At 68.2% G+C, this 101159-nt stretch carries 87 protein-coding genes, 3 pseudogenes and 1 riboswitch; of the genes and pseudogenes, 43 read left to right on the forward strand and 47 right to left on the reverse strand.

The window, feature by feature from the left end; all coding sequences use genetic code 11:
- From AB4Z48_RS28035 to AB4Z48_RS28045, 3 genes are all read right to left on the reverse strand, one after another.
- Positions 1–1746: transglutaminase family protein (locus AB4Z48_RS28035; protein WP_441620022.1), on the reverse strand; the 1746-nt coding region annotated here is incomplete at its 3' end.
- A 233-nt stretch (positions 1747–1979) separates the two neighbouring features.
- Entirely contained in the window at positions 1980–2711 is a 732-nt protein-coding gene (locus AB4Z48_RS28040) for a tetratricopeptide repeat protein (RefSeq protein ID WP_441620024.1), read from the reverse strand.
- 91 nt (positions 2712–2802) lie between these two features.
- Positions 2803–3402: a MarR family winged helix-turn-helix transcriptional regulator gene (locus AB4Z48_RS28045; protein WP_441620026.1), complete on the reverse strand. Its 600-nt coding sequence runs from the start codon at positions 3400–3402 to the stop codon at positions 2803–2805.
- Positions 3403–3458: 56 nt separating this feature from the next.
- On the opposite strand from AB4Z48_RS28045, the gene AB4Z48_RS28050 reads away from it, so the two are divergent.
- The 3 genes from AB4Z48_RS28050 to AB4Z48_RS28060 all read left to right on the forward strand — a co-directional run bounded on the left by AB4Z48_RS28050 (position 3459) and on the right by AB4Z48_RS28060 (position 6297).
- Entirely contained in the window at positions 3459–3668 is a 210-nt protein-coding gene (locus tag AB4Z48_RS28050; RefSeq protein ID WP_441620027.1) for a hypothetical protein, read from the forward strand.
- Between the two features lie 44 nt (positions 3669–3712).
- On the forward strand, positions 3713–4657 hold the full coding sequence (locus tag AB4Z48_RS28055) for a Bug family tripartite tricarboxylate transporter substrate binding protein (RefSeq protein WP_441620173.1): 945 nt from the start codon (positions 3713–3715) through the stop codon (positions 4655–4657).
- A gap of 80 nt (positions 4658–4737) precedes the next feature.
- The gene (locus tag AB4Z48_RS28060; RefSeq protein ID WP_441620029.1) at positions 4738–6297 is read left to right on the forward strand and encodes a sulfatase-like hydrolase/transferase; all 1560 of its coding nucleotides are present in this window, start codon (positions 4738–4740) and stop codon (positions 6295–6297) included.
- A 24-nt stretch (positions 6298–6321) separates the two neighbouring features.
- Here the strand turns inward: AB4Z48_RS28060 and kdpE are convergent, their stop codons facing one another.
- The 8 genes from kdpE to AB4Z48_RS28100 all read right to left on the reverse strand — a co-directional run bounded on the left by kdpE (position 6322) and on the right by AB4Z48_RS28100 (position 16431).
- On the reverse strand, positions 6322–7017 hold the full coding sequence (gene kdpE, locus AB4Z48_RS28065) for a two-component system response regulator KdpE (protein WP_441620031.1): 696 nt from the start codon (positions 7015–7017) through the stop codon (positions 6322–6324).
- 1 nt (position 7018) lies between these two features.
- A complete protein-coding gene (locus tag AB4Z48_RS28070; RefSeq protein WP_441620033.1) occupies positions 7019–9919 on the reverse strand; it encodes a DUF4118 domain-containing protein in 2901 nt (966 codons plus the stop codon).
- Positions 9920–10140: 221 nt separating this feature from the next.
- Positions 10141–10782 carry a potassium-transporting ATPase subunit KdpC gene (kdpC, locus tag AB4Z48_RS28075; protein WP_441620035.1) on the reverse strand — a complete coding sequence of 214 codons (642 nt, stop codon included), beginning with the start codon at positions 10780–10782 and terminating at the stop codon, positions 10141–10143.
- An 82-nt stretch (positions 10783–10864) separates the two neighbouring features.
- A complete protein-coding gene (gene kdpB, locus AB4Z48_RS28080) occupies positions 10865–13093 on the reverse strand; it encodes a potassium-transporting ATPase subunit KdpB (protein WP_441620037.1) in 2229 nt (742 codons plus the stop codon).
- Positions 13094–13169: 76 nt separating this feature from the next.
- Complete coding sequence (kdpA, locus tag AB4Z48_RS28085; protein ID WP_441620039.1) at positions 13170–14990, reverse strand: potassium-transporting ATPase subunit KdpA; 1821 nt, start codon at positions 14988–14990, stop codon at positions 13170–13172.
- Entirely contained in the window at positions 14990–15079 is a 90-nt protein-coding gene (gene kdpF, locus AB4Z48_RS28090; protein ID WP_006164365.1) for a K(+)-transporting ATPase subunit F, read from the reverse strand. The genes kdpA and kdpF overlap by 1 nt, the downstream gene beginning before the upstream one ends.
- The gene (locus AB4Z48_RS28095) at positions 15079–15246 is read right to left on the reverse strand and encodes a hypothetical protein (protein WP_441620041.1); all 168 of its coding nucleotides are present in this window, start codon (positions 15244–15246) and stop codon (positions 15079–15081) included. The genes kdpF and AB4Z48_RS28095 overlap by 1 nt, the downstream gene beginning before the upstream one ends.
- A gap of 213 nt (positions 15247–15459) precedes the next feature.
- Positions 15460–16431, reverse strand: coding sequence for a magnesium and cobalt transport protein CorA (locus tag AB4Z48_RS28100; RefSeq protein WP_441620043.1), 972 nt, complete (start codon positions 16429–16431; stop codon positions 15460–15462).
- A 219-nt stretch (positions 16432–16650) separates the two neighbouring features.
- On the opposite strand from AB4Z48_RS28100, the gene minC reads away from it, so the two are divergent.
- From minC to AB4Z48_RS28120, 4 genes are all read left to right on the forward strand, one after another.
- Positions 16651–17475 (forward strand): septum site-determining protein MinC, encoded by an 825-nt coding sequence (gene minC / locus AB4Z48_RS28105; protein ID WP_441620045.1) that lies wholly within the window; start codon positions 16651–16653, stop codon positions 17473–17475.
- A gap of 61 nt (positions 17476–17536) precedes the next feature.
- The gene (minD, locus tag AB4Z48_RS28110; RefSeq protein WP_441620047.1) at positions 17537–18352 is read left to right on the forward strand and encodes a septum site-determining protein MinD; all 816 of its coding nucleotides are present in this window, start codon (positions 17537–17539) and stop codon (positions 18350–18352) included.
- 15 nt (positions 18353–18367) lie between these two features.
- Positions 18368–18622 carry a cell division topological specificity factor MinE gene (gene minE / locus AB4Z48_RS28115; RefSeq protein WP_006164360.1) on the forward strand — a complete coding sequence of 85 codons (255 nt, stop codon included), beginning with the start codon at positions 18368–18370 and terminating at the stop codon, positions 18620–18622.
- A gap of 269 nt (positions 18623–18891) precedes the next feature.
- Positions 18892–19974, forward strand: a complete 1083-nt coding sequence (locus tag AB4Z48_RS28120) for a porin (protein WP_441620049.1) — start codon at positions 18892–18894, stop codon at positions 19972–19974.
- A gap of 94 nt (positions 19975–20068) precedes the next feature.
- Here the strand turns inward: AB4Z48_RS28120 and AB4Z48_RS28125 are convergent, their stop codons facing one another.
- Complete coding sequence (locus AB4Z48_RS28125; protein WP_441620051.1) at positions 20069–20830, reverse strand: hypothetical protein; 762 nt, start codon at positions 20828–20830, stop codon at positions 20069–20071.
- A complete protein-coding gene (locus tag AB4Z48_RS28130; protein ID WP_441620175.1) occupies positions 20827–21525 on the reverse strand; it encodes a response regulator transcription factor in 699 nt (232 codons plus the stop codon). The genes AB4Z48_RS28125 and AB4Z48_RS28130 overlap by 4 nt, the downstream gene beginning before the upstream one ends.
- A 253-nt stretch (positions 21526–21778) precedes the next feature.
- On the opposite strand from AB4Z48_RS28130, the gene AB4Z48_RS28135 reads away from it, so the two are divergent.
- Positions 21779–22468 (forward strand): response regulator transcription factor, encoded by a 690-nt coding sequence (locus AB4Z48_RS28135; protein WP_441620053.1) that lies wholly within the window; start codon positions 21779–21781, stop codon positions 22466–22468.
- Between the two features lie 126 nt (positions 22469–22594).
- Here AB4Z48_RS28135 and AB4Z48_RS28140 read toward each other — a convergent pair whose 3' ends face one another.
- The 3 genes from AB4Z48_RS28140 to AB4Z48_RS28150 are packed head-to-tail and all read right to left on the reverse strand — an operon-like array spanning position 22595 to position 24894.
- Positions 22595–23590, reverse strand: coding sequence for a Bug family tripartite tricarboxylate transporter substrate binding protein (locus AB4Z48_RS28140; RefSeq protein ID WP_441620055.1), 996 nt, complete (start codon positions 23588–23590; stop codon positions 22595–22597).
- A gap of 42 nt (positions 23591–23632) precedes the next feature.
- Positions 23633–23965 carry a hypothetical protein gene (locus AB4Z48_RS28145; protein WP_441620176.1) on the reverse strand — a complete coding sequence of 111 codons (333 nt, stop codon included), beginning with the start codon at positions 23963–23965 and terminating at the stop codon, positions 23633–23635.
- A gap of 38 nt (positions 23966–24003) precedes the next feature.
- Positions 24004–24894: an EamA family transporter gene (locus tag AB4Z48_RS28150; RefSeq protein WP_441620057.1), complete on the reverse strand. Its 891-nt coding sequence runs from the start codon at positions 24892–24894 to the stop codon at positions 24004–24006.
- A gap of 311 nt (positions 24895–25205) precedes the next feature.
- On the opposite strand from AB4Z48_RS28150, the gene AB4Z48_RS28155 reads away from it, so the two are divergent.
- Both AB4Z48_RS28155 and AB4Z48_RS28160 read left to right on the forward strand, forming a co-directional pair.
- Positions 25206–25727 (forward strand): MarR family winged helix-turn-helix transcriptional regulator, encoded by a 522-nt coding sequence (locus tag AB4Z48_RS28155; protein ID WP_441620178.1) that lies wholly within the window; start codon positions 25206–25208, stop codon positions 25725–25727.
- Between the two features lie 143 nt (positions 25728–25870).
- Positions 25871–27160, forward strand: coding sequence for a M20/M25/M40 family metallo-hydrolase (locus AB4Z48_RS28160; protein ID WP_441620058.1), 1290 nt, complete (start codon positions 25871–25873; stop codon positions 27158–27160).
- A 273-nt stretch (positions 27161–27433) separates the two neighbouring features.
- On the opposite strand, the gene AB4Z48_RS28165 is transcribed toward AB4Z48_RS28160, so the two are convergent.
- Entirely contained in the window at positions 27434–28690 is a 1257-nt protein-coding gene (locus tag AB4Z48_RS28165; RefSeq protein WP_441620060.1) for an MFS transporter, read from the reverse strand.
- A 110-nt stretch (positions 28691–28800) separates the two neighbouring features.
- Here AB4Z48_RS28165 and AB4Z48_RS28170 point away from each other — a divergent pair, with 110 nt between their 5' ends.
- Positions 28801–29697, forward strand: coding sequence for an AraC family transcriptional regulator (locus AB4Z48_RS28170; protein WP_441620062.1), 897 nt, complete (start codon positions 28801–28803; stop codon positions 29695–29697).
- Positions 29698–29994: 297 nt separating this feature from the next.
- Here AB4Z48_RS28170 and AB4Z48_RS28175 read toward each other — a convergent pair whose 3' ends face one another.
- The 3 genes from AB4Z48_RS28175 to AB4Z48_RS28185 all read right to left on the reverse strand — a co-directional run bounded on the left by AB4Z48_RS28175 (position 29995) and on the right by AB4Z48_RS28185 (position 33132).
- Positions 29995–31251 (reverse strand): M20 aminoacylase family protein, encoded by a 1257-nt coding sequence (locus AB4Z48_RS28175; RefSeq protein ID WP_441620064.1) that lies wholly within the window; start codon positions 31249–31251, stop codon positions 29995–29997.
- A 307-nt stretch (positions 31252–31558) separates the two neighbouring features.
- Entirely contained in the window at positions 31559–32407 is an 849-nt protein-coding gene (locus tag AB4Z48_RS28180; RefSeq protein WP_441620065.1) for a fumarylacetoacetate hydrolase family protein, read from the reverse strand.
- Positions 32404–33132 carry a GntR family transcriptional regulator gene (locus AB4Z48_RS28185; RefSeq protein ID WP_441620067.1) on the reverse strand — a complete coding sequence of 243 codons (729 nt, stop codon included), beginning with the start codon at positions 33130–33132 and terminating at the stop codon, positions 32404–32406. The genes AB4Z48_RS28180 and AB4Z48_RS28185 overlap by 4 nt, the downstream gene beginning before the upstream one ends.
- A 262-nt stretch (positions 33133–33394) precedes the next feature.
- Between AB4Z48_RS28185 and AB4Z48_RS28190 the strand changes: the two genes are divergently transcribed.
- From AB4Z48_RS28190 to AB4Z48_RS28205, 4 genes are all read left to right on the forward strand, one after another.
- A complete protein-coding gene (locus AB4Z48_RS28190) occupies positions 33395–34693 on the forward strand; it encodes an MFS transporter (protein WP_441620069.1) in 1299 nt (432 codons plus the stop codon).
- Positions 34694–34789: 96 nt separating this feature from the next.
- The gene (locus AB4Z48_RS28195) at positions 34790–35518 is read left to right on the forward strand and encodes a maleate cis-trans isomerase family protein (RefSeq protein WP_441620071.1); all 729 of its coding nucleotides are present in this window, start codon (positions 34790–34792) and stop codon (positions 35516–35518) included.
- A 13-nt stretch (positions 35519–35531) separates the two neighbouring features.
- Positions 35532–36947, forward strand: a complete 1416-nt coding sequence (gene hydA, locus AB4Z48_RS28200) for a dihydropyrimidinase (protein ID WP_441620072.1) — start codon at positions 35532–35534, stop codon at positions 36945–36947.
- A gap of 81 nt (positions 36948–37028) precedes the next feature.
- Positions 37029–37766 (forward strand): aspartate/glutamate racemase family protein, encoded by a 738-nt coding sequence (locus tag AB4Z48_RS28205; RefSeq protein ID WP_441620074.1) that lies wholly within the window; start codon positions 37029–37031, stop codon positions 37764–37766.
- Positions 37767–37782: 16 nt separating this feature from the next.
- On the opposite strand, the gene AB4Z48_RS28210 is transcribed toward AB4Z48_RS28205, so the two are convergent.
- A complete protein-coding gene (locus tag AB4Z48_RS28210) occupies positions 37783–38730 on the reverse strand; it encodes an NAD(P)H-binding protein (RefSeq protein ID WP_441620076.1) in 948 nt (315 codons plus the stop codon).
- 166 nt (positions 38731–38896) lie between these two features.
- On the opposite strand from AB4Z48_RS28210, the gene AB4Z48_RS28215 reads away from it, so the two are divergent.
- Entirely contained in the window at positions 38897–39790 is an 894-nt protein-coding gene (locus AB4Z48_RS28215; protein WP_441620078.1) for a LysR family transcriptional regulator, read from the forward strand.
- 27 nt (positions 39791–39817) lie between these two features.
- Here AB4Z48_RS28215 and AB4Z48_RS28220 read toward each other — a convergent pair whose 3' ends face one another.
- The gene (locus AB4Z48_RS28220; RefSeq protein ID WP_441620079.1) at positions 39818–40729 is read right to left on the reverse strand and encodes a LysR family transcriptional regulator; all 912 of its coding nucleotides are present in this window, start codon (positions 40727–40729) and stop codon (positions 39818–39820) included.
- Between the two features lie 153 nt (positions 40730–40882).
- Between AB4Z48_RS28220 and gstA the strand changes: the two genes are divergently transcribed.
- Positions 40883–41509, forward strand: a complete 627-nt coding sequence (gstA, locus tag AB4Z48_RS28225) for a glutathione transferase GstA (RefSeq protein ID WP_441620081.1) — start codon at positions 40883–40885, stop codon at positions 41507–41509.
- Between the two features lie 54 nt (positions 41510–41563).
- On the forward strand, positions 41564–42358 hold the full coding sequence (locus AB4Z48_RS28230; RefSeq protein WP_441620180.1) for an MFS transporter: 795 nt from the start codon (positions 41564–41566) through the stop codon (positions 42356–42358).
- On the opposite strand, the gene AB4Z48_RS28235 is transcribed toward AB4Z48_RS28230, so the two are convergent.
- The 4 genes from AB4Z48_RS28235 to AB4Z48_RS28250 form a co-directional block, all read right to left on the reverse strand.
- Complete coding sequence (locus tag AB4Z48_RS28235; protein WP_441620083.1) at positions 42342–42974, reverse strand: glutathione peroxidase; 633 nt, start codon at positions 42972–42974, stop codon at positions 42342–42344. The two genes, AB4Z48_RS28230 and AB4Z48_RS28235, sit on opposite strands and share 17 nt — an antisense overlap.
- Before the next feature lie 94 nt (positions 42975–43068).
- Positions 43069–44559 (reverse strand): MDR family MFS transporter, encoded by a 1491-nt coding sequence (locus AB4Z48_RS28240; RefSeq protein WP_441620085.1) that lies wholly within the window; start codon positions 44557–44559, stop codon positions 43069–43071.
- 574 nt (positions 44560–45133) lie between these two features.
- The gene (locus tag AB4Z48_RS28245; protein WP_441620087.1) at positions 45134–45577 is read right to left on the reverse strand and encodes a CBS domain-containing protein; all 444 of its coding nucleotides are present in this window, start codon (positions 45575–45577) and stop codon (positions 45134–45136) included.
- A gap of 203 nt (positions 45578–45780) precedes the next feature.
- Positions 45781–46341: a TetR/AcrR family transcriptional regulator gene (locus tag AB4Z48_RS28250; protein WP_441620089.1), complete on the reverse strand. Its 561-nt coding sequence runs from the start codon at positions 46339–46341 to the stop codon at positions 45781–45783.
- A gap of 153 nt (positions 46342–46494) precedes the next feature.
- On the opposite strand from AB4Z48_RS28250, the gene AB4Z48_RS28255 reads away from it, so the two are divergent.
- Positions 46495–47613, forward strand: a complete 1119-nt coding sequence (locus tag AB4Z48_RS28255; protein WP_441620091.1) for a DUF2855 family protein — start codon at positions 46495–46497, stop codon at positions 47611–47613.
- Positions 47614–47716: 103 nt separating this feature from the next.
- On the opposite strand, the gene AB4Z48_RS28260 is transcribed toward AB4Z48_RS28255, so the two are convergent.
- The 6 genes from AB4Z48_RS28260 to AB4Z48_RS28285 form a co-directional block, all read right to left on the reverse strand.
- Positions 47717–48565, reverse strand: a complete 849-nt coding sequence (locus tag AB4Z48_RS28260) for a PA4780 family RIO1-like protein kinase (RefSeq protein ID WP_441620093.1) — start codon at positions 48563–48565, stop codon at positions 47717–47719.
- 67 nt (positions 48566–48632) lie between these two features.
- Positions 48633–50063 carry an ATP-dependent RNA helicase DbpA gene (dbpA, locus tag AB4Z48_RS28265; RefSeq protein ID WP_441620097.1) on the reverse strand — a complete coding sequence of 477 codons (1431 nt, stop codon included), beginning with the start codon at positions 50061–50063 and terminating at the stop codon, positions 48633–48635.
- Positions 50064–50101: 38 nt separating this feature from the next.
- On the reverse strand, positions 50102–51064 hold the full coding sequence (locus AB4Z48_RS28270) for a DUF72 domain-containing protein (RefSeq protein WP_441620099.1): 963 nt from the start codon (positions 51062–51064) through the stop codon (positions 50102–50104).
- Positions 51065–51119: 55 nt separating this feature from the next.
- Entirely contained in the window at positions 51120–52190 is a 1071-nt protein-coding gene (locus AB4Z48_RS28275; protein ID WP_441620101.1) for an exo-alpha-sialidase, read from the reverse strand.
- Between the two features lie 152 nt (positions 52191–52342).
- Positions 52343–53821, reverse strand: a complete 1479-nt coding sequence (locus AB4Z48_RS28280) for a M81 family metallopeptidase (RefSeq protein WP_441620103.1) — start codon at positions 53819–53821, stop codon at positions 52343–52345.
- An 81-nt stretch (positions 53822–53902) separates the two neighbouring features.
- Entirely contained in the window at positions 53903–54229 is a 327-nt protein-coding gene (locus tag AB4Z48_RS28285) for a nucleotide pyrophosphohydrolase (protein WP_441620182.1), read from the reverse strand.
- A 166-nt stretch (positions 54230–54395) separates the two neighbouring features.
- Here AB4Z48_RS28285 and AB4Z48_RS28290 point away from each other — a divergent pair, with 166 nt between their 5' ends.
- Positions 54396–55460: a helix-turn-helix transcriptional regulator gene (locus AB4Z48_RS28290; protein ID WP_441620105.1), complete on the forward strand. Its 1065-nt coding sequence runs from the start codon at positions 54396–54398 to the stop codon at positions 55458–55460.
- 9 nt (positions 55461–55469) lie between these two features.
- On the opposite strand, the gene AB4Z48_RS28295 is transcribed toward AB4Z48_RS28290, so the two are convergent.
- Positions 55470–56234, reverse strand: a complete 765-nt coding sequence (locus tag AB4Z48_RS28295) for a hypothetical protein (RefSeq protein ID WP_441620106.1) — start codon at positions 56232–56234, stop codon at positions 55470–55472.
- A gap of 117 nt (positions 56235–56351) precedes the next feature.
- Here AB4Z48_RS28295 and AB4Z48_RS28300 point away from each other — a divergent pair, with 117 nt between their 5' ends.
- Positions 56352–56561, forward strand: a complete 210-nt coding sequence (locus tag AB4Z48_RS28300; protein WP_441620108.1) for a hypothetical protein — start codon at positions 56352–56354, stop codon at positions 56559–56561.
- Between the two features lie 63 nt (positions 56562–56624).
- Here the strand turns inward: AB4Z48_RS28300 and AB4Z48_RS28305 are convergent, their stop codons facing one another.
- On the reverse strand, positions 56625–58253 hold the full coding sequence (locus AB4Z48_RS28305) for an ATP-binding domain-containing protein (protein ID WP_441620110.1): 1629 nt from the start codon (positions 58251–58253) through the stop codon (positions 56625–56627).
- Positions 58254–58469: 216 nt separating this feature from the next.
- On the opposite strand from AB4Z48_RS28305, the gene AB4Z48_RS28310 reads away from it, so the two are divergent.
- The 10 genes from AB4Z48_RS28310 to AB4Z48_RS28355 all read left to right on the forward strand — a co-directional run bounded on the left by AB4Z48_RS28310 (position 58470) and on the right by AB4Z48_RS28355 (position 74231).
- Entirely contained in the window at positions 58470–60563 is a 2094-nt protein-coding gene (locus AB4Z48_RS28310; RefSeq protein ID WP_441620112.1) for an AAA family ATPase, read from the forward strand.
- A 171-nt stretch (positions 60564–60734) separates the two neighbouring features.
- On the forward strand, positions 60735–61706 hold the full coding sequence (locus AB4Z48_RS28315) for a helix-turn-helix transcriptional regulator (protein ID WP_441620114.1): 972 nt from the start codon (positions 60735–60737) through the stop codon (positions 61704–61706).
- Positions 61703–61864: a hypothetical protein gene (locus AB4Z48_RS28320; protein WP_441620116.1), complete on the forward strand. Its 162-nt coding sequence runs from the start codon at positions 61703–61705 to the stop codon at positions 61862–61864. Before AB4Z48_RS28315 ends, AB4Z48_RS28320 begins: the two co-directional genes overlap by 4 nt.
- A 27-nt stretch (positions 61865–61891) precedes the next feature.
- Positions 61892–63241, forward strand: coding sequence for a DUF262 domain-containing protein (locus AB4Z48_RS28325; RefSeq protein ID WP_441620118.1), 1350 nt, complete (start codon positions 61892–61894; stop codon positions 63239–63241).
- Positions 63238–65418 carry a DUF262 domain-containing protein gene (locus tag AB4Z48_RS28330; RefSeq protein ID WP_441620120.1) on the forward strand — a complete coding sequence of 727 codons (2181 nt, stop codon included), beginning with the start codon at positions 63238–63240 and terminating at the stop codon, positions 65416–65418. Before AB4Z48_RS28325 ends, AB4Z48_RS28330 begins: the two co-directional genes overlap by 4 nt.
- A 31-nt stretch (positions 65419–65449) precedes the next feature.
- Positions 65450–66277, forward strand: coding sequence for an SIR2 family NAD-dependent protein deacylase (locus tag AB4Z48_RS28335; protein ID WP_441620122.1), 828 nt, complete (start codon positions 65450–65452; stop codon positions 66275–66277).
- A gap of 137 nt (positions 66278–66414) precedes the next feature.
- Positions 66415–69093, forward strand: a complete 2679-nt coding sequence (locus AB4Z48_RS28340) for a PD-(D/E)XK nuclease family protein (protein WP_441620124.1) — start codon at positions 66415–66417, stop codon at positions 69091–69093.
- Positions 69094–69107: 14 nt separating this feature from the next.
- A complete protein-coding gene (locus AB4Z48_RS28345; protein ID WP_441620126.1) occupies positions 69108–72554 on the forward strand; it encodes a UvrD-helicase domain-containing protein in 3447 nt (1148 codons plus the stop codon).
- Positions 72555–72606: 52 nt separating this feature from the next.
- Positions 72607–72771 carry a hypothetical protein gene (locus tag AB4Z48_RS28350; RefSeq protein WP_441620128.1) on the forward strand — a complete coding sequence of 55 codons (165 nt, stop codon included), beginning with the start codon at positions 72607–72609 and terminating at the stop codon, positions 72769–72771.
- A gap of 179 nt (positions 72772–72950) precedes the next feature.
- Positions 72951–74231 (forward strand): hypothetical protein, encoded by a 1281-nt coding sequence (locus tag AB4Z48_RS28355; protein WP_441620130.1) that lies wholly within the window; start codon positions 72951–72953, stop codon positions 74229–74231.
- Between the two features lie 68 nt (positions 74232–74299).
- Here the strand turns inward: AB4Z48_RS28355 and AB4Z48_RS28360 are convergent, their stop codons facing one another.
- The 4 genes and pseudogenes from AB4Z48_RS28360 to AB4Z48_RS28375 all read right to left on the reverse strand — a co-directional run bounded on the left by AB4Z48_RS28360 (position 74300) and on the right by AB4Z48_RS28375 (position 77415).
- On the reverse strand, positions 74300–75571 hold the full coding sequence (locus AB4Z48_RS28360; protein ID WP_441620132.1) for a DUF445 domain-containing protein: 1272 nt from the start codon (positions 75569–75571) through the stop codon (positions 74300–74302).
- A gap of 41 nt (positions 75572–75612) precedes the next feature.
- Positions 75613–76758, reverse strand: coding sequence for an ADP-ribosylglycohydrolase family protein (locus AB4Z48_RS28365; RefSeq protein WP_441620133.1), 1146 nt, complete (start codon positions 76756–76758; stop codon positions 75613–75615).
- Positions 76745–76948 (reverse strand): annotated as a pseudogene (locus tag AB4Z48_RS28370) (methionine adenosyltransferase domain-containing protein); the annotation flags it as partial. The gene AB4Z48_RS28365 and the pseudogene AB4Z48_RS28370, both read right to left, overlap by 14 nt.
- A gap of 26 nt (positions 76949–76974) precedes the next feature.
- Positions 76975–77415, reverse strand: a complete 441-nt coding sequence (locus AB4Z48_RS28375) for a DUF3293 domain-containing protein (protein WP_441620135.1) — start codon at positions 77413–77415, stop codon at positions 76975–76977.
- Between the two features lie 28 nt (positions 77416–77443).
- A riboswitch (SAM-I-IV-variant riboswitch) is annotated at positions 77444–77549 on the reverse strand.
- 319 nt (positions 77550–77868) lie between these two features.
- Between AB4Z48_RS28375 and AB4Z48_RS28380 the strand changes: the two genes are divergently transcribed.
- The 5 genes from AB4Z48_RS28380 (at position 77869) to AB4Z48_RS28400 (ending at position 81495) form a co-directional block, all read left to right on the forward strand.
- Positions 77869–79668 carry a methyl-accepting chemotaxis protein gene (locus AB4Z48_RS28380; protein WP_441620137.1) on the forward strand — a complete coding sequence of 600 codons (1800 nt, stop codon included), beginning with the start codon at positions 77869–77871 and terminating at the stop codon, positions 79666–79668.
- Positions 79669–79829: 161 nt separating this feature from the next.
- Positions 79830–80099, forward strand: coding sequence for a GTP cyclohydrolase (locus tag AB4Z48_RS28385; protein WP_441620139.1), 270 nt, complete (start codon positions 79830–79832; stop codon positions 80097–80099).
- A gap of 522 nt (positions 80100–80621) precedes the next feature.
- Positions 80622–80843, forward strand: a complete 222-nt coding sequence (locus AB4Z48_RS28390) for an isochorismatase (RefSeq protein WP_441620141.1) — start codon at positions 80622–80624, stop codon at positions 80841–80843.
- Between the two features lie 72 nt (positions 80844–80915).
- Complete coding sequence (infA, locus tag AB4Z48_RS28395) at positions 80916–81137, forward strand: translation initiation factor IF-1 (protein ID WP_441620143.1); 222 nt, start codon at positions 80916–80918, stop codon at positions 81135–81137.
- Between the two features lie 103 nt (positions 81138–81240).
- Positions 81241–81495 carry a translation initiation factor 1 gene (locus AB4Z48_RS28400; RefSeq protein WP_441620145.1) on the forward strand — a complete coding sequence of 85 codons (255 nt, stop codon included), beginning with the start codon at positions 81241–81243 and terminating at the stop codon, positions 81493–81495.
- A gap of 276 nt (positions 81496–81771) precedes the next feature.
- Here the strand turns inward: AB4Z48_RS28400 and AB4Z48_RS28405 are convergent, their stop codons facing one another.
- The 3 genes from AB4Z48_RS28405 to AB4Z48_RS28415 all read right to left on the reverse strand — a co-directional run bounded on the left by AB4Z48_RS28405 (position 81772) and on the right by AB4Z48_RS28415 (position 83367).
- Positions 81772–82056 (reverse strand): hypothetical protein, encoded by a 285-nt coding sequence (locus AB4Z48_RS28405; RefSeq protein ID WP_441620146.1) that lies wholly within the window; start codon positions 82054–82056, stop codon positions 81772–81774.
- A gap of 58 nt (positions 82057–82114) precedes the next feature.
- Positions 82115–82438, reverse strand: a complete 324-nt coding sequence (locus AB4Z48_RS28410; RefSeq protein ID WP_441620148.1) for a hypothetical protein — start codon at positions 82436–82438, stop codon at positions 82115–82117.
- A gap of 146 nt (positions 82439–82584) precedes the next feature.
- Complete coding sequence (locus tag AB4Z48_RS28415; protein WP_441620150.1) at positions 82585–83367, reverse strand: trypsin-like peptidase domain-containing protein; 783 nt, start codon at positions 83365–83367, stop codon at positions 82585–82587.
- A 355-nt stretch (positions 83368–83722) separates the two neighbouring features.
- On the opposite strand from AB4Z48_RS28415, the gene AB4Z48_RS28420 reads away from it, so the two are divergent.
- Positions 83723–84397 carry a DUF6946 family protein gene (locus AB4Z48_RS28420; RefSeq protein ID WP_441620152.1) on the forward strand — a complete coding sequence of 225 codons (675 nt, stop codon included), beginning with the start codon at positions 83723–83725 and terminating at the stop codon, positions 84395–84397.
- 72 nt (positions 84398–84469) lie between these two features.
- Here AB4Z48_RS28420 and AB4Z48_RS28425 read toward each other — a convergent pair.
- Positions 84470–85671 (reverse strand): annotated as a pseudogene (locus tag AB4Z48_RS28425) (acyl-CoA dehydrogenase family protein).
- 199 nt (positions 85672–85870) lie between these two features.
- Here AB4Z48_RS28425 and AB4Z48_RS28430 point away from each other — a divergent pair.
- From AB4Z48_RS28430 to AB4Z48_RS28440, 3 genes are all read left to right on the forward strand, one after another.
- Positions 85871–87703, forward strand: a complete 1833-nt coding sequence (locus AB4Z48_RS28430) for a TetR family transcriptional regulator (RefSeq protein WP_441620154.1) — start codon at positions 85871–85873, stop codon at positions 87701–87703.
- A 46-nt stretch (positions 87704–87749) separates the two neighbouring features.
- A complete protein-coding gene (locus AB4Z48_RS28435; protein ID WP_441620155.1) occupies positions 87750–88844 on the forward strand; it encodes a hypothetical protein in 1095 nt (364 codons plus the stop codon).
- A 76-nt stretch (positions 88845–88920) separates the two neighbouring features.
- Positions 88921–89895 carry a Bug family tripartite tricarboxylate transporter substrate binding protein gene (locus AB4Z48_RS28440; protein WP_441620157.1) on the forward strand — a complete coding sequence of 325 codons (975 nt, stop codon included), beginning with the start codon at positions 88921–88923 and terminating at the stop codon, positions 89893–89895.
- 103 nt (positions 89896–89998) lie between these two features.
- Here the strand turns inward: AB4Z48_RS28440 and AB4Z48_RS28445 are convergent, their stop codons facing one another.
- The 5 genes from AB4Z48_RS28445 to AB4Z48_RS28465 all read right to left on the reverse strand — a co-directional run bounded on the left by AB4Z48_RS28445 (position 89999) and on the right by AB4Z48_RS28465 (position 98792).
- Complete coding sequence (locus AB4Z48_RS28445; protein WP_441620159.1) at positions 89999–91564, reverse strand: MFS transporter; 1566 nt, start codon at positions 91562–91564, stop codon at positions 89999–90001.
- A gap of 260 nt (positions 91565–91824) precedes the next feature.
- Complete coding sequence (locus AB4Z48_RS28450; RefSeq protein ID WP_441620161.1) at positions 91825–93372, reverse strand: efflux transporter outer membrane subunit; 1548 nt, start codon at positions 93370–93372, stop codon at positions 91825–91827.
- 23 nt (positions 93373–93395) lie between these two features.
- Positions 93396–96608: an efflux RND transporter permease subunit gene (locus AB4Z48_RS28455; protein ID WP_441620163.1), complete on the reverse strand. Its 3213-nt coding sequence runs from the start codon at positions 96606–96608 to the stop codon at positions 93396–93398.
- A 22-nt stretch (positions 96609–96630) separates the two neighbouring features.
- Positions 96631–97812: an efflux RND transporter periplasmic adaptor subunit gene (locus AB4Z48_RS28460; RefSeq protein ID WP_441620165.1), complete on the reverse strand. Its 1182-nt coding sequence runs from the start codon at positions 97810–97812 to the stop codon at positions 96631–96633.
- 314 nt (positions 97813–98126) lie between these two features.
- Positions 98127–98792 (reverse strand): gamma-glutamylcyclotransferase, encoded by a 666-nt coding sequence (locus tag AB4Z48_RS28465; protein ID WP_441620167.1) that lies wholly within the window; start codon positions 98790–98792, stop codon positions 98127–98129.
- A 139-nt stretch (positions 98793–98931) separates the two neighbouring features.
- Here AB4Z48_RS28465 and AB4Z48_RS28470 point away from each other — a divergent pair, with 139 nt between their 5' ends.
- The 3 genes and pseudogenes from AB4Z48_RS28470 to AB4Z48_RS28480 form a co-directional block, all read left to right on the forward strand.
- Complete coding sequence (locus AB4Z48_RS28470; protein WP_441620169.1) at positions 98932–99840, forward strand: LysR family transcriptional regulator; 909 nt, start codon at positions 98932–98934, stop codon at positions 99838–99840.
- A gap of 186 nt (positions 99841–100026) precedes the next feature.
- Positions 100027–100668: a glutathione S-transferase N-terminal domain-containing protein gene (locus AB4Z48_RS28475; protein WP_441620171.1), complete on the forward strand. Its 642-nt coding sequence runs from the start codon at positions 100027–100029 to the stop codon at positions 100666–100668.
- A gap of 333 nt (positions 100669–101001) precedes the next feature.
- Positions 101002–101159 (forward strand): annotated as a pseudogene (locus AB4Z48_RS28480) (carbonic anhydrase); the annotation flags it as partial.

Raw genomic sequence — 101159 nt, forward strand, 5'->3', positions numbered from 1 at the left:
CGGCTGGCCCGGCCACTGCGCGCGCAGTTGCGCGCCCGTGGGCAGCGGCCCGCGCTGCGCGAACGGGTCCTGGTCGAACTGCCACGGGTAGTCGGCCTCGCTGACCCAGGGCAGCGCATCGAGCGGCAGGCGGTAGCCCATCGGCGAATCGCCCGGCAGCAGGTACATGCGGTCGTCGCGGAAGAACCAGGGCCCGCTGACCCAGCGCTGGCCGTGCAGGGCCGGTGCCTCCTCGGCACCGGCGCGGCGCAGCGGCAGGACGTAGCCGCTCACCTGCGCCAGGCCCGCGCCGAACACGCGGCGCAGGCGCATGCGCTCCATCTCGTCGTCCAGCCGCGACTCGAGCGGGTCGACGTTGACCGGCAGGCGCCGCTCGCGCCACAGGTAATACCAGGTGTCTTCATAGCCGGGCTGCACGAAAGCGGGGTCCAGGCCCAGGCGCGTGGCCAGGCTGTCGAGGAAGCGGTGTGCGTCGGCGTGGGTGTAGTCGGCCGGATGGCGCTCGTCGGCGAACAGCGACGGGTCCTGCCAGCAGGGCTGGCCGTCGGCGCGCCAGCAGATCGACAAGGCCCAGCGCGGCAGTTGCTCGCCCGGATACCACTTGCCCTGGCCGTAGTGCAGGAAGCCGCCCTTGCCGTAGCGGTCGCGCAGCTTGTGCACCAGTTCGGTGGCATAGCCGCGCTTGGTGGGGCCGAGCGCATCGGTGTTCCACTCCGCGCCGTCGCGGTCCTTGACCGCCACGAAGGTCGGCTCGCCGCCCATGGTCAGGCGCACGTCCTGCGCATCGAGCCGGCGGTCGACCTCGGCGCCGACCGCCGCCACCGCCTGCCATTGCGCCTCGGTGTAGGGCTTGGTCACGCGGGGCGATTCATAGATGCGCGTGATGGACATCTCGTGGTGGAACGCGACCTCGCTCTGGTCCACCGCGCCGCTGACCGGCGCCGCGCTGCCAGGCTCGGGGGTGCAGGCCACCGGGATATGGCCCTCGCCGGCCAGCAAGCCGGAGGTGGGGTCCAGGCCGACCCAGCCCGCGCCCGGCAGGTAGACCTCGCACCAGGCATGCAGGTCGGTGAAGTCCGCCTCGGCGCCCCTGGGGCCGTCCAGCGCCTTCACGTCCGGCGTCAGCTGCAACAGGTAGCCGGAGACGAAGCGCGCCGCCAGGCCGAGATGCCGCAGCGTCTGCACCAGCAGCCAGCCGGAGTCTCGGCAGGAGCCAGCGCCGGATTCCAGGGTCTGCTCCGGCGTCTGTACGCCGGGCTCCATGCGGATCAGGTAACGGATGTCTTCCTGCAGGCGCTGGTTCAGCGCCACCAGGAAGTCGATGGTCCGCTGCGGCGTGCGCGGGATGCTTTCCACGAAGGCGGCGAAGCGCGGGGTCGGCTCGCCCGTGACCAGGTACGGCGCCAGCTCGTGCGCCAGGCCCGGGTCGTAGCTGAACGGAAACTGCTCGGCGTAGGGCTCGAGGAAGAAGTCGAAGGGGTTGTAGACCGCCATCTCGACCACCAGGTCGACGGTGATCTTGAACTCGCGGGTCGGCTCGAGGATCACCAGCCGGGCGAGGTAGTTGGCGAACGGGTCCTGCTGCCAGTTGATGAAATGCTGCTCGGGCTCGATGCGCAGCGAATACGAAAGGATCGGTGTGCGGCAGTGCGGGGCGGGCCGGAGCCTGACCACCTGCGGCGATAGCTTCACAGGCCGGTCATACCGGTAGTGGGTGACGTGATTCAGTGCGACGTGCGTTGCCACAAAGGCCTCCCATTGGCGCAGAATTTGTGCCGTCTCTAGCAAGCAAGAGTTGTACCGCCCCGCGATGGCCAAGGCCCCGGGGACCCGGGCGCCGCTGCCGGAGGACCTCCCTTCCGGCGCGGTGCCCCGCCATGCCAGCACGGCAACGCTACCGCAGCATGACATGACGCCTGACCATGATGCCCGGCCATGGCGCCCGACCGGCGCCCCTACATGGCATCCTAAATGGCGTCCTACATGGCGCCGCCGCGCTTCGCCTTGAGTCCCTGCTCGAGCAGCGAACGCAGCTTGGCCAGCGCGCCCGGGTCGCCGTGCGAGGCCGAGCGCGCGTACCAGATCTTGGCCTGCTCGATATCCTTCTCCACCACGCCCGGCTCGCCGCGCTCGTAATAGCTGGCGACGATGTACTGGGCGCCGCTGTCACCGGCGGTGGCGGCGCGGCTGTACCACTGGAAGGCCTTGCCGTAGTCGCGCGAGACGCCCCGCCCGGTGAAATAGTTGGTGGCCAGCGCCACCTGGGCCTGCACATGGCCGCCTTCGGCCGCGCGCCGGTACCACTCGTTGGCGGATTCGAGCGAGCGCGGCACCAGGTCCCCGTGCTCGTAAAGCTCGCCGAAAGTGAACTGGGCGTGGGTCATGTCGTTGTCGGCCGCCCGGCGCAGCCAGATCAGCGCCTCCTGCGGGCGCACCGGCGTGCCTTCGCCGCGCAGCAGCATCATGGCGTAGTTGAACTGCGCCAGCCGGTTGCCTTGCTGGGCCGCCTTGGCGAAGTCGCGCAGGGCCGCATCGAAGGCGCCGGCATCGTAGGCGGCCACGGCCTGCTGCGTCAGCGCCTGCGCCGGCACCGGCGGCTGGGTTGCCGCCGCGGCAGGCGGCGCCGCGGCAAGACAGAGGGAAAGGCCCAGGGCGGCGGCGGCGGCGTTGACCGCGCACCATGACGGCGAAAAGAGACGGACAGGCGGCATGGCAGGCTCCAGGCAAGGCACGCGCTCACTCCAAGTCTACAAGTGTAGGCTTAGGAAGTCGCCAGTAGCAGTCGCAATCCAGCCGGAGAACTTACGGCAGGCGCCACCAGTCCGGCGCTGCCGGCGCAGGGATGGGTACGGTGCTGGGCAGGGCCTCGGCCTGCGCCAGCAGGGCTTGCGCCTCGGCATGCAGGCGCGCCAGGCAATCCGCCAGCACGCGCGCTTCGTCCGGTGCCAGGCAGCTCGCCAGGCGGGCATTGAACGCCTGCGCCTGGGCAAAGGCCAGCCGGTACACCGCCTCGCCCTCGGCGGTCAGCGCGAAGGCCGCGGCGCGGCGGTCCTGGGTGCGCGTGTCGCGCCGCACCAGGCCGCGCGCCATCAGGGCATGCACCGCGCGGCTGGCCAGCACCTTGTCCAGGCCGGCGCTCAGCGCCAGCTCGGTCAGGCGCGTGCCGGGCTGCTCGCCGAGAAAGGACAGCATGCGCCACTCGCGCCGGCTCACGCCCGCCGCCGCGCGCAGGTGCAGTCCGCTGGCGTTCAGCGCGACGCGGGTCAGGTGGTAGAGCCGGTAGTTCAGGAAATCGGCCAGCCGGGCCGGATGCTGCAGGGTGTGGCCGGCGTCCGCCGCCGGCTCGCCCTGCGCGGCGCAGGCTGCGTCCCGGTCCTCGCCGTCCCTGATGGCTTCGTTCATGCCGCACCCGCAAAATTGGTTGATTTTGTCAATTATATGGGTGGGTGTTAGCGTCCATGGGTCTATATAAAACCGGCTCGCCGCGGCGCATTCCGCACTCGCCGGGGTATGGCCAGGCAGCGCAAGGCAAGACGCACGGCGCGCAGATCGATGCGCGAAATCCGTCGTTGGCGCGCCCGGGCCGTATCGATAAATTGGCCGGCCTCGCCGCCGCCAGCACCGCTGGCGGCGCGACAAGCCGCCGAACCCAAAAGGAGAAACCGTGAACCCCGCCAAACTGCTGCGCGCGCTCGTCCCCACCCTGGCCGCCATGTCTGCCCTGTCCGCCATCCTGCCGGCCACCCCGGCACTCGCCCAGAGCGAGCGCCCACTGCGCATCCTGGTGGGCTATCCCGCCGGCGGCACCGCGGATCTCGCGGCCCGCCTGGTCGGCGACAAGCTGCGCGAAGAGCTCAAGCAGACGGTGGTGATCGAGAACAAGCCCGGTGCCGGCGGCCGGCTGGTGATGGACTATGCCCGCACCCTGCCCGCCGACGGCAACACCCTGGTGGTGGCCAACTCGGCGGTGATGACCATCGCGCCGCAGGTCTACCGCAAGCTCAACTACGATATCCAGCACGACTTCGTGCCGGTGGCGCAGATCGCCAATTTCCAGCTGGCGCTGGCTGCCGGGCCCGGCACGCCGGCCAGGTCGCTCAAGGAGTACATCGACTGGCTCAAGGCCAGTCCGGCCAGGAACAACTCCTACGCCTCGCCCGCGCTTGGCAGCATTCCGCACTTCTTTGGCCTGCTGTTCGGCAGGCAGGTCGGCGTGGAGATGCTGCACGTGCCGTTCAACGGCTCCGCACCGCTGATGAACGCCCTGGTCGGCGGCCAGGTGCCGGCGTCGGTCGACACGCTGGCCGACATGACCGAAATGCACCGCGCCGGCAAGATCCGCGTGCTGGCCAGTTCCGGCACGCAGCGCTCGGTCGCCCTGCCCGACGTGCCGACCTTCACCGAACTGGGCTACAAGGACATCGAAGGCGTCGGCCGCTATGGCTTCCTGGCGCCGGCCGGCACGCCCAGGGCCACGCTCGACCGGCTCAACACGGCGATCGTCCATGCGCTGCAATCGCCCGACCTGCGCGAGCGCTTCCTCAAGCTGGGACTGGAGCCGCAGACCGGCAGCGCCGAGCAGTTCGGCAAGGTGCTGGCGGCCGACGCCGGACGCTGGGGCCCGGTGGTAAAGAGCTCCGGTTATACGGGGGACTGAAAAAACCCGGCGAAATACAGCCTCCTGTTATTCGTCGCATCGATGAATTCGTATCGGCGCCCAACCAGATCCAGCACGCCATGCCCACCCGCAACACCCTCTTCATCATGTGCGACCAGCTGCGCCAGGACCACCTGGGCTGCTACGGCCACCCCACGCTGCGCACCAGGAACATCGACGCCCTCGCCAGGCGCGGCGTGCGCTTTACCAAGGCCTTCGTCACCTCGGGCGTGTGCGGGCCGAGCCGCATGAGCTTCTATACCGGACGCTACCCGAGCAGCCATGGCGCCACCTGGAACCGCGTGCCGCTATCGGTGGGCGAAGTCACCCTCGGCGAATACCTCAAGGACAGCCAGCGAACGCTCGCGCTGGCCGGCAAGACCCACGTCATGCCGGACAACGCGAACATGAAACGGCTGCACCTCGACGGCGCCGGCGAGATGGAGACGCTGCTGCGCAGCGGCCACTTCGTCGAAGTGGACCGGCACGACGGCCACCACGCCGAGCCGCGCAGCGCCTATGCCGAATGGTTGCGCCAGCAGGGCTACGACAGCGCCGACCCGTGGACCGACTACGTGATCAGCGCCGAGAACGCGCAAGGCGAGATCGTCTCCGGCTGGCAGATGCGCAACGCGGGCCTGCCCGCGCGCGTGGCCGAGCCGCACTCCGAGACCGCATACACCGTGGGCCAGGCCATGCAATATATCGCCGCGCGCGGCGACGAGCCCTGGGTGCTGCACCTGTCGCTGGTCAAGCCGCACTGGCCATACATGGCGCCGGCGCCTTACCACGCCGCCTATACGCTGGACGACTGCCTGCCGCTCAGGCGCCATGACGCCGAGCTGCAGGATCCGCATCCGGTGCTCGACGCCTACCGCACGCAGGAAGAATGCGCCAACTTCATGCGCAGCGAAGTCTCCGACACGGTGCGCCCCACCTACCAGGGGCTCGTGCAGCAGATCGACGACCGTCTGGGCGAACTATGGGACCAGCTCGAACGCCTGGGCCGCTGGGAGGACACCCTGATCGTCTTCACCGCCGACCACGGCGACTTCCTCGGCGACCACTGGCTCGGCGAGAAGGAACAGTTCTACGACACCGTGCAGAACATCCCGCTGATCGTCTACGACCCGTCGCCTGCCGCGGATGCCACGCGCGGCAGCGCCGATGCGCGCATGGTGAGCGCGGTGGACGTGGTGCCTACGGTGCTCGATGCGCTTGGCCTGCCGGCGGCGGATCATCGCGTGGAGGGCCGCTCGCTGCTCGACCTCACGCAGGCGCGCAATAGCGGGCAATGGCGCGGGTTCGTCGTCTCCGAACTCGACTACGCCTATCGCGGTGCCCGCGTCGTGCTCGGCCGCCATCCCGGCGAATGCCGCGCCTGGATGGTGCGCGACGCGCGCTGGAAATACGTGCACTGGCAGGGCTTCAGGCCGCAGCTGTTCGACCTGGAGAACGACCCGGACGAGTTCTTCGATCTTGGCCAGGATGCCGGCTTCGAATCCGTGCGTGCCGCCATGCGGATGCACCTGCTCGAATGGTTCTCTTCGCTCAAGCCGCGGACGACGGTGAGCAATGACGAGGTGGCGGCGAAGACCAATGTGTATAAGCAGGCGGGGGTGTTCTTCGGGGTGTGGTGAGGGCGAGGGGGGCGCCCTCACCCCTTATCCCACGAAGCGGTATCCCACCCCCAGCTCGGTCATCAGATGCACCGGCTGCGTGGAGTCCTTCTCCAGCTTTTGCCGCAGGTGCCCCATGTAGACGCGCAGGTAGTGGCTGCTCTCCGAATGCGCGGGCCCCCACACTTCGCGCAGCAGTTCGCGGTGTGTCATCACCTTGCCGCGGTGCGCGATCAGCACGGCCAGCAGGCGGTACTCGATCGGGGTCAGGTGGATGGCATCGCCCGCGCGCGTGACCACGCGGTTGGCCAGGTCGACCTGCACTTCGCCGAAGGCGATCAGCGGCGTGCCTTGCGGGTTGAGCCGGGCGTGCCGGCGCAGCAGCACGCGCACGCGGGCGATCAGTTCGCCCACGCCGAAGGGCTTGGTGAGGTAGTCGTCGGCGCCGGCGTCGAGCGCGGCGATCTTGTCGTCTTCTCCGGAGCGCGCGGACAGCACCAGCACCGGCACCTCGGTCCAGGTGCGCATCTCGCGGATCAGCGTCATGCCGTCGCCGTCGGGCAGACCGAGGTCGAGGATCACCACGTCGGGCTGGCGGGTGCCGGCGTCGATCAGGCCGCGCTTGAGCGTCTCGGCCTCGTGTATGGTGCAGCCCTCGGCCTGCAGTGCCTCGCGCACGAAGCGCCGGATATGCGGCTCATCCTCGACCAGCAGTACCGTGGGCGAAAAATCGAAAGCCATCTCAGTCTGGTTCCTTGTCTGTTGCTGCCCTTGCGGCGATGCCGGGCACGGGGTCCGGGTCCGGTTCCGGCTCGATCGCCGGCGGCGTGCCACGCGGCAGCGCCACCACGAAGCGCGCGCCGCCGCGCTCCATATTCTCCACCCAGATGCGCCCGCCGTGCGCCTGCACGATGGCCTCGCACACGGCCAGGCCCAGGCCCACGCCGGCGGTTGCCGATTCGCGCTCGCCGCGCGTGAACTTCTGGAAAATCGCTTGTTCCTGCCCGCGCGGCACGCCGGGCCCCTCGTCTTCCACCGCGAACCGCACCTCGGTGTCGGCCACCTCGCCCGACACCCGGATGGCGGTCCCCGCCGGCGTGTACTTGGCGGCGTTCTCCAGCAGGTTGCACAGCACGCGCTCCATCAGCACGGCATCGCATTCCACCAGCGGCAGCGCGGACAGGTCCGCCACCGACACGCGATGGCGCGACAGCGCATCGCGCATGCCGGCCAGCGCCGCGCCCACCATTTCCTCGCACGACTGCCACTCCTTCTGCATGCGCACGTCGCGGCTTTGCAGGCGGGCCATGTCGAGCAGGTTGATCACCATGGTGCGCATGCGCAGGGCCTGCTCGCGCATCGCGCGCACCGTCTCGGCCAGCGACGGCGACAGCTCGGCGCGCTGCATGGTCTCGGCCATGCCGACCAGGCTGGTCAGCGGCGTGCGCAGGTCGTGCGACACGGCGGCCAGCAGCGAGCTGCGCAGGCGCTCGGATTCCATCGACAGCAGCGCCTGCTGCGCGACCTCCACATAGTGCAGGCGTTCGATCGCGATGGCGATCAGCGTGGCGAACACATCGACCTGGCGGCGCAGCTCGGGCTGGGCGAAGGCGCGCCATACCTGCGGCTCCACCGCGAGTACGCCGCGCGTCTGCATCGGCGCCTTGAGCGGCAGGTAGAGCACCGTGCTGCCGGGCAGCGTGTGCGTGCCGGTGCCGGCGGGCTTGCCGTGGTCGAACACCCATTGCGCAAGCACGGGGTCGATGGCGTCGCTGCCGCGTTGCGCCGGGTCGATCACCGGCGGCAGCAGGCGCCCCTTCGGCGAGACCAGGAAAAAGGCCGAGCGCGCGCCGAGCGCGGCCTGCAGGAAGCGGCTGCCGATGGCGATGATCTGCTCGGGCATCAGCGCGGCGGACAGCTCGCGCGCCAGCTCGTAGAGCGTGCGCGCCTCGGTCTCGCGCTGGACCGAGACCCTGGCCTGCTCGCGCAGCCCCGCGGTGAGCTGGCCGATCACCAGCCCGACCGCGAGCATCACGACAAAGGTCACCAGGTATTGCACATCGCTGACCGAGAACGACAGCCGCGGCGGCACGAAGAAGAAATCGAAGGCGGCCACCGACACCACCGAGGCGAGCGCGGCCGGACCGCGCCCGTGGCGCAGCGCCACCGCCACCACCGCGGCGAGGAACAGCATGGCGATATTGACCAGCTCGAACCACGGTCGCGCCAGCGCCGACAGCAGGCTCGCGCCCGCGCACCATGCCACCGCCCACAGGTAGTCGACGCGGCGCGCCGCCACGCTGCCGTCATCGACGGCCTCGCGGTCCTCGCGCACGTCTTCGCGCATATCGCTGCGGGCAGCCGCGTGCACGCGGCCGCGCGCATCGGCCGCCATGGCGTCGGCGGCGACCCGGATCACGTCGATCTCGGGGCAGCCCAGCGCCAGCGAGTCGGCAAAGCTGTGGCGGCCGAACAGCCAGGCGCGCGCGCCCAGGAATGGCGACAGCGACAGCGCCAGCAGCGCGCGTCCGCGCGCCAGCACGCCACCGCCCTGGCGGTGCCACGCGCCGGGCGCGCGCCCGACCACCACCTTGGTCAGGTTGTGGCGACGCACGTAGCCGGCCACCGCCTGCACGATATCGTTGCCGGCCAGGGTCTCGGTGCGCGCGCCGAGTTCCTCGGCCAGCCGCATCGCCTCTTCCAGGTTGGCGCGCTCCTGCGCCGCCAGCGGCGCCAGGCGCGGCGTGGCGACCGTGACCACGTGCCAGTCGCAATCGAGCTGGCCGGCCAGCCGCCGCGCGCTCTTGACCACCTGCGCGGCATCGTCGCCGCTGCCGATGCAGGCCAGCACCGCTTCGCGCGTGCGCCACACCGGACGGATCGATTCGGCATGGCGGTAGGCGCGCACATCGTCGTCGACGCGGTCGGCGGTGCGGCGCAGCGCCAGCTCGCGCAACGCGATCAGGTTGCCCTTGCGGAAGAAGTTGCTGGCCGCCGTGCGGGCCTGCTCCGGCATGTAGACCTTGCCGTCGCGCAGGCGCCGCAGCAGTTCGTCGGCGGGCAGGTCCACCAGGATCACCTCGTCGGCACCGTCGAACACGGTGTCGGGCACGGTCTCCCACACGCGGATGCCGGTGATGCCGCCGACCGCCTCGTTGAGGCTGTCGAGGTGCTGGACGTTGACCGTGGTCCAGACATCGATCCCGGCCGACAGCAGCTCCTCGATATCCTGCCAGCGCTTGGGATGGCGGCTGCCCTGCGCGTTGGAGTGCGCCAACTCGTCAACCAGGACCAGCGCCGGACGACGCGCCAGCGTAGCGTCGAGATCGAATTCCTGCAGCACGCGGCCATCCATGCGCGGATGCGGGATCGCCTTCAGCGGCAGCCGCTCGAGGCCATCGAGCAGCGCCTCGGTCTCGGCGCGGCCATGCGTCTCCACCACGCCGACCAGTACGTCGCTGCCCTGCTCGCGCAGCGCGCGCGCCGTGGTGAGCATGGCAAAGGTCTTGCCCACGCCCGCCGACGCGCCAAAGTACACCCGCAGCTTGCCGCGCGCGGCGCGCTCGCCCTCCGCCTGCATGCGCTGCAGCAAGGCGTCGGGATCGGGCCGCGGCGGAGTGTCGCGCGTGGCGGTATCAGGCATGTGGGGCTTCAGCACGCGGAGGGCGAATGGATGTCGAGGATTGTGCCACGGCTACGCGCGGGCGCCCGTGCGATTGCGGCCCGGACGGAGTCGACAGGGGATGCACCACGGCCGCGCGAGGTGCCCGGGGGTAGTTGCCTGCTCTCCCCCGGCGCCTCCCCCGCAAGCGGGAGAGGCGAGCAAACCGGCAGGCATCCGGGCAGGCGCTTGCGCCCGCCAGCTCACTGCTTCTCTGCATCCAGCGCCAGGTTCAGCTGCAGCACATTGACCACCGGATCGCCCATCACGTGCAGCAGCGGGCCTTCCGTGTTGGCCGCCACCAGGGCCTGCACGCGCTCGAGCGGCAAGCCGCGCAGGCGCGCCACGCGCGCCGCCTGGTATTGCGCGGCGGCCGGGCTGATATGCGGGTCCAGCCCGCTGGCCGAGGCGGTCACCAGATCCACCGGCACCGGGGCCTGGTTGGCGGGATCGGCTTCGCGCAGCGCTTCGATGCGGCCGCGGGCGGCGTCGGTCAGCGCGGGGTTGCTCGGGCCGAGATTGGAGCCGGACGAGGCGGCCCCGTTATAGGGCATCGGCGCGGTGGCCGACAAGCGGCCCCAGAAATACTTCGGGTCCGAGAAAGGCTGGCCGATCAGCTCCGAGCCGACCGCCTTGCCATCCTTGACGATCAGCGAGCCGGCCGCCTGATGCGGGAACACGGCGCGCGACAGCCCGGTGATGACGCCGGGATAGAGCAGGCCGGTGACGACCGACAGTGCGACGAACACCGTCAGCATCGGGCGCAGCAGGCCGCCCTGGATGGGTGTGCCGGGCTGGCCGCTGGTGCCGCGGCCCTGGGGCGCGGCGGTGACTGGGGTAGGCATGATGACTCCGTTCAATGTCTTTGTCTGGGCTCGGATCGAGCCCGGGTCGGGCCCTGGCCGGGCCTTGTGCGGGCGGCGCGGCTCACGCCCAGCCGAACAGCACCAGGATCATGTCGATGATCTTGATGCCCACGAACGGCACCAGGATGCCGCCCAACCCGTAGATCAGCAGGTTGCGCCGCAACAGCACGGCCGCGCCGAGCGGGCGGTACACCACGCCGCGCAGCGCCAGCGGGATCAGCACCACGATGATCAGCGCATTGAAGATCACCGCCGACAGGATGGCCGAGGCCGGCGTGGCCAGGCCCATCACGTTGAGCCGGTCGAGCTGCGGATACGTGGTGGCGAACGCCGCCGGGATGATGGCGAAGTACTTGGCCACGTCGTTGGCCACGCTGAAGGTGGTCAGCGAGCCGCGCGTCATCAGCATCTGCTTGCCGATCTCCACGATCTCGATCAGCTTGGTCGGGTTGCTGTCGAGGTCGACCATGTTGCCGGCTTCCTTGGCCGCCTGCGTGCCACTGTTCATGGCCACCGCGACGTCGGCCTGCGCCAGCGCGGGCGCGTCGTTGGTGCCGTCGCCGGTCATCGCCACCAGGCGGCCTTCGGCCTGGTAGTCGCGGATCAGCTTGAGCTTGGCTTCGGGCGTGGCTTCGGCGAGGAAGTCGTCGACCCCGGCCTCGGCCGCGATCGAGGCGGCGGTGAGGCGGTTGTCGCCGGTGATCATCACCGTCTTGATGCCCATCTTGCGCAGTTCGCCGAAGCGCTCGCGGATGCCGGACTTGACGATGTCCTTGAGCTCGACCACGCCCAGCACGCGCACCGTCTCGCCGCGGCCGTCGTCGAACGATTCCGCCACCACCAGCGGCGTGCTGCCGGCGCGGGCCACGTCGTCCACGGCCTGCATCACGGCGTCGGGGAACTTGCCGGCACGCTCGGTCACGTATTTGCGCAGCGCGTCGGCGGAGCCCTTGCGCACGCTGCGGCCGCCCGCGTCCACGCCGCTCATGCGCGTCTGCGCGGTGAACGGCACGAAGATCGGGCGCAGCGCGCTGATATCGGGCGCGGCGGCGCCGGACTGCTGGCGCGCCAGCGTCACGATGCTGCGGCCCTCGGGCGTCTCGTCGGCCAGCGACGACAGCCACGCGGCCTCGGCCAGCTGCTGCGCGCCCACGCCCGGCGCGGCGATAAAGCGCGATGCCTGGCGGTTGCCGTGGGTGATGGTGCCGGTCTTGTCGAGCAGCAGCACGTCCACGTCGCCGGCGGCTTCCACCGCGCGGCCGGAGGTGGCGATCACGTTGGCCTCCATCATGCGGCTCATGCCCGCCACGCCGATGGCCGACAGCAGCCCCCCGATGGTGGTCGGGATCAGGCACACCAGCAACGCGATCAGCACGGTGATGGTCACGGGCATGCCGGCCTTGGCCACGAACACGCTGTACACCGAGAACGGCTGCAGCGTGGCGGTGGCCAGCAGCAGCACGATGGTCAGGCCCACCAGCAGGATGGTCAGCGCCAGCTCGTTCGGGGTCTTCTGGCGCTTGGCGCCTTCGACCATGGTGATCATGCGGTCGATGAAGCTTTCGCCGGGATTGGTGGTGATGCGTACCACGATCCAGTCGGACAGCACGCGCGTGCCGCCGGTCACCGACGAGAAATCGCCGCCCGATTCGCGGATCACCGGCGCGGACTCGCCGGTGATGGCGCTCTCGTCGACCGAGGCCACGCCTTCGATCACGTCACCGTCGCCGGGCACCATGTCGCCCGCCTCGACCAGCACCACGTCGCCGCGGCGCAGCGCGGTGGCCGCGCGCGCCTCGGTGGCGCCGGCGGCGCGCCAGTCGCGCCGGCCTTCCTTGATCAGCTTGGCGGTGACGGTGGTCTTGAGCCCGCGCAGGGCTTCGGCCTGCTGCTTGCTGCGCCCTTCGGCGAGCGCCTCCGCGAAGTTGGCGAACAGCAAGGTGAACCACAGCCAGACCGAGACCGCGAGGATGAAGCCCGCGCTCTCGCCGCCCGCGCTGGCGGGCGAGAACAGGGCCCGGAAGAACAGGATGGTGGTCAGGATGCTGCCCACGTAGACCACGAACATCACCGGGTTGCGCAGCTGGTCGCGCGGCGCGAGCTTCTTCAGCGCGTCGAGCAGGGCCGGCTTGACCAGCTCGGGGGCGAACATGCCGCCGCGCGGCGGGCGCTGGTGACCGCCACCCTTGTGCGTGCCGTGGGCCGGCGCACCCAAGGGGGCCGCCGGTGTGGTGTTTGCAGGTGCCGCGCCGGACTGCTTGCCGCGCGTCACCATCGATTCTTGTTGCATGCGTTTCTCCGCAATACGCTGATCTGCTTCGAGATGCCGCCCGCGTGAAGGTCACTGCCGGGCGGCCATCCCCTGGCTACTTTCCTGCCGCCGTGACCACGGCGCCCTGAAGCTGCTCCGCCACCGGCCCCAGCGCCAGCGCCGGGATATAGGTGAGCGCGCCCACCATCAGCACCGAGCCGACCAGCAGCACCACGAACAGCGGGCCGTGCGTGGGCATGGTGCCGCCGGTCACGGGCAGGCGCTTCTTGGCCGCCAGCGAGCCCGCCATGGCGAGGATCGGCACGATGATCCAGAAGCGGCCGAACCACATCGCCGCGGCCAGCAGCACGTTGTAGAACGGCGTGTTGGCCGACAGCCCGGCGAAGGCGCTGCCGTTGTTATTGGCCGCCGACGAGAGCGCGTAGAGGATTTCCGAGAAGCCGTGCGTGCCGGGGTTGAACACCCCTGCGCGGCCCGGATCGGCCATTACCGCCACCGCGGTGCCGAGCAGCACCAGCAGCGGCGTGACCAGGATCGCCACGGCGGTCATCTTCATCTCGTAGGCTTCGATCTTCTTGCCCAGGTATTCCGGCGTGCGGCCGATCATCAGCCCGGCAATGAACACCGCCAGCACCGCGTACACCAGCATGCCGTACAGGCCCGAGCCGACGCCGCCGAACACGACTTCGCCGAGCTGCATCAGCAGCATGGGCACCAGCCCGCCGATGGCGGTAAACGAGTCGTGCATGGCGTTGACCGCGCCGCACGAGGCCGCCGTGGTGATGGTGGCGAACAGCGCGCTGGCGGCAATGCCGAAGCGGGTCTCCTTGCCTTCCATATTGCCGCCGGCCTGCAGCGCGCTGGCCGCGTGATCGATCGGCAAGCCCGCCAGCGCGGCATTGGCCTGCTGCTCGGACAGCGCCGCCACGCACGCCATCACGATGAAGATCACCGCCATCGACGCCAGCACCGCCACGCCCTGCCGGCGGTCCATCACCATCTCGCCGAACGTGAAGCACAGCGCCGCCGGGATCAGGAAGATGGCCAGCATCTCGATCAGGTTGGCGAGCTCGGTCGGGTTCTCGTACGGGTGCGCCGAGTTGGCATTGAAGAAGCCGCCGCCGTTGGTGCCGAGCATCTTGATGGCTTCCTGCGAAGCCACCGGGCCCATGGCGAGCGTCTGCTTGTCTGTCTTCATGGCGTCAAGCACCGGCGCGCCCTTGGCGTCGAGCACGGGCTGGCCGGCGGCGTCCACCTTGGGCTGGCTGTACTCGACCGGGGTCACCAGCGCGACATCCTTGTAGCCGTCGAAATTCTGGATCACGCCCTGGCTGACCAGCGCCATGGCGACGGCGGCCGACAACGGCAGCAGCACGTACAGCGTGCTGCGCGTCATGTCCACCCAGAAGTTGCCGATGGTGGCCACGCTCTGGCGCGCGAAGCCGCGGATCAGCGCGAACACCACGGCGATGCCGGTGGCCGCCGAGACGAAGTTCTGCACCGTGAGCGCCAGCATCTGCGTGAGATAGCTCATGGTGGATTCGCCGCCGTAGGCTTGCCAGTTGGTGTTGGCGACGAAGCTCACGGCGGTGTTGAACGACAGGTCGGGAGAGACCGCGCCGAAGCCCTGCGGGTTCAGCGGCAGCCAGCCCTGCAGGCGCTGCAGCGCGTACACCGCCACCACGCCCAGCATATTGAAGACGATGACCGCCACCGCGTATTGCTTCCAGCCCATCTCGGCGTCGGCGCGCACGCCGCCCACGCGGTAGAGCAGGCGCTCGAACGGCCGGCCCCAGGCGGTCGCCCGATATGCGCCGTCTTCCATTGCGCGGCGGATATAGCGCCCAAGGAAGGGCGCGAGCGCCAGCAGGATGGCGAGGTACAGGACAAGAAGTCCCAGGAATTCGGTTGACATCAGAATTTCTCCGGCCGGAACAGGGCAATCAGGAGGTAGATGAAGACAGCGACGGCGAGCACGCCGCCCAGCAGGTCGGCCCAGTCCATCACAGCCCCCTGTCGGTAGCGCTGTCCTTGCGGCGCGCGTCGGCGCGTTGCGCGCCCGGGCCGTCGGCCGCACTTGGCGGCTTGCCGCCAAGTGCGGCGCACAGCGCCAGCAGTGCGCCAGTCAGCGCACCGAACAGCAATAAACCGATGAAATAGATCCCGTCCATGGCAATACACCGTGAGTGATTCACAGCTGGGAGGTTAAGGATCGAGCGGTAAAAACGGGGTAGAGAGGGGGGAGGGGGGTGTAAAGAAGATATAAAAATGACGGGCCGGCGCGCGTGCGCCGGTGCCGGCCACGCCGATGCCGGAAAGGAAGGCCGGCCGTCCCGGGGGCGTCGCCCGCCTGGGGAAAGCCTTGTCCCGCCTGCCGCGGACGGCTAGATCCAGCCCGACTTGTGCAGTTTTCGCCAGAGTCCCGCGCAGGCCAGCGCGGTCACGCCGATCACCGTCGGGTAGGCGTAGTGGAACTTCAGTTCCGGCATGAAACTGAAGTTCATGCCGTACAGGCTGAACACCACCGTGGGAATGGCCAGGATGGCGCCCCAGCCGGCCAGGCGCTTGACGATCTCGTTCTGGCCCACGGTGACCAGCGCCAGGTTCACCTGCACCGCCGTGGTCAGCATCTCGCGCACCACGTCGAGCGTGCGCACCAGGCGGCTGGCGTGGTCTTCGATGTCGCGGAAATAGGCGCGCAGCTCCTTTGGCACCAGTTCCTCGTGCAGCCGGATCAGTTGCCCGCAGATCTCCTCGATCGGGTAGACCGCGTTGCGCAGGCGCAATACCTGGCGCTTGATGTGGTACAGGTGCTCGATCGCGGCGCGGTCGAACTCATCGCGGAAGATGCCCTGCTCGAGCTGCTCGAAGGCATCCTCGAGCCGGGTGACGATGGGCATGTAGTGATCCACCACGAAGTCCATCAGCGCATAGAGCACATAGCCCGGGCCGTTGGCCAGCGCGCGCGGATCGCTCTCGCAGCGCTCGCGCACCGGGGTGTAGCTGCTGCTGACGCCGTGGCGGACCGACACCACATAGTTCGGGCCGACGAACAGGTGGGTCTCGCCCACCACCACTTCCTCGTCGACCAGCTGGGCGGTATTGAGCACGATGAAGATGGAATCGCCGTAGGTCTCCAGCTTGGGCCGCTGGTGTGCGTCGAGCGCATCCTCCACCGCCAGGTCGTGCAGGCCGAATTCCTGCTGCACCTTGCGCAGCAGCGGCAGGTCCGGCTCGTGCAGCCCGAGCCAGACAAAGGTGCCGGGCACGGCGATGGCGTCGCTGATCTTGTCCACCGCCACATCCCCCAGCCGCTTGCCGTCGCGGTAGGCCACGCTATTGACGATTGCACCCATGCATACTCCCTTGTCTGGATGGCGCAATCGTAACAAGAGCGCGGGCCCGGCGGGAAGCTGCGCGGAGGGAGGGCGGCAGCGAGTGTCGTTCCCTGCGCGGGGATGCGGCGGGGCCGGTTCGTGCGCGCCCCATCCGGCACTGGAGAGGATTGCGGGGGTATTTGTTACAGTTCTGCCTCCAGCTGACGTTAGAATGTCCCATTTCCACGGTCACCGACTATGTCCCAGAAGAAATCGCCACGCTTCGAGCTGCGCAGTGGCAATGTCGACGCCCTCCTCCTCGCTCTCAAGTCCGCTGACATGGCAGCGCTGCGGGACGACCTTCTGTCCCGCTTCGAATCGACCCCTGATTTCTTCTCCAACGATGTCGTCGCGCTGGATCTGCGCCGCCTGGAAGGCGACGACCGGATCGCGCTGGACATGGTGATCGAGACCCTGACCCAGCTCAAGGCCCGCGCCATCGGCGTGGTGGCGCGCGAAGCCCAGCGTGACTGGGCGGCGTCCTTCGGCCTGCCGCTGCTGGACAGCCATAGCCGCCGCGGCGGCCGCGACGAGGCCGCGCCGGCCGCGACCCAGGCCGAAGCGCCCCCCGGGGCACCGGCCGGCGGACAGGCGCAAGCCCCGGCCGAGCCGGCTCCCGGGGCGGCTCCGGCGGCCACCACGGCCGAGGCGGTGGCCGCCACCGTGGCGCAAGCCGCCGCGCGCAGCGTGCCCACCCTGCTGATCGACAAGCCGCTGCGGTCGGGCCAGCAGATCTACGCCGCCGGCGACGTGGTGATCCTCGACCTGGTCAGCTACGGCGCCGAGGTCATCGCCGAAGGCAACATCCATATCTATGCCCCGCTGCGCGGCCGCGCGCTGGCGGGCGTCAAGGGCGACGCGCAGGCGCGCATCTTCTGCACCTGCCTGGAGCCCGAACTGCTTTCCATCGCCGGCATCTACCGCACCGGCGAACTGTCCTTGCCCGCCGATGTGCTGGGCAAGCCCGCCCAGGTAAGGCTGGCCGGGGAAAAACTGATCCTCGAACCGCTCCGGATGAAGTAACACCGCCGCAGAGCACCGACCACAGCAGCGCAAGCTTCAACCATTACTGGATCCAAGAGCCATGGCAAAAATCATCGTTGTGACCTCCGGCAAGGGGGGCGTAGGCAAGACCACCACCAGCGCCAGCTTCTCTGCCGGCCTGGCCCTGCGTGGCCACAAGACTGCCGTGATCGACTTCGACGTCGGCCTGCGCAACCTAGACCTGATCATGGGTTGCGAGCGCCGCGTGGTCTACGACCTGGTCAACGTGGTACAGGGCGAAGCCAACCTGAACCAGGCCCTGATCAAGGACAAGAAGTGCGAGAACCTGTTCATCCTGCCGGCCTCGCAGACGCGTGACAAGGACGCCCTGACCAAGGAAGGCGTGGAGAAGGTCATCAACGGCCTGATCGACATGGGCTTCGAGTTCATCGTGTGCGACTCGCCCGCCGGCATCGAGTCGGGCGCCCTGCTGGCCATGTATTTCGCCGACGAAGCGCTGGTCGTGACCAACCCGGAAGTCTCCTCGGTGCGAGACTCTGACCGCATCCTCGGCATCCTGGCCTCGAAGACCAAGCGCGCCAGCGAAGGCGGCGAGCCGATCAAGGAACACCTGCTGATCACCCGCTACAACCCCAAGCGCGTGCATGGCGGCGAAATGCTGTCGCTGACCGATATCCAGGAGATCCTGCGCATCAAGCTGATCGGCGTGGTGCCGGAATCGGAAGCGGTGCTGCATGCGTCCAACCAGGGCACGCCGGCCATCCACCTGGAAGGCAGCGACGTGGCCGACGCCTATGGCGACGTGGTCGACCGCTTCCTCGGCAAGGACAAGCCGATGCGTTTCACCGACTACCAGAAGCCGGGGCTGCTCTCCCGCATCTTCGGCAACAAGTAAGGAGGGCCTGCCATCATGTCGATTCTGTCCTTCCTGCTCGGCGAGAAAAAGAAATCCGCCTCCGTTGCCAAGGAGCGGCTCCAGATCATCCTCGCCCATGAACGCACCGGCCATTCGGCGCCGGCCGACTATCTGCCCGCCCTGCAACGCGAACTGGTCGCGGTGATTTCGAAATACGTGAAAATCAGTGACCAGGACCTGCGCGTGAGCCTGGAGCGCCAGGACAACCTGGAGGTCCTCGAAGTCAAGATCGAGATCCCGCAGGGCTAGGCGAAGCGCCGCTCCGGGGCTTGCGCGCGCCCCTTTGGCGGTAGGGTTGACAGGTAGCGCCAACGTCATGCGGCGACGCACTAAATTGAGAAATTGTCGCGGCGCCACAACGCTTTATGCACCATTTGCAAGTCTGTGGGCGTTCTGCAACGTTGATTAGTGTCTTAATCTTTTCTGTTTTGTTAAATTTTCGCGGCGTTTACACGAAACGTAAACTCGTCCGCCGCCGCGATCCGGCCGCGGACACGACAGAACAGAAAAGGAGCACTATGAAGAAATCAGCCCTGACCCTTGCAATTGGCACGCTGCTGGCCGGCAGCGCGTACGCACAATCCTCCGTCACCCTGTACGGTATCGTTGACCAGAGCATCCGCTACACCAGCAACTCGAACGGCGCCAACGATAACCTGTTCCAGCTGACCAACGGCGCCATCACCAACAGCCGCTGGGGTATCAAGGGCAGCGAAGCCCTGGGTAACAACCTGAAGGCGATCTTCCAGCTGGAAAACGGCTTCGATCCTGATACCGGCCGCGCCAACCAGAGCAACCGCCTGTTCGGCCGTCAAGCCTACGTCGGCCTGGCCGGCGATTTCGGCACCATCAAGCTGGGCCGCCAGTACACCGAAGGCTTTACGCTGTTCGGCGACTTCGACCCGCTGACCATCGGCAACTACACGGGCAACGCCTGGCCGTTCTTCCTGACCAACTTCCGTAACGACAACGTCGTCAGCTACGACGGCAAGTTCGGCGGCCTGAACGTGGGCGCCAGCTACGGCTTCGGTGAAAAGGCAGGCAGCTTCACGACGTCGCAATACTGGGGCACGCGCGCTGCGTACGCCTTCGGTCCGTTCGGTATCGGCGGCGTGTACCAGGAAACCCGCGACGCCAACGGCAACAAGCAGCAAATGTGGGGCGCAGCCGGTAAGTACAGCTTCGGCGCAGCCAAGGTGTTCCTCGGCTACGTTGGCGGCAAGGACCGTACCGGTTCGGTCGACGCCAGCCTGAACGGCGACGCACTCGCTGCCGGCTCCATCAACGCGGTGCCGGCCGGCAACTTCACTGCCAACCCGCGCAAGGACATCATCGGCTACCTCGGCATGACCTATCAGGTCTCCCCGGCGCTGGCGCTGACCGGCGTGTTCTACGGCGATCACGTCAAGGACGTGAACGGCGTTGCCAACAGCTCGGGCAACCGCTACACCGGCGTGCTGCTGGCCGAGTACTCGCTGTCCAAGCGCACCCAGGTCTACGGCACCGTGGACTACAACAAGCTGACCGGCGGCACGAAGACCGAACTGCCGGGCAAGAACAATCAGACCGGCGCAGCTGTCGGTATCCGCCACATTTTCTGATTGCGCTTGATCTGATCGCCTTCACGGGCACGTCCCCGCCCACGCGGGGGCGCTTCAGACCGCAAGAAAGCCCCTTCGGGGGCTTTCTTGCTTTCTACGGCAGCATGGGCAGCTCGATATGCCAGGCGTCGGTATCCGTGCGCAGCAGGCCGCCGTGGCGCAGCAGCACCCGCTTGCAGAACTGCATGGCACCGGCATCCGCTGCACCGGCACCGGCACCGCCAGCGTCACCGGCCTCGGCGATGCGCGGCCCGGACAGCCGGCAGACGCCGCCGCAGATGCGCTGGCGCAGCCGCGCCGGCGAGCCCTCGCGGGCGGCATCCAGCGACAGTGCCATCAGCACGCGCAGCAGTTCGGACAGCATGGCAGGGTCGCCATGCTGTCCGAACTGCTGCGGCAGCGGCGAGAGCACGATATGCCGGCCAGGCTGTTCCGCGTTCCAGGCCGCCTGCGCCGCCGGGCCCGCCAGCGCATTCCACTCCAGCCGCTCCATGCGGTAGTCATGCTGCAGCTCGCGCAGCAGCCGCGCGAGATCGTCGACCAGGCGCAGCGAGGCCCTGGCGCAGCCGGCGGCCTGCGTGGCGAATTCCCCGGATGTCAGCAGCGGCGGCGCAGCGAGCCTGAGCGCCACGAGCGCCAGGATCGCGCTGTGCGGCGTGCGCAGGTCGTGCGACAGGCCGTGCCGGATGATCTGCCAGGATGCCTGCGCCGCTTCGTCGTACCGGGCCTGCGCGGACTTCGCGGGCGTGCCTCCCGCCCTCCCGGAGACAAGCTTCCCGAGCCGTTCGAGACGGCGCGCTGCCGCCAGCAGGCAGCGCGCCATGCGCACGGCCTCCCGGCCCAGCCAGGCCATCATGCGGCCGCCGGCGTCAGTTCGAGCCGGTAGCCATGCGTGTAGACGGGCAGCAGACGCAGCCCGTGCTCCGGGGTCAGGGCCAGCTTGCTGCGCACGCGCGACATGTGGGTATCGATGGTGCGCGACAGCGGCGAGATCTCGCGCCCCCACACCGCCGCCACGATATGGTCGCGCGACACGATGCGCCCTTCGTTGCGGAACAGCAGCACGGCGAGGTCGAACTCCTTGGGCGTGAGCCTGAGCGGCGTGGCCCGGTGGACCACCGTGCGCGCGGCGCAATCGAACAGGTAGCCGGCCAGCGCGACGCGCGCGCCACCGCCGCCGGGCTCCGGATAGGCGCGCCGCAGCAGCGACTCGGTGCGCGCCAGCAGCTCGCCGCGTCGCACCGGCTTGAGCATGTAGTCGTCGGCGCCGGTGGCGAGGCCGTCGACGATGTCTTCCTCGGCCGTGCGGCCGGTCACGAACATCACCGGCACGCGGCGGTCCAGGTTGGCCCGCACCCAGGTCAGCACCTCCTTGCCGGAGAGATCGGGCATGTGCCAGTCGAGCAGCAGCAGGTCGAAGTTTTCCTCGCGCAGGCGCAGCAGCATCTCGCGGCTGCGCGAGAAGGTCATGCACTCATGGCCCGCCTCGCCGAGGATCTGCCGGATCAGGGCTGCCTCGGCGGGCTGGTCTTCCAGTGAAGCGATCTTCATTCCCATGGTATTTGGCCGGTCTCGCGTTGTTTCGGGGGGATTTCACCCCGGGGGACGACCCGACGATGCGGGGCTTCCGGAATTAGATGCCCCGGCCGCGCGCGGGCACGTGAGAGTTTTCGCATTCGACGGCGGGCAACGCGGCGGCACATCCGCCGCGCCCCGGGGCGACGCTAAGATTTCCCGCACGGCCTTCGCCGCGCAAGCCCGCGGCGAAGACCATCACCGCACATCACCATGAGGAGAGGACTGCATGCGAATCGCCGTACTGGAGGACGATCCGGCCCGGGCCATCCTGCTGGAGCAGGCACTCACGCTGAGCGGGCATGATTCGCGGCGCTTTCGCGAGGGCGGCGCGCTGATGCAGGCGCTGCGCAGCGAGCCTTACGCGCTGCTGCTGATGACGTGGGAGATCCCCGGCATCTCGGCGCGGGATGTCCTGCTGTGGGTGCGGCGCACCCTGGGCGAGGAACTGCCGGTGATGCTGCTGAGCGAACAGGACGGCGATGCGCATATCGCCGACTGCTTTGCGCTCGGCGCCGATGCCGTGCTGCCGGCGCCGGTCCGCCGCGCGGAGCTGGCGGCGCGCGTGCGGGCGCTGCTGCGCCGCGAGCCGGTGGTGCAGGCCCGCAGCGAGCTGACGCTGGGGCCCTACCGCCTGGCACTGGCCGAGCGGCGCGTCTTCGTCAACGAGCGCCAGGTCAGGCTGGCGCCCAAGGAATTCGAGCTGGCGGCGCTGCTGTTCCGGCATGCCGGGCAGTTGCTGCTGCGCCAGACCATCGAGCAGGCCGTGTGGCGGCGTGCGATGCCGCCGGCGTCGCGCACGCTGGACAGCCATCTGTCGCGCGTGCGCACCAAGCTGGCGCTGGAGCCGCGCAATGGCGTGCGGCTGTCATCGGTCTACGCCACCGGCTGCCGGCTCGACCTGGTCGAGCCGGGCTGAGCGGACGCGCCCGGCGGGCGCCCGGGACCGCGCGAGGCGGTCCTGGCTAGCCACGCGGCCGCAGACGGCACGCGTATGCCGCGCGCCGCGCAACGACGCCAGGACCGGTCGTCCCGATATGGCTGCTTACTCGGCCTTGATGCCGGCTTCCTTCACGATGCGGGCGTTGTCGTCGTACTCAGCGCGGATTGCCGCGGCGAATTGCGCGGCGGTGCCGCCGGTGGGCACCTCGCCGCCCTTGAGCAGGCGCTCGCGCACCTCGGGCTCGGCCAGGGCCTTGTTCAGCTCGGTATTCAGCCTGGCGATGATGGCCGGCGGCGTGTGCGCCGGCGCGAAGATGCCGAAGGTCGAGGTCAGGTTGGCCTTGGGATAGCCCAGCTCGGCCAGTGTCGGCACATTGGCCATCGAGGCGATGCGCTTGGGCGCGCCCACCGCCAGCGCACGCAGGCGGCCGGCCTGCATGTGCTGGGTCAGCACCGGGCTGGCGTTGGTGCTCATCACCTCGAACTGCCCGCCGAGCGCGTCGTTCATCTGCTGGCCTGCGCCCTTGTAGGGAATCAGCGTCAGGTCGGCCTGGGCCCTGGACTTGACGTGCTCCAGCATCACGTGGCCGACCGTGCCGAGGCCGGAGGTGGCCCAGCGCACCGAGCCGGGCCGGGCCTTGGCCTGCGCCAGCAGGTCCTGGAAAGTCTTGCCGGCGAAGCTTTGGGTGGCCACCAGCAGCACCGGCGAGTACATCACGCTCATCACCGGCGCGATATCGCGCTGCGGATCGTAGTTGACGTGGCCCACGTGCGGGTTGAGCGTGAGCGGGCTGGTCGAGGCGAAGCCCAGCGTGTAGCCGTCCGGCGCGGCCTTGGCCACGGCGTCGATGCCGATGCTGCCGCCGGCGCCGGCCTTGTTCTCCACCACCACCGAGCCGCCCATCTGCGCCGACAGGCGCTCGCCGAGCGCGCGCGCCACGGCGTCGCTGATGCCGCCGGTGGGGTAGGCCACGATCAGGCGGATCGGACGCGAGGGATATGCGTCGGCGGCGCGGGCGGGCACGGCAGACAGGCTCGCCACGGCGGCGGCAAACACGGGCGCGGCGGCCAGCAAGGGAAATCGGCGGGAAACGGACATTGGCGGGGAAACGGCAGGGACGGTAAGAGACGAAGGCGGAGTTTATCCGATCGGGGATGCGTCACCGCCCGTGCCTGGGCCCGCCACCAGGGCACATTCGGGCACCCACGACACGAACAGCTCGTTGGCGCGGTCATAGAGGTGCCACACGGTGCCGCACTCGCGGCAGGTGAAGGTAAGCATGCTGAATGGCACGCCGGCGGCGCTCTGGCTTACCAGCGGCGCGGTGTGCTTGAGCGCCAGGCGCTCGTGCGGCTCGCGGCGGCGCGAATCCGCGGCCAGCGCCAGGCAGTGGCCGCAGGCGGCCCGGGCGGGGCGCGCGGGCGTGGGCCGGGAAGGGAGGGGGGGAGGCACAACAGACGTCATGCCCGCCATGATGCCGCAAAAACGGCGCGCCATTCATCCCGGCGCGTTCACCGCGGCTGCGCGGACGGCGCGCGCTGGCCCAGCCACACGCTGGCCAGCACCAGCAGCGCGCCCGCCATCTGCGCCGCGCTCAAGGTCTGGCCGAGCACCGCGAAGCCGAGCACGGTCGCGCTCACCGGGCTCAGCAGGCCGAGCGCCGACACCGCCGCCGTGGGCAGCCGCCCGATGCCGCGGAACCACAGCGCGTAGCTGATACCAGCGCCGGCGATGCACAGCCACGCGTAGCCCAGCACATTGGGCAGCGTCAGCCGTGCCGGCAGGGTCTCGAACGCCAGTGCGAAGGGCAGCAGGAACAGCGCGCCGGCGGTCAGCTGCCACGCGGTCAGCACCAGCGGCGAGACCGGCGGCCGCCAGCGCTTGGCCAGCACCGTGCCGAGCGCCATCGACACCGCCCCGGCAGCTGCCGCCTCCACGCCCACCGCATCGAGCCTGGCGGCCGGCCCGAGCACCAGCAGGGCCACGCCGCCGATGCCGCCAAACCCCGCCAGCCACGCCGCCAGGTGCGGCCGCGCGCCGAGCAGCAGCCATGCCAGCGCCACCACCAGCAGCGGCTGGATCGCGCCCACGGTGGCCGCCACCCCGCCCGGCAGGCGATAGGCCGCGATAAACAGCATGGCCTGGAACAAGCCGATATTGAGCACGCCCAGCACCGCCGCCTTCCACCACCAGCCGCCGGACGGCAATTGCCGGCCCCAGGCCAGCATGGCCAGCCCCGCCGGCAGCGCGCGGATGACGCCGGACAGCAGTGGCTGGCCGGGCGGCAGCCACTGGCTGGTGATGAGGTAGGTACTGCCCCAGACCAGCGGGGCGGAAGCGGTCAGCAGCACGTCGGCCGCGCGTACCCGCCCCTGCGGGGAAATCGCGGCGAGTGCCGGCATGGCAGGCGCCGCGGGGGATGCCGCCTGCGCCGGTGGGACGGGCGGGGCGATCGGAGTGATCGGAAGGGGCGGTGCGTCGGGCTTCATGCTGCTGGCCTCCGTGGCAACTCTTCTTCACAAGAAGAATCTTGATATCAAGATAAAATCCACTTTACGAAGTGAAAGGCTTGATGTCAAGATTCTTGCCATCCGCATAAATCGCAAATCGCAATACACATCCCATGGCCACCCGCGGCAAACCCAAGGCCACACCCCCTGCCGCGCCTCGCAGCGCCGGCAAGGAAGACGCGCCCGCGCAGCATCCCGCAAGCATGGGCGAGCCGGACCCTGCCGCGGACGGCGACCGCGTCGACCGCATCCTCGCCCAGTGGGCACGCGAGCGCCCCGATCTCGACGCCTCGCCGATGGGCATCATCGGCCGTGTCTGGCGCCTGGCGCGCCATACCGACCGCGCCGTGGAAGCCGCGCTGGCGCCCGTCGGCCTGAACAGCTGGGAGTTCGACGTGCTGGCCACGCTGCGCCGCTCGGGACCGCCCCATGCGCTCTCGCCGGGCGCGCTGATCGACTCGCTGATGATCACCTCGGGCACCATGACCAACCGCATCGACCATCTCGAACGCGCCGGCCTGGTGCGCCGCTGCCCGAATCCGGACGACAGGCGCGGGCTGCTGATCGAGCTGACACCCGAGGGCCGCGGCCGCATCGACCACGCGGTGGAGGTCCACGTGGCCAACGAGCACCGCCTGCTGGCGCGCCTCACGGCCGCCGAGCGCAAGCAGCTCGCCGGCCTGCTGCGGCGCTGGCTGCAGGGCTTCGAGCCGCCCGGCGAATAGGGTATCCGCCGCATCGGCGCCGGCACTGGCACGAAGCCTGCGATCCACACCGCCCTTTGACCGCATCGCCACCGCTTTCCATCGCCTTCCATCGCTTTCGATCCATCTCACCTACCACCCACCGTATTTCCGGAGACACCCGCATGCCCCCGCATTTCCGCCCGCGCGCCAGCGCACCCGCCCTCATGCTCGCCGCCCTCCTCTGCGCCGGTGCCGCGCAGGCCGCGCCGGTCGAGCCGGCCTACCAGTTGTCGCAGCAGGAAAAGCCCGCGCTGATCGCCACGCTCAAGGACCTGGTCTCGATCGAGTCCGGCAGCAAGGACATCGAAGGCCTGGACCGCATCGCCACGCTGATCCGCGACCGGCTCTCGGCCATGGGCGGCGACGCGAAGCTGATCGAGCCCACCGAGGTCTACCGCATGGAAGACACGCCCAAGCAGGTGGGCAAGATGGTGATGGCGCAGTTCAAGGGCACGGGAAAGCGCAACATCATGCTGATCGGCCACATGGACACGGTCTACCTGCGCGGCATGCTGGCGCAGCAGCCGTTCCGCATCGACGGCGAGCGCGCCTACGGCCTGGGCATCGCCGACGACAAGAACGGCGTGGCGGTGATCCTGCACACCGTGGCCATCCTGCAGAAGATGGGCTTCAAGGACTACGGCACCCTGACGGTGCTGATCAACGGCGACGAGGAAATCAGCTCTCCGGGCGCGCGCGCCATGCTGACCAAGATGGGCAGCCAGCAGGACGCGGTGTTCTCGTGCGAGGCCACGCGCGTGACCGGCGACCGCCTGTCGCTGGCCACCAGCGGCATCGGCGCGATCTCGCTGACCGTGCACGGCAAGTCCTCGCACGCCGGCAGCTCGCCCGAGCAGGGCCGCAACGCGCTGTACGAACTCTCCCACCAGATCCTGCAGATGCGCGACTTGTCCAACCCGGACACCGGTCTCAAGGTGAACTGGACGATCTCCTCGGCCGGCTCCAACCGCAACGTGATTCCCGCCATTGCCACGGCGCAGGCCGACGTGCGCGTGCTGCGCACCGCCGACTACGACGGCCTGGAGCGCACGCTGCAGGAGCGCGTCAAGAAGCAACTGATCCACGACACCAAGGTCGAGGTCAAGTTCGAGCGCCGCCGCCCGCCGCTCGAGGTCACCGATGCGGCGCGCAAGCTGGCCGCCCACGCGCAAGGCGTGTATGCCGAGATCGGCGAGAAGCTGGCGGTCTACGACACCGCCGAGGGCGGCGGCACCGACGCCGCCTTCGCCGCGGCCGCCACCAAGGCGCCGGTGATCGAGCGCTTCGGCCTGCGCGGCTTCGGCGCGCACTCGAACGACGCCGAATACGTCGACCTCAACTCGGTCACGCCGCGCCTGTACCTGCTGACGCGCATGATCATGGACGTCTCGCAGGACAAGACCGGGAACTGAGCCGGCGCGCCGGTCCACGCGCCAGCCTTGCCGCGGATGCCGGCCCCCGCAAGGGGCTGGCACGTTTCTCGCCTGCATCTCCCGCAGGCAGGAGCGCGGCAGGACAACCGGTGCGGCCGGGGTGCAACCTGCACGACCGGCCCGGATCTCTGCCCGAATCCCCGCGCATGCGCATGCCAGTTTAGGAAGTGCAGCGTGCGCAGTGAAGCCCGCGCTGCGTGGCCGGCCACGCAGCGGCCGGCCCGGTGGGAACCGGACCCCGGCCGGTTTGCGTCAGGCCGGTTTCTTGCGCCCGCCCAGGTCGGGCAGGAAGACCGCCAGCAGCCCCAGCAGCGGCAGGAAGGCGCACAGCCGGTAGACGGCCTGGATGCCTTGCGCGTCCGCCAGCGTGCCCAGCACCGCGGCGCCGATGCCGCCCATGCCGAAGGCAAAGCCGAAGAACAGGCCGGACACCATGCCCACCTTGCCGGGGATCAGCTCCTGCGCGAACACCAGGATGGCCGAGAACGCCGAGGCCAGGATAAAGCCGATGATGAACGACAGCACGCCGGTCCAGAACAGGTTGGCATGCGGCAGCATCAGCGTGAACGGCGCCACGCCCAGGATCGACGCCCAGATCACGCGCTTGCGGCCGATGCGGTCGCCGATCGGGCCGCCCAGGATGGTGCCGGCCGCCACCGCGAACAGGAAGGCGAACAGGTAGATCTGCGCGCTCTGGCGCTCCAGGCCGAAGCGCTCCATCAGGTAGAAGGTGTAGTAGGTGTTCAGGCTCGCCATGTAGAAATACTTGGAGAACACCAGCACCATCAGCACGATCATGGCGCGCACCACGGTGCTGCGCGGCAGCGGCGCGGCGGTGGAGACGGCCTTGCGCTTGCGCGCGGTGTGGGCCAGCTCGCGGCCGTACCAGCCGCCGATCTGCCACAGCACGGCGATCGCCAGCAGCGCGGCCAGCGAGAACCACGCCACGCTGCTCTGCTGGTGCACGATCCACGCCGCCAGCAGCGGCCCGGCCGCGCTGCCGGCATTGCCGCCGACCTGGAAGATCGACTGCGCCAGGCCGTGCTGGCCACCCGAGGCCATGCGCGCCACCCGCGACGATTCCGGGTGGAAGATCGACGAACCCGTGCCCACCAGCGCGGCCGCCACCAGCAGCACGCCGTAAGTGGGCGCCACCGACAGCAGCAACAGGCCGCACAGCGTGAAGCCCATGCCGATCGGCAGCGACTTCGGCTTGGGATGCTTGTCGGTGTACAGGCCGACCACCGGCTGCAGCAGCGACGCCGTGATCTGGTACGTCAGCGTCAGCAGGCCGATCTGCGTGAAACTAAGGTTGAAGCCGCCCTTGAGCATCGGATAGATGGCCAGGATCAGCGACTGGATCATGTCGTTGAGGAAATGCGAAAAGCTGATCGCCGACAGTACGCGGAAACCGGTCCGCTCCGCGGACTGGGTACTGTGGAGAGGCTGCGCCTGGCCCTGCGGCGAGGCGGTCGCGCCGCCTGGCGCGGTGTCGATGCGGCTGCTCATGATGGAATCGGGGGCTGGAAGAAAAACAATACGGGAATCTGGCAGCCATGCTAATTGGCGCGACTGCGCCTGTCCTGCGAGAATAGGGCCGGAACCTTGGAGAAAAGGACATGCCACGTCCCGCCACCGGCCAGCCTCCCCGCCCGCCCCGCGCCGCGTCCCCCGCTCGCCCGCGTACAGGTGGCGCACCGGCCATACCACCCCTCATCCCGGCCCACGCCGAAGACCGCGCCGACACCTACAGCGCGGCGCCGGCCTACCTGCGCTACGACCGCGGCCCCATGCCCGTCACCGCCATGGCGGCCGACTACCTGCCGAGCCATGTCACCAAGCCGCACCAGCATCCCCACGCGCAGCTGATCCACGCCGTGCACGGCGTGATGGTGGTCGCCACCGCCGAGGGGCAGTGGATCGTCCCGCCCACGCGCGGCATGTGGATGCCCGGCGGCACCGTGCACTGGATCCGCATGGTGGGCCACGTACGCATGCGCACCGCCTATATCCGGCCCGACGCGGCCGCCAACCTGCCCACGCGCTGCACCGTGCTCGGCATCAGCCCGCTGCTGCGGGAACTGATCCTCGCTGCCATCGACATTCCCACCCCCTACGCGGCCGAATCGCGCGATGGCCGCCTGATGCGCCTGCTGCTGGACGAAGTGATGCTGGTGCCCACCCTGCCCCTGCACCTGCCGCGCCCGGCCGATCCCGGCCTGCGCGAGATCTGCGATGCCATCGTCGGCGCGCCGGATACGGCGCTCACGCTGGCGGAATGGGGCGGGCGGCTGGGCCTCGACCCCAAGACCATCCAGCGCAAGTTCGCGCGCGAGACCGGGATGACGTTCGGGCAATGGCGGCAGCAGGCCCGGCTGCTGGCGGCGCTGGAGGGGCTGGCCGCAGGGGCCAAGGTGGTGGATGTGGCGCTGGACCTGGGCTATGACAGCCCGAGCGCGTTCTCGACGATGTTCCGCAAGCAGTTCGGCGTGCCACCGAGCGCCTTCTTCAGATAGGCGGCTGCGGTTGCGGTTGCGGCTGCGGCTGCGGTTGCGGTTGCGGTTGCGGTTGCGGTTGCGGTTGCGGCTGCGGCTGTGCTCCCGGCGGCAGGCGCCGGCCGCAGGCTGCGATCGCCGGCTGCGATCGCTGATGCAGGTACGGCCGTTAATAGCGTAATTGGCTGAGACCGGTCAAAGCTCGCGCGGCGCAATGCCGCCGGGATGCCAGCCCAGGCCGGGCCGGGCCGCTACCGATACCGATACCGACACCGATACCGCGCCCCGACCACCGCCCCGGCACCGGACATGCCGCCGTCAGGCCAGATACCGCTCCACCAGCCGCGTCCAGTACGCCGCGCCGACCGTCAGGTTCTCGTCGTTGAAGTCGTAGCCGGCGTTATGCAGCAGCGGCTGCCCCACGCCATTGCCCATGCGCACGAAGCAGCCCGGGCGCTGCTGCAGGAAATAGGCAAAGTCCTCGCTGCCGGCGATCTGCGGGAAGTGCCCCACCACCTTGTCCGGGCCGACCAGCTCCTCGGCGACCTGGCGCGCGAACTCGGTCTCGCGCTCGCTGTTGACCAGTACCGGGTAGCCGCGGATGTAGTCAATCTCCACGGTGGCGCCGTAGCCGTCCACGTGGGAGGTCACCAGTTTGGTGATGCGCGCCTCCAGAGTGCGGCGCACGTCCGGGCTGAAGGAGCGCACGCTCAGTTCCAGCTTGGCGCTTTCGGGGATCACGTTGGGCGCGTGGCCGGCGTGCAGCGTGCCGATGGTGACCACCGCGGTTTCGTTCGGGTCGATATTGCGCGCCACGATGCTCTGCAGCGCCATCACCAGGCTGCCGGCTACCAGGATCGGGTCGATCGCCTGGTGCGGGCGCGCGGCATGGCCGCCCTTGCCGCGGATGGTGATGGAGACCGTATCGCAGGCGGCCATGAAGGGGCCGGTGCGGAACATGAAGGTGCCGGCCTCCACGCCCGGGTGGTTGTGCAGGCCGAAGATCGCATCGCACGGAAAGCGCTCGAACAGGCCGTCGGCCAGCATGCGCTCGGCGCCGCCGCCCGCGCCGATCTCCTCGGCGGGCTGGAAGATCAGGTGCACGGTGCCGTTGAAGTTGCGCGTGCGCGCCAGCTGGCGCGCCGCGCCCAGCAGCACGGTGGTGTGGCCGTCGTGCCCGCACGCGTGCATCTTGCCGGCGTTGAGGCTCGCATAAGGCAGGCCGGTGCGCTCGTGGATGGGCAGCGCATCCATGTCGGCGCGCACGCCGACGGTGCGCGGGCTGTCGCCCTGGCGCAGGCGGCCGACCACGCCGGTGCCGCCCACATGGCGCGTCACCTCGTAGCCCCAGCCCTCGAGCTGGCTGGCGACCAGTTCGGCGGTGCGCACTTCGTCGAAGGCGAGTTCCGGATGCTGGTGGATGGTGTGGCGGATGGCTTCCAGCTCGGCGCGGCTGTCGGCCGTATCGGCCAGCTCGCACAAGCGCGCAAGGCGGAAGGCAAAAGGCTTGAGAGAAGGACTTGCGGGGGAGTCTGAAAGCAACGACTCCATCAATTCGGGGGCGTGTTCTGACATGGCAGTGCTCGTTTTTTCTAAGCGTATAGAAAACAGTATTTCACGCTAAGCACTGAGCGCAAACGGTTTAACCCTTTGTAGCGAAATCGGGCAACAAGTGTTGCGAACGGGGGACGGTCCGCGCACGCCGGGATCACAGGGGGAACTCGACGCGGCGACGGGGATCACAGTCCCCCCGCCTTCTGCGCGCCTCGCCGCATTCGTGCCGGCAGGTATCGCACGCGGTACAAGCCGCGTCCGGGCCGAGTCCGGGCGCAAAAAAAAGCGGCCGTTGCCGGCCGCCTTTTCCTCGCACTTCGCGTGACGCTTACCCCTTGGCGTACGCCACCACTGCCTGGGTCTGCTCGCCCAGCCCGTCGATGCCCAGCCGCATGGTGTCGCCAGCCTTGAGAAAGCGCGGGGGCTTGAAGCCCATGCCCACGCCCGGCGGCGTGCCGGTGCAGATCAGGTCGCCGGGATGCAGCGTCATGAAGCGGCTGACATAGCTCACCAGCGTGGCCACGTCGAACACCATGGTGGCGGTGCTGCCCTTCTGCACGCGCTCGCCGTTGACGTCCAGCCACAGGCCGAGCGCCTGCGGGTCGGCCACTTCGTCGCGCGTGACCAGCCACGGGCCGACCGGGCAGAAGGTATCGCAGCCCTTGCCCTTGTCCCAGGTGCCGCCGCGTTCGAGCTGGAACTCGCGCTCGGAGACATCGTTGACCACGCAGTAGCCGGCCACATGGGACAGCGCCTGCTCGCGCGGGACGTCGCGCGCGGCCGTGCCGATCACCACGCCCAGTTCCACTTCCCAGTCGCTCTTCTCGGAGCCGCGCGGCAGCATCACCGTGTCGTCGGGGCCGTTGAGCGAGCTGTTGGCCTTGAGGAAGACGATGGGCTCGCCCGGCAACGGCATGCCGGCCTCGGCGGCGTGGTCGGCGTAGTTCAGGCCGATGGCCACGATCTTGCCGATGCCGGTCCAGGGCACGCCGAAGCGCCCGCCCTGCACCACCGGCAGCGTGGCCGGGTCCAGCGCGGCCAGCCTGGCCAGCGCCTCGGCCGACAGTTGCTGCGGCCCCACGCCGTCGATCACGCCTGACAGGTCGCGCACGCGACCTTCCTTGTCGATCAGTCCCGGACGTTCTGCGCCCGGCTTGCCTACACGTACTAGTTTCATCGTTTCCCCTTGGCTTCGGTGGCTAAGCGGTGCGCGGGCTCGGACAGGGTCCGCGCGACCACGGTCAGGACTTCTTTGGCGGTGTTCTCGGAATGCCCGCGCAGCACCTGCGCCAGCCGTGGGCGGCCGGGTTCGCGCAGCGCGGACATGATGGCCTCGTGCTCCTCGTGCGATTCCTGCCAGCGCAGCATATCCGCATTGGCGGCGCCGCGCGCGCGGTGGACCTTGCTCATCAGCATGGCGTAGATGCCGGCCAGCACCGGGTTGGCGGCGCCGTCGATGATGAGCTGGTGGATCTCCTGGTTGGTGCGGAAGTACTCGGTGCGCCGGCCCGCTGCGTGCGCGTCGAGCATGGCCTGGTGCTTGCGCTCCAGGCGCGCCATCGTGGCATCCGACAGCCGCGTCGCGGCGAGTTCGCCGGCGGTGGCCTCGAGCCCGTGCAGGGTCTCGAAGGTGGAGCGCAGTTCGTCCAGGTCCAGCGCCGCCACGCGGTAGCCGATGTATTGCCGGTGCAGCACCAGCCCTTCCGACACCAGCACCTTGAGCGCCTCTCGCAGTGGCGTCTTGGAGACATCGAACATCTCGCAGAAGGCGCGCTCGTCGATGCGCGCACCTGGCGGCATCTCCCCTTCTTCGATCATGGTGCGCAGGCGGGCGGCGATTTCGGCCGACATGCCGAGCGTGCGCAGGCGCGTGGATTTAGGCAGCGTTTGAGTCACAGACATCACCGGGATGGGGAACATGCACCACAACAAGGCTATCACACACCGAAATTGTGCGTTTGCATCATAATAAAATCAATGACTTACAAGAGTTGTAATTACAGATTACGTATCCTATACTCCAGCCGGTTGCGCGACACACGAATTCAAACCGCCTCGGAGGTCGTTTCGGAAAGCAGCGAAGCAAGCCCCGGCCACGCGCCGGGCACGCTCGCCGGACGCTTTCCGGAACGACTTCTAAAATTCCTCAAAGGAGACACGCGTCATGCAAACGACAAGCCGGGCCGCGGCGCTAACGGAGACGAAGAGCTCCGTGCGCTGGAAGATTTTCCTGATGATGCTGTTCCTCATCGCCATCAACTACATCGACCGCGCGTCGCTGTCGGTGGCGATGCCGCTGATCGCCAAGGAGTTCGACCTCAGCCCCACCATGCAGGGCCTGATCCTCAGCTCCTTCTTCTGGACCTACGCGCTCATGCAGATCCCCGGCGGCATGCTGGCGGACAAGTACAAGCCGCGCATCGTGATCGCCATCGCCACCGTGTTCTGGGGCCTGTCCCAGGCGGCCGCGGCGTTCTGCACCAGTGCCACCTCGCTGCTGCTGACCCGCCTGGGCCTGGGCGCGGCCGAAGCGCCGATCTACCCGGCCGGCGGCAAGCTCAACGCGATCTGGATGACGCAGAACGAACGCGGCCGCGGCGCCACCCTGCTCGACGGCGGCGCGCCGCTGGGCGCCGCGCTCGGTGCCGTCATCATCACGTGGCTGATCACCGTGCTTGGCTCGTGGCGGCTGTCCTTCATCGTGGCCGGCGTAGGCACCGTGCTGGCCGGCCTGTGGGCATGGCACTACGTGCGCAACTCGCCGCGCGAGCATCGTGGCGTCAATGAACTGGAAGCGCGCTATATCGAGGAGGCCCAGGCCGCCGAACATCGCGCCGAGCCGGCCAATCTGTCGGGCCGTTCGCTGGACTTCTTCAAGTACCGCTCCGTGTGGTGCATGGCGATCGGCTGGATGTGCTTCAACAGCGTGTTCTACGGCCTGCTGACCTGGATGCCGAACTACCTGAACAAGGTGCACGGCTTCGACATCAAGCAGATGGGCGGCGCCAGCTTCATCATCTTCTTCTCGGGCTTCGTCGGCGAGCTGGTCGGCGGCTGGATCGCCGACAAGTGGAAAGCCGCGGGCGGCAGGCCCAACCGCGTGATGCGCACGCTGTTCGGCATCGCCGCGGTGGTCGCCACGGTCTCGATCTTCTCCGTGGCCTATGTGAAGGACCCGGTCGTCGTCGTGGCGCTGCTCTCCTCCACCCTGTTCTTCCTGCGCTGGTGCGGCCTGTTCTGGTGCATCCCGTCGATCCTGGGCACCCGCGACAAGGTGGGCGTGCTGGGCGGCATCATGAACCTGGGCGGCAATATCGGCGGCATCTCCGTGCCCATCATCGTCGGCATGATCGTGCAGTTCACCGGCTCCTACTTCCTGGCGCTGATGTTCTTCGCCGCCGCCGGCGTGGGCCTGCTGCTGGCGTCCACCGCGATCGACTACGAGAAGAAGCTGCCGGTCTGAGCAGCGCGCCCGCCATCCATCCACGATAACGAGCTTGGCCCGGCGCGCTGCATCGACGCGCGCCAGGGCCGCCAACTCCTGAAGCGAAAACCCGACATGACCAAACGTACCCTGCTCGGCATGCTCACGCCGTCCTCCAACACGGCGCTCGAACCCATCACCAGCGCGATGGTGAGCGGCCTGCCCAACGTCAGCGCGCATTTCTCGCGCTTCACCGTCACCGAGATCTCGCTGCGCGACCAGGCGCTGGGCCAGTTCGATCTCGACAAGATCATCGGCGCGGCCAGGCTGCTGGCGGACGCGCGCGTCGACGTGATCGCCTGGAACGGCACCTCGTCCGGCTGGCTCGGCTTCGACAAGGACGAAGCGCTGTGCCGCCAGATCACCGAAGCCACCGGCATCCCCGCCACCACCTCGGTGCTGGCGCTCAACGAAATCCTGAAGAAGACCGGCGCGCAGGACTTTGGCCTGGTCACGCCGTATCTCGACGACGTGCAGCAGCGCATCAGGCAGAACTACGAGCGCCACGGACTGCGCTGCACCGCCGAGCGGCACCTGGACCTGCACGTGAACTACAGCTTCGCCGAGGTCGAGGAGGACACCATCCGCCGCATGGTGCGCGAAGTGGCGCAGCACAAGCCCGCCGCCATCACCACGTTCTGCACCAATCTGCGCGCCGCGCACCTGGCGCAGGAACTGGAAGCCGAGACCGGCATCCCCGTCTACGACACCATCTCCACCGTCGTGTGGAAATCGCTGCGGCTGGCCGGCGTGGATACGCGCGAGCTGCGCGGATGGGGTCGCCTGTTCGCCGAAGTCCAGTAAGACAGGAGAATCCATGGACACCGCACTCGACCTGGTCATCCGCAACGCCGACGTGGTCACGGCCGCCGACCGCTTCACCTGCGACATCGGCGTGCGCGACGGCCGCATCGCCATGCTCGGCAGCGGCCTGCCGCGCGGCGCGCGCGAACTGGATGCGAGCGGCCTGCTCGCGCTACCCGGCGGCGTGGACGGCCATTGCCACCTCGACCAGCCGATGCCCGACGGCATGCGCATGGCCGACGATTTCTTCACCGGCACGCGCGCCGCCGTGTGCGGGGGCACTACCACCGTGATCCCGTTCGCGGCGCAGGAGAAGGGCGGCTCGCTCAAGGCCGCGGTGGCCGACTACCACCGCCGCGCCGAAGGCCGCGCCGTGGCCGACTACGGCTTCCACCTGATCGTGGCCGATCCCACCCCGCACGTGCTGCAGCACGAACTGCCCGCGCTGATCCGCCAGGGCTACACCTCGTTCAAGGTCTACATGACCTACGACGACCTCAAGCTCTCCGACCGCGAGATGCTCGATGTGCTCGACGTGGCCAAGCAAAACAATGCCCTGGTGATGGTGCACGCCGAGAACGCGGACTGCATCTCGTGGCTGACCGAGAAGCTGGTCGGGGAAGGGCGCATCTCGCCGCGCTTCCACGGCATGGCACGCCCGGCGCTGGTCGAGCGCGAAGCCACGCACCGCGCCATCACCTTCGCCGAACTGGTCGACGTGCCGATCCTGATCGTGCACGTGTCCGGCAAGGACGCGATCGAGCAGATCCGCTGGGCACAGGGCAGGGGACTGCCGATCCTGGCCGAGACCTGCCCGCAGTACCTGTACCTCACCGCCGAGGACATGGGCCTGCCGGGCGACGATGGCTACGAGGGCGCCAAGTGCGTGTGCAGCCCGCCGCCGCGCGACCCCGAGAACCAGGCCGCGGTATGGCGCGCGCTGGTCAATGGCGTGTTCAGCGTGTTTTCCTCGGACCACGCACCGTTCAGCTACGACGATCCGCAGGGCAAGAAGCTCGGCGGGCAGGCGCAGCCGTTCGACCACATCCCCAACGGCGTGCCCGGCATCGAAACGCGCCTGCCGCTGCTGTTCGACGGCGTGGCCAGGGGCAAGCTCTCGCTGCACCAGTTCGTCGAACTCACCTCCTACCGGCCGGCGCGCCTGTACGGCCTGTATCCGCGCAAGGGAACGATCGCGGTGGGGGCCGATGCGGATATCGCGCTGTGGGATCCGCAACGCAAGGTGCGCATCGCCAACAGCGCCTTGCACCACGCGGTGGACTACACACCGTACGAAGGCATCGAGGTGACCGGCTGGCCGGTGCATTGCCTGTCGCGCGGCGAGATGCTGGTCGAGGACGGCGTCTATCTCGAGCCGCAACCCGGCCGCGGCCGCTTCCTCGAAGCCGGCGCGCCGCTGCTGGACTGAGCCGTCGCCGGCCGCGCACCCGAGGTCGTTCCGACGCCCCTGGCGGCGTCGGATCTTCGTATTCCCTGTTCGAGCATCATCATGCGAATTCTTGTTGTGAACCCGAATATCTCCGAGAGCGTGACGTCGCTGATCCATGCGGAGGCTTCGCGCTCGGCGTCGCCCGGCACGGCCCTGGCGATGGCCACGGCGCAGTTCGGCGTGGCCTATATCGAGACGCGCTTCGAAGCGCTGGTGGGCGGCTACGCCACCGCGTGCGCAGTCGCCGCGCACCAGGGCCAGTTCGACGGCGTGGTGGTGGCGGCCTTCGGCGATCCTGGCCTGGCGGGGCTGAAGGAGTTGTGCAATGTGCCGGTGGTGGGCATGACCGAAGCGGCGCTGGCCAGCGCCTGCCTGCTCGGGCAGCGCTTCTCCATCATCGCGATCTCGCACCGTATCGAGGCGTGGTATCGCGAGTGCGTCGCGGCCAACGGCCTGTCCGCGCGGCTGGCCAGCGTGCGTTCGCTGCAGCAACCGCTGCGCGATATCGGCAGCGTGCAGGAGGACCACGCCGCGCGGCTGGAAGAACTGAGCCTGCAGGCCGTGCGCGAGGACGGCGCCGACGTGATCATCGTGGCCGGCGCGCCGCTTGCGGGGCTGGCGCGCACGCTCAAGGACCGCATCCCGGTGCCGGTGGTGGACGGCGTATCGAGCGCGATCCGGCATTGCGAAAGCCTGGTCGCACTGGCGCCGGCCGGCGCCACCGAAGGCAGCTTCGCGCGCCCGCCGCGCAAGCCCAACCGCGGGCTGCCGCCGACGCTGGCGGCAATGCTGGACTGAGCCCGCGTCGCTTGCGCTACGCCGCCGCGCACAGGCCGAGCTGGTCCAGGCTCGTGCGCAGTGCCTGCCCGAGCGGGGTGCGCGGCAGCGCGCCCACCAGCGCGTCCAGCGCGCTGCCGTCCATGGCATGCGGCACCTTCCACAGGTAGGCCATCTCGGCAAGCTCGCGCCACATCGGCACCAGCGCGGCGCCGGCGCGGATCAGCCACCACGGCATGCCGCCCACGCGCGGCGGCTGCCGCAGGCCGCCGGCATCGCCCAGCGCGGCCACCAGTTCGTCGCCCGTCAAGGTGTGCCCCGCGAAATGCAGCACCGTGTGGCCGCGCAGCGTCGCGTGGCGCGTGGCCACGGCGACAAAGGCCTGCGCCAGGTCCGGCAGGTAGGCCCAGGCATGCGCGCGGTCGCGCGGACCCGGGTAGACCACCTTGCCCTGGCCGAGCGACCTGGCGATCGCCAGGTCCATCCATGATCCGCGACCCGGGCCGCCGAAATAATCGCCGGCGCGGATGACCACGCTGCGCAACGCCGGCGTGCGTTCGCGCATGGCCGCCTCGATGTCGTGGCGGATCTTGCTCTTGCGTGCGGTGGGCCGCTGCGCAGTGTCCGGGCGCAGCAGCGGCGGCATCGATTCCCCAAAGTTGTAGACGTTGCCGGGAAACATCAGCAGGGCGTCGAGCGCCAGCGCCACTTCCTCGGCGGCGCGTGCCAGCGCGGCAGCGTGCCGCGCCCATTCGGTATAGGCCGGGTTGAGCGCGTTGATCACCACGCTGGCGCCGTGCGCCGCCGCTGCCAGTCGCGCGGTCTGCGTCACGTCGAGGTCCAGCGCCCGCACCGCCGGCGGCACCGGTCCCGCCAGCGGCCGGCGCGCCTGCGCCAGCACCTGCCATCCGGCGCCGGCGAAGGCGTCCACCAGGGTCCGGCCCAGCCGGCCGTTGGCGCCAAGGATCAGCACGGTCTTGCTCATGACGTTCTCCATGTTGCGCCGGTCGCATCGTGCTCCGGCCGGGTCCGATGCAGGCTATTGTGCGCGGGGTGCGATGACTCCACAATTGCATGACTTCGCAATCCGCGAATGCAGTTTTGAATAGCGTCGCCGGGCGCGGCGCGGCATCGCTCAAGGAGCAAACCGGGTGGCGGACGAATTCGACTGGACGCTGATGCGCTCCTTCCTGGCGGTGATGGAATGCGGCAGCCTGCTGGGCGCGGCGCGCCGGCTCGCCAGCAGCCAGCCCACGCTCGGGCGCCATGTGGCGCAACTGGAGACGCAGCTCGGCGTGCCCCTGTTCGAGCGCACCGGCCACGGCCTGCGGCCCACCGATGCGGCGCGCGCCATTGCCGGACACGCGCGCGCCATGCAGGAAGGCGCCGACGCGGTGGCGCGCGCGCTGGCCGGCAGCGATGCGGGCATCGCCGGCACCGTACGCGTATCGGCCAGCCGCGTGGTGGCCAGCTACCTGCTGCCGCCGCTGCTGGCGGACCTGCGCCTGCGCGAGCCGCAACTGGCCATCGAGGTGGTGTCGTCCAACGAAGTCAGCAACCTGCTGCGGCGCGAGGCCGACATCGCCATCCGCATGGTGCGGCCCAGCCAGGCCTCGCTGATCGCGCGCAAGGTTGCGTCGCTGGCGCTGTGCGCCTGCGCGCATGAAGACTATCTGCGCCGCAAGGGCGTGCCGCGCACGGCGCGCGACCTGCTGCGCCACGAACTGATCGGCTACGACCGCGACGACACCATCGTGCGCGGCCTGCGCGGCACGGGCCTGGAGATCACCCGCGACGCGTTCAGCGTGCGCAGCGACGACGATATCGTGTTGTGGCAATTGATACGCGCCGGCCTCGGGGTGGGCTTCGCCGCGCGCTATCTCGTCGCCGGCGATGCGCGCGTGCGCACCGTGCTGCCGGCGCTGCCGATCCCGCCGCTACCGGTCTGGCTCACCGTGCACCGCGAGATCCGCGGCAGCGCGCGCATCCGCACCGTCTACGATTTCCTGGCCAGCGCCATTCCCGCCGTGGTGGCGGCATCGTAGGCCGGCAGGGCTTGCGCTGCGCGGCGCCTATTCGTCCAGCCTCACATGCTCCGCCAGGTGGCCGACCACGGTGGCAATGCGGCGCAGGTGGCGCGATTCGGGATGGGTCAGCAGCCACAGGTCGGTCTCGCATTCGTCGAGCGGACCGCTGAGTGCCACCAGCTTGCCGCTGCGCCGCCCGATCATCAGCGAGACGATGCCGGCGCCGAGCCCGCCTTCGATGGCCTCGACCACGCCGGCAATGCTGTTGACGCGGTACTGCGGCGCCACGCGCGGCAGGTGCTTGCGGCGCCAGCGCACGGAAGGATGATCGGGCATGGCTTCGTCGGGCGCGACCCAGGGCAAGGTGGCGAGCGCCGCGAGATCGACGCCCGCGCCGTCCTCCGGCACGCTCACGCCCGCCGCCGCGAGCAGGTCGCGCGAGGCGAACACCGCCACGCGCAGGGGACCAAGGCGCCTGCCGATCAGGTGGTCGGGCGGCTGGCGCGTGGCGCGCACGGCGATGTCGGCATCGCGCCGGGTCAGGCTGACCAGCTCGTTGGTGGCGATCAGCTCGAAGCTCAGCCCGGGATGGGCGCGTCCGAGCGGCGCCAGCGCGGGCAGCACCATGCCGTGCAGCACGGTGTCGGTGGTGGTGATGCGCACCAGCCCAGACACCGTGCCCGCGGTCACCGAGGCATGCGCGCGGGCCGCTTCCAGCTCGGCCTCGATGCGCTCGGCGTGCTGGGCGAACTGCTGCGCCAGCTCGGTGGCGAGGTAGCCCGCGCGGCTGCGCTCGAACAGGCGCCGGCCCAGGCCCTTTTCGATGCGCTGCAAGGCGCGGAACACGGTGGAGGCATCGAGCCCGAGCCGGCGGCCGGCCTCGGCCAGGGTCGAGCAGCGCACCAGCGCCAGCACGATGTCGAGATCGGGGGAAGACAGCTGATAGGGAGTGGGCATAAGCACCGCCATTGCAATCCTGCAGTCATGACTTGCAGTCGCGCGCATTGCGATTGCACATGCGCAATCCTAGACTGCCTGCACGGTCGCGACAAGTTGTGGCGCCAGAAGCTGAGAAACCCGAAGGCAACCCGAAGACCCAAAGGAAACCCGATGAAGCTCTACTACACTCCCGGCGCCTGCTCGCTCGCCGTCCATATCGCGCTGCGCGAAGCCGGCCTCCCTTTCACGCTCGCCAGGGTGGACCTGGCCACGCACAAGCTGGCCGAGCCGGAGAATGGCAACACCGATTTCTACGCGGTCAGCCCGCGCGGCTACGTGCCGGTGCTGCAACTGGACGACGGCTCGCGCCACACCGAAGCCACCTCGCTGCTGCAATACGTGGCGGACCTCGCGCCGGCCAGCGCGCTGCTGCCGGCCGCCGGCACGCAGGCGCGGCTGGAGGCGACAGGCTGGCTCACGCTGATCTCCACCGAGCTGCACAAGGTCTTCAGCCCGTGGCTGTGGCACAAGGAAACCGCCGACAGCACGCGCGAAGCATGCAAGGCCAAGCTGGCGCTGCGCTTCGCCGAGCTGGACCGCCACCTGGCGACGCGCGACTACCTCGCCGGCAAGCAGTTCGGCGTGGCGGACGCGTACTGCTTTGCCATCGTCAACTGGGCCAGCATCCTGCACATGCCACTCAACCCATATCCCGCGCTGCAGGCCTACCTGTCGCGCGTGGCGGCGCGGCCCAGGGTGCATGAGGCGCTGGTGGCCGAAGGGCTGGCGCGCGACTGAGCCGCTTCGGCGCTACATCGGCGCTACATCAGCGCTACATCAGGCCGCATCAGGCTGCCGCCGCTGGGAGGGGCGGCAGGCCGGTCAGGCGGCGCCGGTGGATGGCGCACGTGCTACGCCGTGCTGGCGGGCCTGGACGCGTTGCTGGCGGCGGTGCTGCTGCGCTGGCTGCCGCGCCGCCAGCCGGATGGCGGCCACCGTTACGCCGCCCTGATCGGCTCGATGTGGCATCTGCTGCGCGGCCAGCGCGTGCTGCGCCAGCACGCGCTGACGGCGGCGCTGTCGATGGCGGCGTTCAGCGCGTTCTGGACCGCGGTGGCGCTGCGGCTGGCCCAGCCGCCGTTCGCGCTGGACAGCCACGGCCTCGCGCTGTTCGCGCTGGCCGGCGCGACGGGAGCGGTGGCGGCGCCGCTGGCCGGCCGCCTCGCCGACCGCGGCCATGGCCACGCCGGCACCCGCGCGGCGCAACTGGCGGTGCTGGCCGCGCTGCTGCTGGCGGGTGCCGCCGGCGGTGGGTGGTTCGGTTTCGATACCGGCAGCCATGCCGTCGCCGCCATCGGCATGCTGGTGATTGCCGCCATGGTGCTGGACGCCGGCGTGACCGCCGACCAGACCTTCGGCCGCCGCGAGATCAACCTGCTGGACGCGTCCGCGCGCGGGCGCCTCAACGGCCTGTTCGTCGGGATTTTCTTCGTGGGCGGGGCAAGCGGCGCGCTGGCGGCCGGCGCCGCCTGGGCCGCGGGGGGCTGGAGCGCGGTGTGCCTGGCCGCCATCGGCTTTGCCGTGCTCAACCTGCTGGCCCACGCCGCGCTGACCCGCGGGCTGGCCGACGCTAGTGCGTGGCGCTGAGCAGTTGCTCGATCTTGCCGACGAATTCCCGGTCGTCGGGCTTGGTCATGCTGTTGAAGCTGGCCACCACCTGGCCGTTGCGGTCGATCAGGTATTTGTAGAAATTCCACTTCGGCGTGGTGCCGGACTGCCTGGCCAGCAGCGCGTACATGGGATTGACCTCGCTGCCGCGCACGTGCGACTTGCCCAGCATCGGGAATTTCACGCCGTAGGTGTTGTAGCAGAAGTCCGCGATCTCCTTGGCGGAGCCGGGCTCCTGCGAGAAATCGTTGGAGGGGAAGCCCAGCACCACCAGGCCGCGCTCGCGGTACTTCGCATAGAGCGCCTCCAGCCCTTCGTATTGCGGGGTGAAGCCACAGTAGCTGGCGGTGTTGACCACCACCACCACCTTGCCGGCGTACTGGCAGAGATTCTGCGGCGCTTCGTCCTGCAGGCGCGGGAACTTGAAATTGAGCGAAGCCGGGCAGGCGCCCGCCGGCTGGGTTGTGGCCGCGGGCGCATCGGCAGCGCGCGCGGGGCGCGGGCTCACGACGGCCGCGGCGGCGGCCAGGGCCAGCGCGCCGGACACGGCGGTGAATCGCAGGGCGCGCTGGCGCTGGGCGGAAGTACGGCGCATGGAGGACACTCCGGAGTGGGTTGTCCGTAGTTTACGCCGTCGGCAACGGAATGGATGCGCAGGCCCGGCGTGGCGGCTGCGCGGATAGCACCTTTTACTCCATCGCCAGCGTGGCCGCGTGCTCGGTCACGCTGCTGCGCAGTTCCACGTCCGGCATGCGCCGCACGATGACCAGCGCCAGCAGCGCGGCCAGCGTGCCCACCGCAAAGATCAGCCGGAAGCCGGACTCCACGCCGTCCGTCAGCATGCCGCGCACGGCGGGCGACAGGCGGGCCAGCGCCTCGCTGCCATGCCGCAGCGCGCCAAGGTCCAGCGCCTGCGTCACGCCGGATGCGTGCAGCGCGTTGTGGAACGAGAGCGTCAGCAGGGTGCCCGCCAGCGCGCCGCCAAAGGCGCTGCCCAGCGAGCGCAGCACCAGCAGCGCGCCGGTGCCGGCGCCGGTATCGCGGCGCTCCAGCACGTTCTGCACGGTCATCAGCGTGCCGACCATGGCCATGCCCAGGCCCACGCCGGCCACCATCATCGCCAGCAGCACCATCGCCAGCGGCGTGGCGGGCGAGACCGCCACCAGTCCCAGCAGGCCCAGCGCCGCCGCGATATAGCCGCCGGTCAGGATGCCGCGCATGCGGCCCAGGCGCGGCGCCAGCGCGGCCACGATAAAGTTGCCGCCCACCGTGGCGAGCAGGAAGGGCACCACCAGCAGGCCCGACTGCGAGGCATCGGCGCCACGCACCAGCTGGAAATGCAGCGGCAGCGCAAAGATGCACAGGAAGATATTGAGCGCCGCCATGGCGGAAGCCGCCACGCCCAGCACATAGGCCCGGTCGCCGAACAGGCGCGGCGGCAGCATCGGATCCGCCGCGCGGCGCTCTTGCCACACCAGCCCGGCCAGCGCGGTCATCACCAGCAGCGCCAGCCCGGCTATCTGCGGCGATATCCAGTCATAGACGTCGCCGCCCCAGCTCATCGCCAGCAGGAAGGCCACGATGGATACCGTCAGCAGCAGCGCGCCACCCCAGTCCACCCGCGCCGACCCGCCGCGCGCCTGCAGCTGGCTCAGGCCCCGGTGGCACATGAACATCGCCAGCACGCCGAGCGGTACATTGATCCAGAACAGCCAGCGCCAGGACAAGTGATCCGAGGTCCAGCCGCCCACCAGCGGCCCGGCGATCGACGCCACCGCCCACACCGTGGCCAGGTAGCCCTGGTAGCGCCCGCGCTGGCGCGGCGCCACCACATCCGCGATCGCCGCCTGCGCCAGCGACATCAGGCCGCCGCCGCCGATGCCCTGCAAGGCACGGAACAGGATCAGCTGCTCCAGCGAAGCCGCCATCGCGCAGGCCACCGAAGCCAGGATAAAGAGCCCGATCGCCAGCATCAGCAGGCGCCGCCGGCCGTAGTTGTCGGACAGCTTGCCGTAGAGCGGCGTGGACACCGTAGACGTGATCAGGTACGCGGTGACGATCCACGACAAATGCCCGAAGCCGTTCAGGTCACTGGCGATGGCCGGCACCGCCGGAATCACCACGGTCTGGTCGAGCGCGGCCAGCAGGATGCACAGGATGATTCCGCCGATGACGCGCATGATGTCCTGATGGCTCAGGGCGGGGGTGGCGGTCGCAGAAGCGGATGCGGATGCGGATGCAGATGGAGAAGCGGAAGCGGACATCGGGAGCGGCGGGGGCACGTAGGCTTGAGCGGCCAACGTTGCACCAAACGACAGGCAACTCACGCGATTTGCCAGCGTACAGCGGGAAACATGACCACAAAATCGGATACAACTGAGATTTTGCGTACCCGGTGCTGCGCGCTGGATGAAGAAGGCCGCAAGCAAGATCCGGCCGCCCTGCACGGCCCGGGGCTGGCCGAATTCAGTGAACGCATAATTATATGCGGATACTGAATATCGAGTGCGCCGCTAAGTCGGAATTCGAGCCAGGAAAAACGGGAAGCACGCGGCTGCGGCGGCTCGTTATGGAACGATGAATGCCGGTTGGCCGGAATTGGATGAATTTGCGCGCATGAACGCGGCGTACTCACTTCAGCGTGGCGCCGATGCGTGGGCGCTCCGGATGTGGCCTCGGGCGGACGGGTCCGGGCGGTTCAGCCGGCGGCGACCGCTTAGCAGCGGCCGCCCGGCTGAACAGGAAGGCGCCGGCCTATGGATGCACGCTTCCGGAGATGTAGTGCTCGAGCTGCTCGATGATGAATTTCTGCTCGGAGATGATGTCCTTCACCAGGTCGCCGATGGACAGCATGCCCACCAGGTGGCTGCCGTCCATGACCGGCAGGTGACGCATGCGATGCTGGGTCATCAGCGCCATGCATTCGTCGGTGCTCTGGTCGGCGCGCACATAGATCACGGCCGACGTCATGATGTCCCGCACAAAGGTTTCGCGCGACGTACGCTGCATCAGGATCACCTTCCGCGCATAGTCACGTTCGCTGAGAATGCCAACGATATCGCCACGCTCTATCACCAGCAGCGCGCCGATGCCTTTCTCCGCCATCAGCTGCAGCGCAGCATAAACAGTGGCGTTGGGAGCAATGCTGAAGATAGCCTGGGTCGGCTTTGATTCCAGAACCTGACGTGCAGATTTCATCACCCACTCCTTGTTCCGTCCGAAGGATTTGCAACTCCGCCCGCGCGCTGGCGGGAGTGTTCGGCCGGGCGCTGGTGCACCGCGGCGTCTCGCCTTCAGATTAGCACTAGCGGCGCGCGGCTTACAGGGTGACGCACACGAATCTTTGTAAAAACTATGCAGACCAGAATGTGGTCTCGTGAGGCACGGGCACGGCCGCGCCGCTACGGCGCATCACCCAGCGCAAGCAGGCAAAGCCGCTCCATCTGGGCTGCCCACGCGGTCTGCGCGGGCGCCGATGCACCCAGGAGCAGGCGATAACGGCGCGCTCCCCAGAGCGCCTGCAGCAGGCTTTGCACGGTGGCGGCATCCGGCTGGCGCGGCAGGTCCTGGCACGCCGCCAGCGCGCGCAGCCATGCCGCGTTCAGCTCGTCGAACACGCGGCGATGGTGCTTGGGCTCGGCGATGCGCGCCTCGAGCATCAGCATCTCGTGGTCGAAGGCATCCGGCACGGCATCGTCCGCGCCACACGTCAGGCGCGCCAGCCGGGCCACGCGCGCGCGCCAGTCCAGCCCCGGCGCGCTGGCCGCCTCCGCGTCGATGCGGGCCAGCAGCAGCTCGATGGTGTGCCGCACAAAGCCGGACAGCAGGGCTTCCTTGTTGGGGAAATACTCGTACAGCGTGCCGACCGAACAGCCCGCCTCCAGCGCCACCGCGCGCGTGGTCACGCCATGCCAGCCGCGCGCGCGCCATATCCGAACAAAAGCCTCGTAAATGGCATTCACGGTAAAGCGCGCACGCTGCTGGGACGGGCGTTTCAGCGGCCGGGCGGGCGCCTGCGCCGGGCCGGGTGCCGCATCCGCGTTTCCGAACCCGGCCGCCGGCTTGCGGCGATACATTGATGTCATCGGCCTCGAAGGAACAAGAAAGGAGACAAGATGCAAGACAACACGGACCAGGCGCTCAAGGTGACCCGCCTGCTGACACGCAAGGATGCCCTAAACGAAAGCCGCCTGGAAGCGCGGCAGGAAAGCGCCGCCGCCGCGCCGGGCGAAGTGCTGCTGAAGATCGACCGCTTCGCGCTCACCACCAACAACATCACCTACGCCGCCTTCGGCGAGGCCATGAACTACTGGCAGTTCTTCCCGACCGGACAGCAGGACTGGGGCCACATGCCGGTCTGGGGCTTCGCGGATGTGGTGGACTCGCAAGTGCCGGGCGTGGCGGCCGGCGAGCGCTTCTACGGCTACTTTCCCATCGCCAGCCATATCCGCATGCAGCCCGAGCGCGTCACCGCGCGCGGCTTCTACGATGCCAGCGAACACCGCAGGACGCTGACCTCCGCGTACAACCAGTACACCCGCGTGAGCAACGACGCCGCCTACGCGCCCGAACTGGAAAACCACCAGATGCTGTACCGGCCGCTGTTCATCACATCCTTCATGCTGGCGGACTTCCTCGAGGACAACCGCTTCTTCGGCGCCACGCGGCTGGTGGTATCCAGCGCCTCCAGCAAGACCGCCTACGGTACCGCCTTCTGCCTGCGCGATATCCCCGGCATCTCGCTGGCGGCGATCACCTCCGGGCGCAACCGCGCCTTCGTCGAGGGGCTCGGCTGCTACCGGGAAGTGGTCGGCTACGACGCGCTGGAAACATTGCCGGCCGACGCGCCGACGCTCTACGTGGATTTCTCCGGCGACGAGGCATTGCGCGCACGCGTGCACCGTCACTTCGGCAGCGCGCTGGCCTACGACTGCTTCGCCGGCTCCGCGCAGAACACCGGCTTCCTGCGCGATACCGGGCTGCCCGGCCCCAAACCCGAGTTCTACTTCGCGCCGGTGCAGATCCGCAAGCGCAATGCCGAGTGGGGACCCGAAGGCGTGAACCAGCGCTTCAACGCCGCGCAGCGCAAGTTCATCGACCACGTGAAGGCACCGGCGAACGGCTGGCTGACGCTGATCGAGGAGCAGGGCTTCGGCGCCGCGCAGGAGAGGATCGCGAGCCTGGTGGCGGGGGCCAGCGAGCCGCGGGCGGGGTATGTGGTGCGGCTGGCTTGATGCCGGGCTTGATGCCGGGCTGATGCTGGCTTGATGCTGGCTTGACGGACCGTGCGCGCCGGGCCAGGCCTGACGGCCTGGTTTATCGCGCGCGCCCTTGTCCTTACTCGGCGCTCTGCAGATAACGCTGCCGCGCCTCTTCTTCGAGGCGCACGTCTTCCACTTCCTGCAGCACGGATTCCACGTCCACCGGACTGTCATCGATCGCCACGCGCCCGGTCAGCTTGATGCCCGGATGCAGCAAGCCGGCCTGGTAGAGCGCCCAGATCTCCTTGCCGTATTGCGTGTCGCCGAGCGCCGGCGCGAACTGGCTGAAGTAGAACGCGAGGTTGTCCACGTCGCGCTCCAGCATCACGCTGGCATCGTTGTTGCCGGCGGCGTCCACCGCCTGCGGCAGGTCGATGATGACCGGGCCCTCGGCATCCACCAGGATATTGAACTCGGACAGGTCGCCGTGCACCACGCCGGCGCACAACATGCGCACCACCTGCTCGATCAGCGCGGCGTGGAACGCCAGCGCCATGTCTTCGCTCAGCGCCACGTCGTTCAGCCGCGGCGCGGCGTTGCCGCCGGCATCCACCACCAGCTCCATCAGCAGCACGCCCTCGAAGCACAGGTGCGGCTTCGGCACGCGCACGCCGGCGGCGGCGAGCCGGTACAGCGCGTCGACTTCGGCGTTGTGCCAGGCCTCCTCGGCTACCTTGCGCCCATAGCGCGTGCCCTTTTCCATCGCGCGCGCCTGGCGGCTGTTCTTGACCTTGCGCCCTTCCTGGTAGGTCGCGGCCTGGCGGAAGCTGCGCTGCGCGGCGTCCTTGTAGACCTTGGCGCAACGGATCTCCTGGCCGCAGCGCACCACGTAGACGGTGGCTTCCTTGCCGCTCATCAACTGGCGCACCACCTCGTCGATGAGGCCGTCCTCGACCAGCGGCTGCAACCGCTTCGGGGTCTTCATCGGGACGGGCCTCGCTGGCCGGGCGGGCCGTCGGCGTGCAGCGCGCAGCGCAATGCCGGCGCCGCGCTCAATCGGTCAGCATGCGCACTTTCACGCGCTTGCCCTTGACCTTCCCGTCGTTCAGCTTGCGCATCGCCTCGCGGCCGATGCTGCGCTCGACCGCAACGTAGGTGGACATCTCCATCACGTTGATCTTGCCGATCTGTTCCTTGGTGTAGCCAGCGTCGCCGGTGAGCGCGCCGAGGATGTCGCCGGGGCGCATCTTCTCCTTGCGCCCGCCGAGGATCTGCAGCGTGACCATGGGCGGCAGCAGGCGCTCGTTGCTGGCCGGCGTGAGCGCGGACAGCGGCTGCCATTCCATCTCGACGCTGAGCTGCTGTTCGATATTGCCCACGCGGCCCATCTCGTTCATGCTCGCCAGGCTCAGCGCCATGCCGTCCTGGTCGGCGCGTCCGGTGCGGCCGATGCGGTGCACGTAGACCTCGGGATCGGGCGTGACGTCGACATTGATCACCGCTTCGAGCTGGGCGATGTCGAGGCCGCGCGCGGCCACGTCGGTGGCGACCAGCACCGAGCAGCTGCGGTTGGCGAACTGCACCAGCACCTGGTCGCGCTCGCGCTGTTCCAGCTCGCCGTGCAGCGCCAGCGCTTCGAAGCCCTGCGCGCGCAGCAGCTCCACCAGGTCGCGGCAGCGCGCCTTGGTGTTGCAGAAGGCCAGCGTGCTGACCGGGCGATAGTGATTGAGCAGCAGCGCCACCGCGTTGAGGCGCTCGCTGTCGTCCACCTCGTAGAAGCGCTGGCGGATCTTGCTGTCGTCGTGCTGCTCCTTGAGCTTGATCTCGTGCGGCTTGCGCAGGAACTGCTGGCTGAGCCTGGCGATGCCTTCGGGATAGGTGGCCGAGAACAGCAGCGTCTGGCGCTCCTTGGGGCACTGGCGCGCCACGTGCGCGATGTCGTCGAAGAAGCCCATGTCGAGCATGCGGTCGGCTTCGTCGAGCACCAGCGTGTTGAGCGCGCCCAGCTGCAGCGTGCCACGTTCCAGGTGATCCATGATGCGGCCCGGGGTGCCCACGGCGATATGTGCGCCATGCGCCAGGCTGTCGACCTGCGGGCGCATCGGCGAGCCGCCGCACAGCGTCAGGATCTTGATGTTCTCCTCGGCGCGCGCCAGGCGGCGGATCTCCTGCGTGACCTGGTCGGCCAGCTCGCGCGTGGGGCACAGCACCAGCGCCTGCACATCGAAGCGGCGCGCGTCGAGCCGGTTGAGCAGCGCCAGCGCGAAGGCGGCGGTCTTGCCGCTGCCCGTCTTGGCCTGCGCGATCAGGTCCTGGCCGGCCAGCGCGACCGGCAGGCTGGCAGCCTGGATCGGGGTCATGGTCTGGTAGCCAAGTTGCTCAAGCGTCGCCAGCGTGGCAGGCGAGAGAGGCAAGCGGGAGAAAGAGGCGCCGGCAGCGGCGGACGGCGCGGCCGCTGCGGAAGAGTTGGGGCTTGAGTTCATGCCGGATTATAGCGGGCTGGCGCCCTCCCTCATGTGACCTAGCCGCCGGCCTTGCCTGCAGCCTTCGTGGCGGGCTTCGTGGCGGGCTTCGTGGCGGGCTTCGTGGTGGCCTTCGCGGTGGGCTTCGTGCCGGCCTTCGCATCCGCCTTGCCGCCTTCATCCCACGGCGGCGGCGCCCACCCCAGGCGGGCCAGCAGCGCACCCGCCGCCGCGGGGGCCCGTTCCTTGCCGCCATTGATAAAGAAGACAAAGACCTCGCGCTTGCGCTTGGCCGGCGCCGCCGCCTCCACGCGCGGCAGGTCGTCGGGCATGCCGCCCGCCGCCCAGGCCGCCACGCGCCCGGCCCACGCATCGAGCGCGCCGGGCGCGTAGCCGGTCTCGATCGTCTCGCTGCTGCACATCAGCCGCGCGTAGACGAAATCGGCGGTCAGGTCGGCGAACGAGGGAAACTTGCCGGCGTCCGTAAACACGGTGGCTGCCTTGTATTTGCGCGCCAGCCTGAGATAGTCCGGCGCCATGAAGCTTTCATGCCGCACCTCGAGCACGTGCCGCAGCTTGCGCCCCTCCACCGCATCCGGCAGCAACGCGAGGAAGGCCTCGAAATCCCCGGCGTCGAACTGCTTGGTCGGCGCGAACTGCCACACGATGGGCCCGAGCTTGTCGCCCAGCTCCGCGATGCCGCTGTCGAGGAAGCGCTCGATGGACTCGCCGGCTTCCGCCAGCACGCGGCGGTTGGTGGCGAACCGCGACGCCTTGACCGAGAACACGAAACCGTCGGGCGTCTCGTCGCGCCATTTGGCGAACGACGTGCGCTTCTGCGTGCCGTGGTACGTGCTGTTGATCTCGATGGCGGTGAGGTGGCGGCTGGCGTACGCAAGCTCGCGGCTCTGCACCAGCTTCGCCGGATAGAAGTTGTCGCGCCACGGCGCGAAGTTCCAGCCGCCGATGCCGACCCGGGCGAGGCCGTCCGTATTCCTTTTCTTTGCGCTTGCTTCCGCCATGCGTGGGCATCCTTGTCAGGAAAGGCAATCAAGAAGAACGAATCAGGGGCAGCAATCAGAAAAACCGCAGGCAATGCACCGGCGGCAGATGCGCCGTCAACAGCTTCCAGCGATCGCCGCCATTCTCCGACAGCCACAGGTTGCCGGTGGTGGAACCCATGGCCAGGCGCTCGCCGCCGGCGTCCACCGCCAGGCCGTGCCGGTCCACCATGTCGTAGACCGGCGCCTCGGGCAGGCCATCGTCGCAGGCCTCGAAACTGCGCCCGCCGTCGCGCGTACGGTTGACCACCAGCCTGCCCTCCACCGGCACCCGGCAATTGTCCGCGGCCAGCGGCACGAACCACGCGGTGTTGGGACGGCGCGGATGCGCCGCCACGGCAAGCCCGAAGCTTGACGGCCGCGCGGACAAGCGCTGCCACGTCACACCCGCATCGCCGGAGCGATACATGCCGCCCCGGTGCTGCACCCATATGGCATGCGCATGACCCGCGCACTGCGCCATGCGCAGCGGGTCCTGGTGCACGCCATGCTCGTCCTGCGCCGCGGCCATGCCGCTGATGGTGCAGATCCAGCCGAGCCCGCCGTCCCGGGTCTGCCATACGCCGCCGCACGACACCGCAATCGTCACATGGCGGCTGTCATGCGGATCCACGCAAATGGAATGGATGCCGGGCACCTCGCAGCCGTGGCCGGCCCACGCCCGGCGCTCGGGGCGCCCCCAAAGCGGCTGGTTCAACACCCAGGTGCCGCCGCCGTCGGCGGACCGGAACAAGCCGCCGGGCATGGTGCCGGCCCACAGCACGCCCGGCTGGTCGGCACCGCCGGCCTCGATCGACCAGATGCGCTGCAGGGCAAGGCCGCCCGGACCGGCACCCGACACCAGCTGCGGCGGATAGACCGGCAACGCGCAGCCATTCCAGTCCGGATCACGCAACCGGCGCCGCCACAGCCGCACGCCCCGCCCGCGCCCGAGTGCGGCATAGAGCGTGCCGTTGCGCGGATCGGCCATCGCCATGCTGACCGGCGCGCCGAGAAAATGCACGGCATCCTGCCGCCACACGCCGGTACCGTCGCGCCGCCACATGAACAGGCCCTTGCCGGTACCAACGAGAAGCCGGTCGCTCATGCTGGACTCCTCACAAGGGCCGGCAAACGCCAGCGGTTGCGCCGTCACGTTCGCTGCGGGCAGCGGTTGCCAATGTCTTGGAGTTTAGGAAATCCTGGGCAAAATGCGTGGTCGATTGCACTTTGTAACGGCGGCGGCGGCGCCGGGCGCACCTATGACTGCCAGTGCGTGGCCATATCCATCGGATACACCGGCCGCGCCAGCCGCGCGAACGGAAACTGCGCATAGCGCGAACTGGTGACGCCGCCGCCATCGCACTCCACCACCGCGCGGGCGATCGGCACGAACACCGGCCGGCAGTACATGCGCGATTTCAGCAGCAGGAAGCGCTGCGCATGCGGGTCCACGCCGATATGCGTGAAGATGCCCAGGTCCCAGTGCTCCTGCGGGGTTTCGGTCACCATCACCTGCGCCGCGCCGGTATCGAGCAGCACCGTGCGGCCCATGCGGATGCGCTGGCCGGTATAGGTGGGACCCGAGATGACGTACTCGCCATCGCTGATCGCGGCCACGCGGCCATCCAGCGCCAGCGGCTCGCCCACGATGCCAAGCTGGTCCAGCGGCACCTTGTTGCCTACCGCCAGCGACACGCTGGCGCCCACGCCGGCCGCAAGCAGCGCGGCCACCGCCTGCGGATCGCACACCGGCCCGGCCGCGATGCCGGACAAGCCCTGGCGCAGCGCCTCGCGCAGCACCGCCATGTCGTCGCAAGTGCCGCCCGACATGCAGTTGTCGCCGTGATCGAGCAGCAGGACCGGCCCGCTGCCACCGGCCGCGGCAAGCTGCGCCGCACGCGCGATCGAAGCGGCCAGCGGCTCGCTCTCGTAGACGAAGCCCGCGCGCTCCTGCCAGATCTGCGCCGCGATCCGGTCCGCCGCGGCTTGCGCGCCGGCGGCGTCGTCGCCGACCACCAGCACGCTCAGGCACGGCGCGGCAATGTCCGACAGCCCGAAGCCAGCCAGCACGGACACCGCCAGCATGCCCTGCGCCTCTGCCTGGCGTGCCGCCGCCACGGCGCGCTGCATGGCGCCTTCGCCGGTATTGCTGCGCAGCGTGTGCGTGACCAGCGGCAGGCGGCGCCATGCCAGGGCGGGGCGCGTCTTCTCCCGCAGCATGCGCAGCAGCAGGCGGCCGGCATGCTCGCCGGTCTCGTACATGTCCACGTGCGGATAGGTCTTGAAGCTGACCGCGATATCGGCGTGGTCGATCATCTTCTGCGTCACGTTGCCATGCAGGTCCAGCGCCACCGCGACCGGCGCATGCGGCAGCACCTCGCGCAGCCGCGCCAGCAGGTCGCCTTCGCCGTCGTCACTGTTCTGCGCCACCATCGCGCCGTGCAGGTCCAGCATCACGGCATCACACCCCCGCGCCGCGCCGACGATGGCGTCGCACAAGGCCGTATACGCGTCTGCCGCCACGCGCCCGCTCGGGTTGGCGCCCGCCGACACCGGCACCACGATCTCCGCGCCCGCCGCCTCGGCCAGGTCGATGAACGCGCCGATGGCCGTGCGCGTGCCCTTGCTGGCCCGGTAAGCCGCCTCGCCATAGTGCGGATGGAACGACGACAGCGGCGTCGGCACCGGCGAAAAGGTGTTGGTCTCGTGGTTCAGGCGTGCGATCAGGATCTTCATGGCGTTGCGCTGCTCCGGCCGGGCTGAGGGAGATACGGGAGATATGGGAGATACGGGAGAAGAGGGCGACGAAAGGTTGCCCTATTGTTCCTTCGCCGGATACTTCAGTGCATTCATCTCCATCTTTTTCTTCACCGCGGCATCCAGGTCCACGTTGAGCGCGTTCAGCAACTGCGACAGGTAGATCGCGATATCCGCCAGCTCCTGCTCCACGTGTTCGCGCTCGTCGGTGGACATGATCTCGCGCGACTCGGCTTCGGTCTTCCACTGGAAGATCTCGACCAGCTCGGCCGCTTCCACGCTCAGCRCCATCGCCAGGTTCTTGGGGCTGTGGTACTTGCCCCAGCCCCGCGCCTCGCCGAATTCGCGGGCGGCCTGCTGGAGGTTCTTGGTATCGATCAGGATCATGGTGGTCTGCTGCATGCGATGAAGTCGAACGGTATTGAACCACGCCTGCGCGGCACGGCCCCGCCCGCCCCGGAAAGCCCGAGTGCCCTAGCATGGCATCTGCGCAAATCATGCGCAGATCCGCTACGATAGCGCCTCCCCAAAAAGTGAATAGGCGGTAGCTCAGATGGCGACCTCGGCGAACTGGCCCCGGCTCGAAAGCGATATCCTGTCCTGTATGCCTGCCCGGCCGGAAGAAAGGATCTTCTCCGGGGAGCTGATCGCCAGGGTGCAGAATCTCCACGGACAGCAGGCCCCGCAGCGCGACACGATCATCCGGGCGCTGGACCGGATGTGCGACGACGGCCTGGTCGGCAAGGAAGGGCGCTCGCGCGACAAGAAGTGGTGGCGCACCGGAAGGAAGGCGATCCCGGGCACGGCGCGGCGCCCGCCGCTGGAACTGGCCATCGCCCTGCTGACATTGCAGCGGCATGCGCCCAATCACCTTCCCAGCCATGTCACCAGCCAGCTCGAGGACTATTTCGCGGGCGCCGCCAAGGTCTTGCAGGAGAGCCCGGTGGATCCCGCGCTGGCCGTCGCGCGCGCCTGGGCAACCAAGACGGTCCGCATCGACGCCGGCTATCCGCTCAGGTCGCCTCCCATCCGCGAAGAGATCCTCGACGCCATCCGCCAGGCGCTGTATGCCACCCGCGTGCTGACGGTCTGCTACCAGAACTCCCGCCTCGACAGCGACAAGCCCGCCGAGTATCCGGTCGTGCCGCTGGCGCTGGTCGAGCGCGGGCCGGTGCTCTACCTCGTCGCGAGCCGCATGCGCAGCAACCGCAGCTTCAAGCGCTACCAGCTCCGGCTCGACCGCTTCGTGTCCGCCGTCTGCACCGACATGCCCGGCGAGCCCGACCCCGACTTCGACCTGGATGCCTATGTCCGGCACAACCAGTTCTTTTCCTTTTTCCCGGAAGCGCCGGTGCAAGTCGAGCTCCGCGTCAGGGAGGATGACGAGATCAAGAGCCTGTTCCGCGAGCAAAAGCTGGCCGATGACCAGGAGATCCTCGAGGAGGAAGGCGGCTTCCGCCTCACCGCCACGGTCATACCTTCCGTCGAATTCCGCAACCTGCTGATGGAGCGCTCGGCGCGGGTCGAGATCCTGTCGCCCCTGCACCTGCGCCGTGAGATCGCCGAGAACCTCCGCCAGGCATGCCTCGCCTATGCTGACGTGCCTGGCGCGGACTAGCGGCCGCGCTTACAGCGCCGGCACGCAGTCCGCCGGCCACGGATAGGCGATGGTGATGTCGGCCGCCAGGTCGAGCGAGCCGGTGTTGCGCCGATACGCGCGGATGCGCTGCAGCAGGTGCGGGTTGAACGAGTCCACGTGGTCCATCACGTGCGCCTGCGCCGCCACCAGCAGCCGCGCCGGCGCCGAGTAGGAGCGGTTGACCGCCGCCCACACCACCGAGACGATGCGCCTGCACAGCGCCTCGCGGCTCTGGTCCAGTTCCCTGGCAAGCACGCACAGCGCGTTCATGGACGCCAGCTCGTGGAAGCCGGAGCGCTTGCCGGCGTCGGGCTCAAGCAGCGGTTCGATCGAGGTCCGCGCCACGATGCCGAGCGCGGCCGCAAGGCTGCGCTCGCCGGCCAGCACCCAGCAGCCGACGCGGTCGGCCGGCAGATGAAGGGTCGACCCCAGCACCACGGCGATCTCGCTGGTTCCGCGCCTGCGCGCCCGGCGCATAGCATCGACCGGACCCATCGCATTCCAGCGGGCACCGCCGAACACGCCGCTCAGGCGGGTCGCATCCACCAGGTGGATGACCAGGTCGGGACGCGGCCTGGCCTGTTCGTCCACCGTCCACTCGAGCCGGCCTTCCAGCGAGGGCAGGTCGGGCAGGAGCCCCGCGGCTTCCTGCGCGGAGAATCCCCAGCGGCGCAGCAGCACGCGCTGCGGCTTGGCTTGCGGTCTGGCGATGATGTTCCCAAGTGCCGAACCCGGAATCGTGACGACTTGCATGGCTTGCTCTCCAAAGCTGCTGAGGAGTGCAGTTTCGCCACGCATCTGCGCATCCGGTGCGCAGATCGGCAATCAATATGCATTCTGTTCCAACCCACCGAGAGAACGGAGAACAGCATGAGCCGGGAAACCCTGAGAGACGCCCACTCCCATGTCATGGGCTACATCGATACGGATGCCAGCGGCGCGCAGACCGCGCGCGACAGCCACATGCATTTGCTCGGACGCTACGACCCGCAGCGCGACGTCACGCGCGACGCGCATGCCCGGCTGACCGGCAGCGGCAACCAGCTGGCCGCACTGATCGCCCGCGCGGCGCACCGCTGAGGGGCCGCCGGCATGTCAGCTCGCGCGGCCCGGCCAGCGGTATTCGCAGCGGTATTCGCAGCATTACAGCCGCTCGTACAGCAAGCCCGCCGCGCGCTCCGACAACACCAGCACCAGCTTCATCGTCGCCCGCGTCGCACCCACGAACAGCCGCCGGATCTCCTTCTCGCCCATCGATTCGAAGTCGATCTCGGCGAACACGATGGCCGGCGCGGACTGCCCCTTGAAGCGGAAGACGGATTCCGCCAGCACATCGCCCTGCGAGTACACCGGCTGGCCCTGCGCGTCATAGCCGCCGGTAAACGAACGCAGCTTGTTCGGGCCGAGCTGGTCGTAGCAGAGCAGCCGGGAAGTCTCGCGGCCCCGGTAGCTCAGCAGCACCACGTCCTGCTGCCGGAAGCCCGCGGAGTAGCACATGCGCATGCCGTCTTTCACACGATCGAGCAGCTCATGATCCTGGTAGACCAGGAATTCCACGTCGGCCGTGGAGATGGGCGCCGTGGCTTCGATCTCCACCTCGGGCGGCAACAGCGGCTGCAGCAGCTTCACCACGGGGCGCGGGCTGCGGAAGTTGCTGCGCGCACGCAGCCGCACCCAGCCGGGCAGCTCCGCCGGCGGGTGCCCGTACAGGTTCTGCATCGGGTCTTCCAGCCAGATCGCGCGCGCCGCCGGCGCGGCGTGGCGCAAGACCAGGTCGCGCCACTGGGGCGCGAAGTCCTGGCCTTCATCGACGATCACCGTGTCGAAGACAAAGCCGGGTGGCACCACGAGCCGCTCCACATCGGCGACGAGCCTGGCGAATGCATCCGGCTGCGTGAAATCCGGCACGCCGCCGTGGTGCCTGAACACCAGTTCGCACAGCATGTGGAACGTGCAGGCGAGCCCGCCCGCCGGCGCGATGCGCGCGAAGTGATCGGCCAGCGGACGGTTGAAGCAGACATAGAGCGGACGCTGCCCGCGCGCGATCGCATCGCGGTATTCGGCCAGCGCCAGCTGCGTCTTGCCCGAGCCTGCCGTGCCGGTCACGCGCAGCCGGAACGGCTCGATATCGAGCTGCCGCGCCCAGTGCGCCAGGCCACCCGAAACCCGCGTCACCAGCGAGCGTGCCTGGCCGATCAGGGCGCTCACGTCGGTCTCGAGCTGGATGGTGTCGCACAGGAAACGATGGACCCGCTCCGCCCCGGGCTCGGCCTCGCCCTCCGGCAGGATCGCTTGGATGATCTGGCAGAGTTGCGCGCGCCGGTCCGCGTCCACGATGCGCTGCGGCGACAGGCCCGCCGTCACCGGATTGCGCACCGTGTAGTCCGGGCAATACAGCAGATGCTCGATGAATACCGCCTGCCCGTTCAGGCTGCGCATCAGCTTGCTGCGCAGGCCATCGGCCGTGCGGCCCATCTGCACCGAGACCACCTTCGAACGGGTGCCGTAGTTCTTGACCAGCCCCTCGGCGGTCTCCTCGAGGAAGCCGCTCTTTTGCTCGATGATGAGCAGTTGCCCCGCGCGGTTGACCACGACGAAGTCGATCTCGCCGTAGATCGCATGCACGTTCGCCACGTTGGTCCAGTGCACCGAATGGTAGATCGTGTAGCCGTCGGGAAGCCCGGCCGCGAGCACCGCAAGCGTCTCGAGCTCGCGCTGGACCGGGCCGCTCGCCTCCATGGTTTCCCAGCCGTCTGGAATCACGCGTGCCACTGGACTTCTCCCCTGTCTCTGAAGCGCACGAGGATAACCCACCGCCGCTGGCGGCGCGCGATGCCGCCTGCCCGCTCTGCCTCATTGCGGCCGGCAGCGCGGCTTGCGTGCGGCGGTGTTCGCCATCCGCGCCTTGCGACCACCTGCCTCGCAGCAGCGATGCGACACAATCTGACGCACCCCTGCCGACAATGACCCCATTCGACAGGAGAACCCATGATTCTGCGCCGCCGCCCGTCCCGCTACTCCCGCATGACCATCGAACTCGCGCCTTCGGTGCGGCTCTGGCTGCTGCGCGTGCTGGTGCCGCTCGGCGGCCACCGGGAATTCGTCCAGCGCGGCGGCTTCAGCAACGACACGCTGGCCGAGATCCTCGGGCTCGACAAGTGGATCGATCCGGAACAGGGCGACTTCGATCCCAAGGCCGTGCGCGCGGCGCTGCGCAAGCAACACCAGGAGGCCGAAGACCAGTGCCGCGACGCCAGTCTTCCCGCCTGCCTGAACGGCAATATCGCGCGGCTGGCCGAGCTGGTCGGCTTGTCCGATACGGACTGCCGGATCCTGGCCTTTGCCGTCATGCTCAAGAATGAACGCCTGCTCGACGACACCGCGGACCTGCTCGGACAACTCTCGTCGGCCAAGGTGGTCCACGTGCTGGCCGCGCTGCTGGACCTGCCGGATGCGGAAGTCCGCGCGGCGTTGAGCACGCACGGGGTGCTGGCGCAGTCCGGCCTGGTTTCGGTCGACCGCGGCAGCAGCTCCACGCTGAGCGGCAAGCTGGACCTGCTTTCGGGCAGCTTCGCCGACCATATCGTCTCGTCCGACGCGGATCCGATCGGCCTGTTGCGCGACACCGTTGCCCTGTCCGAGCCCGCACAGCTGCAGCTCGGCGACTACGCGCACCTCGATGCATCGCTCGCGGTGCTGCGGCCTTACCTGCGCCATGCCCTGGCGTCGGGCCGCAAGGGCGTGAACATCTTCGTGCACGGCGCGCCCGGCACCGGCAAGAGCCAGCTCGCCCGCGCGCTTGCCGCGGACCTCGGCGGCGAGCTGTTCGAGGTGGCGAGCGAGGACGAGGACGGCGACCCCATCACCGGCGAGCGCAGGCTGCGCGCCTTCCGCGCCGCCCAGAGCTTCTTCGGCCAGCGCCGGGCCCTGATCCTGTTCGACGAGGTGGAAGACGTCTTCAACGATGGCGAGGCCCTGTTCGGACGCAAGAGCACCGCGCAGGAGCGCAAGGCCTGGATCAACCGGATGCTGGAGGCGAACCCGGTGCCCACCGTGTGGCTGTCCAACTCGGGGGGACTCGATGCCGCCTTTATCCGGCGCTTCGACATGGTGTTCGAGCTGCCGGTGCCGCCCAGGAAGCAACGCGCCCGCATTATCGAGACCGCCTGCGCCGGCCTGCTGGATGGCCACGCCGTTGCGCGCCTGGCCGAATCCGAGGAACTGGCGCCCGCCGTGGTGACCCGCGCGGCCTCGGTGGTGCGCGCCATCCATGAAGACCTTGGGCCCCAGGGCGCGGCCACGGCCATGGAACTGCTGATCGGCAATACGCTGGAGGCGCAGGGACATGCCCCGCTGCGCCGGTCCGCCGCCGACCGGCTGCCGCAGACCTACGACCCGGCACTGGTCAGCGCCGACGCCGACTTGCTGGAGATCGGCGCCGGGCTGGCGCGCGCCGGCGGCGGGCGGCTGTGCCTGTATGGGCCGCCGGGCACCGGCAAGACCGCCTACGGACGCTGGCTGGCCGAGCAGATGGGCGTGCCGCTGCACGTCAGGCGGGCGTCCGACCTGATGTCCAAATGGGTGGGGGAGAACGAGCAGAACATCGCGCGGGCGTTCCGGCAGGCGGCCCAGGACGGCGCGGTATTGCTCATCGACGAAGTCGACAGCTTCCTGCAGGACCGGCGCGGCGCCAGGGCCAGCTGGGAAGTGACGCTGGTCAACGAGATGCTGACGCAGATGGAATCCTTCCCCGGCGTGTTCGTGGCCTCGACGAACCTGGTCGAAGGGCTAGACCAGGCGGCATTGCGGCGCTTCGACCTGAAGGTCAGGTTCGACTACCTCGCGCCGGCTCAAGCCTGGGCCCTGTTGTGCCGACAATGCAGTGTGCTCGCACTGGATGCGCCGGGCGCGGACCTGCAAGGCCGGCTCGCGCGCCTGGGCAAGCTCACGCCGGGGGACTTCGCCGCGGCCGCGCGGCAGCACCGTTTCCGGCCGCTGGGCTCGCCCGCCGGGCTGGTCTGCGCCCTCGAGGCGGAATGCGCCATCAAAGGGGGCGCGAGGGGTGCGCTCGGCTTCCTGTGAAGCCGGTCCACGCATGGAATAATCCGCCTGCCCGCGCGGGCACGACAACAAGAAAAGAGATGCGCTCACTATCGAAGTCGAAGCTGATGGCCTTCCGGCAATGCCCGAAACGGCTCTGGCAATGCTTCACCGGCCGCAACGTGCCGGCAATCTGATCAAGCATACGAACCCATGCCGAAACGTTCCGACACGATCGAAACCGTGCTGCTGGCGCTGGAGCTGCTGCGCCGCATTCCGCGCGGGCGCAAGATATCCGCGCCGGAGCTGCACGAGCAACTCAGCAATACAGGGCACGCGCGCGACCTGCGCACCATCCAGCGCCAGCTCGAGACGCTCAGCGAGCATTTCGAGATCGAGCGCGACGAGCGCAGCAAGCCCTACGGCTACCGCTGGAAGGAGCGCGCCAGCGGGCTGGCGCTGCCGGTGCTCAACGAGCAGGAATCGCTCATGCTGGCGCTGGCCGAGCAGCACCTGCGCCACCTGCTGCCCGCCAGCCTGATGAAGTCCATGGACGGCTTCTTCCAGCAGGCGCGCGCCAACCTGGGTACCGGCGCTGCGGGCAGGCGCGGGCGCGAGTGGCTGTCCAAGGTCAGGGTGATCAGCACCACCCAGCCGCTGCTGCCGCCGAAGATCAGGCCGGGCGTGTTCGAGGCGGTCAGCAACGCGCTGTACGGCAACTGCTGGCTGGACGTGGACTACAAGAACGCCGCCGGCAAGGCCAGGGCCGCGCGCGTGATGCCCCTTGGCCTGGCCCAGCAAGGCGCGCGCCTGTACCTGGTATGCCGCTACGAAGGCTATGACAACGAGCGCACCCTGGCGCTGCACCGCATCGTCCGCGCGCAGGCCTCGCCGCACACCTTCGACAGGCCCCGCGAATTCAACCTGGAGAAATACGACGCCGACGGCCGCTTCGGCTTCGGCGAAGGCAAGCGCATCCGCCTGACCTTCCGCATCGACAAGGACGCCGGGCTGCACCTGCTCGAATCGCCGCTGTCGACGGACCAGGTGGTCACCGAGCTGGACACGCAGTTCGAGATCAGCGCCACCGTGGTGGAGACCGCGCAGCTGGAATGGTGGCTGCGGGGCTTCGGGGAGCAGGTCGGCGATATCCGCCGCACCCAGTGCAAGGACAAGCAGGCATGAGCGAAAAAGACAGACTCACCGAACCCAGCGTACTGCGCTTCGCCGAACTGATCGGCGCGCCCGGCGACGCGTCGCTGGCGATCGACCATTACCAGCGCGGCTTTGTCTGGGGCGAGGAAAAGGTCCGCCAGCTGATCGCCGATCTCCGTGCGTACTAGCATGGCGCCAGGGACACCGCGTACTACATGGGCACAATGCTCCTGCACCGGAACGCCGGCGAGAACAAGCGCTACATCATCGACGGCCAGCAGCGCTTCACGGCATTGTGCACCCTGTACTTTTCCCTGCATGGCGAACTCCCGCCCAACACCGACCTGAACTACCGCTCGGTCGATTCGGCAACGCATATCCGCCAGGCCCTGGCGAGCTTTCGCGAGGCCAGCGACCTGCCCAAGGCGCTGTTCGACCACCTCTGCTTTACCGTGATCGAAGTGCCTGCGCAGGACCTGGCCTTCGCCTTCTTCGACACACAGAACAACCGCGGCGTGCCGCTCGGCGCGACCGACCTGCTCAAGGCCTTTCATCTGCGCGCGATCCGCGCCGACGGCCCGCAAGCCAGCGACGACAAGCGCCAGGCGCTGGAGCATGCCTGCGCCAAACGCTGGGAGACCATGCAGGTGGCCGCACCGGTCCCGCACCTGCCCGGCAAGCTCACGCCGGCGCTGTTCAACCTCGTGCTGTGGCGGGCGCGGCGCTGGCGCGGGCGCCATATCGGCGTCGAATCCCACGATGCGTTGCTGCGCGAATTCCAGCAGCGCGCGCAGCCGGCCGGCGCGGACCCGGCCCGTGTCCCGCTCTATCCGGGCCGGCACAACCGGCGCGCCGCGGCGCTGCTCACCTACCCGTCGCACAGCTGCCAGCCGGACCACCTGCCCGACGCGCCGGCAAGCCGCCCCGCCGACCTGCCGTTCTCGATGCGCCAGCCGATCCATGCCGGCACGGGCTTTTTCCTCTATGCCGACAAGTACGCCGCGCTGGTTGGCGAGCTGATGCTGGACAAGCATGCCGACGCCGAGGTTCGCGGGTTCCGCGCGCTGTATGACACGGTCGTCAGTACGCTCTCGGTGTACCTGCGCGAAGTGTTCCTGCTCGGCACCGTCATGTACGTGGATCGTTTCGGCTTCGAAAAGCTGGTGGCGTTTGCCACGTATTTCGAACACCTGCTCGGCGGCATCCGCCTGGGCCAGAAGAGCGTCGTGCGGGAAACCGCGAGGAATATCTTCCGCGACGGCCACCTGAACCTGCTCGATGTCATCGCGGGCGCGTTCGAGCCCGAGGAGGTGATCGCGTACCTGCGCGCCGATCCGCATATCGACGAAGCCTATCGCAAATATGAGAAAGAGCCGGCCGAACGCAACACGGTGCGCGGCCGCTACAAGGCGGCAGTCCTGAAACACTACACCGGCGGGCAGCAGTGCGCTGCCGATCTGACGGAGAAGCGCACATGGATGCACGCCCACATCGGATGGGACGACAGGGCCGGAGCATGGGCCGGGACATGGACCGAGACGGGGACCAAGGCGCAAGCACGATGATGAACAAAGACATGATGCCGGATTCGAAGCTGCTGACCCTCGGGAAGATCATCGAGCAACGGCTCTGCTTCGAGGTACCGATCTACCAGCGGCTCTACGTCTGGGGCACCGACCAGGTGCGTACGCTGATGGAGGACCTGCTCAGCGCCTGCGAGCGCGACACGCCGATCTACTATCTCGGCGGTACGCTGGTGATGCGCCGCGGCGACACTGACGGCGCGCCCCCGGTGCTGGAACTGATCGACGGCCAGCAACGCTTCACCACGCTGTGGCTGATCGCGCAGGTATGGGGGGAGGGCGACAGCCTGCAGTCCTTCCTCTCGGTGGAGCAGGCCGGCGTGGTCCGGCCTCGCCTGTCGTTTGCGATCCGCGATTCGGTCAATCGCTACCTGGAACAGTGTCTTCGACAGCATCAGCACGAGGCTGCGCCCGAAGGCCTGTCGCGCGCGGACGCGGATGGCCTGGCATCCCTGCTCGATGCGCAGCGCGAAATCCGCCGCTTCCGGGATGCGCTGCCCACGGGCGGCCAGGCGACTGCGCCGCACTCCGGCAATGTGCACGGAGAAGACCGGAGGCACTACCGGGTCACGCGCGAGCAATTCAACCGCTTCCTGCTTGGCAACGTCAGCATCGTCCAGACCGAGATCCCCGCCAGGACCGACCTCAACAAGCTGTTCGAGGTAATCAACAACCGCGGCATTCAACTCCAGCACCACGAGATCCTCAAGGCGCGCATGCTGCGCGTGCTCGAGACCGCCGGCGCGCCCGGCGCGCAGGCTTACGCCTGGCTATGGGATGCGTGCGCCGGCATGAACGGCTACGTGGAACGCAACCTCGCGCAGTTGACGAACCACCCGGTGACGGCGCTCTTCGCAGGTGAAATGCCCAGCGGCAAAGGCGAGGCCCTCGCGAGCGCTCACCGCGTGATCGCACATCTGGACCAGATCGCAAGTCGTACCCCTGGCGGCCCCGGGGTCGAGCTGCGCTCGCTGGCCGATATCCTGCGCCCGCAAGCCACGGACGCCGCGCAGAGCCGCCCTGCCGGCACGGACGACAAGGCGGGTGCCGCCGGCGACCCGCCTGCGCAAGCCATGGACGAAGGCCGCGCCGTGCGTTCCATCTTCGGCTTCTCCGTGCTGCTGCAGCATGTACTGCGCATCTGGCTGCAGCAGGAGTCGGAGCGCCGGCACGAGGCCGTGGAAGATATCGACCGCATCGCCGACAAGGATCTGCTGGCGATCTTCCATCAGCACTTCTTCGGGCGGGAGCCGGGTCCGGAAGACGTCAGGCGCTTTATCTGCCTGTTGTGGGAGGTGCGGTACCTGTTCGACAAATTCATCATCAAATGGGTGACGCCCGACAATGAAGGCGAGGTACACCTGATCCGCAAGCTCCGCCTCAACACCAGCCTGGTGCGCGACTGGGAGGAGCCCGAGTCGCTGCGCGCGTTTTCGCTGCTGCAGAGCATGCTCTACCACTCGCAGCAGATCACCACCCAGTACTGGGTCACGCCGCTGCTGGCCTTCCTGCACCGGCAACAGCGCGTCACGCCGGAAACCTGCACCGGCTTCCTGCAGCACCTGGACAATTTCCTGCTGTGCACGGAGGACACCCGGCCCCTGATCGAACGCTCGCGCGATTTCCTCGGAGCCAGTCCCCCCGCCGCGGGCAAGCCGCACTGCGATCTCCTGCGCGGCAGCCTGGGCGTGGGCTTTCCGCACTACTGGTTCTACAAGCTGGAATACGTGCTTTGGCATCGCTTCTCGCAGAAGGCAGGCGAGGCGGCGCTGCCGCCCGGTACGGTCATCACCGCGGAGAAGCTCAGGCACTTCCGGATCACGGCCCGCAACTCGGTCGAGCATGTGTTCCCGCAGACTCCGCCGCCCGGCAGGGAGATCACTGTCACGAAGACATGGCTGGACGCCTTCGGCAATCTCACGCTGGTCTCGCGCAGCATCAACTCGGAGTTCGGCAACAAGTCCTTCGAGGAAAAGCGGGCCCGCTTCAACGAAATGAACCAGGTAAAGCTGGATTCGCTCAAATCCGCGCTGGTGTATGCGCAGGCGCACTGGCGCGACACAGACGTCGAAGAACATCAAGAGTCGATGAAAGACATCCTTTCGGCCTACCTCGCAACCGACTGGCGCAAGGACGCGGGCCAGCAGGCCGCCCGATAAGCGGCTGCGCCCTGTCCACAGGAACCCACGCATGAATACCGAAGACGACAACATCGAGCTGGCCGCCGGCTGGATCCGCAACGCACGCGCGCTGCTGATCACCGCCGGCGCGGGCATGGGCGTGGATTCCGGCCTGCCGGATTTCCGCGGGCCGGAGGGCTTCTGGCGCGCCTACCCTGCCCTCGGCGACGCCGGCCTGGGCTTCGAGGACATCGCCGCGCCGCGCGCCTTCAAGACGCGCCCGGCAATGGCCTGGGGCTTCTACGGCCACCGGCTGGCGCTCTACCGGCGCACCGTGCCGCATGCCGGCTTCGGCATCCTGCGCCGCTGGGCCGAGAGCATGCCGGACGGCTACCGGGTCTTCACCTCGAATGTCGACGGGCATTTCCAGCGCGCGGGCTTCGACGCCGCCAAGGTGCACGAATGCCACGGCTCGATCCACGTCCTGCAGTGCACGCTCCCGTGCGCCGCGCAGACCTGGAGCGCGGACGACTTCCAGCCCGAGGTGGACGAGGCGCGCTGCCTGCTGCTCAACACGCCGCCGCACTGCCCGCATTGCGGCAGCATGGCACGGCCCAACATCCTGATGTTCGGCGACTACTCGTGGGTCGAGGAGCGCGAGGCCCTGTCGCGCGCCAGGCTCAACGCCTGGACCCAGGGGCGCGGCGACATCGTGGTCATCGAACTGGGCGCGGGCACCGACATCGCCACGGCGAGACGCTTCGGCGAACGCCACGCCGCGCGGCTCATCCGCATCAATGCCCGCCAGGCCGGCGTGCGCGACACCGGCTCGGGTATCGGCCTGCAGGGCACCGCGCTGGGCGTGCTGACGGCACTGGACCAGGCCGTTGGCCGCTGACCCGGCGCGGGCGGGAGCGCGCAGCGCTCCGGCGCCCGCGGCGCCCCACTCGCGCAGGGGGTAGCCGGACGGGGCGACTTCATGAATCATCGCCGGGCTCGTCGAACACCGCGCCAGGCGCAATGCAGGAGGAAAGGATGTTGAAAGAAGGCGATCGCCGGACAGTGATCGTGCAGGGCCGGCTGGCCACGCGCGAGTGGCGGCTGAAGGCTGCGCGCGAGCGCATCCACGGCCTGCAGATCATGGGCATGGAGCAGATGGCGGCGCGCCTGGCCGGCGGCTTCCTCGTGCCGGTGGATGACGAAAGCCTGCGCGCGGCCATCCAGGGCGCGCTGCCGCTCACGCCACTGGGCGAGCTGGACGGCATCAAGGACCTGCCCGGCATGGTCGACGCGGCCGCCGACTCGCTGCGCAAGGCCTGGCGCGCCGGCATCGACCTGCAGGAACGCGCCGCCCGGCATGCCCGCCTCGCGTCCATGGCGAGGCTGGAGGCCGCGGTGCTGACGCGGCTGCCCGCCGGCATGAAGCGGCCGGCGGACCTGGCGCAGGCCGCCCTGGCACGGCTCGCGCACGCGCCGGCGGTGCTCGGCCCCGTCGACATGGCCGGCCTGGCCGATGTGCCGCCGTGCTGGCGCGCCCTGCTGGCAGCGCTTGCCACGCGCGTGCCGCTGCGCTGGCTCGCCGGGCCGCACGCCGTGCCGGCGTGGCTCGAGGGCACCGCTGTGCGCATCGAGCGCACGGCGCCCGAACAAGCCGCCATCGCGGTCGTCAGTGCATCCACGGCCTACCACGAAGCCATCGAAGCCATGCGCTGGGCGCGGGCCCTGCTCGCCTCCGGCCGCGCCCGGCCCGGCGAGATCGCCATCGCCGCCGTGGCCCCCGCGGAGTACGACGACCACTTCCTCGCGCTGCGCGCCGACGCCAACCTCGAACTGCATTTCGTGCACGGTACCAAGGTGACCGCCAGCCGCGACGGGCAGGCCGCGGCCGCGCTGGCGGACATCCTGGTGCGCGGCCTGTCGCAATCGCGCATGCGCCGCCTCGCCGCGCTGCAGTCGGGCGGTAAAGGCGCCAGGGGCATGTTCGCGACGCTGCCCGCAGGATGGACCCGCATCCTCCCGGCCGATGCGCCGCTGAGCTCGGTCCAGGCCTGGGAGCGGCTGCTGGCACGCCTGTCCGCCAGGGACTGGCCCGACGGCGCCGACCATGCCCCCGCCGTGCGCGCCATCGTCGCGCTGCTCGGCCAGGGCATCGGTGCCGCCGCGCAGATCGGCGAGGCCGTGCTCGACGGCCGCGCGCGCACGATCTGGCGCAAGGCGCTGCTGGCCGGACCCGCCGCCTCGGTCGACGCCACGCTGGAGAACCTGAAGCAGGATGACGGCCTGGAAGCCTGCGTGTCGGTGGCATGGATGCCGGCCGGCGAGCTGGCCGCCGCGCCGCGCCGCTTCGTGCGCCTGCTGGGGCTGAACTCCTCGCGCTGGCCGCGCGGCTTGTCCGAGGACCGGCTGCTCTCCGACCACATCGTGCCCAGCGCCGAACTGGACCCGCTCCCGGTCGCCGCGGCGGACCGGTACAGCTTCCATGCCATCCTCGCCACCACCGCCGGCGAAGTCGTGCTCTCGCGCGCGCGCCGCGACGGCGAGGGCCGCGTGATGGGACGCAGCGCGCTGCTGCATGGCCTGCCCGAGGAAACCTACCTGCGCCGCAACGCCGTGCCGGCCCATGCCTTCAGCGAGACCGACCGCCTGCTGGCGCGTCCCGCCGAATTCCGCACCGCGGCGCAGGCCAGGTCGGCCGTTTGCTGCTGGCGCAACTGGCACAGCCCCGAGCTCACGCCGCACGACGGCATGGTGCGCGCCGGCCATCCGGTGCTGCAGGCCGTGCTCGGCCGCAGGCAATCGGCCAGCTCGCTGCAGCGGCTGCTGCGCAACCCGCTGGGCTTCGTCTGGCAATACGGCATGCGCTGGCGCGCGCCGGAGGGCGGCGCCGAGCCCATCGTGCTGGACGCGCTGGGCTTCGGCAACCTGGTCCACCTGGTGCTCGACCACGCGCTGCAGACGCTCGAAGCCGGCGCCGGGCTGGCGCACGCCGACCCCGCGCAAGCTGCCGCCGCGGTGCGCGACGGCGTGCGCGCCGCCGCCGCGTCGTGGGAAGCCACGCAGGCCGTGCCGCCGCACGTGATCTGGCAACGCACGCTCGATGAGGTGCGCCTGCTGGCCGGCCGCGCGCTGACGTGGGGAGACCCTGCCGGGCCCGGCACGCGCGCCTTCGGGGAAGTCCCGTTCGGCGGCTCGGAGCCGCGCGCCGGCGCCACCGCCACATTGCCGTGGGACCCCGCGGCGCGCGTCGAGATCCCAGGCACCGGCTTCCACATCTCCGGCTATATCGACCGCCTGGATATCTCGGGCGACGGCAGCCGCGCCATCGTGCGCGACTACAAGACCGGGCGCACCCTGAAGCAAGGCGCCCGCCTCGACGGCGGCCGCGAGCTGCAGCGCTGCCTGTACGCCTTCGCCGTCAAGGCGCTGCTGGGGGCCGGCGTGGACATCACCGCTTCGCTGCTGTACCCGCGCGAGCCCGCCGAAAGGATCCTCGACAATGCCGACGCCGCGCTGGCCGACATCACCGGCTACCTGGCCTCGGCGCATGCCAGCCTGCTGGCCGGCGCCGCCGTGATGGGCAAGGACACCGCCGGCAACTACGACGATCTCGCCTTCGCCCTGCCCGCCAATGCCGCGGCCACGTATTGCCGGCGCAAGCGCGATGCCGCGCTCGCGCAACTCGGCGAAGCCGCCGCCGTCTGGGAAGCCGAATAATGAACAAGAGCGCCATGCCCCTCGAAGACAACCACGCCCGCCGCACCGCCATTGCCGACCATCACCGCTCCCTGCTGGTGGAAGCCGGCGCGGGATCGGGCAAGACCGCCGTGATGGCCGGCCGCATCGCCATGATGCTGGCCGAAGGCGTCGCCCCGCGCCACATCGCCGCGGTGACCTTTACCGAACTGGCCGCCAGCGAACTGGTAATCCGCGTGCGCGAGTTCGTCGCCAGGCTCAGCGACGGCCATGTCCCGCAGGAACTGCGCGCGGCCCTGCCCGGCAACCTGAGCGGGCGGCACCACGACAACCTGCGGGCGGCCGGCGCCGCCATCGACGAACTCACCTGCTCGACCATCCACGGCTTCTGCCAGCGCCTGATCAAGCCCTATCCGGTCGAAGCCAATATCGATCCCGGCGCCGGCATCATGGACCGCGACCAGGGCAGCCTCGCCTTCGACGACATCGTCGACGCCTGGCTGCGCGAGCAGCTGGACGCCGATGGCGGCGGTGACGGCGGTGGCGGCAATAGCGGCAATGGCGCCGGCCTGCTCGCCGAACTGGTGCTCTACGATGCGCAGGCGACCGTGGCGCTGGTGCGCGGCATCGCGGCCACGCTGCGCGCGCACCGCAACGCCACGGCACCGGCGGGACTCCCGCTGGCGCCGCTGATCGCCGCCTTCGGCCAGGCGGCGCACGCGCTTGCGGCCTTCGTCGCCGACACCGAAGCCAAGGACGCCGACACCACGGTGATGTCGGCACTGCTGACGGAGGCCGCGCAGGCGCTCGCCTTCCCGTACAGCCCGCAGCGCCCCGCCGACCTTGCCCGCGTGCTGGCGATCCGCCTCGAGCCGGACACGAAGCTGTGCAAGAAAGACGGCGGCTTCCGCGCATACCGCCGCGCCGGCGCGTGGCGCACGGCGTCGCGCGAGGCGGGCATGCCCGCGGCGCATGGCGATCTGCTGTGCGCGCAGGCGGCGCAACTGCACGCTGCCTGCGAGGATGCCTGGGTGGCGCTGCAGCAGCAGATCGCCAGCCACGTGCTGGCCGCGCTGGCCGATGCCGTGCAGCCGGTGCTCGCGCGCTTTCGCGACTACAAGCGCGCAGCCGCGCTGCTCGATTTCGATGACCTGATCTTCGCCGCGCGCGATCTGCTGCGCGATCACGAATCCGTGCGCCAGGCGCTCGCCACGCGCTACCGCCACGTGCTGGTGGACGAGTTCCAGGACACGGACCCGCTGCAGTCGGAAATCGTCTGGCGCCTGTGCGGCGAGCCGCCCGCCGGCGGCCAGGACGACGCCGACTGGACCCGCTTCGTCATCCGCCCGGGCGCGCTGTTCCTGGTGGGCGACCCCAAGCAGGCCATCTACCGCTTCCGCGGCGCCGACGTGGCGGCCTATGTGCAGGCGCGCGACGCCTTCGCCGCGCAGGACCGCGACAGCGTGCTGGCGATCTCCACCAACTTCCGCTCGCGCGCACCGATCCTGGCGTACGTCAACGCGCGCTTCGAGGCCATCCTGTCCAGCCCCGACCAGCCCGGCTTCACCGCGCTCACGCCGTACGATGCCAACGACGACGGCCAGCCAGGCGTGCTGGCACTGGACGTGGCGGTGACCGGCGCGGACGGAAAGGTGGCCGCCGAGCACCTGCGCGAGGCCGAGGCCGGCGCGGTCGCCGAGATGTGCGCGCGCATGATCGGCAACCACGACATCGCCGACCGCAAGACCGGTGCGCAGCGCAAGTGCCGGCCCGGCGACATCGCGCTGCTGGCGCCCTCCGGCAGCGACCTGTGGCGCTACGAAGCCGCGCTCGAGCGGCGCGGCGTGCCCGTCGCCACGCAGGCCGGCAAGGGCTTCTACCAGCGCCAGGAAATCCAGGACCTGATCGCGCTGACCCGCGTGCTGGCCGACACGCGCGACACGCTGGCCCTCGGCGCGCTGCTGCGCGGGCCGCTGGCCGGCCTCACGGAAGAAGAACTGCTCGACATCGTGTGGCAGCTGCCGCGCGCGGAAGATGCGCCCGACAGCCTGCCCCGGCTGGACCTGCGCGTGGAAACTCAACATATTGCGCACGACCTCGCGCGCGACCTCATCGGCAAGCTGCAGGCGCTGCGCCGCAAGGCCAACGCCACCACGCCCTACGACCTGATCGCGCAGGCGGTCGATGCACTGCACGTGCGCGCCATCCTGCTCGAGCGCCACCACGGCCAGGCCGAGCGCGCGCTGGCCAACGTCGACCTCTACCTAAACCTGGCGCGTGCCTATGGCGTGCGCGGCCTGCGCGCCTTCGCCGAAACCATGAGCGCGGCGTGGAGCGACGCCGCGCGTGCCAGCGAAGGCCGCCCCGATGCGCAGGAAGAAGCCGTGGCGCTCTACACCATGCACGCGGCCAAGGGGCTCGAGTGGCCCATCGTGGTGCCGGTCAACACCATGACCGAGGTGGTCGCCACCGACACCGCCGTGGTCGAACGCGCCAGCGGCCATTTCCATTGCCCCGTGTATGGCCTCACGCCCGCAGGCTACGAGGCCGCGCGCGACGCCGAGAAGGCCGAGCTCGCGCGCGAACGCATCCGCCTCTGGTACGTGGCCGCCACGCGTGCACGCGAACTGCTGGTGCTGCCCCGGCTCGATACGCCCGCCAGCAACAGCGCATGGGTCAACCTGCTCGACCTGTCGCTGTCCGCGCTGGATCCGCTCGTGCCGCACGACCTGCCCGACGGCGTGGCCGCCGCCGGCGCCACCGTGGAGAACCGGCAGACCCGGCAGTCGTTCGGCGACGAAGCCCTGTCCATCGTCCTGCAGCACAAGCGGCTGGCATGGCTGGCGCCCAGCCGCGATGAAGGTGCCGGCGGCCCGCTGCTGCAGGAAGAAGTGCCCACCATCATGCTGGCCACCGACGACGCGGAGCCCGCGGGCGCCTCCGCCTATCCCGCCTATCCCGCCTATCCCGCCGTGCAAGGCGGGCGCGAGCGCGGCCTCGTCATCCACAAGCTGCTCGAGGAAGTCCTGAGCGGCGAAACCGAAGAAAACGTGACGGCCCTCACCGCGCGCGGGGAGACGCTCGTGCGCATGCTCGGCCGCGAGCCCGGCGACGATCCCGCGGCCGGCCTCGCGCCGGCCGAGATGGCCCGGTGCGTGCTGCGCACGCTGGCCCTGCCCGACATCGCGGCGCTGCGCCCCGGACTGGTACCGGAGTATCCGGTCTATGGCTCGGCCGTGACGGCGGACCAGGAAAGCGCCACCGTCGGCATCGCCGATGCCGCCACCTTCGCCGACGACGGCACGCCGCAGGTCATCGTCGACTGGAAGAGCGACGTGCGCCCCGATCCCGCCACCCTCGATCACTACCGCGCACAGGTGCGCAGCTACCTCGACATGACCGGGGCCAGCCGCGGGCTGATCGTGCTGGTGACGTCGGGGCAGGTGATTCCGGTCGGCCCCGGTCTCGCCGCGGCGGCATGAACGCGCGCCGGTCCCTTAACCATTGAAGGTCATTCACAGGAAGCAATCGATCATGATCAACAACAATTCCCCGCTGGAGAGCCTCGCCGCCTTCGCCATCGCGTTTGCCGCCGGCGCGGTCTCTGCCATCGGCCTGGGCTTGTATATCGGAAAGCTGAAGCAGGACGCGCAGCGCGCCGGTGCGGCCGACACCGTGTCGCCGCTGCACAGCCGCTGAAGCGCGGCCGCCGGCCTTCGCAGTGCGCCCCCCTTGAGAGGGGTGAAGGAAGCGCCGCGCTGGCCGATATCAATCCGGCATTGGTGTGCCGTGTATCTGTCCTGGCGCACCGCCATGACACACGGTAGGCGGCGGCCTGGCTGGGCCGCGCCGGCCGCCCATCAATTCCAGGAGTCATCGTGAACGCTTTCATCTGGGCCGGCATCGCCGTCCTCGTCGTCATTGCCGCCGTGCTGGTACTGCGCCGCCGCACACCAGCCGCCGCACCCGCTCCCGCGGCCGCGATCATGCAACCGCCGGCCACGCCCGCCACGCAAGCCCCCACGGCGGCACAACCGGAGCAAGCCGAGGATACCGTCGCCATCCTGGTGGGTCCGTCGGCCGAAGAACCCGTCCTCAGCATCACCGCGCTGGACGGCAAGCTGCCCAAAGGCGCGCGCAAGGTGGAGGCCGACAGCACCACCCTCAGCCAGCTGAGTCCGGTCCTCCAGGCGGTGCCCAACTTGCTGAGCGCGCGCGAAGTCGCCCGCGGCGGCTATATGAAGGTGATCATCGACGGCCCGCTGGTCAAGGCAGCCGATGGCGAGGGCTATCGCGCGTTTACGATGGGCGCCAAGGGTATCAAGCAACAAGCCAGGCTACTGGACCCGTCACGCCTGTCGAAGATGGTGAATGCGGCGGCCATCCTGAACATCGCCTCGCTGATCGTCGCCCAGAAGCATCTGGCCGACATTGGCAAGAAGCTCGACGAGATCAAGCAGGGCGTGGAACGCATCGAAGCCTTCCTGCGCGACGAGCGCAAGGCCGGCATTCTTGGCGCGCTCGACTACCTGCGCCAGGTTGCTCACGCGCTGTTCCAGGGCGAGCTCTCGCCTGCGGTACGCCAGAAACTCGAGGACTACGAGGGGCAGCTGCTGGCCACCGAGCGGCACCTCAAGGCCGAACTGACGCGCGAAACGCAGGGCATCGCGGAGATCAAGGATCCCGATACGTTCCGCACCAACGGCCTGGTGACGAAGATCCGCGAGCGGCAGACGCTGCTGGACGGACTGTACGAGCAATGGCTGTTGTGCGTGCGCGCACGCGTGGCGGGCTGGCAGTTGCTGTCGGCTTTCCCGGGCGAGCATCACATGAAGCAGGCGCGCCTCAGCAGCCTGCAGGATTCGGTCGACTCCCTCGCCCGGTCCGGCGGCCTGCTGGATGAGGCGAAGCAACTGATGGAAGGCAAGATCGAATCCGTGAAGTCACGGCTGGAGTTCGAGTCCGCGCTGACCGAGAAGCGTGCAAGCCTGCGCAAGTGGATCCAGGGTGAACTGGCCGCCGCCGGCGCCGCCATGCGCGAGYAGGGCCGCGGCCTGGCCGCCGGCGAGGCAATGCTGCTGGAGCAACAGAAGCCGACCGTCCTGGCGCTGAAGCTGAATGCCGGCCGGATCGTGGAAGCGCATCATCTGCCGGCGTAACCACTAAGCGCTCTTTGCCCTTATTGCCCTTGTTGCCGGACTCGCGCCGCCGCCTGGCGGCGCGTCCGCTACCGTCCGATCCACCCCGGCAACTGCGCCAGCAGGTATAGCGCGGCCCCGATCAGCCCGCCCACCACCGTGCCGTTCATGCGGATGTACTGCAGGTCGCGGCCGACGTTCAGCTCGATCTGCCGCGACATCTCGCGCGCATCCCAGCCGCGTACCGTGCTGCTGATATGGCGCGTGATGAAATCCGCGAAATCCGGCGCCATGCCGCGCGCCGCGTCGCGCAGGTGATCGTTGAGCGAGGCGCGCAACGCGGTGTTGCGCGTCAGCTCCGCGCCGATCCAGTGCCCCGCCTCCATCACCCTCTGGCGTACCACGGAGTCCTCGCGAGCGAGGTCTTGCTTGAGCCAGCGGCACCAGTCCGTCCACAGGCTGCCGATATACGCATTGAGCGCGCTGTCGCCCCTGAGCTGCTGCCGGATCTGCTCCGCCCTGGCATGGAAGGCGGGATCGTCCTTCAGGCGCGCGATCAGCTTCTGCACGGCCGTATCGAACGCCTTGCGCAGCTGGTGGCTGTCGTCGGCCTCCACCTGCCCCAGCACGCGCCCGAGCGCGGCGGCGATCAGGTCGGCGCCATTGCTGCCGATCCATTCGCTGGGCAGGAGTCGCTCCTTCCTGGGGTGATCGCTCTTGAGCCACTCCACGATGCGCTCCGAGATAAAGGCGCGCGTGGCCGGCTGGTTCAGCAGGGCGATCAGCTGCGCGAGCGATTCGTCCAGCAGCGCCTGGTGGCGTCCGTTCTCGGTCAGGCTCTCCAGGATGGTGGCGGCCGAGCGGGACAAGTCCACCTTGCCGATCATGGTGTGCGCGGCGTTGCGGATCAGCTTCTGGATGTTCTTCTCGTCCATCACATCGAGGAGCGTGCCGGCCGCCCTGGCCACCACATCGCCGATCTCCCGCGTGTTGGCCGGCGACGCCAGCCACTGCGCCACCACCTGCGCGGGGTCGTGCTTGCCGATCAGCGCGACGATGGATGGCACGTCGAGGAACTTGTCCCTGACGAAGGTGGCAAGGCCGTCGGCGATATCGTCCTTCTTGCGGATGATGATATTGGTATGCCCGGCCAGCCCCGGCAGCGGGATGCGATGGAACAGCGCAGCCACCGCGAACCAGTCCGCCAGGCCGCCCACCATGGCGGCTTCCGCCGCCGCGCGCACCCAGTCGGTCAGAAAGCCATGCGGCAGCAATACCGTGGCGACGAAGACGGCGAAGGCGAGCAACAGCAGCGCGAGCGCCTTGCGCTTTGCGGAGCGGAGTTCCTTCTCTTGCTGCATGCGTGGTCCAGAATGGTGCGGAATGGTGCGGAATAGGGCGGTCAGGAGGCAGGATACTTCGTCGAAATCCGCTGCACCAGCTTCTCATCCTTCGAATCGATGCCGATATCCCAGGTGGGAAACGCGCACAGGTCTTCGGCGATCTCGGCGATCACTTCGCGCAGCTCCAGGGGCTCGAGCCAATGCGAGGGAATCGCCTCCTCGCCCAGCAACGCACCCAGCAGGTTGCCGGTGATCGCGCCGGTGGAATCCGAGTCGCCGTCATGGTTCACCGCGAGCACCACGCCATGGCGGAAATCCCGCGCGACCAGCGCGCAATAGATCGAGATGGCCAGCGCTTCTTCCGCGACCCAGCCTTCGCCAAGCGCGGCGATGGCGTCGTCATGCGCGGCGCCGGCGGCGGCGAGCGCCTCGGCCTGTTCGATGGCTTGCAGCGTTTCCTCGTGATCGGGATGCGTGGCGAGGCAGGCCTTGGCCGCGTCCAGCGCGGCGGCCAGCGTCGCGCCGCCCGCCAGTTCGCCGATCATCGCGGCGAGCACGCCGCCGGTGAGCGACCCGGTCGGGTGGCCGTGGGTCAGGGCGGCCAGCTTGGTGCCGAGCTCGAATGCCTGCTCGGGGGAGCGCCGCTGGGAACGCCGCCAGACAAAGAGACCCGCGGGCGCCACGCGCATCACGCCGCCGCAGCCCTTGCTGTGGTTGCGCGCGGGCTCGCCGAGGCTGTTCATCGCAGCCAGCGCGGCAAGGCAGGTGTTGCCCGGCGCGCGGCGGCTGTGCAGGGCCTTGTGCTGGAACAGCCAGCCCGGCGCGCCACCCATGCTGATCGTCGCGGCGGGCTGCATGCCCTGCGTCTGCAGCCAGCGCAGGTAGGCGCGCGCCGTCACCCCGGTATAGCTGCCCACGCCACGCCCGCTGCCGCGCACCCAGGCGCGCAGCAAACCTTCGGCGGTAAACAGCGTCATCTGCGTGTCGTCGGTGATGGTGCCGAAGCCACCGTAGGCGCGGGCGTAGCCGGTGATGCCCTGCGGCCCGAACTCCTCCACGATCTCCTCGCGCGACATGAATTCCACCGGCGCGCCGAGCGCATCGCCGACGGCGCCGCCGAGCAGGCAGCCGCGAAAGCGGCTTTGTGCGGTAACGTTGGCCGCAGGGCTGGGCATCACGCGATGCATCCAATCAGGCGAGTTCATGCAGATTCCTTTGTTCAGACTTGCTTTGTTCAGACTTGTTTTGTTCAGTCACGGCTTCCCACGGCAGGCCCAGGTCTTCGCGCCCGAAATGGCCGTACGCCGCAGTTGGATAGTAGATCGGGCGCAGCGGATCCGGCGTCTCGATGATGCCTTGCGGGCGCAGGTCGAATTCACTCGCCAGCGCCGCGGCGCAAGCCCGCACAGGCGGCGCGGGCGCTATCGCAACAGGATCAGTTGCGGCACGGCATCGGCACCGCTCCAGACGACGGCATTCTGCCCGTACCGCGCCCCGAGCGCCCTGGCCGCATCCAGTGACAGGCCGGGCACCAGGAAGCTCTCCTCGCCATCCCAGCCGTTGGTCGGATGCTGGCCTATGCCGTCGATGCAGCGCAGGCCCAGTTGCGTCAGTTCGCGCACCAGCGCCTGCTGGCGAACCGCATTGGCGGCGGGATCGTCTTCCTGCTGGCTAAAGGGGTTCCACGCGGTGATGAACGCGCTGCAGTCCACGCCCGCCGCCGCATGCAGCGCGGCCAGCGCAGGATTGGGTTCGCCCACGTTCAGCGTGAGTGGCGTCGCGCCGCGGACGTGATAGTGCGTCTCCCGGTAAGCCTGGATGATCTTCGGATCGATACTTGAATTGCCGGCGCCAGAAAGCAAAAAACCCTCCGTGAAAGGAGGGTCGACGCATTGCCCGCTTGCTTGCTCCTCCAGGAGCCACATCCGCTCTCGCGATCCACCTTGCCCGGGAAGGCAGGTTGGCATGGGCGTCGACCCAAATCAGAATGTGGGACGGATTGAAACATGCGGGCCCCGGGGGTGTCAAGGGCGCCCGGCCGGTTGCGCGAGGTGCGAAGCGCGCGGGCAGCAACGCGAAGCGGACCCGCGAAGAGACGCGCCATGTCTTCGGGGTGGCGCGGGCAGAGGCAGCCGGACAAACCCCGCGCGCTCGGGAATCCGACCGCGAAAACCGCCGTTTATCCGGCATTCCGAACGCGTTTTGGCACCGGCGTGGTGCGTCCCGGCAATGCGCTCAAGTCCGCCACATCCCTACCGTAATAGCCACGGCAGCCCCCTTGCCCCACCCGGGCCAACCAGAGAAGAATCCATCACATGCTTTCCTCCCTCCGCGCACGCATCGTGGCCCTATCCGTGGCCATCGTCGTGGCGGCGCTAGCCGTCAACGCCGTTCTCAACCATGTCGTGGCCAGCGCGTATAACGCCGATGCCATCGACAACAATCTGGCCGCCGTGCAGACCGGCCACACCGACGCCATTGCGGACTGGGTCGCCAGCCATACGCAGATGATCAGTTCGCTGCAGGACGCCGCGCTGCAGCCCGATCCCATTCCCGCGCTCAGGCAGGTGTCCGACGCGGGCGGCTTCATCAAGGTCTACGTGGGCTTCCCCGACAGGAGCCATCGCTTCTCGGATGCGAGCGGCCTCAAGCCCGACTACGACCCGACCGCCCGGCCCTGGTACAAGCAGGCCGTGGCCGCGGGCAAGCCGATCGTGACGGCGCCCTACGTGGCTGCCAGCAGCGGCAAGCTGGTGGTGACGTTTGCCGCGCCCATCGTGCGCGATGGCAGCGTCAAAGGCGTGGTGGGCGGCGACGTGGCGATGGACAGCGTGATCGCCAACGTCAGATCCATCCACCCCACGCCGGGCAGCTTCGGCATCCTGGTGACGAAGGGCGGGCAGATCGTCGCGCACCGCGATGACAAGCTCACGCTCAAACCCATCGCCGAGCTGGTGCCCGCGCTGGACGCCGACAAGCTCGCGCCGCTGCTGGGCGCCACCACGCCGATGCAAGTGGAGGTGGCCGGCAAGCCCAAGCTGCTGCGCGCGCGCGAGATTGCCGGCACCGACTGGATCGCCGTGATCGCGCTCGACAAGGCCGAGGCGACCGCCGGCATGCGCTCCGTGCTGATGGCATCGCTGCTGGCACTGCTGGTGATTGCCTGCGTGGCCGCCGCCATCGTGGCCGGCGTGACCGCCGTTTCGTTTCGCCGGCTTTCGCAGATCCGCGACGCCATGAGCGCCATCGGCTCCGGCGACGGCGACCTCACGCAGCGCCTGCCTGCCGACGGCAGCGATGAAGTCGCGCAGATCGCACGCGCGTTCAACGCCTTCGCCGACAAGCTGGTCGGCGTGATGCGCCAGATCCGCGACGCCAGCGAATCCGTGCGCGCCGCCGCCGACGAGATCGCCGCCGGCAACGTCGACCTGTCCCGCCGCACCGAGGGCGCTGCCGCCAGCCTCCAGCAGACCGCGGCCTCGATGGAGGAGATCACCGCCACCGTGGGGCAGTCCGCCAGCTCCGCGCACCAGGCCGACGAATCCGCCATCGCCGCTTCGCGCGTGGCGGCCAGCGGCGGCACCGCGCTTAGCGACGCGATCCGCACCATGGGCGAGATCGAGCACGCGGCGGTGAAGGTCTCCGACATCATCGGCGTGATCGAAGGCATTGCCTTCCAGACCAATATCCTCGCGCTCAATGCGGCGGTGGAAGCGGCGCGCGCGGGCGAGCAAGGCCGCGGCTTCGCGGTCGTGGCCGGCGAAGTGCGCGCGCTCGCGCAGCGCAGCTCCCAGGCCGCCAAGGAGATCAAGACCCTGATCGAGTCGACCGTGGGCAGCGTGAGCTCCGGCTCGGGCCAGGTGCGCCGCGCCGGCGACACCATGAGCGAGATCGTGGGCAATGTGAGCAAGGTGACCGGCATCGTCTCCGCGATCACCAGCGCCGCGGCCGAGCAGACGCGCGGCATCCAGGAAGTCAACCGCGCGATGAGCCAGCTGGACCAGATGGTGCAGCAGAACGCCGCGCTGGTGGAGGAGTCCACCGCCGCGGCCGCCGCGCTGCAGGCGCAGGCCGGCGGGCTCGCGGGCGTGGTGGGGCAGTTCAGGCTGGAGTAGCGCAGCGAGAGCGGGCGGGCAACGGTGCGGGAAGCAGTGCGGGAAGCGGTGCGGGAAGCGGGGCAAGCCCGCGAGGCACCACGGCGCCACGCCGCGCGCCCCAAAGTAAATCGTACTTATCCGTGCAAGCGGCGTATGCTCAACGGAGAAAGGAGATCATCATGTCTCAGAACAATGCGATCTATAAGGGGTTCAAGGTATCCGCCATCGTGCGCCGTGCCTCTGACGGCAATCCCGACAATGCGTCCGCGCTCGCGGGCTTCCTGGCTACCGTCACCATCACCCAGGTCAGCCGCGACAGCGGATCGCTGCGGCTGGTGCCGCCGCTGGAGCAACAGACCGCCCGCACGCCGCATGACGCCATCGCGCTGGCAGTGACCCATGCGCGAACCGTCATCGATGGCATGTCCACTTCCGTTGCGCACAAGTAGCCGGCCATAGTCAGCGGCCATAGTCAGCAACCAAACGGCGACCCGGAGCAACCCGCCGCACGACATCGCGCCGGGCAGACGCATGCGCCACGCCACACCCCCATTCGGCAGCATAACGCGATCGGTGTTATGATCTGCCGTCTTGCCGATGTGCGAACGTGCGTCGATGCAAGCTTGCCGGCAGCCTTGGCGCTAGCCGTGCGCCTCACCGCGATAGCAGGCGGGCTCCCCGCCGCAGTGGCCAAATAGCCGGGCAAAGCACCCGGCAAATTCAGGGCGAATACACGCCCCTCACCCATCCGACCCGCGGCACAAGCCGCTCCGCAGCGCCACGCAGGGCTATCCGCGTGTGCAGACAGCGCAGGCACGGTCCACTCTCCGCCAGCCCCCTTTTTTCGCGCATGTGCGCGGCAACGACGGCGCTGGGCAATCCATACGGCGAGCGACTACCGAAGAGAACCCGTCGCGCACAGTGCGTGCGCAGGCGCGCCTCGGATCGTCCGCCCAGATCCAGGACATACCTTGCAACACAAAGCATCCCCGTACACCGTGTCGGTGTACCCCATCGAGCAGCAACCCGGCGTGTGGTTCGCCACGTACATGATCAGCGAATACCGCAGCGGTGCCGAACACATCGTCGCCAATGTCTCGATGCGCCACGCCACCCACGGCACCGAAGCGCAGGCCAAGCAGGCCGCGCGATTTGCCGCCGAGCGCGCCGCCGCGGGCATGCGCCTGCAGTAATGACACCACGGCGTGCATGGCCGGTGCGCTGCACCGCGCCCGCACGCCACCCAACCTAGAGAGGCATCATCCTTGGCAAAAGAAGAACTGGTGGAATTTGGCGGCAAAGTGTCTGAAGTCCTGCCCGACAATCGCTTCCGCGTGATCCTGGAGAACGGCTTCCAGGTGTGGGCATACTCGTCCGGGCGGCTCAAGAAGAACCGCATCCGTATCCTGGCCGGCGACCGTGTCACGCTGGAGATGTCGCCCTACGACCTCACCAAGGGCCGCATCAACTACCGCCACAAGTTCTGACGCCGGCGCGCAGGACAACACGCGCACAAGCCGCGGCGCCCATGCCCGCGGCCGGGGCGCACCCCTCGCAGCATCAACTCATCAACGTGAAAAAGGAAACGGAATGTCGGTCAGTGAAGAATGGGAAGAAATGCACCTGACGCCGAACGGATGGGTCGCAGGCAGCTACCAGCACGTGCCCGGCCCCGCCGTCACGCGCGAAGCGCCCGCCGATGACCTGCTGACGGTGCGCCGCCACGTCACCGCGACCTACGGTGGCCCTTCGCGCGCCATCGAAGACCGCACGCCCCGCACCGACAAGCTCGAAGTGCTGGAGCAACTGCTGGAACGCTACGGCAGCCCCGCCTTCAGCGTCTGAGGCCAGGCGGGCCAGGTCGCGGCCATCGCCGCGCCACCGTCACACCCGGCATTCCCGCCCGGTCCCGTTCATTGCGGCATGACGCCGCCGGAACGAGGCGCGGGAACGACAAGATTCAGATCCATGGCATGGCCGCCCTGGCTTGCCAGCCCGGCGCATCCGCACCGGCCCGCATCGCTCGTTGCGAGCAAATGCGCGGCACGCATCGGCACCGATGGTGCCGAAGGTGCCAATGTGTGCCGCCGGGCAACCCGGCAGATCGACAAGACAGCAGGACTACAGCGTGGTCACCGACTCACCGGCGATCAGGCCGTTGATGATGTCCTCGCCGAACTTGACCGCGCCACGGCGCGCGGTGCCGATGTTCTCCCACTCTTCGCTTTCCAGACGGAACACCTTGGTGCGCTCGCCACCGGGCCGATAGCCTTCGCGGCAGATCACCACGGACGCGGTAAAGCTGCGATCCGGCTTGGCGCGGGGCCACGACTGGGTGGGCTGGACCTTGTAGACCAGGGGGTAGAGATCAAAGCCCTTGTAGCTCGCGCTAGGCGTATTGTTCACGTAGTTTGCTCCATGCGGCAGCGTTGCCTGTGGCCACTCCGTCCCTGGCGCACGCCGGCTAGAACGGGACCAGGCGATCGACCACGATCACGATCACCCCGTCCGAGCAGCCTGCCGGGCTCCGGGAGCCCAGCCGTGCGCGCAGAAAGCGGTCCAGGCCGCGCTGCAGTTGATATAAGGCACGCTGGTCCGCGGAACGCAATTGCTCCGCGGCCTCGTGCGCGATTTCGATCTCCACCTTCCTGGCCGACCAGGCGCAGCTGCTGGTATCGGGAATCTGCCAGTTGGCGTTGACCGCATGCTGCCTCACCGGCCAGGTACGTACGTCCTGGCCCGTGATTTCGTCGAGCACCGGCTTGATGAAAGCGACGAGATCTAACATTGGCACCCCTGCACCGTGCCCCGCCAGGCGGCGGAGCCTGCGCGGCAGGCAAGGCAGCGCCGGCATCCAGCCGCGATCGGGACGCCGGGCAGGCTGGCGACAGTAACACACCAGGATTGCCCACCTCCTGGCCCAGGTATCCCACTCTACTCCGAAGCAGGGGGCTTCGACGATCTTATTTTGCCCGCGGCACCGCCCGACTCCGTCGTCAGCGTCATCAGCATGTCCGCATACCAGGCCGAATTCAGGCCCAGTGCCTCGTCCTCGTCCAGGTCGCGCGTACCCACATCGAAGCGCGCCGAATGCACCCCCAGCAGCAGCCACGGCAGATCATGCCGCTTGCCGCGCGTGCCACGCATGCGCATCACCACCGGCGCACCGCTGGTGCCGCGATGCGTGCGCGCGTCGGTCAGGAAGAAGCCCTGCCCCTGGAAACGCATCCCGAACGCCGAAGCCACCACCGCCTGCCGCGCCACCGGCAGGTGATGCAAGGCATCGTGAAACCCCAGCGGAAAGCCGACGATCAGCAGCGAATCGCCTACCTCCACATGGTCCGACGGCTGGGCCAGGTGATCCGGCGTAAAGGCGCGATACACCAGCCCCGCCGGCAGCGCGGTACGCTCCAGTTCCACCACCGCCACGTCCACCGGCCCGCCCCCGTCCTCGCCGATGCGCCAGACCGCCAGGCCGTTGCGATACAGCGGGATCGAAAACCCGATCGAATTGGCCATGTTGCCGGCCTCCCGATGCAGCTCGATCTCGATGCGGTCAGGGTGGTGGCCGGTGGGCTCGTCGAAGAAAACGTGGCGGCTCGTGACCACGAACAGATGCTTGCCGCGCTCGAAGAAAAAGCCGCTGGCGTTGGCCAGGCCTTGCTGGCCCTCGAAGGACGAAACGCGGACTGCGCATAGCAGGATGGATTCGACCATGTTTGCCTGGAGTGCGTGTCGTCGCGCGGGTGAATCCCGCGCACGACGGGGAAAGGCGGATTACGGCAATCCGGAATGCGGTGGCACGCGAAGGAGAAGCCCGCCCGATCGGTTATATAGATGCGGGCCTGACGTGTCAAACGCAGCAGATGCAGCGCCGGTCTCCACGCAGCAGCGGCGAGCCACAGTCCTCAACGATCACAAATCGAAGGCCCGACGGCTGCGTTCGCCGCCGCGACGGTCTCTCCGTCTCTCTATGGGCAACCGAACAGATGGCCCATGCCGCCTCCTGCTACGTTGCCTCCGATGGCCACAGCGCGCCAGCGCGATGCGCCATGCCGCAGGAGGACGCGCCATGAGCAGAATCTACATCCCGGCCGCCGTGGCCGATGACTGGGCCCCTTTCCTTGCCGAGCCGGTGAAGCACTGGAAGACCGGTTACCCGGCCCGCACGCTCGCGCACTGCTGGCAGGACGCCGACGGCTTCCCCGCCGAAATCGCCAATGCCATCGAAGCCAATCCCGTCCTGCGGGGCACGGCCATGCTGATGGGCATCCCCGAGCACCAGGTCGCGCTGCCGGGCGGCATCACCCAATCCCAGAACGACATCTGGGTGCTCGGCAAGCGCGACGACCAGCTCATCTCCATTGCCGTCGAAGGCAAAGTCTCGGAACCGTTCGACCGCACCGTGGCGGAGTGGCTCGAAGCCGCATCGCCCGGAAAGCACCTGCGCCTCGACTTCCTCGCGCATACGCTCGGCCTGCGGGCCGTCCCCTCGTCGATCCGGTACCAGCTACTCCACAGGACCGCCTCCGCCATCCTGGAAGCGGAGCGCTTCAACGCCGATCACGCCGTGATGCTCGTGCATTCGTTCAGTCCGACCAATGCCTGGTTTGAAGACTACCGCGCCTTTGCCGCCCTGTTCGATGTGGATGCCAGGCCCAACTACATTCATGGCGCGGGGAGGCTGGCGAAGACGGAATTGCATCTGGGGTGGATTTGCGGGGCGGCGCGGTATCTTGAGCGGTAGGGGGGGCGGCGCAGACGCCGGAGCCTTTTGCGGGCATTGGATGTACTGCCAGGCAAGAGGCTGCACGGCGCCCTATTGGCGGGTCCCCGTCCCGCCCCGCAGCACATCCCGCGCCACGATCAGCTTCTGCACCTCCGTCGCGCCCTCATAGATCCGCAGCGCCCGTATCTCCCGGTACAGGCTCTCCATGATGCCCCCGACCTGCACGCCGCGCGCGCCGAACAGCTGCAGCGCGCTGTCCACCACGGCTTGCGCGTTCTCGGTGGCGACCATCTTCGCCATTGCCGCCTCGCGCGTGGTCGGGACCTTCTGTACGTCGCGCTGCCATGCCGCGCGGTAGGTGAGCAGGGCGGCGGCATCGATCATCGCGGCCATTTCGCCGAGCCTGGCCTGGGTGAGCTGCATCTCGGCGAGGGCGGCGCCGAACAATTGCCGTGAGCTGGCGTGCGCCAGCGCCTCGTCGAAGGCGCGGCGGGCAAAGCCGAGCGCGGCGCCGGCCACGGAGACGCGGAAGATGTCGAGCGTGCGCATGGCGAGCTTGAATCCTTCCCCGGGCCCGCCCAGCAGGCGGTCCGCGGGAATCCGCATGGCATCGAAGCGCAGCGTTGCCAGCGGGTGGGGCGCCATCACGTCGATGCGCTCGGCGATGGAGAAGCCCGGGTCGTCCGGATAGACCACGAAGGCGGAGATGCCGCGCGTGCCGGGTGCTTCGCCGGTGCGCGCAAACAGCACGTAGATATCGGCGATGCCGCCGTTGGAGATCCAGGTCTTCTCGCCGCTCACCACGTAGTGCGCGCCGTCGCGGCGCGCGCTGCATGACATGGCTCCGACGTCGGAGCCCGCCTCCTTTTCCGACAGGGCGAAGGCGGGAATCAGCTCGCCGCGCATCACGCTGGGCAAGACTTGCGCCTTGAGCGCTTCGGAGCCGGCCAGGCTGATCGGCCGCTGCCAAGGCCTTGCATGGCGAATGAGAAATCGGCGAGCCCGTCGCGATACGCCAGTGCTTCGCGCGCGAGTGCCAGGCGGCGCGATTCGATCCCGGATGCCAGGCCGCCATACGCAGCCGGCACGCACGCGCGCAGCAAACCGGCCTTGCCCAGCCCGGCAACCAGCCGGCGGCACGATGCGTCGACCTGGCGGTGATCGACATTGTCGAGCGCGCCCCCATCCGCAAACTCATCCACGTCCTGCACGAAGGCACGGTGCCCGGGATCGAAGAAGGGCCATGCAAGGAAGTCACGCTGGTGCGTCGGCGAGAAGGCATGTCGGCTCATATCGCGTCCCTGAGAGAGTGGATGCGACTCAGCGTAGTTCATACGCATGAGTATGTAAACCAACGAGCATCTTCACCATTCTTCACCGTAAGCCCCGTCTGATAGGGATTTCACGAGGGATCCCACGCTTGCCTTATCCAGCTCCGTTACCTAGCATACTGATGCGTATGTTCATGGAAGCGCTCCCGGAAGACCATCGATGACGCTGATCTGGTGCCCCTCGCTGGACCCTGCCGCCGCACGCTGGCAAGCGCAGGCACGCGAACTGCCTGCCGACGCCGGCACGCGGCTCTCGCCTGCCGAGGCGCGCGAGTGCGGGCTGCTCAAGATGTTCCGGCCCCGGCCCCAGGCTGGCCTGACCGCATCGGTCAGCGCGGTGGTTGCCGCGGTGGAGGCGCTCTCGGGTTCCTCCACGCAACGAGCCGCGCTGCTGGCCGCCGTGCTGGCGGGCGCCGCCCCGGTCCTGCAACTTGGCAGCAACCAGCAGAAGAAGGCATGGCTGGGTCAGCTTGGCGACGGCGACACCCTGCCGCCCCTGCTGGTCGGGTCCGACGACGACACCGCGGGCGATGCTGGCTTCAGCGCCATCCCGGATGCACAGGCGTGGGCCTTGCGCGGCACGGGGCGCGCGCCGGCCGCTTGCGAGCTGGCCGGCGCCTTCGTCGTGTTTGCTGCCCAGCCTCGTGAACGGGGTCCGGCACAGCTGTCCGCCTTCATCGTGCCGCGCGACACGGCCGGCATCGACATCGGGAATGAAGATGGCTACGACATCGCAGGCGAACGACTGACGCTGGACGCGCGCCTGCCGTCGTCGCGCCTGCTCGGCGCAGCGGGAAGCGCGGGCGCCGCGCTGGCGTGCTCGGCCGCATGGCGCCGGATTGCGGCCGCGGCGCAGGCCACCGGGCTTTGCCTAGCCGCGTACGAGCAAGCCTGCCGCGTCGTGCAGCTGGAAGACAGCGGCGCCACGCCATCGCACGCGGCAATCACGCTGGCGTCGTGCGCCACCGCCATCTCGGCCGCACGCATGATGCTGTACGAGGCTGCACGCGCCACCGACAAGGGCGAGGACATCCTGCTGCTCAGCGCCATGGCGATGTTGTCGGCCAACGAATGCGCCGATCGCGTCATGGCGGCCACCGTGCAGATCGCCGGCGGCCATCCCGCCGCCGATGCCGCGCGCATGCAAGCGCTGCTGCGCGCGCGGCGTATGCAGCAGGCCGCAGCGGGTGCCAACGCCTCGCAAGCGCAAACAGCGCTGCTGGCCGGCGCCATCGCCCCTTCATCGCACACCACAAAAGGAGGCATGCGCGCCATGCGCAAGAGTCCATCCACTCCCACGCCCGCATCCGCGGCCACGGCCACGGCGCGCACTAGCGAGACGCACGGCCGCGTCAGCGAGATCCTCGATGCCGCCGCCAATGCCTTCACCCAGCAAAGCTACGACGCCACCACGCTCGACTACATCGGCGATGTGATCGGCGTCACCAAGGGCAGCATCTACTACCACTACCGCAGCAAGGCCGACCTGTTCGTGGCGGTGTACCGCCGCGCCATGGAAATGAATATCGAGACGATCACGCCGATCGCGCAGCAGCAGGGCGCGCGCGCCATCGACCGGCTCTACCGCATGGCCTATGCGCATTCGCTGCAGGTGATGAAGCATCTCTCCTACCAGCGCCTGGCGGTGCAGGGGCTGGAGGCGCAGCTGATGGACCGCGTGACCGACGAGCAGCGCGCGCAGCTCAAGGAAGTGATCGGGCTGCGCGACCACTACGAGAAGCTGTTCGTGCAGGTGATCACGCAAGCCATCGATGCCGGCGATCTCCCGCAGCAAAGCCCACGCCTGGCGGTGAAGCCGCTGTTCGGCGCCATCAACGGCACCACCATGTGGTACCAGCCACGCGCCGGCGAGACCGCGGCCGACCGCGAACGCATTGCATCGCAACTGGCGGGATTCGTCGTGTCCGGCCTGATGCAGACGTACCGGCCGCTGGCCGATACCGGCTCCAAAGTCGCGCGCGAAACAGGCTGAAGCCAGCAGCGGCTCGCTCTCAAAAAACATAGAACTGGAGACACGCATGCAAACGCGATACATGGCCACCGAAGCCGGCACCACGGCACCCGACGCCGCCAGATGGTCCGCCGTGGCCGAGTGGTACCACGCCTACTTCACCGGCCTGGTCATGACCATGGTCACCCGCCGCGGCGCCCGCGAAGCGGCCGAGCTGGTGTTCCACATCTTCCGCCGCCAGCACCTCGAGCGCTTCCTCCCCGGGCTGGAGAAACTCGGCCTGCAAGGCCTGCCGCCCGCCGTGGCGGCCGCGCGCTATCACTACCTCTCCAACGCCATCGGCGGCGTCAGGGTCGAGTACATGGAAGAATCGCCGCAGAAAGCCTGGGTACGCTACGCGCCGCCGCGCTGGGCCTGGCACGGCACCGCCGTCTGCGCCATTCCCGGCGAAGTCTCGCGCGCGGTGCTGCGCGGCTGGCACGCGCACAACGGCGTGTCGCTCGGCACGCAGCGCCTGGGCTTCGTCTGCACCAAGCAGACCATGGATGGGCAGCCCGGGCTCGAAGGCTACTACTGCGAGTACGACCACGACATCACGCCCGACGAACGCCTGCGCTTCGCGCGCGGCGAAGAAGCGCCCGACTTCGATTCCGCGCAGGCGCCAGTGCTGCTCACCGCAAACTGGCCGGCGGAACGGCTGCAGAAAGCGCGCCGCAACTACGCGATGGAATACGTGCGCACCGCGCTGCCCGAACTGATCGGCCTGCATGGCCCGTTCGACGCCGCCTATCTCGGCGGCATCACCGGCCAGCTGATCGGCATGCAGTTCTACAGCGAGACCGCCGCCGCCATGGGCCTGCCCGACCACGGCGACGCCATGGACTTCGCCCGCTTCATGGTGGCGCTGGCGCGCGCCCAGGGCGACGAAGCCGAACTCCTCACCGGCGGCGGCAATCCCCGTGTGCGGCAGACCAGCTGGAAGCTCATGTCCGGCATTGGCAACCTGCACGGCGCCGCTTTCGATGCATGGAACTGCCTGCTCGACGGCGCGCTCAGCGCGCACAACCGGCACCTGGCGCTGAAGGTGAGGCGGCGGCTGGATGAGGGGGATGCGGGCTTTGAGTGGGAGATTGCGCCGCGGGGGAAGCCGGGGAAGTTTTGAGATAGCCGTGAGCCCCAAGGCCATCCAGCAAGCCGCAACCAAGCCGACGCATCACCCATCGCCATCGGAGACCGCCGTGAAACTCAAGCACCTTGTCTGGCTGGCCACCTTCGCCATCACCGCCCTCACGGGAACCCGCGCGCTTGCCGCGGACGACTTCCCCACCAAGCCCATCCGCCTCATCTCCCCGCACCAGGCCGGCACCACCACCGAACTCTTCGGCCGCCTGCTCGCGCCGGAAATGAGTGAGCTGCTTGGTCAGTCCGTTGTCATCGAACCCAAGGCAGGCGCTGCGGGCACCATCGGGGCGCGTGAGGTCGCGATCAGCAAGCCGGATGGGTACACCGTGTTGATCAATGCGTCCATCCAGGTCATGTACCCCGGGATGTTCAAGCATCTGCCGTTTGACCCGGCCAAGGACTTTACGCCGGTGGGCGTATTTGGCTTTGCGCCTATGGTGGTTGTGGTGGGGGCGCAGTCGAAGCTCACCAGCTTTCAGGACATGCTTGATACTGCGCGGGCTAACCCCGGCAAGCTGACGTTTGCTTCTGGCGGGCTTGGGTCGTTGCCGCATCTGGTTGGCGAGCTGGTCAATCTGCGCAGTGGCACGCGGATCGCTCACGTGGCCTACAACGGGACCGGGCAGGCCGTGACCGACGTCACGGGCGGGCATGTCGACGTCCTCTATGCGTCGGTGGCCAGTGCCGTGCCGTTGATCAAGGGCGGGAAGTTGCGGGCATTGGCCGTGACCTCTGCCGCGCGCATCGACTCGCTGCCTAATGTGCCCACGATTGCTGAATCGGGGTTAGCGGATTTTGATGTTACATCGTGGTATGCGATGTGGGCACCCAAGGGGACGCCGCCCGAGGTGGTTGCGCGGCTTAATAAAGCGATGCGGGATGCTTCCACGCTAGCTGCCGTACAGCGGCGGCTGAACGACAATGGCGTGCTTGCGAGCAAGCTCACGCCAGATGAGTTCACAAAGTTCTCGGCGCGGGAGGGTGTTAAGTGGCTGGAGGTGATGAGGCAGGCTGGTGTGCAGGCGAATTGAGACTTTGCGCACAGCGTTGCGCAGACGTACGCAAGAGTATTGAGGGTTACAGCGGAGCAACAGACCTGGCTTGGTATGCGCAAGCCAGGTCTGTTGTTCAAGGTCAGGCGTTGGAGCCCAGCTCTTCAGTAGCCAGCGCGCCGGCTTGCTGTGGCGTGCGCGAGAGGAAGCCAAATACCGCGACAGCCGACAGGACGGTGATGACCGTCAGCACGTGCAGCAGCATGCGGAAGGCGTCTCCGTAACCGGCGACCAGCAGTTGGTGGCTGACTTGCGGCAGCGCCTCGGCAGCGTGCGCCAAGTCTCCGGTAGCGAGCCGTTGTGCCGCTTCGCTGACCTTCCCGGCAGTCGATCCGGCTTCTGCCGGCACCGCGCTCAGGCTGACCTGTGCAATGGCAGCCAGGACAGCGCTGACCGTGGCGAGAGCGATCCCCTCACCCGCCACGCGCGTCGTATTGAAGATGCCCGTTGCCATCCCCGCGCGTTCCTTGGGTACCACGCTCACTGCGAGACCATCCATCAGGCCCCAAGGCATGCCAGCGCCGATACCAATCAAAAGCATCGGCCCCACCACGGCAAAGCCGGCAGCGCCGACGTCGATCTGGCTGAACCAGTGAAGGCCAACTGCGGCGATGAGGAACCCAATGCCCGAGAGCATGCCGGCGGAGACCCAGCGAGTCAGCGTGGCGACCAGCACGGGGACAACCAACATCGGTGCCGACAGTGCAATCATGAGGATGCCTGCATCGATTTCGCTCATGCCTTCGATGCCGATGAACCGCAGCGGCAGCATCACCACGAGCACGATGTAGCTGTAGCACGTGCCGATGGGGAGCATCTGCACACCAACAAAGCGCGGAATGCGGAACAGGCTCAGGTCGAGCATCGGGCGCGCCGAGCGAGATTCGACATAGATGAAAATGGCCAGCGTCAGTGCCGCGGCAGCGAGCGAACCCGCGACAAGCGCGCTGGACCAACCACTTTCGGGTGCCTGGATGACGGCGAACGTGAACAGGACCAGTGTGGCGGTGAACGAGATGGTACCGGGCCAATCGAGACCCTGCGCGTTGGGGTCGCGGGTCTCACGCATGCGCGGCACGCCGAACAGCATGGCAGCTGCGCCAACCAGGGCCGTCGACAGGAACACGGAGCGCCAACCGAACGCATCGATGAGCACGCCGCCCAGGAGCGGGCCGAAGGCGAGGCCGATGCCGAAGCTCGTGCCCAGCATGCTGAATGCACGGGTGCGCGCGTGGCCGTCGAACTCCTGCGCCAGTGCTGCGGTACCGCCGGACAGTGCCGCAGCGGCCGCAATCCCCTGGACGGCACGCAGGATATCGAGCCACGCGACCGACGGCGCGGCAGCGAGTGCCAGCGACGTGAGCACGAAGAAGCCGATGCCGATGGCGAACAAACGCTTGCGGCCATAGACGTCGGCCAGCGCCCCGGCCGCCATCAGCAGGCTGCCGAAGCTGAGCATGAAGGCGTTGGTGATCCAGGTCAGCGAGACCGCACTGCCGCCGAGCTCGCGGCCGATGGCGGGCGTGGAGACTGCACCGCCGGTGAAGCTTAGTGGCAGCACGATTGCGGCCATGCAGACCGCTAGCAGGATGAGAGGTTTGCCGCGCTCGGAAGCGTGACTGTCAGTTGAGGAATCTGGCGATTTCATTGGTGACTTTGATAATGGATTGGATGCCGTCAATGGCATCGAGATGCTCGAATCTGGGTGCGATCCGCCAACGGCGGTTGGGTGCAGAATCCAACGATGCGTGTTTGGCGGGAGGGAGATTGCGCGTGCCGCTCACCGCAGCGATTGGCCGCATGTCGGCGGCGCAGGAAGGCGGAAATGTAGCGCTTGACGCCTCCTGGATAAAGGCTTCGAATGGCGACTCACCGTATCCAGAATCGAAACAATCGCGGACTTCTGAATCAGCGCTTCACGACGCTGGTTTCCTTCGGCTCGTCTGCCTTGGCGCTATCCGCAACCGAAGCATCACCCCAACCGCCACCAAGCGCGCGGATCAGGTTCACCGTGGCCGCGGCCTGCACGCTCTGCAATTGCACCGCTGCCCGCTTCGTCTGCAGCGCAGTGCGCTCAGCGTCAATGACATCAAGGAAGTTGATGGCACCCTCGGTGTACTGCATGCGCGAAATATCCGCGGCTCGCGTAGCCGACTGCACCGCCTCGGCCTGGGTCTGCTTCTGCCCTTCCAGGATGCGCAGGTCCGACAAACCATCTTCCACCTCGCGGAATGCGGTCAGCACCTGTTGACGGTACTTCGCCACGTCTTCCTCGTAGGCGGCGCGCGCATTGGCCAGGTTGGCGGTACGGCGACCACCATCGAACAGCGGGATGTTCAGCGACGTGCCGGCCAGCGGCCCGAGCAGGAACGCGCGGCTGCTCCACTTGAACAGGTCGCCCAGCGTGGCCGACTCGAATCCGCCCACGCCCGTGATGGTGAGCGACGGGAAGAATGCCGCCTTTGCAATGCCGATCCGCGAATTCGCGGAAGCCATTGCGCGCTCGGCGGCGGCGATGTCCGGACGACGCTCGATCAGCGACGACGGCAGGCCTGCCGGGATTCGCAGGTTGACGGCTTCGATGGGCGCCGCGGGCATCGAGAACTCGGCAGGCGTCTTGCCGAGCAAGACGGCCAGGCTATGTTCGGACGCCGCACGCAGACGCTGCACCGACATCGCATCGGAGCGTGCGGTGGCTAGTTCCGCCTTGGCGCGCGCGACGTCGAGTTCGCCGATGTCGCCTTCGTCGAACCGGCGTTGCACCAGTTTGAGCGCCTGTTCACGCAGGCTCACCGTGTTGGCGAACACTTCAGCCTCGGCATCGAGACCGCGCAGCGTGAAGTAGTTCTGCGCCACGTCGGCCTGCAACGCGAGCTGCACCGAGCGGAACAGCGCTTCGCTCTGCTGCATGTCCGCCTTGGCTGCGTCCACCGACGATGCCACGCGGCCGAACAGGTCGACTTCGTACGAGGCGCTGGCCTGCGCGCGCCACAACGTCTGCTGCGGGATCGTGGTGCCGTCAGGCTGGCGCAGCGAGGCACCAGACACCTGCTGGCGTGTCGGGCCGAAGCCCGCGTCGAGCGTGGGGAACAGGCCTGCACGTGCAGCCTGGTTCAGGGCCCTCGCCTCCTTCAGCCGCGCGGCGGCGGCAGCCAGGTTCTGATTCGCCTCGAGCGCCTGCTGTTCCAGCGCATTGAGCTTGTCGTCGCCGAAGATGGTCCACCATTCGCCGCGCGAGAGTTCCTCGGACGGCCTGGCGGTCTGCCAGGTGCCGGCTTCCGCCGGCTTCAGCGTGGTCTGCGTCCAGTCAGCCGGCGCCTCCTTGAAGCTGGTGCCGGCGCCGTCAGGCACGGCAGGCTTGTTGTAGGTCGGTGCCAGCGAGCAGCCGGCCAGAACAAGCAGGGACGCCAGCAACATCGAGCCCTTGCTCAGCCATTGGGTCATGGATGAGTTCATGATGATCTCCTTGGTTTCCCTGTTCATTGCGCCGAAGCCGACTTGACGACGTGCAGCGGGTGCCCAGCGTGCAGCGGTTCGGCATGCGTGTGGTGCTTGTCAACAATCGGCTTGCTACCAGCCATCTTGCGCAGCGCCACGTAGAACACCGGCGTCAGCAGCAGGCCGAACAACGTCACGCCCAGCATCCCGAAGAACACCGCGATGCCCATCGCACGACGCATTTCCGAGCCGGCGCCGGTCGACATCACCAGGGGAATCACGCCCATGATGAAAGCGAACGAGGTCATCAGGATCGGGCGCAGGCGCAGCCGGCTCGCCTCGATGGCGGCCTGCATGATGGTGCGGCCCTGCATTTCCAGCTCGCGAGCGAACTCCACGATCAGGATGGCATTCTTCGCGGATAGCCCCACCAGCACCATCAGGCCAATCTGCGTGAAGATGTTGTTGTCGCCGTTGGTCAGCCACACACCGAGCAGCGCCGACAGGATGCTCATCGGCACGATCAGGATGATGGCCAGCGGCAGCGTCAGGCTTTCGTACATCGCGGCCAGCACCAGGAATACCAGCAGTACGCTGATGGGGAACACCCACATGGCGGCGTTACCGGCCAGGATTTGCTGATACGTCAGGTCGGTCCACTCCATCTTGATGCCGCGCGGCAGCGTTTCGGCGGCAATGCGCTCGATGGCGGCCTTGGCCTGGCCCGACGAGTAACCGGGCGCCGGGCCACCGTTGATGTCTGCTGCGGTGAAGCCGTTGTAGCGCACCACCATTTCCGGACCATAGGTCGGCGTGACCTTCACCAGCGACGACAGCGGCACCATTTCACCGGCGGCGTTGCGCGTCTTGAGTTGCAGGATGTCGGCGGCGGTGGCGCGGAACTGCTGGTCAGCCTGGGCACGCACCTGATACACGCGACCGAACTTGTTGAAGTCGTTCACGTACAGCGAACCGAGGTAGATCTGCATGGTATCGAACACGTCGGTCACCGGCACGCCGAGCTGCTTGGCCTTCACGCGGTCCAGGTCGACGTCGAGTTGCGGCACGTTGATCTGGTAGCTCGTGAACATCGGGCCCAGTTCCGGCGCCCTGGAGGCGGCCTTGATGAATGCCTGCGTCGCCTCGTTGAGCGCTTCGTAGCCAAGTGCGCCACGGTCTTCGAGCTGGAGCTTGAAACCACCCAGCGTACCCAGGCCCGACACCGGTGGCGGCGGGAACGTGGCGATCTGCGCGCCCTTGATCTGGGCAAACTTGGCGTTCAGCGCGGCAGCAATCTCCGCAGCCGATTCGCCAGGGCCGCGCTCCTTCGACGGCTTGAGCACCGGGAACACCAGGCCGCTGCTCGACGAGTTGGTGAGGCCATTCACCGACAAGCCCGGGAACATCGGGGCATGCACCACGCCCGGTTGCTTCAGCACGATTTCACCCATCTGGCGCACCACGTCTTCGGTGCGGTCCAGCGAAGCACCGGCCGGCAGTTGCGCGATGCTGACCAGGTAGTCCTTGTCCTGCGCCGGCACGAAACCGCCCGGCACAATCTTGCCCATCAACAGGGCCAGCGCCAGCAGCAGTCCGTATAGGACGAACATGATGAGCTTGCGCTGGATCACGCCGCCCACGCCCTTGCCGTAAGATTCCGAGCCGCGCTGGAACACCTTGTTGAAGCCGTTGAAGAACGGGCCGAGGATGCGGTCCATCACGCGGGTCAGACGGTCCTTCGATGCGTGGTGGTCCTTGAGCAGCAGCGCAGCCAGGGCCGGCGACAACGTCAGCGAGTTGAATGCCGAGATGACCGTCGAGATGGCGATCGTCATGGCGAACTGCTGGTAGAACTGGCCGGTCAGGCCCGACATCGAAGCCAGCGGCACGAACACGGCTACCAGCGTCAGGGCGATGGCGATAATCGGCCCGCTCACCTCCTGCATGGCCTTGTACGTAGCCGCACGAGGCGACAAACCTGCCGAGATATTGCGCTCGACGTTTTCCACGACCACGATGGCGTCATCGACCACGATACCAATGGCGAGCACCATACCGAATAGCGACAATGCGTTGATGGTGTAGCCGAACGCATGCATCAGCGTGAACGTGCCGATGATGGAGACGGGCACGGCCAGCAGGGGAATCAACGAAGCACGCCAGGTCTGCAGGAAGATGATGACCACCAGCACCACCAGCGCGATGGCTTCGAACAGCGTGTGAACCACCGCGTCGATACTCTCCTGCACGAAGCGCGTCGGATCGTAGACGATTTCGGCCTTCACGCCGTCGGGCATGTCCTTCTGCAGTTCGGCCACGATGGCGCGCACGTCATCCGAAATCTGCAGCGAGTTCGCACCCGGCTGCTGGAAGATGACGATTTGTACCGCATCCTTGTTATCGAGCATCGCACGCAGTGCGTACTCCGATGACGACAGTTCGATGCGTGCTACGTCCGACAGGCGCACCACGCCACCCTCAGGCGTGGTCTTGAGGATGATGCCGCGGAACTGCTCTTCCGTTTTAAGCCGACCTTGTGCGTTTACGCTCAGCTGCATCGGCACGTTTGCGGCCATCGGCGATGCACCGATGATACCGGCCGCCACCTGCACGTTCTGTTCGCGAATCGCCTTGACCACGTCGGTGGCCGTCATGTTCTGGCGGGCCACCTTCTGCGGATCGAGCCAGACGCGCATCGAGTAGTCACCGGCGCCCCACAGCGCGACCTCACCGACGCCGGGCACACGGGCGAGCCGGTCCTTGACGTTGATGAGCGCGTAATTGCGCAGGTAGGTCAGGTCGTATTTTCCATTCGGCGAGACAACGTTCACGCCCATGGTCAACGTCGGTGACGACTTGACCGTGGTTACACCCAGGCGTTGGACGTCTTCAGGAAGACGCGGCATCGCCTGGTTGACGCGGTTCTGCACGAGCTGTGCAGCCTTGTCCGGATCGGTGCCGAGCTTGAACGTGACGGTGGTGGTCATGTTGCCGTCGCTGTTGGCCTGCGACTGCATGTACAGCATGTCCTCGACGCCGTTGATTTTCTCTTCGAGCGGCGAGGCGACGGTTTCCGCGATGACCTTCGGATTGGCGCCTGGATACTGCGCACGCACCACCACCGAAGGCGGCGCCACTTCCGGGTATTCGGCCGTGGGCAGCTTGAAGAGCGAGATCACGCCGCCAAGCAGGATAATCACCGACAGCACGCCCGCGAAGATGGGCCGGTCGATGAAGAACTTAGAGATGTTCATGATGTGACTCCGTTGCCCCGTATCAGGCTGCCGACTTGGTGTTACCTGCGCTCACCATGTCGACGCTGCGCGCCTTGACGGTGTCGTTCGGGCGCACGCGCTGGACGCCGTTGACGACGATGCGCTCACCCGGCTTCAGACCGGTTGCCACGATGCGCAAGCCTTCATGGAGCGCGCCCAGGGTGATTTCGCGGTATTGCACGCGGTTGCTTGCGTCGACCACGAGGACATACTTCTTGGCCTGGTCCGTACCGATGGCGGCGTCGTCAACCATGACGACGGGTTGCACCTGGCCACCGCCGACCTTGACGCGGGCGTAGAGGCCCGGCACCAGCGCGCCGTCAGCGTTGTCGATACGAGCGCGAACGCGGATGGTGCCGGACGTGGTGTCGAGATGGTTGTCGACCGAGACGATCACGCCCTTGCGCGAGTAGCCCGCTTCGTCAGCGAGGCCCAGTTCAACCGGCATCGGCGAATTGGCACCGCGACGCAGCGTGCGCAGGTAGGTCTGTTCGTCGGCGTCGAACGAGGCGTAGATCGGCGACACCGACACCAGCGTGGTGAGCAGCGGCGCACCGGCGCCCACCGATACGATGTTGCCAACCGTCAGTTCGGCGCGCGACACGCGGCCTGCTACCGGCGCCACGACGTTGGTGTACGAGAGCGTCACCCTGGCTGCCTCGAGCGCGGCACGCGCGGCCTTGAGGCTTGCCGATGCTTCGCGCGCGGCATTGTGCTTCTCGTCGAAGTCCCGGCGGGCGATGGCGTTGCTTTCGATCAGGCGGTCGGCACGGGCTGCATCGCTGGAGGTGTAGCTGGCGCGTGCCTCGGCAGCAGCCAGTTGCGCGGCAGCACGGTCGACTTCAGCTTGATAGGGGCGCGGGTCGATGGTGAAGAGCGAGTCGCCCTTCTTGACGAGCTGGCCGTCCTTGAACTGGACCGCCACGATCTTGCCAGGCACCAGCGGACGAATCTCGACCTTGTCGATGGCTTCTAGCCGGCCCGAGTAGTCTTGCCATTCCACGATGGATTGGCTCACCACGGTGGCGGCGTCTACATCGATGGCTGGCGCGGCGGGTGCAGGGGAGGCAGCCGTAGCGCTCGCCACCGAGCCGTCGCTGCCATGGGTGAGCGCCAGGCCCGCCACACCCACGACAAGCAGCATCCCAACTGCCATCGTGAGTTTCTTGCGATTGGTAGTCATGATTCAGATTCCTTTTCCGTCTTAAAGTCGTTTCAAAGCAAATCGGGTGCTTCGGTCCAGGAGCTCCATCCATTCGCTACGTCGCGCGGGTGTGGCTCTAGCTTGGAAACCAGTATTACTCTCGCGCGAGCATCGATAAAGACTCGTTTCTTGGTCACTTTGTGTCCCCTATGGATACAATCTGGAAGAAGAGGAGCCCAGGCGCGTCTTGTGTGTAGCGACACGGGTGAACACCTGCATTGCCTGAAGCTGTGCGGCGGCCAGTGCGACGCACACGTGTTTCTAATGTGGGAACTACAGTGCCGCGCAGACGCTTAAGGCGACGTTCCGTTTGATTTCTGGCGGAGCGCCTTGGCGAGGTCGGCGATGTATTCATCCCTCAACCCGCAGTCGAACAGCGCGCGATCCAGCTTGTGGACGTACTCGGCGTTGGAACCAAACGATCCCTTGGCGACGGCGACGATGGATGCGACGCTTTCCACGCTTGCGTCCCGCTCGTACTGGATGCCGGCGGTATTGGCGACGAACACAATGCCGGTCACCCGGGAGCCATCGGCCAGCGCCAACGAGGCCCAGGTGGGCACGTAAGCGCCCGCGATCATTTCGCGCACCCACAGGACTTGAAGGTCTTCCTCGAGATGAACCGAGGTCAACCGGAGCGCAACCCCTTGCGTGGTGCCTCCTTGCTCGAGTGCCAGCATTCTTCCTGGCGCGTCCGATGACGCGCGGCCCGCCACCATCCGCAGACAGAAGCTGCGGCGCCAACCGTGGAGAGTCGCCACGTCGCGCCTGTCGAAAGTGAGCAATGGGTTCCACATCAGGGACCCATAGGCGAAGACCCAGATGTCCTCGCCGGGAGGCCTGGCGCGCATCGTTGCCGCGAGCGAGGCGTCAATCTGGGCGCGGGTCCAGATTAGGGCTTTGGGGAGGGCTAAGGTCCCCAGCCAGGCTCCTGAATGAATTGATTCTCTCGTGTACATGCTCTCTCGCTTGGCCGCAGTCGGCCTAGGGGGATCGCGAATCGGTCTGCTGATGCCGCGGCTATGGCAGCATTGTTGGTGTCGGAAGCCACTTGATAAACATGCTAATCTGGGACTCTTTGTCTCCGGTTAGGACACAATGTCTGATCGCTTGGATGCTTCCGTTTCAGATATCGAGGCTTTCGTCGCCGTCGCCCGAAGCAGCAGCTTCACGCGCGCGGCCGAGGGATTGGGAACAAGCAAGTCAAACGTCGGCAAGTCGGTTCAGCGACTCGAAGCGGCACTTGGCACTCGCCTGTTTCAGCGCACTACGCGCGCGGTTCGGCTCACCGAAGACGGTGAGACGTATCTGATCGCGTCGGAGACTGCGCTTGAAGGACTGCGTGAGGCTGGCCAGGCATTGGCGGCCCGGCGCGCCGAGCCCATGGGCAAGGTGCGGCTCGATCTGCCTGCCGGCTTCGGGCGCCTTCTGTTTCCTGCGCTTGCCGAACTCCGCGTGAAATACCCTCGCCTGAGCTATGAGCTCGCGCTCACCGACCGCATGTCCGACGCGGTCTCCGAAGGCTGGGATATCGTCGTGCGCATCGGAGCCCTGCCGAACGATGGCGAAATGACCGTCCGGAAGCTGTGCGATTTGCGCCTGGGGCTCTACGCCGCGCCCACCTATCTGAAGCAACGCGCCGAAATTCGCTCGCCGGCAGACCTGCCTGGCCACGACGCCATCGTGTTCCGAGGGCCCACTGGCCGGCTGCGGCCTTGGAAGGTGGCCGACGGTCCGCATATCAAAGAGCTGTCGCTCAATCCCGTGCTGGCGCTGGCCGATGGTCACGCTCTGGTGGAAGCCGCCGTGCAAGGTTTCGGCATCGCGCAAATCCATGACCGCGTCGCGCAGCCGCATGTCGACGCGGGCCGATTGACCCACATCCTTCCTGGCTCTGACGTGCCCGGGCCTCCTGTACACGCCATGATTCCGCTGGGCCTGAAAATGCCGGCCAAGACACGCGCCGTACTGAACCAGATCGTGGCGGCTTTGCAGCGGACAGACTAGCGTCGTCGAGCTGCGGCCCGGAGGATGCAGTGGCCGCTCCTGCTTTGTATTGTCTCCAACCCGGAGACACAGCGCATCATTTTGACCTGTTTATCCTGATCCGGGCGATCACTACAGTTGGGTCTGTTGGCGCGACGGACCCGGTGGTTCGAAGCGCAACGCTAACGAAACCCACTGGACCGAATCATGAAACTCTACATCGCCCAAGCCACTTGCTCCCTCGCAGTCCAACTGATTGCCAATGAGCTGGGTCTGAACCCGGAACTGATTCACTACGATGTGTTCGGCAAGAGCACGTCGAACGGCGACAACTTCGCAGAGGTCAACCCTCTCGGGTATGTGCCGGTCCTCGCCCTCGACAACGACCAGGAAGACCTGCTGACCGAAACGACCATCATCACGTCGTACCTTGCGGACCAACATCCGGAAGCGGGCCTGATCCCTGCGCATGGCACGCTCGAGCGCGTGAAGCTGGATCAGCTGCTCACGTTCATCGCAACGGAAATTGCGCAGAAGCACATCCCGCTGATGCGCAAGCTGCAGACGGAAGAGGGTGCGGAGTGGACTCGCAACAAGCTCGTCGTCGCATACACCACGCTGGATGAGCGCCTCGCCGATGGCCGCGCTTACCTGACCGGCGAGCAATTCACGGTGGCCGACGCGTATGTCTGGGCCACGATGTGGCACGAGCGCTCCGGCGCGCAGATTGGCCATCTGAAGAACCTCATGGCTTATATCGCACGCATCAACGCGCGTCCTTCTGCGATCAAGGCAATCAAGGACGAGACCGACATGGTCAACATCCATGAAGCCGAAAAGGCGCTCTGAGTGAAACGCTGAAGCAAGACGGGGCCGCATCCGGCCTCTAGCGTCCAACCGCTCCCCGGAAGTCGCTCATCTCCGTACGCAGGCGACGCGGTAACCGACGCGGTCATGGACAAGGTCACCGCCTGGCAGGGCCCTCACCGGTCGAAACGATGGTGAGCCTTTAACTGCCCTGCACAAAAGAATGACAGGCCCGCCCCGATCCGCAAGACAACCCAACTATTGCCCCTGCCTATGGCTCGAATAACAAACCAGTCTTAGACCTTATAGCTGCCAGCGTCCATTCTTCCTCCATCGAATCCCGATCCACACCAGATCAACCGACGGAGCAAGAACATGCAAGACATCATCGACGGCGTACTGAAGTTCCAGCGCGACGCCTTCCCCCAGCGCTCGGACCTCTTCAAGCGCCTGGCCACCAGCCAGAGCCCCAGCACCCTGTTCATCGCCTGCTCGGATAGCCGGGTGGTGCCGGAGCTGCTCACGCAGCGCGA

The sequence above is a fragment of the Cupriavidus sp. 2TAF22 genome, assembly GCF_052115045.1.
Taxonomy (GTDB): Bacteria; Pseudomonadota; Gammaproteobacteria; order Burkholderiales; family Burkholderiaceae; genus Cupriavidus.

Bases quoted from the DNA above. Each gene is read 5' to 3' on its own strand.
- AB4Z48_RS28420 (WP_441620152.1), top strand. From the start codon at position 83,723: ATGAGCAGAATCTACATCCCGGCCGCCGTGGCCGATGACTGGGCCCCT.
- AB4Z48_RS28345 (WP_441620126.1), top strand. From the start codon at position 69,108: ATGCCCCTCGAAGACAACCACGCCCGCCGCACCGCCATTGCCGACCAT.
- AB4Z48_RS28365 (WP_441620133.1), bottom strand. From the start codon at position 76,758: ATGAACTCGCCTGATTGGATGCATCGCGTGATGCCCAGCCCTGCGGCC.
- AB4Z48_RS28140 (WP_441620055.1), bottom strand. From the start codon at position 23,590: ATGTCCGTTTCCCGCCGATTTCCCTTGCTGGCCGCCGCGCCCGTGTTT.
- kdpE (WP_441620031.1), bottom strand. From the start codon at position 7,017: ATGGCTTTCGATTTTTCGCCCACGGTACTGCTGGTCGAGGATGAGCCG.
- AB4Z48_RS28330 (WP_441620120.1), top strand. From the start codon at position 63,238: ATGATGAACAAAGACATGATGCCGGATTCGAAGCTGCTGACCCTCGGG.
- AB4Z48_RS28335 (WP_441620122.1), top strand. From the start codon at position 65,450: ATGAATACCGAAGACGACAACATCGAGCTGGCCGCCGGCTGGATCCGC.
- AB4Z48_RS28310 (WP_441620112.1), top strand. From the start codon at position 58,470: ATGATTCTGCGCCGCCGCCCGTCCCGCTACTCCCGCATGACCATCGAA.
- AB4Z48_RS28125 (WP_441620051.1), bottom strand. From the start codon at position 20,830: ATGATGGCCTGGCTGGGCCGGGAGGCCGTGCGCATGGCGCGCTGCCTG.
- AB4Z48_RS28170 (WP_441620062.1), top strand. From the start codon at position 28,801: ATGCCACGTCCCGCCACCGGCCAGCCTCCCCGCCCGCCCCGCGCCGCG.
- hydA (WP_441620072.1), top strand. From the start codon at position 35,532: ATGGACACCGCACTCGACCTGGTCATCCGCAACGCCGACGTGGTCACG.
- kdpC (WP_441620035.1), bottom strand. From the start codon at position 10,782: ATGCCTACCCCAGTCACCGCCGCGCCCCAGGGCCGCGGCACCAGCGGC.
- AB4Z48_RS28205 (WP_441620074.1), top strand. From the start codon at position 37,029: ATGCGAATTCTTGTTGTGAACCCGAATATCTCCGAGAGCGTGACGTCG.
- AB4Z48_RS28150 (WP_441620057.1), bottom strand. From the start codon at position 24,894: ATGCCGGCACTCGCCGCGATTTCCCCGCAGGGGCGGGTACGCGCGGCC.
- AB4Z48_RS28360 (WP_441620132.1), bottom strand. From the start codon at position 75,571: ATGCAGCAAGAGAAGGAACTCCGCTCCGCAAAGCGCAAGGCGCTCGCG.
- AB4Z48_RS28460 (WP_441620165.1), bottom strand. From the start codon at position 97,812: ATGACTACCAATCGCAAGAAACTCACGATGGCAGTTGGGATGCTGCTT.
- AB4Z48_RS28455 (WP_441620163.1), bottom strand. From the start codon at position 96,608: ATGAACATCTCTAAGTTCTTCATCGACCGGCCCATCTTCGCGGGCGTG.
- AB4Z48_RS28295 (WP_441620106.1), bottom strand. From the start codon at position 56,234: ATGCAAGTCGTCACGATTCCGGGTTCGGCACTTGGGAACATCATCGCC.
- AB4Z48_RS28350 (WP_441620128.1), top strand. From the start codon at position 72,607: ATGATCAACAACAATTCCCCGCTGGAGAGCCTCGCCGCCTTCGCCATC.
- AB4Z48_RS28320 (WP_441620116.1), top strand. From the start codon at position 61,703: ATGAGCGAAAAAGACAGACTCACCGAACCCAGCGTACTGCGCTTCGCC.
- AB4Z48_RS28195 (WP_441620071.1), top strand. From the start codon at position 34,790: ATGACCAAACGTACCCTGCTCGGCATGCTCACGCCGTCCTCCAACACG.
- AB4Z48_RS28435 (WP_441620155.1), top strand. From the start codon at position 87,750: ATGCAAACGCGATACATGGCCACCGAAGCCGGCACCACGGCACCCGAC.
- AB4Z48_RS28315 (WP_441620114.1), top strand. From the start codon at position 60,735: ATGCCGAAACGTTCCGACACGATCGAAACCGTGCTGCTGGCGCTGGAG.
- AB4Z48_RS28055 (WP_441620173.1), top strand. From the start codon at position 3,713: ATGTCTGCCCTGTCCGCCATCCTGCCGGCCACCCCGGCACTCGCCCAG.
- AB4Z48_RS28155 (WP_441620178.1), top strand. From the start codon at position 25,206: ATGGGCGAGCCGGACCCTGCCGCGGACGGCGACCGCGTCGACCGCATC.
- AB4Z48_RS28130 (WP_441620175.1), bottom strand. From the start codon at position 21,525: ATGAAGATCGCTTCACTGGAAGACCAGCCCGCCGAGGCAGCCCTGATC.
- AB4Z48_RS28045 (WP_441620026.1), bottom strand. From the start codon at position 3,402: ATGAACGAAGCCATCAGGGACGGCGAGGACCGGGACGCAGCCTGCGCC.
- AB4Z48_RS28270 (WP_441620099.1), bottom strand. From the start codon at position 51,064: ATGGCGGAAGCAAGCGCAAAGAAAAGGAATACGGACGGCCTCGCCCGG.
- AB4Z48_RS28400 (WP_441620145.1), top strand. From the start codon at position 81,241: ATGTCGGTCAGTGAAGAATGGGAAGAAATGCACCTGACGCCGAACGGA.
- AB4Z48_RS28410 (WP_441620148.1), bottom strand. From the start codon at position 82,438: ATGTTAGATCTCGTCGCTTTCATCAAGCCGGTGCTCGACGAAATCACG.
- AB4Z48_RS28430 (WP_441620154.1), top strand. From the start codon at position 85,871: ATGACGCTGATCTGGTGCCCCTCGCTGGACCCTGCCGCCGCACGCTGG.
- minC (WP_441620045.1), top strand. From the start codon at position 16,651: ATGTCCCAGAAGAAATCGCCACGCTTCGAGCTGCGCAGTGGCAATGTC.
- gstA (WP_441620081.1), top strand. From the start codon at position 40,883: ATGAAGCTCTACTACACTCCCGGCGCCTGCTCGCTCGCCGTCCATATC.
- AB4Z48_RS28385 (WP_441620139.1), top strand. From the start codon at position 79,830: ATGTCTCAGAACAATGCGATCTATAAGGGGTTCAAGGTATCCGCCATC.
- AB4Z48_RS28300 (WP_441620108.1), top strand. From the start codon at position 56,352: ATGAGCCGGGAAACCCTGAGAGACGCCCACTCCCATGTCATGGGCTAC.
- minE (WP_006164360.1), top strand. From the start codon at position 18,368: ATGTCGATTCTGTCCTTCCTGCTCGGCGAGAAAAAGAAATCCGCCTCC.
- AB4Z48_RS28450 (WP_441620161.1), bottom strand. From the start codon at position 93,372: ATGAACTCATCCATGACCCAATGGCTGAGCAAGGGCTCGATGTTGCTG.
- AB4Z48_RS28275 (WP_441620101.1), bottom strand. From the start codon at position 52,190: ATGAGCGACCGGCTTCTCGTTGGTACCGGCAAGGGCCTGTTCATGTGG.
- AB4Z48_RS28255 (WP_441620091.1), top strand. From the start codon at position 46,495: ATGCAAGACAACACGGACCAGGCGCTCAAGGTGACCCGCCTGCTGACA.
- kdpB (WP_441620037.1), bottom strand. From the start codon at position 13,093: ATGCAACAAGAATCGATGGTGACGCGCGGCAAGCAGTCCGGCGCGGCA.
- AB4Z48_RS28040 (WP_441620024.1), bottom strand. From the start codon at position 2,711: ATGCCGCCTGTCCGTCTCTTTTCGCCGTCATGGTGCGCGGTCAACGCC.
- AB4Z48_RS28245 (WP_441620087.1), bottom strand. From the start codon at position 45,577: ATGAAATCTGCACGTCAGGTTCTGGAATCAAAGCCGACCCAGGCTATC.
- dbpA (WP_441620097.1), bottom strand. From the start codon at position 50,063: ATGAACTCAAGCCCCAACTCTTCCGCAGCGGCCGCGCCGTCCGCCGCT.
- AB4Z48_RS28235 (WP_441620083.1), bottom strand. From the start codon at position 42,974: ATGCGCCGTACTTCCGCCCAGCGCCAGCGCGCCCTGCGATTCACCGCC.
- kdpF (WP_006164365.1), bottom strand. From the start codon at position 15,079: ATGGACTGGGCCGACCTGCTGGGCGGCGTGCTCGCCGTCGCTGTCTTC.
- AB4Z48_RS28280 (WP_441620103.1), bottom strand. From the start codon at position 53,821: ATGAAGATCCTGATCGCACGCCTGAACCACGAGACCAACACCTTTTCG.
- AB4Z48_RS28120 (WP_441620049.1), top strand. From the start codon at position 18,892: ATGAAGAAATCAGCCCTGACCCTTGCAATTGGCACGCTGCTGGCCGGC.
- AB4Z48_RS28220 (WP_441620079.1), bottom strand. From the start codon at position 40,729: ATGCCCACTCCCTATCAGCTGTCTTCCCCCGATCTCGACATCGTGCTG.
- AB4Z48_RS28050 (WP_441620027.1), top strand. From the start codon at position 3,459: ATGGGTCTATATAAAACCGGCTCGCCGCGGCGCATTCCGCACTCGCCG.
- AB4Z48_RS28165 (WP_441620060.1), bottom strand. From the start codon at position 28,690: ATGAGCAGCCGCATCGACACCGCGCCAGGCGGCGCGACCGCCTCGCCG.
- AB4Z48_RS28135 (WP_441620053.1), top strand. From the start codon at position 21,779: ATGCGAATCGCCGTACTGGAGGACGATCCGGCCCGGGCCATCCTGCTG.
- AB4Z48_RS28210 (WP_441620076.1), bottom strand. From the start codon at position 38,730: ATGAGCAAGACCGTGCTGATCCTTGGCGCCAACGGCCGGCTGGGCCGG.
- AB4Z48_RS28340 (WP_441620124.1), top strand. From the start codon at position 66,415: ATGTTGAAAGAAGGCGATCGCCGGACAGTGATCGTGCAGGGCCGGCTG.
- AB4Z48_RS28145 (WP_441620176.1), bottom strand. From the start codon at position 23,965: ATGGCGGGCATGACGTCTGTTGTGCCTCCCCCCCTCCCTTCCCGGCCC.
- AB4Z48_RS28180 (WP_441620065.1), bottom strand. From the start codon at position 32,407: ATGAAACTAGTACGTGTAGGCAAGCCGGGCGCAGAACGTCCGGGACTG.
- AB4Z48_RS28475 (WP_441620171.1), top strand. From the start codon at position 100,027: ATGAAACTCTACATCGCCCAAGCCACTTGCTCCCTCGCAGTCCAACTG.
- kdpA (WP_441620039.1), bottom strand. From the start codon at position 14,990: ATGTCAACCGAATTCCTGGGACTTCTTGTCCTGTACCTCGCCATCCTG.
- AB4Z48_RS28240 (WP_441620085.1), bottom strand. From the start codon at position 44,559: ATGCGCGTCATCGGCGGAATCATCCTGTGCATCCTGCTGGCCGCGCTC.
- minD (WP_441620047.1), top strand. From the start codon at position 17,537: ATGGCAAAAATCATCGTTGTGACCTCCGGCAAGGGGGGCGTAGGCAAG.
- AB4Z48_RS28060 (WP_441620029.1), top strand. From the start codon at position 4,738: ATGCCCACCCGCAACACCCTCTTCATCATGTGCGACCAGCTGCGCCAG.
- AB4Z48_RS28070 (WP_441620033.1), bottom strand. From the start codon at position 9,919: ATGCCTGATACCGCCACGCGCGACACTCCGCCGCGGCCCGATCCCGAC.
- AB4Z48_RS28465 (WP_441620167.1), bottom strand. From the start codon at position 98,792: ATGTACACGAGAGAATCAATTCATTCAGGAGCCTGGCTGGGGACCTTA.
- AB4Z48_RS28185 (WP_441620067.1), bottom strand. From the start codon at position 33,132: ATGTCTGTGACTCAAACGCTGCCTAAATCCACGCGCCTGCGCACGCTC.
- AB4Z48_RS28260 (WP_441620093.1), bottom strand. From the start codon at position 48,565: ATGAAGACCCCGAAGCGGTTGCAGCCGCTGGTCGAGGACGGCCTCATC.
- AB4Z48_RS28445 (WP_441620159.1), bottom strand. From the start codon at position 91,564: ATGAAATCGCCAGATTCCTCAACTGACAGTCACGCTTCCGAGCGCGGC.
- AB4Z48_RS28190 (WP_441620069.1), top strand. From the start codon at position 33,395: ATGCAAACGACAAGCCGGGCCGCGGCGCTAACGGAGACGAAGAGCTCC.
- AB4Z48_RS28415 (WP_441620150.1), bottom strand. From the start codon at position 83,367: ATGGTCGAATCCATCCTGCTATGCGCAGTCCGCGTTTCGTCCTTCGAG.
- AB4Z48_RS28470 (WP_441620169.1), top strand. From the start codon at position 98,932: ATGTCTGATCGCTTGGATGCTTCCGTTTCAGATATCGAGGCTTTCGTC.
- AB4Z48_RS28160 (WP_441620058.1), top strand. From the start codon at position 25,871: ATGCCCCCGCATTTCCGCCCGCGCGCCAGCGCACCCGCCCTCATGCTC.
- AB4Z48_RS28290 (WP_441620105.1), top strand. From the start codon at position 54,396: ATGGCGACCTCGGCGAACTGGCCCCGGCTCGAAAGCGATATCCTGTCC.
- AB4Z48_RS28380 (WP_441620137.1), top strand. From the start codon at position 77,869: ATGCTTTCCTCCCTCCGCGCACGCATCGTGGCCCTATCCGTGGCCATC.
- AB4Z48_RS28175 (WP_441620064.1), bottom strand. From the start codon at position 31,251: ATGTCAGAACACGCCCCCGAATTGATGGAGTCGTTGCTTTCAGACTCC.
- AB4Z48_RS28325 (WP_441620118.1), top strand. From the start codon at position 61,892: ATGGGCACAATGCTCCTGCACCGGAACGCCGGCGAGAACAAGCGCTAC.
- AB4Z48_RS28100 (WP_441620043.1), bottom strand. From the start codon at position 16,431: ATGGGTGCAATCGTCAATAGCGTGGCCTACCGCGACGGCAAGCGGCTG.
- AB4Z48_RS28095 (WP_441620041.1), bottom strand. From the start codon at position 15,246: ATGGACGGGATCTATTTCATCGGTTTATTGCTGTTCGGTGCGCTGACT.